We start from the raw sequence: 114818 nt of genomic DNA, 5'->3' as shown, positions 1-114818 counted from the left end.
GCAGACCCGCCGCGGAGAGCTTCTCCGAGACGTCGAGGGCCAGTTCGGTCTGGAGGGCCTTGCCGGCGGCGACGACATGGACGTCGGCCGGGGCGACCTCGGCGGACCAGCACAGGCCCTTGTCGTCGGCGGTCTGCTCGGCGAGGGCCGCGACCGCGCGGGAGACGCCGATGCCGTAGGAGCCCATGGTGACCCGGACCGGCTTGCCGTTCTGGCCGAGGACGTCGAGCTTGAGGGCATCGGCGTACTTGCGGCCGAGCTGGAAGATGTGGCCGATCTCGATGGCGCGGTCCAGCTTCAGGCCGGTGCCGCACTTCGGGCAGGGGTCGCCCTCCTGCACGACCACGACGTCGACGTACTCGTCGACCTCGAAGTCACGGCCCGCGACGACGTTCTTCGCGTGCGTCCCCTCCTTGTTCGCGCCGGTGATCCACGAGGTGCCGGGGGCCACGCGCGGGTCGGCGAGGTACTTCACCTTGTCCAGGCCCTGCGGGCCGACGTAGCCACGGACCAGGTCGCCGCGCTCGGCGAAGTCGGCCTCGGTGACCATCTCGACGGACGCCGGGGCGAAGTGCTCCTCGACCTTGCCCAGGTCGACCTCGCGGTCACCGGGCACGCCCACGGCGACGATCTCCCCGTCGACCTTCACCAGGAGGTTCTTCAGCGTGGCGGAGGCCGGGACGCCGAGATGGGCGGCGAGGGTCTCGATGGTCGGGGTGTCGGGGGTGGGGATCTCCTCGGCGGCCGCGACGGCGGAGCCGTCGACCGGCTGGAGCTCGTAGGAGATCGCCTCGGTGTTGGCGGCGAAGTCGCAGTTCGGGCAGTCGGCGAAGGTGTCCTCGCCGGCCTCGGCCGGGGCCAGGAACTCCTCGGACTTCGAACCGCCCATGGCACCGGCGGTGGCTGCGACGATGCGGTAGTCGAGGCCGAGACGCTCGAAGACGCGCTTGTAGGCCTCGCGGTGCCGGGCGTAGGACTGGGCGAGGCCCTCGTCCTCCAGATCGAAGGAGTACGAGTCCTTCATCAGGAACTCACGGCCGCGCAGGATGCCGGCCCGGGGGCGGGCCTCGTCGCGGAACTTCGTCTGGATCTGGTACAGGATGACCGGCAGGTCCTTGTAGGACGAGCACTGGTCCTTGACCAGCAGGGTGAAGATCTCCTCGTGGGTCGGGCCGAGGAGGTAGTCGCCGCCCTTGCGGTCCTTCAGGCGGAACAGTTCCTGGCCGTACTCGTCCCAGCGGCCGGTCGCCTCGTACGGCTCGCGCGGCAGGAGCGCGGGGAGGGAGACCTCCTGGGCGCCGATGGCGTCCATCTCCTCGCGGACGATGCGCTCGACGTTGGCGAGGACCTTCTTGCCGAGGGGCAGCCAGCTCCAGATACCGGCGGCGGTGCGGCGGACGTAGCCGGCACGCACGAGAAGCTTGTGGCTGAGGACCTCGGCGTCCGCCGGGTCGTCGCGCAGCGTCTTCGCCATCAACTGGGACATGCGCTGGACCGGTGCGTTGGCCATGGTTCTCGTACTCCTGCCATTAAGGGTGATGGCAAGGAGGTTAGCCGGGCGGCGGGGGGCGGCGGAAATCGGTTAGGGGCTGCCGTTTGGATCAGGTCGGCCATAAGGGGCAGCACCGTGCGGCCGACTCCGAGCGGGGTGCGCACCACACCCACCGACGCCGACATGATCCGAACGGCAGCCCCTATCGACGGCGGAGGGGCAGGGGGGCGCCCATTACGGCGTAGGGGCGGGGGGCGCTCGGGAAGACCACTCGGCGGGCGAGGTCGACGTAGCCGAGGGAGTGGTAGAGGCCGCGGGCGGGGCTGTCGGTGTCGATCGCGGAGAGGATGCTGCGCGGTTCGTCGGCGCTGTCGGTGATCCGGGTGATCAGGGTCCGGCCGATGCCGCGGTTCTGGTACGACGGGTGGACATGGAGCTCGGTGATCACGAAGGAGCCGTCGAGCCAGGTCTCGTTGTCCTGGGCGCGCAGATAGGGCTCCACGACCGTGGACCACCAGTGCGTCCGGTCGTTCGGCATGCCGTAGACGAAGCCGGCGAGGTGCGGTCCGACAGTCGCGCCGAGGGCCCGGGCGCCCGGGTAGGTCATGTGCCGCAGGATGATCTGGCGGCGTACGGCGACCTCGTCCCGGTCCAGGCCGAAGGCGAGGGCCTGGACCGCCAGGGCCTCGTCGACGTGCGCCGCGAGGTCCAAGGGGCTGAAGACGAGGTCCATGACCGGAGCCTACAGGGGTGATTCTCTAGAAAAGCACGCTCATGAACGCGCCCACTTCCTCGAAGCCCACCCTCTTGTACGTCCTTCTCGCCGCCGTGTTGAAGTCGTTGACGTACAGGCTGACGACGGGGGCGACGTCCGCGAGGGCGTACTGGAGGACCGCCGCCATGCCGGGGGCCGCGATGCCCTTGCCGCGGTACTCGGGGGCGACCCAGACGCCCTGGATCTGACAGGCGTGTTCCGTGGCGGCGCCGATCTCCGCCTTGAACACGACCTTGCCCTCGTCGTCGACGCGGGCGAAGGAACGGCCGGTGCCGACGAGTTCCGCGACGCGGGCCTGGTAGAGCAGGCCGCCGTCGCCGGCCAGCGGGGAGACGCCGACCTCCTCGGTGAACATGGCCACGCAGGCCGGCATGATCGTCTCCATCTCGTCCTTGCGGACGCGCCGGACGCCGGGGTCCGGGGCGATGTCGTCGGGCATGCGGTCGGTGACCATGAGCGGCTGCCTGGACCGTACGTCGCGGGCCGGGCCCCAGTGGGGTTCGAGCAGGCGCCACAGTTCGGCGGTGGACTCGGCGGGGCCGACGATCGAGGAGCAGCGGCGGCCGGCCCGGCGGGCGCGGTCGGCGAAGGCGCGGATCGCACGGGGGGTGGCGCAGATGGGGACGAGGTTGGCGCCCGCGTAGCAGAGGGACGTGAGCATGCCGTCCTCGTACCAGCCCCACATCTCGCCGCCGAGGCGCCAGGGGTCCAGGCCGGCGACTCGGACGCGGGATGTGACGAAGGCGTTGGCCACGGGGTCCGTGTCCAGCACGGTGAGTGCGGCGGCCAGGTCACTCGGTTCGAGGACCCGGGAGGTGGTCTGGGTCAACACGTGCGGGGCCTCACGCTGGGGTTGCTGCCGATCCTCCGCACTATAGCTGCGCGGGCTGGGCGGTGGGGTGTCCGGTTTGGGGGGTTGTTGTGGGTTGGCGGCGTTCCGTGCGGCGGGGTGGTTGCGCCGTTCCCCGCGGCCCCTTGGGTGGTTGGGGGGGCGGGGTCGGGTGGGCGGGTTCCTGTCCGTCGTGGGTTTGCGCAGTTCCCCGCGCCCCTTGAGGCGGTGCGGGTAGTGGGCCGCTTCCCGTCCGTCGTGGGATTTGCGCCGTTCCCCGCGCCCCTTGCGAGGTGGTGGGGGTTGTGGGCAGCTTCCCGTTCGTGGTGGGGTTTGCGGCGTTCCCCGCGCCCCTTGGGAGGTGGTGGGTCAGTCGGTTACTGAGATGGTGGGTTCGCCGGACGGGGTGCCTTCGGCTTCCATCTGCTCGGCGAGCTTCATCGCTTCCTCGATGAGGGTCTCCACGATCTTGGACTCGGGGACGGTCTTGATGACCTCGCCCTTGACGAAGATCTGGCCCTTGCCGTTGCCGGAGGCGACGCCGAGGTCGGCCTCGCGGGCCTCGCCGGGTCCGTTGACGACGCAGCCCATGACGGCGACGCGGAGCGGGACCTCCATGCCGGTGAGGCCGGCGGTGACCTCTTCGGCCAGCTTGTAGACGTCGACCTGGGCACGGCCGCAGGACGGGCAGGAGACGATCTCCAGGCCGCGCTGCTTGAGGTTGAGGGACTCCAGGATCTGGAGGCCGACCTTGACCTCCTCGGCCGGCGGCGCGCTCAGCGAGACCCGGATGGTGTCGCCGATGCCCTGGGAGAGCAGGGCGCCGAAGGCGACGGCCGACTTGATGGTGCCCTGGAAGGCGGGGCCCGCCTCGGTCACACCGAGGTGCAGCGGGTAGTCGCACTGGGCGGCGAGCTGCTTGTACGCCTCGATCATGATCACCGGGTCGTTGTGCTTGACCGAGATCTTGATGTCGCGGAAGTCGTGCTCCTCGAAGAGGGAGGCCTCCCACAGCGCCGACTCGACGAGCGCCTCCGGCGTGGCCTTGCCGTACTTCTGGAGCAGGCGCCGGTCGAGCGAGCCCGCGTTCACGCCGATGCGGATCGGCGTGCCGTGCTCCTTCGCCGCCTTGGCGATCTCCTCGACCTGGTCGTCGAACTGCTTGATGTTGCCGGGGTTCACGCGGACCGCGGCACAGCCGGCCTCGATGGCCGCGAAGACGTACTTCGGCTGGAAGTGGATGTCGGCGATGACCGGGATCTGCGACTTGCGGGCGATCGTCGCGAGGGCGTCGGCGTCGTCCTGGGTGGGACAGGCGACCCGGACGATCTGGCAGCCGGACGCGGTCAGCTCGGCGATCTGCTGGAGCGTGGCGCCGATGTCGGACGTGCGGGTCGTCGTCATCGACTGGACCGACACGGGGGCGTCCCCGCCGACCGCCACGGAGCCGACCTGGATCTGCCGACTCTTCCGGCGCTCGGCGAGCTTGGTCGGAACGGACGGCATGCCGAGAGAAATCGCAGTCATCTGCTGTGCAACCCCAAGTCGTGGATCAAGGTCCGGACCCGTATCTGCGGCGGGCTCCAGGCTTCGAGATTACGGCACGCCGCGCGGCCGGATCACGCCCCCGCCTCGAATGCGCCCGACAGAGGGACCCGCGTCACGGCCGGACCACCCGATGGAAGGCGGCCGGACACCCAGGGTGCCCGGCCGCCGTGAACCGCGGGTGTCCTGCCTCTGTCCTACGAGATACGCACCGGGTTCACCAGGTCCGCGACCAGGACGAGCAGCGTGAAGCAGACGAAGACTCCGGCGACCACATAGGCGACCGGCATCAGCTTGGCCACGTCGAAGGGGCCGGGGTCGGGGCGACGCAGGACCTTGGCGGTGGTGCGGCGCAGGGACTCCCAGAGGGCGCCGGCGATATGGCCGCCGTCCAGGGGGAGCAGCGGGAGCATGTTGAACAGGAACAGCGAGAGGTTGAAACCGGCCAGCAGGAAGACGAACATCGCGAGCTGCTGGGAGGCCGGGATGTCGAGGGTGGCGATCTCGCCGCCGACCCGGGCCGCGCCGACGATGCCCATCGGGGAGTCCTGCTCACGCGGTCCGTCGCCGAAGGCGGCGTCCCACAGGGCGGGGATCTTGGACGGCAGGGCGACCAGGGAGTCCACCGCGTCGCCGACGCGGTCGCCCATCCAGGTCACGGAGTCTCCGAGGCCCAGCGTGACGACCCCCTCGGCGGCGCTGAAGCCGAGGAAGCCGGCCTTGATGTACTCGCCCTGGACGTAGGCCCCGGAGGAGTCCTTCTTGGCGACCAGGTTGGTGGCGATCTCGGCGTGCAGGGTGACCTCGCGGCCGCCGCGGTCGACGACGATCTCCACGTTCTTGCCGGCGCTCTCGCGGATGCGGTCGGAGAGCGTGTTCCACTCGTCGATCCGGGCGCCGTCGAAGGCGACGATCTTGTCGCCGGCCTTCATGCCCGCGGCCGAGGCCGGGGATGCGGGGTCGGCCTTCTGGCACTCGTCGCGCTTCTCGCTCTGCGCGATGACGCAGGGGGAGACCGAGCTGACGGTGGTGGTCTGCTGGGTGATGCCGAAGCCCATCAGCACGGTGAGGAACAGTCCGAAGGCCAGGATGAGGTTCATGAAGGGGCCCGCGAACATCACGATGACCCGCTTCCACGGCTTGCGCGTGTAGAAGAGGCGGGTCTCGTCACCCGGCTTGAGCTCCTCGAAGGCGGCCGAGCGGGCGTCCTCGATCATGCCGCGCCACGGGGAGGTGGAGCGGGCCTCCAGCCTGCCGTCGGGGCCGGGCGGGAACATGCCGATCATGCGGATGTAGCCGCCGAACGGGATCGCCTTGATGCCGTACTCGGTCTCGCCCTTGTTCCTCGACCAGATGGTGGGGCCGAAGCCGACCATGTACTGCGGCACCCGGATGCCGAACATCTTGGCCGTGGACAGGTGGCCCAGCTCGTGCCACGCGATCGAGAAGAGCAGGCCCACCGCGAAGACCACTATGCCGAGGATGAACATCAGGGTCGTCATGCACGGGCCTCCGCCGTCTGTGCCGTCAGTTCCCGGGCGCGTGCGCGGGCCCAGGTCTCCGCTTCGAGGACGTCCGACACGGTCAGTGAGGTTCCCGTCGCCGGGGTGCCGTGCTCCTCGACGACCCGGGTTACGGTCTCCATGATCCCGTTGAAGGGCAGCGCGCCGGCCCGGAAGGCCTCCACGCACTCCTCGTTGGCGGCATTGAACACCGCCGGGGCGGTGCCCGCGAGCTCGCCCACGTGCCGGGCGAGGTTCACGGAGGGGAAGGCCTCGTTGTCGAGCGGGAAGAACTCCCACGTCGAGGCCGTGCTCCAGTCGAACGCGGGCGCGGCGTCGGGCACGCGCTCGGGCCAGCCGATGCCGACGGCGATGGGACCACGCATGTCGGGGGGCGTGGCCTGCGCCAGGGTCGATCCGTCCGTGAACTCCACCATCGAGTGAACATACGACTGGGGATGGACGACGACCTCAATGCGGTCGAAGGGAATGTCGTAGAGCAGGTGCGCCTCGATGACCTCCAGGCCCTTGTTGACGAGGGTCGCGGAGTTGATCGTGATCACCGGTCCCATGGCCCAGGTCGGGTGGGCGAGGGCGTCCTCGACGGTGACGTGCGCGAGCTGCTGCTTCGTACGGCCGCGGAAGGGGCCGCCGGAGGCGGTGACGACGAGCTTGCGGACGTCGGCACGGGTGCCCGCGGCGAGGGCCTGGAAGAGGGCGGCGTGTTCGGAGTCGACCGGGATGATCTGGCCGGGCTTGGCGCGCTCCTTGACCAGGGGGCCGCCGACGATGAGCGATTCCTTGTTGGCGAGCGCGAGGGTGCGGCCCGCCTCCAGGGCGGCGAGGGTCGGGGCGAGGCCGATGGAGCCGGTGATGCCGTTGAGCACCGTGTGGCAGTCGGACGCGGCGGCCTCGGTGGCCGCGTCGGGACCGGCCAGGACCTCGGGGAGCGGCTCGCCCGTGCCGTACTCGGCGGCCAGGGCCTCGCGCAGCTCCGGCAGGACGTCCTCGCGGGCCACCGCGACGGTCCGCACGCGCAGGCGGCGTGCCTGCTCGGCAAGCAGGGCGACCCGGCCGCCGTTGGCGGACAGGGCGGTCACCCGGAAGCGGTCGGGGTTGCGCAGGACCAGGTCGATGGCCTGCGTGCCGATCGAGCCGGTGGACCCGAGGACGACGATGTCCTTGGGGCCGTCTCCCGCGACGGGGTCGAAGACGAGGTGCGGGTCGGCCAGGGGGGCTGGGCTGTCGCTCATGCCCCCCATTCTTGCCGTACTCGGACGCCGGATGTGCTCACGGGGTGGTGCGGCGGAACTTCTCCCACTGTGCGTCGACGACGTCCTGCGGTACGCCGCCGAAGTCCTCGGTGCCGACCAGCTCCGCGCGGAAGGAGAGGGTGGTGGTGCCGGAGCGGATCACGGTGAGGTACTCGTACAGCTTCAGGCTGTCGTCCTTGACGTCCTGCATGGTGATGCGGAAGGCGAGTGCCTCGTCGCCCAGGGCGGGTGCCTCGAGCGTCTCGACCCGGAGGACCTTCGCCTCGGCGAGAGCGCGATCCTCGGTGAAGCCGTCGGCGCACTTCTCGCCGGCCTCGCCGAAGGCCTTCATCACGGCGGTGGCGTCCTCGGCGGTGTAGGAGCGCAGCCGCAGGTCGATGTCGACGCCCGGCTCTGCGTTCGGGTCCGACACGTCCCGGGCGATCTCTGCGGTGGCGTCGTGCGGTGTGGCTCCCTCGGCGAGGCTGACCAGCGGCTGGCAGACCTCGGGGCGGGCGGTGTAGATGTCGCTGAGGGGGCCGTCCTCGCCGTAGGGCTCCTCCGAGGTGTACGCACCGATGTCGCCCTCGGCGAGGGCCGCGGCCAGGAGCTGGGTCTCGGTGAGCGGCGCAGGGCCCTCGTCGCCCGCGGCGGACTCGTCGCCGCCGCAGGCCGCCGTCGCGAGGAGCACGGCTGTCGTGAGTGCGGCCGCCGTCGCCCGGCCGAACCTCGTTGTCTTCATTCCCGCCCCGTGTTCGTCTTCCGTTGATCGGATGTCGGCCGATTCTGTCCGACATCCGGAACGGGTCCGAGCGCGGGGCGGGGCTCTCAGCGGATCCGGCGGTGGACGTTCTCGCCGGTCGAGGGGCCGGGCGAGGCGTCGGCGATCCACGGGCCGTCGCCGGACGGGTCGACGATGCCCGCCTCCAGCCACACGTGGCTGCCGTCGAGGACGGCTCTGACGATCTCGCGGTCGTTGTCGTCGGTGTTGGCCCACAGGCGGTGGAAGAGCGCGTCGACGCGGATGCGGGCCTGGCGGCAGAAGGCGTCGGCGAGCTGGTAGGCCTCGCGGCCGTTCTCGTCCCGGGCGCGCAGGAGTTCGGCGCGGACGCAGGCGGCGCTCATGGCGAAGAGTTCGGCGCCGATGTCGACGATCCGGCCGAGGAAGCCCTGCTTGGTCTCCATGCGGCCCTGCCAGCGGGACATGCCGTAGAAGGTGGAGCGGGCGAGTCTGCGGGCGTGGCGTTCGACGTAGCGCAGATGGCCGGAGAGGTCGGTCTCGTGGCGGAAGTCGCCGTAGGAGGCGGGGAGCTGGCCGGGGCCCGCGACGAGTTTCGGGAGCCACTTGGCGTAGAAGACGCCGGCGTGCGCGCCCGCCTTCGCCTTGTCGGACAGGGACTTCTCCGGGTCGATGAGGTCACCGGCGACACTGAGGTGGGCGTCGACGGCCTCACGGGCGATGAGCAGGTGCATGATCTCGGTGGAGCCCTCGAAGATGCGGTTGATGCGCAGGTCGCGCAGCATCTGCTCGGCGGGGACGGCGCGCTCGCCGCGGGCGCGCAACGACTCGGCGGTCTCGAAGCCGCGGCCGCCGCGGATCTGGACGAGTTCGTCGGCCATGAGGCAGGCCATCTCGGAACCGTAGAGCTTGGCGAGGGCGGCTTCGATGCGGATGTCGTTGCGGTCCTCGTCGGCCATCTGCGAGGACAGGTCCAGGACGGCTTCCAGGGCGAAGGTGGTGGCCGCGATGAAACTGATCTTGGAGCCGACGGCCTCGTGCAGGGCAACGGGACGGCCCCACTGCTCGCGGACCCCGGACCATTCGCGGGCGATCTTCAGGGACCACTTCCCGGCACCCACGCACATGGCGGGCAGGGACAGCCGCCCGGTGTTGAGGGTGGTCAGGGCGATCTTGAGGCCCGAGCCCTCGGGGCCGATGCGGTTGTCGGCGGGTACGCGGACCCGGTGGAAGCGGGTGACGCCGTTCTCAATGCCGCGCAGGCCCATGAAGGCGTTGCGGTTCTCGACGGTGATGCCCTCGGAGGCGGCCTCCACGACGAACGCGGTGATGCCGCCCTTGTGCCCCTCGGACTTCGGCACCCGGGCCATGACGACGAGGAGGTCGGCGATGACGCCGTTGGTGGTCCACAGCTTGACGCCGTCGAGGACGTAGGCGTCGTCGCCGTCGGGCACGGCGGTGGTGGCCAGGCGTGCGGGGTCGGAGCCGACGTCGGGTTCGGTGAGCAGGAAGGCGGAGATGTCGGTGCGGGCGCAGCGCGGCAGGAAGGCGTCCTTCTGCTCCTGGGTGCCGAACATCTTCAGCGGTTGGGGCACGCCGATGGACTGGTGGGCGCTGAGCAGGGCGCCGACGGCGGGACTGACCGAGCCTACGAGGGCGAGGGCCTTGTTGTAGTAGACCTGGGTGAGGCCGAGGCCGCCGTACTTCGGGTCGATCTTCATGCCGAGCGCGCCGAGTTCCTTGAGCCCGTTGATCACCGCGTCGGGGATGCGGGCGTCGCGCTCGATGACCGCCGGGTCCATCTCCGTCTCGCAGAAGTCGCGCAGTTTGGCGAGGAACTCCTCGCCGCGCTGGACGTCGTCGGCGGCGGGCAGGGGGTGGGGGTGGATGAGGTCGAGGCGGAGGCGCCCGAGGAACAGTTCCTTGGCGAAGCTCGGCTTGCGCCAGTTCTGCTCCCGCGCGGCCTCCGCGACCTGGCGGGCCTCACGTTCGGTGACGGTGGTGCGTGGCGGTGTTGTTGCGGACATGAGGCTCACCTCGCCGCGAAGAGGGATCTTGGGGACCGTGCGTTACCGATCGGTGCTACCGGATCGTATGTACCTGAATCCGGACGTCCCCACCAGTCCTCGCGCGGACGTCCGGCCGATGTCGGCGCGATATGCGGTGACGTCGGGGCGGGCCGTACCCCTGCGGGACCCCGGGCATCGGCCTCTTGGCGGCGACGCGTTCGCCCCAGCAGGGCGGCTTGCGCCGCACGAGTGTCCGGGTGAAGCCGACCGGGTGCGGCGGCCGTCCGGCGCGGGGCCCTCGTCCGGTCGTGGAGGGTCCGGTCGCGGGGGGCGCTGTCGACGCGGTGCTTCCGGCGGGCGCGGCCCGCAGTGTTGCGTGGGGGGTCCTTCCGGGGGGACGGTTCGCGTACGCGCCCCGGTCGCCGCCCGCGGCCGGAGCGGTGCCGGACGGGGCTGTCGGCGGGATGCCGACGGGATGCCGGAGCGTCGCCGGAAAAAGGCTGTCGAAGCGCTTCGACATCCTATGGACACCCACTCTTCGTGGAGCTACTGTCGAACCACCCTCACTCGCCATTGTCCGCAAGGCGCACTGTCGAAGCGCTTCACTAGAGCTGGGAGAGCTGGATGGTCACCCTCGCCGAGGTCGCCCAGCACGCCGGAGTGTCGGCGAGCACGGTGAGCTATGTCCTCAGCGGCAAGCGGTCCATCTCCGTCACCACCCGGCAGCGGGTCGAGGAGAGCATCCGGGAGCTGGGCTACCACCCGAACGCGGGAGCCCGCGCGCTGGCCGGCAAGCGGTCCAACATCATCGCGCTGATGATCCCCCTGCGCACCGACATGTACGTGCCGGTGATGATGGAGATCGCCATCGCGGTGGCCACCACCGCCCGCCTCCACGGCTACGACGTCCTCCTGCTCACCGGCGAGGAGGGCCCCGACGCCGTGCGCCGGGTCACCGGCAGCGGGCTCGCCGACGCGATGATCCTGATGGACGTCGAACTGGAGGACGACCGACTGCCGCTGCTGCGCGGCACCGACCAGCCGTCCGTGCTGATCGGACTGCCCGCCGACACCGCCGGTCTGACCTGCGTGGACCTCGACTGGACGGCGACGGGCGCGCTGTGCGTGGAGCAACTGGCCACGCTCGGCCACCGGGACGTCGCCGTGATCGGCGAGGCCCCCGCGGTCTACGAACGGCACACCGGCTTCGCCGAGCGCACCCTGGACGGACTGCGCTCCCGCTCCAGGGAGCTGGGCGTACGGCTGCTGCACCGGCCGTGCGAGGGCGGGTACGACGCGATGGCGTCGACGCTCGCCCGCGTCTTCGACGAACGGCCCGCGACCACCGGGTTCGTCGTGCAGAACGAGTCGGCCGTCGAGCCGCTGCTCGCGCTGCTGCGCCAGCAGGGCCGGGCCGTGCCCGAGGACGTGTCGGTGGTGGCTATCTGCCCGGACCAGGTCGCCGTCCAGGCCTCGGTGCGGCTGACGTCCGTCGCCATCCCCGCCCAGGAGATGGGCCGGCACGCCGTGGAGCGGCTGGTGGCCAAACTGGACGGCCGCGACGGCGACGAAGTCGTTCTGATCGAGCCCGAGTTGACCGTCCGGGCCAGCTCGGGCCCCGCCGCCTCCTGACCGCCCGCACCCCGCCCGCCACAAGACCCCCTGCCGTCGTCCGGCGGCCCGCCACAGATCTCGGGCCGTCGTCCGGCCGCCCGTCCGGCACTCCGGCTGCCGTCCGGCCATCTGTCCAGCACTCCGGCCCCTGTTCGACGACCCGTACGTCCGCCGTGCCGTCCGCCGGCGGTCCCTCCGTCCGTCCGGCCTCTTCCTGACCGCCCGTACGTCTTCCGCAGGTCTTCGGTGCGACCCCTTCGGGGGCGGCATCCCCCTGTCCTCATCCAGGAGTACGCCTCGTGATTCAGCCTGCCGAGATCCAGCCCAAGGTCAGCCTCGCGCAGTCCTCCCCCACCGTCGGCACGTTCCGCGAGCGGGACGGGGCGCTGGAGTGGAGCGGTCGCCAGGAGACCGTGCGCGTCGAGCCGTGGGGTCCGGACGCGGTCCGGGTGCGCGCCCGGCTCGGCGGACCCGTTCTCGAAGGCCTGCCGGGCGCCCTGCTGGAGCAGGCACCGGAGACCTCTGCCACGGTCAAGATCGAGGACGGCACCGGACGGCTGACCGTCGGCGCGCTCACCGTCGAGGTCGACGCCGAGGGCATGGTCCGTTTCCTGCGCACCGCCGACGGCGAGGAACTGCTCGCCGAGGAACGCGCCCACTTCTGGTGGCCCGGCCCCCGGCTCTACACGGCGGTGGGCAACGGCCACCACCGCCTGGAGCAGCGCTTCGCCGCCTACGAGGGCGAGCGGCTGTACGGTCTCGGCCAGCACCAGCACGGCCGGCTCGACCAGAAGGGCCTGGTCCTGGACCTGGTGCAGCGCAACGCCGAGGTCACCATCCCGGTGCTGACCTCCAGCCGCGGCTACACCCTGCTGTGGAACAACCCGGCGATCGGCCGCGTGGAGCTGGCGCACAACGGCACGCGCTGGGTCGCCGACTCGGCCCGCCAGATCGACTACTGGATCACCGCGGGAGACCCCGCCGACGCCCAGCGCCGCTACAGCGCGGTCACCGGCCGCACGCCGATGCTGCCGGAGTGGGCGGCGGGGTTCTGGCAGTGCAAGCTGCGCTACCGCACCCAGGACGAACTGCTCGAGGTGGCGCGGGAGTACCGGCGCCGGGGCCTGCCCCTGGACGTCATCGTGTGCGACTTCTTCCACTGGACGCATCTGGGCGAGTGGAAGTTCGACCCGGAGGAGTGGCCCGACCCGGCGGCGATGGTCCGCGAACTGGACGAGCTGGGCGTCAAGCTGGTGGTCAGCGTCTGGCCGTCGGTGTCACCGCTGAGCGAGAACCACCCGGTCATGGAGCAGCGCGGCTACTTCATCGGCACCCAGTACGGGCCGCTGGCGCACGCCGACTGGCCGGACAAGGAGGTCGCCTCCACCGTCCAGGTCGCGTTCTACGACGCCACCAACCCCGAGGCACGGGAGTTCGTGTGGTCGAAGATACGGGACAACTACCTGCGTCCGTACGGCATCACGGCCTTCTGGCTGGACGCCTGCGAGCCCGAGCTGAAGCCCGGCTTCCCGGAGAACCTGCGCTACTGGGCGGGCCCCGGCCTGGAGGTGGGCAACCTGTACCCGGCGGAGAACTCCCGCGCCTTCCACGAGGGGCTCCTCGCGGAGGGCGAGTCGGAGGTCATCACCCTCAACCGGTCGGCGTGGGCGGGCAGTCAGCGCTACGGGGCCGCCCTGTGGTCGGGTGACATCGGCACCGACTTCGCGACCCTGCGCCGGCAGATCGCCGCCGGACTCAACACCGCCCTGTCCGGCATCCCGTGGTGGAACACCGACATCGGCGGCTTCCACGGCGGCGACCCGGACGACCCGGCCTACCGCGAGGTCATGATCCGCTGGTTCCAGTTCGGCACGCTGTCCCCGCTGATGCGCCTGCACGGCTTCCGCGACCCGGGCATGGAACTGGGCCCGGACATGACCGGCGGCCCCAACGAGGTCTGGTCGTACGGCGAGGAGGCCGGGGCGATCATGGAGAAGTACCTGCGGCTGCGCGAACGGCTGCGGCCCTACGTCCTCCGGGTCATGCGGGAGGCCCACGAGGAGGGGCTGCCGGTGCTGCGGCCGCTGTTCCTGGAGTTCCCCCGGGACCCGGCGGCCTGGTCGGTGGACGACGCCTATCTGCTCGGCCGGGACCTGCTCGTCGCGCCGGTGCTGACCGCGGGGGCGACCACCCGCACGGCCTACCTCCCCGCGGGGGCGCGCTGGACGGACGCGTGGACGGGTGCCGTGTACGAGGGCGGTGCGGCCGTCGCGGTCGACGCCCCGCTGGACCGCGTCCCGCTGTTCCTGCGGGACGGGGCACGGCTGCCCGTAGCGGAGTAGCCGTGCGGTGAGGTGGGGGGGGGGGGGGGGGGGGGGGGGGGGGGGGGGGGGGGGAGGGGGGGGGGGGGGGGGGGGGTGGGGGGGGGGTGGGGGGGGGGCCCCCCCCCCCCCACGCGCGTCTCTCGCCTGGTCAACTCCCGCTGACCGTGAGGTTGTTGGTGAGGTCAGCTGCTGCTGACGGTCAGGTTGTTGGTGATGAAGTCCAGGCCGCCGGACGACGAGGTGATCTCGTAGCCGAACTGGACGTCGCCGATGGTCTCGCCGCTCGACATCCAGCCCTTGGTGTCGGCGATCCACCTGAGGATCGCCCTGATGTCCACGGTGCCGGAGGTCGAGTCCGAGGTGCGCAGGAAGGAGAACACCTGGTTGACGCCGTTGGTGCCCTTGTAGACGGTCCAGGTGTGGGAGCCGAGGGTGAGAGTGCCCTGGCTGGTGCCGAGGGGGCCGACGGCGCCGTTGTAGTTCACCCAGAGCATGATCTCGTAGTCGTAGTCGGTGTCCCAGATGTCGTACGAGGTGTTGTACGCGCCGGAGGACGGGACGGTGACGTTGTAGCTGCTGGTCAGCGAGCCCAGGGAGGCGATCGTCCTGTTGATCACCTTCTTGGAGTTGGGGTACGACTTGATGCCGCCGGTGTTCGGGTGGTCGGCCCAGGCGCCCCAGCTGGTGCCGGAGTTGGCCCATGCGCACTGGCTGCCGGCGCCGGATCCCCAGATGTTGTTGTAGAGGGTGTAGCCGTTCAGCGTGGTGTTGCCCCACTGGTCGCAGGTGGACCAGACGGCGGCCCGGGCGGGGGCGGCGGCGAGGCCGACGGTGGCGCCGAGGGCGAGGGCCGGGGCCAGCAGGGCGGTCAGGAACCGACCTCGGTTGCGGAGTGCCATGGTGTCCCTTCCATGGGTGGGGTGGGGTGTGCTGCTGTCACGTCCTCAGGGTGAGGACGTGCTCCTCTCCGGCGACGAGGTCGAGCGACCGTGCGTCGGCGCGGGGGGTTCTGAGGTCCACGCGGCAGGTCCGCGCCGGGCGGATCACCGCGGTGGCTTGGGCGGGGCTCCAGCTGAGGTCGACCTCGGCTCCGAACCGCGTGAGGATGCCGCGCAGTTCGCCCTCGGGGAGTTCGCGCGGCCGGGCCGGCAGCAGGACGAGCCGAGTGGGGGTCGACCGGACGAGCGCCTCGATCAGCACGGCGGGCAGGGTGTGGGCGGCGTCCGCGTTGTAGACGTGGCGGTCCGGGTAGTGCGCGCTCATCAGCGAGGCGTGGAAGTAGTCGCCGCCGAGGACCCGATGGAGGGCCAGGGAGACCCGGCCCGCGTCCCCGAGCCGGGCCGCGATCAGCGCCTGGTGGAGGTGCCCGTGCGCGGAGTCGTTCTCGGCGCCGCGCAGTTCGAGGGCACGGTGGGCGGCCGCGGACAGCCCGGGGGTGTCGTACGGGTTGATCTCGTCCAGCGGCCAGACGCCGTAGAGATGACTCAGATGGCGGTGGTCGTAGGTGTCGTCGAGGCCCGGGCGGGCCCATTCGGCGAGGGCGCCGTCGGCGTTGATCCGGTGGGGTGGGAGACGCTCGGCGAGGGCCCTGAGGCGGTCGGCGCGGTCCGGGTGGTACTCGGCGGCCGTCAGCAGCGCGTGGCGGGCGGCGGAGAGGTCCATGGCCGCGTCGATCGCGCCCCAGCCGGCGTTCGCGGGCCGGTTCTCCGGTGAGTAGGAGGGCACGACGACCAGCCGGCCGTCGGCGTCGGCGCGGGTGAGGAGGTCCTCGTAGAAGTCGGCGAGTTCGGCCAGCGCCGCGGTCGTACGCGGGTCACGGGCGCCCCGGGTCTCGTCGTGGTCGACCAGCGGCTTCAGCAGCCAGTCGGCGCCGGCCGTCCACAGGTGGAGGGGGTACTCGCGGGAGAAGTGGTAGGTGTGCCCGGACTCGCCGTCGGTGTGCGCGGGGGCGGCGATGCCCCGCGCACCGAAGATCGCGCGGGCGTTCTCGCGCCAGTCGGGGAGCTGGCCGTGGACGAGCCGGGCCAGGGCGTCGGTGACTTCCGGGAGCGCGGCCGCGGCGGCGGACGCCGTCTGGAGGTTGAGGTTGGCGTCCGTGGTGAACGCGCCGGACCAGGCCGTGTCCCAGTCGCCGGTCCACAGGCCGGTCAGCCGGGGCGGGAAAAGGCCGGAGGCGGACAGCAGGTGGTAGCGGCCGGCGGCGAAGAGACGTTCCAGCAGGGCGGCCGGGCTGCGTCGCGTGAGCTTGAGCAACTCCGAGCCGGGCAGCGCGCGTGCGGCTGGGTCGGCGTCCAGGTCGAGGGTGACACGCGTGTAGGCGGTGCGGTGCGCGACGAGATGCCGTTCGAGGAGGTCGTCGTAGGACCGGCCGGCGAGCAGGTCACGCAGGGCGCGGGCCTCCCCGGCCGCGTCGAGCTCCCCGGTGTGGCGGCGCACCCGGGTCAGGAGCAGCACGGCCTCGGCGCCCTCGATGTGGGTGCCGGGCGCGGCGAGGGTGACGGTGCCGCCGGTGAGCGCGACCAGGGTGGTGCCTGTGCAGGCACGGTCGGCGCCGGGGTAGCGGGCGCGCAGGGTGAGGACCGCGCCCTCGGGGGTGACGTGCGCCGCGTGGCCGACGCGGAGGCCTCGGGGGGCGCCGGGCAGGCGGTGGTCCTGGGTGAGGTGCAGGGTGAGGGCGGGCCCTGTGATGTGCTGGACGATCACGTCGTCCGCGCGGGAGACGAAGACCCGGCTGGTCCAGTCGGGGGTGCGGGCGGTGACCTCGCCGGTGGTGAAGTCGACGGAGCGGCGGTAGCCGTCGCCGGTGGTGAGGTCGGGCAAGTGGGGGTAGTCCGCGTCGCCGTCCCGCTCGTCCGGGTCGTCCCGCCCGGCCCGTCGTCTCAGACGCAGGGCGAAGGCCGGGTGGAAGGGCTGCACCCACTGCAGGGGACGCCCGTCGGTGAACTCCTCGGCGGCGGTGACGTCGCCCGCCAGCAACCGGTCCTGGAGGGCGGGGAGCCGGGCGGCCAGCTCCGGGGCGCGGGCGTGTTCCGAGCCGTTGGGGCGGACCAGGGTGTGGTGGGTGACGACGACCCGGTCGTCGTAGGGGTCGCCGAGGACGAGGGCGCCGTGGTGGCCGTTGCCGGTGAGGAAGCCGTCCTCCCAGCGGGTGGCGGGGCGGGGCTCCCAGGTGGCGTGGACGGGGCCGCCCCCGGCCGGGTCGGCGGTCATGGCTTCAGTACCGCCACGCCGTACCGGCCGAGGGTGACGCGGTCCGTGACGCTCTCGCCGGTGAGGAGGTCCCGGTGGGTGCCCGGCACGGTGACGGTGACCGGGTCGCGGCCGTGGTGGAGCAGGAACAGCAGCTCACCCCGGCGCACGGCCTCGACGTCGGCGGGGAGGCCGTCGAGCACCGGCCGGACACCCGCCTCGGAGGCGATCCGCGCGAGCAGGCCGCGCAGCGCCTCCGGCTCGGGGAGAGTGGAGAGGTACCAGGCGCGCCCGTTGCGGAGCACGGCGGGCATGCCGTCGAGTTCGCCGCCCTTGTACGGCGTCGTGCGGGCGTCCGCCGTGGCCTCGATCTCCTCGGACCACAGCGTCCCGCGGAAGCCGTCGCACTCGACGTGCTCCCCCGCCGCCAGTGGCCACCACTCGTGCAGCGTGCGGATGCCGAACAGCTCCCGCAGCCGTACGTCCATCCCGCCCGGCCGTACCCGGTCGTCCCGGTCGGCGACGCCGGTGAGGAAACCGCAGACGAGGGTGCCGCCCTGGGCGACGTAGGCGAGCAGGTTGTCGATCGCGGCGTCGGTGAGCAGGTAGAGCTGGGGGACGACGACCAGCCTGTAGGCGGTGAGGTCGTGTTCGGGGTGGGCGAGGTCGGTGGTGAGGTGGGCCTCCCACAGGGCGCGGTGCCAGGCGGTCAGGACGTCGGCGTGGTCGACCTCGGCGGACGGACGGCCGTCCTGGGCGGAGGCCCACCAGGCGTGCCAGTCGTGCAGGATCGCCACGTCGGCCTCCGGGGAGGTGCCCGTGACCTCGGCCAGCCTCCGGAACTCGGCGCCGATCCGCCGGACCTCCTGGTGGGTGCGGCCCTCCTCGCCCGCGTGGGAGAGCATCGCGGAGTGGAACTTCTCGGCGCCCTGCCGGGACTGCCGCCACTGGAAGTAGCAGACGGCGTCGGCGCCCCGGGCGACGGCCTGGAGGGACCACAGCCGGTTGAGGCCGCGCGGCTTGGGGTGGTTGACGCCACGCCAGTTGACCGCCCCGGCCGCCTGTTCCATCAGCATCCAGGGGCCCCTGGCCTGCGACCGGGTCATGTCCTGGACCAGCGCGCCCCGCTGGGCGCCCAGGGGGTCGCGGGGGTCCGGGTAGAGGTCGACGGAGACGACGTCCTCCTCCTCGGCCCAGCGCCAGGCGTCCACGCCGCTGAACAGCGGCATGAAGTTGGTGGTGACCGGGAGGTGCGGGGTGTGTCGGCGGACGATGTCGCGCTCGGCGGTGAAGCACTCCAGGAGCATGTCGGAGGTGAAGCGCCGGAAGTCGAGCACTTGGCCGGGGTTGTTCAGGTAGTGCGCGTGACGCGGGGGCAGGACGCCGTCCCAGGTGTCGTAGCCCTGGCTCCAGAAGGCGGTTCCCCAGGCGGAGTTGAGGGCGTCGAGGCTGCCGTACCGGGCGCGCAGCCAGCGGCGGAAGGCTGCGGCCGCCTCGTCGCCGTGGTCGACGGTGCAGTACTCGTTGTTGATGTGCCACATCGTGAGGGCGGGGTGGTCCGCGTACCGCGCGGCGAGGTCCTCGGTGATGGCGGCGGCGTACGCGCGGTAGGTGGCGCTGGAGTGCGAGAAGTGCTGGCGTCCGCCCCACCACTCGATACGGCCGTCCGCGTCGCGGGGCAGCGTGTCGGGGTGCAGCCGGCCCATCCAGGGCGGTGGGGCGGAGGTCGGGGTGGCGAGGACGACGCCGATGCCGTGCTCGTGCGTCAGGTCCATCAGCCGGTCCAGCCAGGCGAAGTCCCGCTCCCCCGGGCGGGGTTCGAGCTTCGCCCAGGAGAAGACACCGAGGGTGACGGAGTTGACTCCGGCGTCCTTCATCAGGCGGACGTCCTCGTGCCAGGTCTCCTCGGGCCACTGCTCGGGGTTGTAGTCGCCGCCGAAGAGGAGACGGCCCCGGGTGGCGGTGGCGAAGGTCGGCCTCGTGGTGGCGGTGGCGAGCGTCGGCCTCGTGTCACGCGCCGGGTTCATACGGGCTCCCCGTACTGGATGCCGCGGCCGTTGGTGGCCAGGTAGACGCGGCCGTGGACGCGGGGGTCTCCGGTGATGGCCTCGCCGGTCCAGCCCCACTGGTGCCGGTCGTCGTTGATCCGGGTCCAGGTGCGGCCGGCGTCGTCGGAGCGCAGGACGGCGGTGACGGCCTCGACGGCACCGACCTGGTAGACCGCCGGGTAGTCGGCGCCGTCGGCGGCCTTGCCGAAGCCGAGGGTGTAGGAGGCCCGGCAACTGTCGGACTTGGTGAAGGTCAGGCCGCCGTCGACGGAGCGGTACAGCCCGTTCCACTTGGTGGAGAGCCACAGGTCACCGCTCCGGCCCGGCGCCGCGGCCAGCTTGAACTGGCTGTCCCCGGCGGGCAGTCCGGTCGCCCGGGCGCTGAAGGAAAGGCCACTGTCAGTGCTGGCGTATACCGTTCCGTTATCAAAGTCGTATGCGTAGAAGAGCGTCGGGTCGGCCGGGTCGGCGACGGGCGTGACGCCCTTCGGGAAGGAGAGGACCTCGGACCAGGTCGTGCCGTTGTCCGCCGAGCGGTGGGTGGGGTGCCGGGTGCCGTCCCAGTGCACGAAGGACCACAGCAGCACACTGCCGTCGGCGTTGGTGGCGATCGGCCCCGGTGCACTCTGGGCGATGTCGGGCTGGGCCGCGAAGGGCGCCCAGGTCCGCCCGCCGTCGTGGGAGTACGCGCCGTTGCCGTGGTCGCCCCAGCCGCTGCGGACGACGTACGCGGGCCTGGCCGCGGCCAGCGCGAGTCCCGTCGCCGACCCGAACACGGGGTTCGTCGCCATGCCGTCCGCCGGAGACGCCGTGAACCGCTCGTGGCGCAGTACGCCGATGTCGCCCGAGCCGCTGAGCAGGTGCGCCTCCCCGACCGGAGGCGAGACCAGCTGGCGCACGGCCGTCTCCTCCAGGCCCCGGATCTGCGGTGCCCAGTGCACGAGGTCGCGGGTGCCGTAGAGCGTGGCGCCGGTGCCGAACACGACGTGGCCGGAGTCGTAGGGGTCGACTGCCACGGCCTGGATCCACCAGCCGAACTTGGGGTGCTCCTCACCCCACTTGAGATAGGGGGTCTCGGAGACGTCCAGCACGGCGGAGTCCTTCAGGGACGTCCAGGTGCGGCCACCGTCGGTGCTGCGGAAGAGGGTGTCTACCGCCGCCCAGCGGTTGTTCGTGGACACGACGACGGTCCCGGGCCGACGCGCGTCCACGGCGGCCCCGCCGTAGCCGAAGCTGTCGGCGGACCCGTCGTCCGTGAAGCCGCCGGGCCGCACCGGGGTGACCTCGGTCCACTTCCCGGTGCCGGTGGCCAGCTTGTGCACGCTGCCGTCGGACTGCCCGTTGGGGCCGGGCGCGTTCGCGAAGGTCAGGTACAGCTCGCGGGTGTGCCGGTCGTAGGCGGCGCGGACGGGGACCCTGGCCGTATTTCCGGAGGGCTGCCCGGGGACGGCGGCCCAGGTGACCCCGCCGTCGGTCGTGCGGAAGAGGTTCGGGGAGGTGCCGTCGCCGTCGCCCCAGCCGGCGTAGACGGCCCGGCCTGCGGCGACCAGCAGGGTCACGCCCTGCCCCGACGCGCCGGGCGTGGCCGGGAAGCCGGGTGCGGGGGCCCAGGTCGCACCCCGGTCGGTGGATCTGAGCAGCCCGTCGTGCCGGGTGCCCAGCCACAGGGTGTCGCTGTCACGCGGGTCGACGAGCAGCCGCTCGCCGCAGCCGCGGCCGTCCTCGTTGGCCCCGAGCTTCACCGCGAGGTCGGCGCGCGTCCAGGTCGCGCCCCGGTCCTCGGACCGCAGCACGGCCCCGTTGCCGGCCCAGGGCTGCGCGTAGGTGCCGAGGGCGAGGTACACCCGGTCGGGGTGGGCAGGGTCGACGGCCATCGCCTCCACGCCCAGGAGGTTCCAGTCGTCCCACCCGAGGTGGTCGACCAGCGGCGTCCACCGCGCCGTGCGCTCGTCCCACCGGTACGCGCCGCCGATGTCGGTCCGGGCATAGGCGAGCCCCCGTACGGAGGGGTGGAACAGGACGCCGGTGACGAATCCGGTGCCGCCGATGACGACGTTGCGCCAGCGGTAGGACCCGCTCGGGGCGGGTACCGCTTGGGCTGGCGCGGAAAAGGGCAGTACCGCGAGACCTGCGACAGCAACGCTGCCTGCGAGAACGGTCCGCCGAGAGGGCATGGGGGCACGCATGAGGTACCTCGATCTGGAAGGAGGGAGTGGGGGACGTGCCTGCTTATTGCCTGGGGGCGCGGGGCTGTATCGATGTGCGGCTCCGCCGCGTGGGCGCGAGCAACCACGACGAAGCGGCGAGACAAACGGCGGCATATGCCCCAACGGCCCTAACCCGCCCGGGCTTCAGCCCTTGACCGCGCCGGTCAGCATCCCCTTCTTGAAATGCCGCTGCACGAACGGCGACAGCACGGCCACCGGCAGCAGCGCCATCACCATGACGGCCATCTGCACGGCCAGCCCGGACAGTTCACCGGTCTTGATGGCCTGGCCCAGCCCCACGGGAGCCTCCTGCTTCTGCACGAGCTGGATCATGACGTTCTGGAGCGGCATCATGTCCTGGTCGTTGAGGTACAGGGACGCGTTGAACCAGGCGCTCCAGTACCCGACGGCGTAGAACAGGGTGATCACGGCGATCACGGCGCGGGACAGGGGCATGACGATCTGCCAGAGGATCCGCAGATCCCCGGCCCCGTCGATCCGCGCGCTGTCCGTCAGTTCCTGCGAGATGCCCATGAAGAACCCGCGCAGGACCAGGATGTTGAAGACGCTCACCGCGCTGGGAAGGATCAGCGCGAGGTAGGTGTCGGTCAGCCCGAGCGACTGCACGAGCAGATACGTGGGGATGAGGCCGGCGCTGAAGAACATCGTGGCCAGCAGGAACAGCAGGATCCAGCGGTGTCCGAGGGAGCCGGTCCGGGAGAGCCCGTAGGCGCACAGGACGGACACGGCCATGGAGAACAGCGTGCCGACGAGGGTGACGAGGACGCTGACGACGGCGGCGCGGGTGACCTGGCCGCCGCTGAGCAGTTCCCGGTAGGCGACGAAGGTGATGTCCTGCGGGACCATGACCAGCCCGCCCGCCTCGTCGATCGCCCTGCGCGAGGACAGGCTGGTCACCACGACGATCCACAGCGGGAACAGGATCGCGAGGCAGGCCAGGGCCAGGACGAGGGCCTTGGCCGCGAGTCCGGCCGGTCCGGGCCGCTCCTCCCACGCGGGCCGGGGCGGGCTCTGCCACCGGCGGGGCCGGGCGGCGGACCCGGCCCGGTCGCTGTCCATGACGGCGGTCACTTCTTGTACACCCCCTGCTCGCCCATGAGATGGGCCACCTTGTTCGCGACGAGGACCAGTCCGAGACTGACCACGCCCTTGACGAGTCCGGCGGCGGCCGCGTAGCCGAAGTCCTGGTTGCGGACGCCGTTCCACCACACGAAGGTGTCGAGGACCTCGGCTGCGCCGGGCCCCACGGCGTCGCGCTGGAGCAGGATCTGTTCGAAGCCGACGGTGAGGGCGTCACCCACGCGCAGGACCAGCAGCAGCGCGATCACCGGCCGCAGCGCGGGCAGGGTGACGTGCCAGATGCGGCGCCATCGGCCGGCCCCGTCCATGGCGGCGGCCTCGTACAGGTCCGTCGGCACGGAGGACAGCGCGGCGAGGAAGACGATGATCCCCCAGCCGGCGTCCTTCCATACGGACTGCGCGGTGACCAGGTACTTGAAGGTCTCCGGGTCGGTCATGATGTCGAGCCCGTCGTACCCGTGCTGGCGCAGGAGCTGGGAGAGCAGGCCGGCGCCGCCGAGGAGCTGCTGGAAGACGGCGATGACGAGGACCCAGGAGAAGAAGTGCGGCAGATAGAGGATCGCCTGGGATATCGCGCGCACCCGGGGTCTGACCACGCTGTTGATGAGCAGCGCGAGCAGGATCGGGACGGGGAAGTACAGCACGAGCTGGAGGACGAAGAGCACCAGTGTGTTCTGGAGCGCGGTCCAGAACGCCGAGTCCTCGAAGATCCGCCGGAAGTTCTCCAGCCCGACGAAGGGGCTGTTGAGGATGGAGACGACGCCGTTGTCGCTGATGTAGGGGTCGTAGTCCTGGAAGGCGACGACGTTGCCGAGGATCGGCACGTAGTTGAAGACCAGGACCAGCACGGCGGCGGGCAGGGTCATCAGGAGCAGCAGCCGGTCCCGGCGGAACCGGGCTGCGAGGCGGGGCTCGCCCGTCGGGCGTTCTCCCGTTGCCCCCGGGGCGGCGCCGGACGCCCCCGGGGTCTTCACCGTCGTGTCGGTCTCGCGGCTGCGAGGGACCGTGCTGTGGGACACGGCTGTTCTCCTTGCCTTCTCCTTGTCCGCCGGGGCCGGGTCAGCCGGCCGTGCCGTTCTCGTCGAGGATCTTCCGGTACCAGTCGCGCAGGCCGTCGCCGCCCTTGCTCTTCCAGTCGGCGACGGCCTGCTGCATGTCGCCGATCTTCTTGCGGCCGCGGACGATGTCGTCCTCCAGCTGCTCGAAGTCGTTGGAGAGGTTGGTGTAGCGGCTGGGCTCGGTGATCTGCATGCCGTAGAAGGAGCTCTTCCTGGTGACGGCGCCCATGCGCTGCTGCCACTCGACCTGGCCGCGGCCGACCTCGGGGAAGTCGGGGTGCGCGATGGTCGGGGCGGGGCTCGCGACCATGACGTAGGCGTTGAGCACGTCGATGTTGCCCTGGTCGGTCTTGGTCGGGACGCCCTTCTCGACGGTGTAGTGGGTGCCCTCCACGCCGTAGTTGGTGAGCATGAACTCCTTGGTGCCGTACGGCGCCGCGGTGACGTTGGCGACGGCGAGCACGTCGCGTATCACCGACTCGGAGGCCTTCTTGTTGACGAAGGCGAAGATGTTGGCCGGCTGGGTGGCCCACAGGGTGGGGGTGCCGCCGTCGTGGCCCCAGACGTCCATGCCCCAGATCTTGAAGTCCGGGTTCTGGACGGCCTGTTCGGTGGTGCGGCTCCACCACTGCGAGATGTCCTGGTTGTAGACGAGGAACTCGCCCTTGGCGAACTTGGGGCCCGGGTCGGGGGCGTTCTTGCCCATCTCGGCGTCGGGGTGGACGACTCCCGCGGCGAAGAGCTTGCGGGACCACTCGAGCGCCTCCAGGTACTCCTGGGTCTCGATGCGGTAGACCAGCTTGCCGTCGACGAGGTTCCAGCCGAGCGGCTTCTCCGCGCCGGAGAGCACCCCGAAGGCCTGGAAGGCCGTCCACTTCATGTCCATGCACGCCCAGCGTCTGGCCCTGGCGTTGGTGATGTCCTTGGCCAGGGCCATGAACTCGTCGCAGGACCTGGGGACTTCGTACCCCTCCTTCTCGAAGAGGTCCTGGCGGTAGAGGGGCACGATGTTGGTGACGTAGGAGGCGGGCATCGGCAGGCCGCGCAGCCTGCCGCCGAAGATGGAGCGTTGCCAGGCGTCGGTGGGTATCGCGGCGAGGTTCGGGTACTGCTTGACCGCGTCGCCGGACAGGTAGGGGCCGAGATCGGCGAACTTGCTGATGACGGCGCTGGGGATCTTGCCGTTCATGTTCCAGCCGGGCACGACCACCACGTCCGGGACCTCGCTGGAGGCGAGGACCGCGCCGAGCTTCTGCTCGTAGGTGTTGCCGTCCTGGTTCTGCCACCGGACGTCGACGCCGATCAGGTCGTTCATCGCCCGGTAGTAGGCGTTGTCCGACTTCGGGGGCGAGCCCCAGAACGGCGACATGAAGGTGACCTCGCCGCCCTTGCCGAGCTTCTTCGGGACCGAGGTCTTCAGGCCGGCGAGGTCGAGTTCGGCGGTGAACCCGGCCGCCGAGCCGTTCCGGGCGGGGATGTCGGGGACGACGACGTTGCCGGCGACGTAGGCCGGGAGGATCTTCTTCGCGTCCTTGCCCGAGGTGGTGCCGTCGCGCGAGCCGCCCTCGGAGGACCCGCCGCAGGCGGCGAGCAGCGGCATCCCCCCGGCCACGGCCGCGGTGGCGACCGCGGTGGAGGCGAGGAAGCTTCTCCTGCTGGGACCGGAGGAGGAGGCGGAGGCGTTCGGCGTCATTGCGTCAACCCTTCGTGGCGCACCAGGACACCCGGCGGTTCGGCCGTCGGCTGCGGTGTCTTCGGTGGAACTGGCCGAGCGGAAGCGGCTCTTGTGATGCTGCGCGTCTGACTGCGACGCGTCGGACTACGGCGATCGTCGAAGCGCTTCGATGTTGCTGCGAGGTTAGGTGAACACCCTGGGGTGCACAAGGGTCGTCCCCAAGATTCCTGGACCCTCCGGGACTTCCCGCAAACCTCGCCTCGGGCTTGAAATGCTGGCCGGACGGACCGTTTCCGACCCCGCGAAGTCTTGACACCCGAGCCGCGCCGAATCAGCATCGAAGCGCTTCGAAAGAGCCGCGCCGTTCCATCGCAAGGGGACCTCCTCGTGACCGCATCCACGCCGCCCGTGCCGCCGTTCCGCGATTCGCGACTGCCGTTCGCGAAGCGCGTCGACGACCTGCTGTCGCGTCTGACACCCGACGAGAAGGCGGCTTTCCTGCACCAGTACGCCCCCGCCGTCGAGCGGCTCGGCATCGCCGCGTTCCGCACCGGGCAGGAGGCTCTGCACGGGGTCGCCTGGATGGGCCCGGCGACGGTGTTCCCGCAGGCCGTCGGCCTCGGCGCGACCTGGAACGAGGATCTGGTGCGCCGGGTCGGCGAGGCGGTGGGGCAGGAGGCCCGCGCGATGCGCGCCCGCGACGAGCGGGTCGGCCTCAACGTCTGGGCCCCCACGGTGAACCTGCTGCGCCACCCGCTGTGGGGCCGCAACGAGGAGGGCTACTCCGAGGACCCGCGGCTCACCTCCGCCCTTGCCACCGCCTACACCCACGGCCTGCGCGGTACCGACCCGATGTACTGGCGCACCGCCCCCGTGCTCAAGCACTGGCTGGCGCACAACAACGAGACGGACCGCGACACCTCCTCGTCCTCGGTGCGCCCGCGGGTGCTGCACGAGTACGACCTGCGCGCCTTCCGCGCCACCGTCGAGGCGGGCGCGGTGGCCGGGGTGATGCCGGCGTACAACCTGGTCAACGGGCGCCCCAACCACGTCTCCCCGTATCTGCGCGAGCAGTTGCGGACCTGGACCGAGGAGGAGCTGCTGGTCTGCTCGGACGCGGGGGCGCCCTCCAACCTGGTCGACTCCGAGCACTACTTCGACACCCACGAGGAGGCGACCGCCGCCGCGGTCCTGGCCGGTGTGGACAGCTTCACCGACCACGGCACCGACTCCTCGCCGATCGTCGCCCGCGTGCAAGGCGCGCTCGAGCAGGGCCTGTTGACCGAGGCGGACCTCGACCGCGCGGTGCGCCGGCAGCTCTCGGTCCGTTTCCGGCTCGGGGAGTTCGACGGCCCGGACGCCTTCGACGCCTCCGGCGCGCACGACACCCCGGAGCACCGGGAGCTGGCCCGGGAGGCGGCCGAGCAGGCGATCGTGCTGCTGAAGAACGACGGTGTCCTGCCGCTCGCCCCCGGCACCCGGATCGCGGTCGTCGGGCTGCTCGCCGACGAGTGCAAGCTCGACTGGTACAGCGGCACCCTGATGCACCGCTCCACCCCGCTGGAGGGCCTGTACGAGCGGTTCGGCGCGGACTGTGTGCGGTTCACCGAAGGGGTGGACCGGGTCCGGCTGCGCACGGCCGACGGCCGGTATCTGCGGGTGCCCGAGGCCGTGGGGGCCGCCGACGAGGTGCGCGGCGCCGAGGGCGCGCTGGACCCGGCGCTGCTCGGCGGCCGTACCGATCTGCCGCCGCTGACGGCCGGCGCCGAGGGCACCGAGTTCGCCCTGATCGACTGGGGCGAGGGCGTGCTCACCCTGCGCGCTCCCGACGGGCGCTATCTCTCGGTCGCCGACGACGGTCCGGTCCGCGCCTCCGCCGACCGGCCCGGCGGCTGGGTCGTGCAGGAGACGTTCCGGCTCGAACCCCACGAGCACGGTCACCTCCTCAGGCACTTGGGGACGGGCCGCCCCGTGTGCGTCGCCGCCGACGGCGTGAAGGTTGCCGAGGAGGGCGCCGAGATCTTCGCGCTGGAGGTCGTCGAGCGCGGCGAGGCGGCGGTGGCACGGGTGGCGGCCGACGCGGACGTGGTCGTGGTGGTCGCGGGCAACGACCCGCACATCAACGGCCGGGAGACGCAGGACCGCACCACCCTGGCGCTGCCGGGCCACCAGCGGCGGCTGCTGCGCGCCGCCCGCGCCGCGAACTCGCGGACCGTGCTCGCGCTGGTCTCCGCGTACCCCTACGCCGTCGAGCCGGGCCCCCTCGCGGCCGTGCTGTGGACCGCGCACGGCGGCCAGGCCGCGGGCACGGCGCTGGCCCGGGTGCTGGCCGGTGACGTCTCCCCCGCCGGCCGGCTGCCGCAGACCTGGTACTCCCGCGACGCCGACCTGCCGGACCTGCTCGACTACGACGTGATCGGCGGCCGTCAGACCTACCTCTACTTCGAGGGCGTCCCGCTGTTCCCGTTCGGGCACGGACTGTCCTACGCCTCGTTCGCGTACGACGACCTGAGCGCCCGGGTCGACGGTGACGCGGTACTGGTGTCGTTCGGCGTGACCAACACCGGTCGCACCACGGCCGACGAGGTGGCCCAGTTGTACCTGCGCGCGGCCGCCCCGTCGGTGGTGCGGCCGCGCCGGGAGCTGCTGGCGCACCGCAGGCTGACCCTGGCACCCGGGGAGCGGACCGACCTCGAACTCACCGTGCCGTTGAGGGACTTCGGGTTCTGGGACGTGGCCGAGGGCCGGTGGCGCGTGGAACCGGGGCCGTACGAGCTGCTGGCGGCCGCCTCGAGCGAGGACGTCCGGGCACGGACGACGGTGACGCTCGAGGGCGAGCCCGCGAAGCCGCGCGCCGTCGCCGAACGCGGCCTGGAGGCAGCCGACTTCGACGAGCAGAGCGGCACCCGGATCGTCGACCGCACCAAGGTGTCCGGGGACGCGGTGACCACGGCCGGGGACGGCACCGGCGAACTGGTCTACCGCGACTGCGACTTCGGCCCGGGTGTCACGGCGGTCCGGGCGCGCCTCGCGGGCGAGGGCGTGCTGGAGGTGTCCCTCGACGGCGGCCCGGTCCTCGCGGTGCTGACCCCGGCCGCCCCGACGCCGGGCCCGTACTCCTACGTCACCGTGGACGCCCGGCTGACCGCCGAGGGCGTGCACGACGTCCACCTCAGGCTGCGCGGCCCGCTGCGGCTCGCGCACGTCGGCTTCTCCGGCTGAGGGTCCGGTGGAAGCCGGCGCAGGGAAGGGGCCCGGCAGCGGAAGCGCACCGGTGCCGGGCCCCTTCGGCACGGGTCAGGGGGGACCGTCGCCCCGCGCGGCAGCGGTCACCTGACGGCCACCGACCCTGTGCGGTCGCGGACACGGCGACGGCCGGAGCCCCCGCACAGTGTGGGCTCCGGCCGTGGTCCGGCCGCCGTGACGGTGTGTCCGTGACGCCTCAGAGGGCGAGGCCGGTCAGCACCAGGACGCGCTCATAGGTGTAGTCGTCCATCGCGTAGCGGACGCCCTCGCGGCCGACGCCGGACTGCTTGACGCCGCCGTACGGCATCTGGTCGGCGCGGTAGGAGGGCACGTCGCCGACGATCACGCCGCCGACCTCCAGCGCACGGTGGGCGCGGAAGGCGGTGCGCAGGTCGTGGGTGAACACACCCGCCTGGAGGCCGAACTTGGAGTCGTTGACTGCGGCGAACGCCTCGGCCTCGCCGTCCACCTTCTGCAGGCTCAGGACCGGGCCGAAGACCTCCTCGCTGGCGAGGGTGACGCCCTCGGGCAGGCCCGCCACCACGGTCGGCGCGTAGGTGGCGCCGTCCCGGGTGCCGCCGGTGAGGAGCTTGGCGCCGGCCTCGACGGCCTCGTTCACCCAGGACTCCACGCGCCGGGCGGCGTCCTCGCTGACCAGCGGGCCCACGTCGGTGGAGTCGGCGGCCGGGTCGCCGGTGACCTGCGCCTCGACGGCCGCGACGACCTTCTCGGCCAGCCGGTCGTAGACGGAGGCGTCGGCGATCACGCGCTGCACGGAGATGCAGGACTGGCCGGCCTGGTAGTTGGAGAAGGTGGCGATCCGGGTCGCCGCCCAGTCCAGGTCCGCCTCGGAGGACCAGTCGCCGAGGACGACGGCCGCGGCGTTGCCGCCCAGCTCCAGCGTGCAGTGCTTGTGCGGCACGGACTGCTGGATGGCGTAGCCGACCTTGTCCGAGCCGGTGAAGGAGATGACCGGCAGGCGCTCGTCCTGGACCAGGGCGGGCATGGCCTCGTTGAGCACCGGCAGCACCGACCAGGAACCGGCCGGCAGGTCCGTCTCGGCGAGCAGCTCACCGAGGATCAGACCGGACAGCGGGGTGGCCGGGGCGGGCTTGAGGATGATCGGCGCGCCGACGGCGATGGCCGGGGCGATCTTGTGGGCGCACAGGTTCAGCGGGAAGTTGAACGGCGCGATGCCGAGGACCACGCCCTTGGGGAAGCGGCGAGTCAGGCCCAGGCGGCCGACGCCGCCGGCGTCGGTGTCCAGGCGCTGGGCGTCGCCACCGTTGAAGCGGCGGGCCTCCTCGGCCGCGAAGCGGAAGACGGAGACGGCACGGCCGACCTCGCCGCGCGCCCACTTGACCGGCTTGCCGTTCTCGGCGGAGATCAGCTGGGCGATCTCCTCGGTGCGCTCGGCCAGCCGCCTGGAGACGTGGTCCAGGGCGGCGGCGCGTACGTGGGCCGGGGTGGCGGCGAACTCGTCGAGCACACCGTGCGCGGCGGCGACGGCCTCCTCGACCTGGGCCTCGGTCGGGACGCTGACCTTGCCGACGAGACGGCCGTCGTACGGGTTCGTCACGTCGAAGGTGTCCGTGCCGGTGGCCTGGCGGCCGGCGAGCCAGAAGGCGTGGGTGGCGGTCATCGAGTCCCGGCCCTTCCGCGTAGAGGTCTGCTGGGGGTTACCTGAACCACCGTAGGTGGGGCGTGCGGGCGACGGGGTTGTCCGATTCGTAGCAGTCGGCTTCCGGGGTGCGCCGCTTTGGACTTCTGCTCATCGGGGGTGCGCCGCTTTCGGCCTCTGCTCGCCGGGGTGGGCCGCTTTCCGCTTCGGCTCGTCGGCGTGCGCCGATTTCGGCCTCTACTCGGGGGCCGTGGCCTTCAGCGCCAGCCACAGCTCCATCCGTACGTCCGGGTCGTCCAGGGAGCGGCCGAGGATCTCCTCGACGCGCCGCATCCGGTAGCGCAGGGTGTGGCGGTGCACGCCCAGGTCGGCGGCGGCCGCGTCCCACTGGCCGTGCCGGGACAGCCAGGCCTTCAGGGAGGCGACGAGGTCGCCGCGGCCGGTGGCGTCGTGCTCGTACAGCGGCCGCAGCAGACCGTCGGCGAACGCCTTCACGGCGTCGTCGGCCAGCAGCGGCACGACGGACCCGGCGGCGAGCTGCTCGTGCTCGACCAGGACGCGGCCGCGCCGACGCGCCACCGACAGGGCCTGCTCGGCCTGCTTGTAAGCGGCGGCCGCGGCGATCGGCCCGACGGGCGCGGACAGGCCGACGACCAGTTCCGCCTCCTCGCCGGGCACGAGCTCCCGTGCGGCGGCGCCCGCGCGGCCCGGCTGCTCGCGCCCGCCCTGCCCGCCGCGCGCGGCCGCCCCGAACTCGGCGCCACCGGCGCGGGCGGCCTCCCGCGTGGCCGCGTACCGCTCGCACGCGGTCACGGCCGCGCCGCCGTCCGCGGCCAGCACCACCAGCCGCTCCCCCTCCGGCACCACCAGTACGGGCTCGCCGGAGCGGGCCGCGGCGGACTCCACCAGCTCGGTGAGCGTGCCGAGGGCCTCGGCGCGGTCGGCCGGGGGCGCCACGCACTCGGCGAGGACGATCCGGAAAGGGGCGTCCAGCAGCTCCCCGTACAGGTCACCGGCGACCGCGCGGGCGTGGTCGGGCTCCCCGGCCAGCAGCATGCGCAGCACGGCCGCCCCGATGCGCAGCTCGGCGGCGTGCAGTGAGCGGGAGCGTTCGGTGGTGAGGGTGAGCAGGGCGATGGCGGAGTGCAGGGCGTAGCGCTCGGCCGTGCCGAGGGCGGCGGCGGTGCCGACGGCGAGGGCGGCGCGAGGGCGGCGGCCGGTGCCGATGGTGTGCAGCTCGACGCGGTCCTCGTGTTCGGGCCCGCCGACCACGGAGCTGGCGGGCGCGGGCCGCTCGCGCAGCCGCTCCACGTCGGCGGTGAGCCGGGCGGCGCGCCGGCCCGCCCAGTCCGGCGCGGCGGCGACGACGGCGCCGGAGGCGTCGTAGAGCGCGGCCCAGCCGTCGACCTGGGCGGCGAGGTGGGCGAGCAGTCCCTCGGGGCCCTCGCCGAGCGCCTGCCGGGTCAGTTCGCGCTGGGCGGCGAAGCCCGCGGTGACCGCCCGGTACTGGTCGGCGGCGATGGCGGCCGAGACGGCCTTGGTGATGGCGAGGAACGGGGTGCGCCGGGGCACCTCGATGAGCGGCAGCCCCTCCTGTGCGCAGGCGTCGACCAGGGCGGTGGGGATCTCGTCGTAGTTGACGCCGACCGCGAAGCCGAGCCCGACGACTCCCGCGCCCTCCAGCCGCCGCACGTAGCGGCGCATCGCCTCGGGGTCCTCGGCGTCCAGCTTCAGCGCGGTGACCAGCAGCAGTTCGCCGCCCTCCATGTAGGGCACGGGGTCGGCGAGTTCGCTGACGTGCGCCCAGCGCACGGGCACGTCCAGACGGTCCTCGCCCGCCCGCACGGTCAGCTTGAGCGCGGAGTGGTGGACGAGCGAGGCGAGCGTGGGTGGCATGGGGCCTTCAGATCCGGAGGGCGGAGGCTGATCACTTGGCCGCGGTGTACGAACGGCCTGGCTCGATTCTGCCTCACCGTACGGTCGGAACCCCAGCGTCACACGGATCTCTGCCGGACGGGCCCTAGGTCCTGTCGTCGAACTCCCGTCGTCGCCCGGAGGGCGGCCCTGCGGCGTCAGGTGCGTGCTCTGGGGGTCCCCCCTCTGGGGGAGTGCCGGGTGCAAGCCCTCGTACTGGACGTACTCGGGCTTGTGCCCGGTGCGGCGAGTGGGGGCACCTCCCACGAAGTGGGGGAGCGTGCAGGGCGTCGCGGGGCAGGCGGGAGTTCGACGACAGGACCTAGTCCCGGAGGTCCACCAGCAGCGGCGGCGCGTGCTCCCCCTTGACCGTCGTCAGCGACAGCACGGCGTGCCCGGGCGGCACCCCGTGCGCCAGCTCCGACGCCGACCAGCGCTCCCGCTCGACCTGGCGGACGGTGACGGCACGGGCGGTGGGCGCCTTGCCGGTGATCACCCGGCGCAGCATGTGCACGGCCTTGCCCGCCGGGGTCTCGGCGATGATCTGCCGGTCGGTGACGTCCCGGGCCTCGATCCACTCCTTGCCCCAGACCTCGGCGAAGTCCTGCCCGTCCCACGGGGTGAGCCCGGACAGGGCCATCCGGCAGCCGGTGGCGCCGAGCAGCGGGCCGCGCAGCGGACGCGGTACGTCGTCGAGGGTGCGCAGGGTGAGCACGACCCCGGCGTTGGACGACCGCAGCCGCTGGATGCCGCGCACGGCCTCGGGCGTGACGACCCCGGTGGCGTCGTCCAGCACCAGACAGGCGAACAGCGACCGGTCCTCGCGTACCGCCACGCTCGCGGTGAACTGGGCGAGCACCAGCCGGGCCAGCATGCGCGAGGCGTCGGCGTGGCCGCGCTCGGGCAGGTCGACGCGGACCCGGACCGGGTGGTCGAGGGCCTTGAGGGAGAAGGGCCGGGACGCGCCCGAGGTGTCGAAGAAGCCCGCGAAGGCGGGGCGGTCGAGCAGCGCGATCCGGTCGGCGAGGGTGCCGCCCGGGTCGCCCGGCTGTCCGAGCTGCCGTTCGCGCGCGTCGAGCTCCCGCAGCAGCGACTCCTGTCCCGACTCGTCCAGGGCCTGGCGCAGCTCGGCGATCGGGCCGAGATCCCCGTCCAGCAGACGGCGCAGCTCGGGGACGCCGGGAAAGCGGCCGTGCACGGCACGGAAGGGGCCGAGCAGCCGGGCGAGCACGGTGGTGGCGCGGCGTACGTCGTCGAGGTCGCCGACCAGGGCCTCGGCCAGTATCGCGGCGGCCTCGTCCGGGTCGGTGGTGCCGCCGTAGAGGTCGAGGTCGTACACGGAGTCGGCGTTGCCCACGCGGACGACCACGTCGAAGGCGTCGGCCGGGCCGAGCCCCGCGCCCGCGGCGCCGACCACGACGACGGCGGCGCGCCCGGCCAGCGCGTGCAGGCACAGCGACTCGGTGAGCGGCCGGACCAGGCTGCCGGTCTTGCCGGACCCGGCGGGGCCGACGGCGACGAGGGAGGTGCCGAGCAGATCGGGGCCGAGTCCGAGACCGGTGCCCCGGTAGGAGTAGGGGTTGCGCGGGTCGTCGGCGGTGGTGCCGAGCCGTACCTGGCCGGTGAGCAGGTCGTGGCGGGCGTGCCGGGCGGGCAGGTCGCGCTCGCCGGAGGGGTGCGGACAGGCGGCGGAGCCGTCCTGGAGGACCGCGCCGGTGAAGGTGGCCAGCGGGAAGCGGCCGGTGCGCACGCCCTGCCAGGCGCGGGCGATCCGGGCCTGGTCGACGTCCCGCATGAGCCCGCCGCGCGCCTCCTCGGCGAGCCGGTCGGCGGCGTCGACGGCCCCGGCGGCGCGCAGCTGCGGCCAGGCGGCGGGGTCGTCCTCGGGGGCGGGGGCGGGCCGGTCGGGCTCACCGCGGCGCAGCAACGGGGCGACGAAGCGGCGCCAGACGTCACCCCAGCGGCCCAGCCGCCCCACCCCGACCATGATCCCCAGGGCGACGACCAGGGTGTAGCCGTTGTAGAGCAGGGCGTTGCCGATCCGGCTGTCGCTGCCGAGCCAGGAGTCGGGGACGAGCAGCTCCAGCGGCAGTATCCACCAGCCGCCGAGGTAGCCGTTCTGGAGGAGGGACCAGAGCAGCCAGCCGACGAGGAAGGCGATCAGCGCGCCGCCGAGCAGCTGGCGGGCGGGCACCTCCTCGGGTTCCTCCGCGCCGCGCGGCCGGTGCCCGAGGCGCCACACCCCCGGTGCGGCCTCGGGCCTCGGTGCCCGCAGCCAGGACAGGAAGGCGGAGCCGTCCCGCCGGGGCGGGGCCGCCGGCATCGGCGGTGCCGCGGGCATGTCCGGGGGGCCCGCCGGACGCGGCACCGGGTTCGCCTGTGTGCCCCGTGCGTCCTGGGTCCCGTCGCTGTCCATCGCCCTTGCCCCCCCTGACCAGCCGTGCGGTCCGTCGTCAGCGGTCAATCTAACGCTCTGCCAAGGGGAGTTCACCGGTACGCGGCGGGGACGCGCCAGCCGGCGTCGGCCGGCCCGGGCGCCCGGCTATGTCCACGGCGGACAACCGCGACACGCGAAGACGCCCACTTGGAGCATGCCGACCCCTCCTGACCGGGCCTAGCCTGCGACAAAAGAAGGAAAGCGTCCGTAAAGACGTCCGTAAGACCCACAGGAGCCCTCATGACCGCAGTTCCGCAGGAGCGCCGCGTCGTCACCGCCATCCCCGGCCCGAAGTCGCAGGAGCTTCAGGCCCGCCGTCTCGCGACGGTGGCGCAGGGCGTGGGCTCGGTGCTGCCCGTGTTCACCGCGCGCGCCGGCGGCGGCATCATCGAGGACGTCGACGGCAACCGCCTGATCGACTTCGGTTCCGGCATCGCCGTGACCTCCGTGGGCGCCTCGGCCGAGGCCGTCGTACGCCGCGCGAGCGCCCAGCTCGCCGACTTCACCCACACCTGTTTCATGGTCACCCCCTACGAGGGCTACGTGGAGGTCGCCGAGGCCCTCGCCGAGCTCACCCCGGGTGACCACGCCAAGAAGTCCGCGCTGTTCAACTCGGGCGCCGAGGCCGTCGAGAACGCGGTGAAGATCGCCCGCGCGTACACCAAGCGCCAGGCCGTCGTCGTCTTCGACCACGGCTACCACGGCCGGACGAACCTGACGATGGCCCTGACCGCGAAGAACATGCCGTACAAGAACGGCTTCGGCCCGTTCGCGCCCGAGGTCTACCGCGTCCCGGTCGCCTACGGCTACCGCTGGCTGACGGGTCCGGAGAACGCCGGTGCCGAGGCGTCCGCCCAGGCCATCGACATGATCAACAAGCAGATCGGCGCCGACAACGTCGCCGCGATCATCATCGAGCCGGTGCTCGGCGAGGGCGGCTTCATCGAGCCGGCCAAGGGCTTCCTGCCGGCGATCGTGAAGTACGCCAACGACAACGGCATCGTCTTCGTCGCCGACGAGATCCAGTCCGGCTTCTGCCGCACCGGCCAGTGGTTCGCCTGCGAGGACGAGGGCATCGTCCCGGACCTGATCACCACCGCCAAGGGCATCGCCGGCGGTCTGCCGCTGGCCGCGGTGACCGGCCGCGCCGAGATCATGGACGCCGCGCACGCCGGCGGCCTGGGCGGCACCTACGGCGGCAACCCGGTGGCCTGCGCCGGTGCGCTCGGCTCCATCGAGACGATGAAGGAGCTCGACCTCAACGCCAAGGCGAAGAACATCGAGGCGGTCATGAAGGCCCGCCTCGGCGCCATGGCCGAGAAGTTCGACATCATCGGCGACATCCGCGGCCGCGGCGCCATGATCGCCATCGAGCTGGTCAAGGACCGCGCCACCAAGGAGCCGAACCCGGAGGCGACCGCCGCGCTCGCCAAGGCGTGCCACGCCGAGGGCCTGCTGGTCCTGACCTGTGGCACCTACGGCAACGTGCTGCGTTTCCTGCCGCCGCTGGTCATCGGCGACGACCTGCTGAACGAGGGTCTCGACATCATCGAGCAGGCGTTCGCGCGCATCTGAGCAGGTGGTCCGCACCTCTGAAGGGGCGTCTGCGGCAGACGTGTGAAGAAGGTGTGCGGGGTAGATGGCAGGACGCCGTTCCGGCTGTTCCGGCCCCGCACCCTGACGTAAGTTCTTCCCAGATGAGAGATACACCCCGCTCGTGGGGCACCACGGGCGATGCCAGGCCGGGGCCTCCCCAGCTTCGACCTGGTCGTGCCCTCGCGCACACAGACGGGGCTTCAGGCTCCGGATCTCCTCACCGATCGGACGGTCGCCCGCCCCAGACCCCCCGGGGCGCGCGGCGTTCCGATCCGTTCGGCCGCCCCGGAACCACCCCCCCTGTTCCGGGGCGGCCGACCTTTTTCCTCCTTCTGCTGCTCCCGGCCGTTCTCTTCGGCCTGATCACCTGGCAGGTGGTGGCCGACGGCCCGCTGGTCGGCCTGGACGAGCGGCTGAGCCGGGCGCTGGTACGCCCCGGCCGACTCTCCGAGTGGCTCTCCGACCTGGGCAGTGCGCTGGTCGCGCTTCCCGTGGTCGCCGTGGCGGCGGTGTACTCGGGCGGGCTGTCCCGGCGCGAGGGCGTACGGCGCTGGTGGCTTCCGGTCGTCTGGACGGCGCTGCTGATGGTGCTGGTGCCCGCGCTGGTCGTCCCGGTCAAGGAACTCACCGGCCGGCCCGGCACCCCGGCCGTGCCGCCGGGCACCGGCTACTTCCCCTCCGGCCACACGGCGACGGCGGCCGTCGCCTACGGCGCGGCCGCCCTGCTCCTCCTCTCCCGGGTCTCCTCCGTCCTTCTGCGGCGTGTGATCGTGACGGTGTACGCCGCGCTCGTGCTCGGCGTCTCCTACGGCCTCGTCCGGCGCGGCTACCACTGGCCACTGGACGTCGTGGCCAGTTGGTGCCTGTCGGCGGTGCTGCTGACCGCCTATGTCGCCGCGCTCAGCCGAAGTAGCCGTCGAACGTCCGCTGGAACTCCCAGTTCGAGAAGCGGTCCCAGTTGACCGACCAGGTCATCAGGCCGCGCAGCGCGGGCCAGGTGCCGTGGGTGGTGTACGAGCCGCAGTTGGTCTTCTTCGTCAGGCAGTCCAGGGTCTTCACGACCTCGGCGGGGGCGACATGGCCGTTGCCCGCGTTGGTCGACGCCGGCATGCCGATCGCGACCTGGTCCGGACGCAGCGGCGGGAAGACGTTGCTGGTGTCGCCCGCGACCGGGAAGCCGGTGAGCAGCATGTCGGTCATGGCGATGTGGAAGTCGGCGCCGCCCATGGAGTGGTACTGGTTGTCCAGGCCCATGATCGGGCCGGAGTTGTAGTCCTGGACGTGCAGCAGGGTCAGGTCGTCGCGCAGGGCGTGGATGACCGGGAGGTACGCCCCGCAGCGCGGGTCCTGGCCGCCCCACTTGCCGGTGCCGTAGAACTGGTAGCCCATCTGCACGAAGAAGGTCTCCGGGGCCATCGACAGCACGAACTCGGCGCCGTAGCGGGCCTTGAGGGTCTTCAGTGCGGAGATGAGGTTGACGACGACCGGGGTCTTGGGGTTCCTGAAGTCGGTGTCGTCGGCGTTCAGGGACAGGGAGTGGCCCTCGAAGTCGATGTCGAGGCCGTCGAGTCCGTACTCGTCGATGATCCGCGAGACCGAGGAGACGAAGGTGTCGCGCGCGGCGGCCGTGGTCAGCTGCACCTGGCCGTTCTGGCCGCCGATGGAGATCAGGACCTTCTTGCCGGCCGCCTGCTTGGCCTTGACGGCGGCCTTGAACTCGGCGTCGCTCTCCACGTTCGGGCACTCGGTGACCGGGCAGCGGTTGAAGCGGATGTCGCCGGAGGTGACCGAGGTGGGTTCCCCGAAGGCCAGGTCGATGACGTCCCAGCTGTCGGGCACGTCGGCCAGTCGGGTGTAGCCGGAGCCGTTGGCGAAGGTGGTGTGGAGGTAGCCGACGAGGGCGTGCGCCGGGAGGCCGGGGTTGCCGCCCCCGCCGCCCGGGGCGGTGGTCGCGTTGACGGTGGCCGAACGCGCGGACTCCCCTGCGTCGTTGAGGGCGGAGACCTGGAAGGCGTAGGCGGTGGCGGGCGACAGGCCGGTGACGGTGGCCGAAGTGCCCGTCACCGTCTGGACCTTGGTGCCGCCCCGGTACACGGCGTAGCTCGTGGCGCCGGAGACCGCGGGCCAGGACAGGGCGACGCTGCTGGAGGTGACGGTGCCGACCGTGAGGCCGGTGGGGGTGGCGGGCGGCTGGGTGGGGGTCGCGCCGGGGCCGACCAGGGAGATGTCGTCGGCGTGGTAGGCGCCGGTGCCGTACCAGCCGTGGGTGTACAGGGTGACGCGGGTGGTGGACGGGCCGGTGCGGAAGGTCGTCGTCAGCCGCTGCCAGTCGGGGGCGGACTGGGTCCAGGCGGAGACGTCGGTGGTGCCGGTGCCGCTCGCGCCGAGATAGACGTAGGAGCCTCGGACGTAGCCGGACAGCGTGTACTGCGCGTCCGGCTGCACGGTCACCGTCTGGGAGCAGCGGGCGTTGTCGCCGCCGGCCGGGGTGGCCTGGAGCGCGCGGGTGCCGGTGCGCACGGGCGAGGTGACGGTGGTGCCCGCGGTGCAGGTCCAGCCGTCGAGTCCGGCCTCGAACCCGCCGTTGCGCGCGAGGTCCGCGTCGGCCGCACGGGCGGCCGACGACAGCGCGGTGATGCCGGGTACGGCGAGTGCCGCGGCCGTCAGCAGGGCGACCAGGGGTCTGGAGCGTTCCACAAGTGCCTCCGGGCATGGGGGAGATGGAGGGTGGAGCGCTGCCAGCTTGGTCCAGACCAATTGAGTGGTCAAGACCTCTCGCGGTGACCGGCCCGTCCCTTGGGGCGCTCTAGTCGCCCCCGTCCCTGGCGAGACCGGCCGCCGCCTCGTGCATCGCCAGTTCCAGCCGCGCCGGGTCGGTGAGGGTGCCCGAGCCGTCCGGTGACACCAGCCAGCGCACTCCGCCGGCGGAGCGGACCGGATGGGGCACCACGACCCAGCTGCCCGCCCCGGCCGTGCGGATGCCCGTGCCGATCCAGCGGGCGGCCGTGCCGGGCGGTACCAGGAACCCCATCCGGCTGTCGGTGATGTCGACCAGCACCGGGCCGGGCCGGGCGAGGATGCGGGTCAGCACGTCGAGGGTGGGGTAGCCGAGCCCGCCCGGCAGGATCAGCACGTCCCAGGCCCGCCCGGCGGGCAGCAGGGCGACCCCGAGCGGATTGCGCTCCCACTCCCAGCGGCACGCCTCGGGGTCCGGTGCGACGGACGCCAGCCACTCCACCGCGGTCTTCGGCCCAGCCATGAAGAAACCTCCCTCTCGCTCATGGACACGTTCGCGTCCACGAGGGAGAGGGAGGTCCGCGCCGATCATTACGCGGCTTTGCCGCCCACTTTCGGGTGACGGCGCTCACCGGGATTCAGGAATCGAAGCCCAGCCCCAGCCGGTCCATCGCCCGCAGCCACAGATTGCGCCGCCCGCCGTGCGCGTCCGCGCGGGCCAGCGACCACTTGGTCAGGGCGATACCGGTCCAGGCGAACGGCTCCGGCGGGAACGGCAGCGGCTTCCTGCGGACCATCTCCAGCTCGGTGCGCTCGGTGCGCTCCCCCGCCAGCAGGTCCAGCATCACGTCGGCGCCGAACCGGGTCGCGCCGACGCCGAGACCCGTGTAGCCCGCCGCGTACGCCACCTTGCCCTGGTGGGCGGTGCCGAAGAAGGCCGAGAAGCGCGAGCAGGTGTCGATGGCTCCGCCCCAGGCGTGCGTGAAACGCGTCCCCTCCAGCTGCGGGAAGCAGGTGAAGAAGTGCTCGGCGAGCTTGGCGTAGGTCTCCGGCCGGTCGTCGTACTCCGCCCGCACCCGTCCGCCGTACGGATAGACCGCGTCGTAGCCGCCCCACAGGACGCGGTTGTCGGCGCTGAGCCGGAAGTAGTGGAACTGGTTGGCGCTGTCCCCGAGCCCCTGCCGGTTCTTCCAGCCGATCGCGTCCAGCTGCTCCTGGCCGAGCGGCTCGGTCATCAGGGCGTAGTCGTAGACCGGCACGGTGAACGAGCGCACCCGCTTGACCAGGCTGGGGAAGATGTTGGTGCCCAGCGCCACCTTGCGGGCGCGCACCCGGCCGTACGGGGTGCGCACGGCCATCCCGGTGCCGTAGGGCTTCAGGGTCAGCGCGGGCGTGTGCTCGTAGACCCGGACGCCGAGTTCGACGCAGGCCCGCTTCAGGCCCCACACCAGCTTGGCCGGGTTGAGCATGGCCACGCCGCGCCGGTCGTACAGGCCGGCCTGGAAGGTCGGTGAGTCGACCTGTTCGCGCACCGCGTCGGCGTCGAGGAACTCCATGTCCTCGGCGAGTCCCTCGCGCCGCATCTCCTCGTACCAGTCGCGCAGTTCCCACGCCTGGTACGTCTCGGTCGCGACATCGATCTCGCCGGTGCGCTCGAACTCGCAGTCCAGGCCGTAGCGGGCGACCGCCTTCTCGATCTCGTCGAGGTTGCGGGTGCCCAGCTCCTGGAGCCTGTGGATCTCGTCCGGCCAGCGGGCGAGCCCGTTGGGCAGACCGTGGGTGAGGGAGGCGGCGCAGAAGCCGCCGTTGCGGCCCGAGGCGGCCCAGCCCACCTCGCGGCCTTCCAGCAGGACGACGTCCGCCTGCGGGTCGCGCTCCTTGGCCAGGAGCGCGGTCCACAGTCCGCTGTAACCGCCGCCCACGACCAGCAGGTCGCAGGTCTCGGCGCCGGTCAGCGCGGGTTCGGGGCGGGGCCGGCCGGGGTCGTCCAGCCAGTACGGGACCGGCTGGGCGTCGGAGAGTGCTTTTGTCCAGTGATTGCCACGACTCATGGCGCTCGGGGCCATGATTTCAACTCCCTACAAGGGCTTTACGCCTTTTGCTTGTTGCGTCGACTGCTGATGACCGTGGAGGTCAGGACGAGCAGTACGGCGATGACGAACATGGCCGTACCGATGACATTGATCTGGACGGGCGTACCGCGCTGGGCCGATCCCCAGACGAACATGGGGAAGGTGACGGTCGAGCCCGCGTTGAAATTGGTGATGATGAAATCGTCGAAGGAGAGCGCGAAGGCGAGCAGCGCGCCCGCGGCGATTCCGGGGGCCGCGATGGGCAGGGTGACCCTGATGAACGTCTGGAACGGGCCGGCGTAGAGGTCCTGCGCGGCCTGCTCCAGCTTCGGGTCCATCGACATGACGCGGGCCTTGACGGCCGTCACGACGAAGCTGAGGCAGAACATGATGTGGGCGATCAGGATCGTCCAGAAGCCCAGCTGGACACCCATGTTGAGGAACAGGGTGAGCAGCGAGGCGGCCATGACGACCTCGGGCATCGCCATCGGCATGAAGATCAGCGAGTTGACCGCACCGCGCGCCCGGAAGCGGTAGCGGACCAGCGCGAAGGCGATCATCGTGCCGAGGGCGGTGGCGCCCAGCGTCGACCACAGCGCGATCTGGAGGCTGAGGGTGAGCGAGTCGCACATCCCCGCCACACCGCACGGGTCGGTCCAGGCCTCGGTGGAGAACTGCTGCCACTGGTAGTTGAAGCGGCCCTTCGGATCGTTGAAGGAGAACACCGTCACGACGATGTTGGGCAGCAGCAGATAACCGAGCGTGATCAGGCCCGCGATGACGACGAAATGGCGCCGGAGCCAGTTGACGAAGGCCATTTAAACCAGATCCTCCGTGCCGGACTTGCGGATGTAGAGCGACACCATGACGAGGATCGCGAACATCAGGATGAAGGAGAGGGCGGCCGCCGTCGGATAGTCCAGGATCCGCAGGAACTGCGTCTGGATCACATTGCCGATCATGCGGGTGTCCGTGGAGCCGAGCAGATCGGCGTTGACGTAGTCACCGGCGGCCGGGATGAAGGTCAGCAGCGTGCCGGAGACGACACCGGGCATCGACAGCGGGAAGGTGACCCGGCGGAAGGTGGTGGCCGGCCGCGCGTACAGGTCGCCCGCCGCCTCGTGCAGACGCGGGTCGATGCGCTCCAGCGAGGTGTACAGCGGCAGGATCATGAACGGCAGGAAGTTGTAGGTCAGACCGCACACCACCGCGAGCGGGGTGGCCAGTACCCGGTCTCCCGCGGTCATGCCGAGCCAGCTGGTGACATCCAGGACGTGCAGGGTGTTGAGCGCCTCCACGACCGGGCCGCTGTCCGCGAGGATCGTCTTCCAGGCCAGGGTGCGGATCAGGAAGCTGGTGAAGAACGGCGCGATCACCAGGATCATGATCAGGTTCCGCCAGCGGCCCGCCCGGAAGGCGATGAGGTACGCCAGCGGGTAGCCCAGCACCAGACACAGCACCGTCGCGGAGCCCGCGTAGAGCACCGACCGCAGGAACTGCGGGTAGTACTCGGTCAGCGCGTCCCAGTAGGTGGCGAAGTGCCAGGTGACCTCGTAGCCCTCCTCCAGAGAGCCGGTCTGCACGGAGGTCGACGCCTGGTAGACCATCGGCAGCGCGAAGAACACCACCAGCCAGGCGAGTCCGGGCAGCAGCAGGAGGTAGGGCGTCCAGCGGCCCCGCTTGCGCGGGGGCTTCGCCTTCTCGGGGGCCGGCGCCAGGGGCGGCGCCTCGGTCAGCGTCGCCATCAGACCGCCTCTTCCTGGATGCCCGCGTCGCCCGCTGTCCCAGCAAGCAGGGACTGCGCGGAGTCCAGTCCGAAAGTGTGCGCCGGGTTCCAGTGCAGGACGACGTCGGCGCCGGGGACCAGCCGGGTGTCGCGGTCGACGTTCTGGACGTAGACCGAGAGCTCCGGGCAGACCGGGCTGTCGATGACGTACTGCGTGGAGACGCCGATGAAACTCGCGTCGGCGATCTTGCCCGTGATGCGGTTGCGGCCGTCGGGTATCTCACCGGCGTCGTCGGCGTGCGCGAGGGAGATCTTCTCCGGACGCACCCCGACCAGCATCCTGCCGCCGGTCGCGGCCGGTGCCGAGGAGCGCCCGGCGGGCAGGACGAGCTTGCCGCCGCCCGCCCTGAGGACGATCTCGTCGCCGCCGCGCGCGTCGACCTCGGCCTCGATGAGGTTGGAGGTGCCGAGGAAGTTGGCGACGAAGGTGGTCCTCGGGTTCTCGTACAGATCGGCCGGGGCGCCGAGCTGCTCGACGCGGCCCGCGTTCATCACGGCGACCGTGTCGGCCATGGTCATGGCCTCCTCCTGGTCGTGCGTGACGTGCACGAAGGTGATGCCGACCTCGGTCTGGATGCGCTTGAGCTCCAGCTGCATCTGGCGGCGCAGCTTGAGGTCGAGGGCGCCGAGGGGCTCGTCGAGGAGGAGCACCTTCGGGGTGTTGATCAGGGCGCGGGCGACCGCGACGCGCTGCTGCTGGCCGCCGGAGAGCTGGTGGGGCTTCTTGCGGGCCTGCTCGCCGAGCTGGACCAGCTCGAGCATGTCCTCGACCTGCTTCTTCACGCTCTTGATGCCGCGCCGGCGCAGACCGAAGGCGACGTTCTCGAAGATGTCGAGGTGCGGGAAGAGGGCGTAGGACTGGAAGACCGTGTTGACCGGCCGCTTGTACGGCGGCAGCCGCGTGACGTCCTGGTCGCCGAGGAAGACCGTGCCGGTGGTCGGCTCCTCCAGGCCCGCGATCATGCGCAGGGTGGTGGTCTTGCCGCAGCCGGAGGCGCCGAGCAGGGCGAAGAACGAGCCCTGCGGGACGGTCAGGTCGAGCGGCTGCACGGCGGTGAAGCCATTGGCGTACGTCTTGCTGATGCCGGTGAGTCGGACGTCGCCGGTGTTGTCGTTCTTGGTGGTCACGTCGGTCACGCCCCCGTCAGCTTCGCGAACTTCTGTTCAAATTCCGTCTCTTCCTTCGAGCTCAGCGAGCGGAAGGCGCGGGACTTCGCGGCCATGGCCTTGTCGGGGATGATCAGCGGGTTGTTCGCCGCATCCTCGTCGATCTTCGCCAGTTCCTGCTTCACGCCGTCGACCGGACAGACGTAGTTGATGTACGCGGCGAGCTCGGCGGCCGCCTGCGGCTCGTAGTAGTAGTCGATGAGCCGCTCGGCGTTCTCCTTGTGCCGCGCCTTGTTGGGGATCAGCATGTTGTCGGTCGACGTGATGTAACCGCTGTCCGGGATGATGAAGTCGATGTCGGGGCTGTCCGCCTTCAATTGGACGACGTCACCGGCCCAGGCGACGCAGGCGGCGAAGTCACCGCTGGTCAGGTCCGAGGTGTAGTCGTTGCCGGTGAAGCGGCGGATCTGGCCCTTGTCGACGGCCTTCTGGAGCCGGGCGACGGCCGCGTCGTAGTCGTCGGCCGTGAAGTTCCCCGGGTCCTTGCCCATGTCGAGCAGGGTCATGCCGATGCTGTCGCGCATCTCCGACAGGAAACCGACCCGGCCCTTGAGCCTGGGGTTGTCGAGCAGGTCGGAGACCGTCTTCACCTCGACGCCGTCCAGCGCCTTCTTGTTGTACGCGATGACCGTGGAGATGCCCTGCCATACGTAGGAGTAGGCGCGGCCCGGGTCCCAGTCCGGGGAGCGGAACTGGGGGGAGAGGTTGGCGTAGGCGTTCGGCAGGTTGGACGGGTCCAGTTTCTGGACCCAACCGAGGCGGATCAGCCGGGCCGCCAGCCAGTCGGTGAGGACGATGATGTCGCGCCCGGTGTCCTGGCCCGCGGCGAGCTGCGGCTTGATCTTGCCGAAGAACTCGACGTTGTCGTTGATGTCCTCGGTGTACTTGACCTTGATGCCGGTCCGCTCGGTGAACCGGTCGAGCGTGGGGTGGTGCTTCTCGCTCTCGTCCACGTCCATGTACTCGGTCCAGTTGGAGAAGCTGACGGTCTTCTCCTTCGCCGAGCGGTCGTCGGCGGACTCCCCGCCCTGCGTCTTGCCGGCGGCGGGGATGCCGCAGCCGGTCAGGGCCGCCGCACCGCCGACCGCGAGCGCGCCGCCCGCGGAGGCGCGCAGCAGGGACCGGCGAGTGAGGGAGGCCCTGCCGTTGCGGAAGCTGCGCCGCATGGCGGCCACCTGGGCCGCGGAGAGGCGGTCGGGCTCGTACTGCTCCATGCGTTTGGTGCCCTTTCGGGAGGTCTGTCGGACGCTGGTCAGGCGGCCTGGTACGGCTAGCGGTCCCCGAAGATCGTGCGGTGCCAGTCCTTCCTCGCCACCGCCGTATTGTCGAACATCACATGCTTGATCTGCGTGTATTCCTCGAACGAATGCGCCGACATGTCCTTACCGAAGCCGGACTGGCCATAACCTCCGTGCGGCATCTCGCTGATGATCGGGATGTGGTCGTTCACCCACACACAGCCCGCCTTGATCTCCCGGGTGGCCCGGTTCGCCCGGTAGACGTCCCGGCTCCAGGCGGAGGCAGCCAGCCCGTACGGGGTGTCGTTGGCCAGCGCGATACCCTCGTCGTCCGTGTCGAAGGGCAGCACGACCAGGACGGGCCCGAAGATCTCGGACTGGACGATCTCGCTGTCCTGGGCCGCGCCGGCGACCAGCGTCGGCCGGTAGTAGGCGCCCTTGGCCAGCTCGCCGCCGGGGGCCTCACCGCCGGTCACCACGCGCGCGTACCCGCGCGCCCGGTCGACGAAGGCGGCGACACGGTCGCGCTGCGCGTGGGAGACCAGCGGGCCGAGGTCGGTGCCGGCCGCGAACGGGTCGCCCAGGCGGACGGTCTCCATCAGGGCGGCGGTCCGCTCGACGAAGGCCTCGTAGAGCGGCCTCTGCACGTACGCGCGCGTGGCGGCGGTGCAGTCCTGGCCGGTGTTGATCAGGGAGCCCGCGACCGCGCCGTTGACGGCGGCGTCCAGGTCGGCGTCGTCGAACACGAGGAAGGGCGCCTTGCCGCCGAGCTCCAGGTGGAGGCGCTTGACGGTGGCCGTGGCGATCTCGGCGACGCGCCTGCCGACCGCGGTGGAGCCGGTGAAGGAGGTCATGGCCACGTCCGGGTGGCCGACCAGGTGCTCGCCGGCCTCGCGGCCGAGGCCCGTGACGACGTTGACCACGCCGTCGGGCAGACCCGCCTCGGTGCAAGCCTCGGCGAACAGCAGCGAGGTGAGCGGGGTCAGCTCGGCGGGCTTCAGCACGATCGTGTTGCCCGCGGCGACGGCCGGGAGGATCTTCCAGGCGGCCATCTGGAGCGGGTAGTTCCAGGGTGCGATGGAGCCGACCACGCCGATGGGCTCGCGGCGCACGTACGAGGTGTGGTCGCCGGAGTACTCTCCCGCCGACTGGCCCTGCAGATGCCGGGCGGCGCCCGCGAAGAAGGCCGTGTTGTCGATCGTGCCCGGCACGTCGAACTCACGGGTCAGCTTCAGCGGCTTGCCGCACTGGAGGGACTCGGCGCGGGCGAACTCCTCGGCGCGCTCGGCGATCACCGCGGCCAGCCGGTGCAGCGCGTCGGAGCGCTCGCCCGGGGTGGCCCCGGCCCAGCCGGGGAAGGCCTCGCGGGCGGCGGCCACGGCCGCGTCGACGTCACCGGTTCCCGCCAGCTCGTAGGTGAGGACCTCCTCGCCGGTGGCCGGGTCGGTGACCGTGTGGGTACGGCCCGAGGTGCCCTTCGTGAAGCGGCCCGCGATGTACTGCGCCCCGGCCGCGAAGCGGTCATGTGCGGGGAATCGTTCCGGGGTGGCGTTGCCCGGGTTGTGCATGTCGCTCTCCTCCGCCTTCGCCCCGCTGTCCACGGGGGCGGGTGGGCGTAGCTCCAGCTCGATTTGAGTGCCGATCCTGACAGAGCACATGGACTCCAACAAGTGATTCCGTTGTTGCCTTTTGGTTACGCAACGGAATCTGTCGACCAGGTGTCGAGTCGACACGAAAAACCGAAGACGGACTGTCAGTGGTGCGTGCCACACTCGCGTGCATGCGAAAGATCGATTCTCGGGATGCCCTGATCAGGGAGGTCCACGCGGGGGTGGGGATCAAGTATCTGCACTTCTGGGGGCACAGGCCCACGGCCGACGGCCGGATCGGCGCGAGCTGTCTGAGCCAGTGGTGGCCGTCGCCGTTCACGGTGGACGGTGTGCGGTACGCGACGGCCGAGCACTGGATGATGGCCGGCAAGGCGCGGCTGTTCGACGACCCCGAGGCGGAGCGGCAGATCCTCGCCTCCGGGCACCCCTCGCAGGCGAAGAAGGCCGGGCGGCTGGTGCGGGGCTTCGACGAGGGCATATGGCAGCGCGAGCGCTTCGGGATCGTGGTCGAGGGCAGCGTCCACAAGTTCGCCGCGCATCCCGGGCTGCGGGAGTTCCTGCTCGGCACGGGACAGCGGGTGCTGGTGGAGGCCAGTCCGGTGGACCGCGTCTGGGGCATCGGACTTGCGGCGAACGACGACGGGGCGTGGGACCCGGAGCGCTGGAAGGGGCCGAACCTGCTGGGGTTCGCGCTGATGGAGGCGCGGGAGCGGCTTCGGGGCGGCGGGGTCTGAGGGGCCGGCTTCGCGCGGGCCATAGCGGGCGGCTTCGGGGCGGGGCCTGAGGGGCCCCTGGCTCACCCGTGGCCATGACCTCCGGGTATCCCGGGCATCCCGGCCCGGGGGCACCCCGGCCCGGCCCGGGATAGGGGCAGCCCGGCCCGGCCCGTCGCGCCCGTCCTACGCGTTGGCCACCACCAGTACGCCGAAGCCCACACCCAGGGCGATGCCGACCACGCCGCAGATGATTCCGGCCAGGGCCTGGCCCGGGTTGGTGGCCTCGCCGCGGCCCGCCTTGGCACGGCCGACGGCACCGAAGATCACGGCCAGGATGCCCACGACGATGGCCACCGGCCACAGACAGAAGACGACGTCCGCGATGATGCCGAGCACGAGACCGGCCGTGCCCATGCCGTTGCTGGGCACCGGCGGCAGCCCCGGCCACCCGTAGTAGCCGGGCCCCGCGGGGGCCGGCTGCGCCGAACCCGGGTAGCCGTAGCCGGAGGTGCCGCCGGGATAGCCGTAACCGGCCGTGCCGCCCGGGTAGCCGTACCCCGGCTGGCCGGGACCGTCGGGCGAGAGGGGCGGCGGCGGGACGGGCTGACCGGCTCCGGGAGCCGCGAAGGGGCCGGCCGGGGGCGGGTAGGACGCGGCCGGCGGGGCGAAGGGGTCCGTGGCACCCGGTGTGCCGGAGGCGGGCGTCTGCGCGGCGGGCGGTGGGTAGCCGCCGGGGGCCTGGGCCGACGGGTCGGTCCAGGGCGCGGGCTGCGGGCCGCCGCCCAGGCTCGGCAGGGAGGTGACCGTCTGCTGGTCGTGCATGGACGGGTTCACGATGGGCAGCGCGCCGGAGGCGATGGTGTGCCCCGGACCGGGCGAGCCGTCGTCGGCGGGCGGCGCCCAGAGATCACGCTCGGGGCCCGCGGCGGGGGCCGGCCCCGCGGTGCCGCCCTTGCCCAGCGGAACCGGCCCGGCCGCGTCCTGGGGCGCCGACCACGAACCGTCGCCCTGGGGCGGCGTCGCGCCACCGTGCTGCGGCCCGGCCGGCGGCTGCGTCTCGTCGGACATGCGCCAGATCCCCTCTGTCGGCAGTCCCGTCATGCTACGGCCCTCGTTCCCGAGCCGTGCCCCCGGCCTACGATGATCCCGAGTCACCGATCAGCCGATCACCAGCGTCCCGGGCCCGCCGGTCCGGGGACGCCGTTCCCGGGAGGAACCCTTGACCGACCGCGCCATCCCGACCGCCGCAAGCGGCTCCGGCGACCTGCACGCGTTCATCGCCGGACTGCCCAAGGCCGAACTGCACGTCCACCACGTCGGCTCCGCCTCCCCCCGGATCGTCTCCGAACTGGCCGCCCGCCACCCCGACTCCAAGGTGCCCACCGACTCCGAGGCTCTCGCGGACTACTTCACCTTCACGGACTTCGCCCACTTCATCGACGTGTACCTGTCCGTCGTCGACCTCATCCGCACCCCGGAGGACGTCCGGCTGCTGACCTTCGAGGTGGCCCGTGAGCTGGCCCGCCAGCAGGTGCGCTACGCCGAGCTGACCATCACGCCGTACTCCTCCACCCGGCGCGGTATCGACGAGCGGGCCTTCATGGACGCCATCGAGGACGCCCGCAAGGCCGCCGAGACCGAGTTCGGGACCGTGCTGCGCTGGTGCTTCGACATCCCCGGCGAGGCGGGGCTGGCGTCCGCCGAGGAGACCGTGCGGCTGGCCACCGACGACCGGCTGCGCCCCGAGGGCCTGGTCTCCTTCGGACTCGGCGGGCCCGAGATCGGCGTACCGCGACCGCAGTTCAAGCCCTACTTCGACCAGGCCATCGCCGCCGGGCTGCACTCCGTGCCGCACGCCGGCGAGACCACCGGCCCGGAGACCGTGTGGGACGCGCTGACCTACCTCGGCGCCGAGCGCATCGGGCACGGCACCAGCTCGGCCCAGGACGAGAAGCTGCTGCGCCACCTCGCCGAGAACCGGATCGCGCTGGAGGTGTGCCCCACCTCCAACATCGCCACGCGTGCGGTCACCACGCTCGACGAGCACCCCATCAACGACTTCGTGGCGGCCGGCGTGCTGGTGACGGTCAACTCCGACGACCCGCCGATGTTCGGCACCGACCTCAACAGCGAGTACGCGGTCGCCGCCCGGCTGCTGGGGCTGGACGAGCGCGGCCTCGGAGAGCTCGCGAAGAACGCCGTGGAGGCCTCCTTCCTCGACGAGACCGGCAAGCAGCGGATCGTCGACGAGATCGACACGTACACCGCGGCGTGGCTGGCGCCCTGACGTCGGATCACAATGGGCCCATGCAGAACGTGACCGCCGTGGCCCACCGCGGTGCCCCCTACCGCTACCGCGAGAACACCCTCGACTCCCTGCGTTCCGCGCTCGAACTGGGCGCGGACGCCGTGGAGATCGACGTACGGCTCACCCGGGACGGCGTGCCGGTGCTGCTGCACGACGAGACGCTGAAGCGGCTGTGGGAGGTGGACCGGCCGCTGCGGACGCTGTCCACGGAGGAGCTGCGGGGCCTGACCGAGGGCGCGGTGCCGACGCTCGCCGAGGCGCTGGCCGCGACCGACGGGCACCGGGTGATGGTCGACCTGCCGGGCCTGCGCGATGTGCGCACCGCGGCCCGGGTGGTGGACGCGGTGCGCGCGAGCGGGGCACGGGACCGCGTGTACTACTGCGCCGCCGCCGAGGCGATGCTGGCGGTGCGCGAGGCAGACGGTTCGGCCGAGATCGCGCTGACCTGGACGACGCTGGCGCCGCCGCGCGCCGGCCTGCTGGCGGCCGTACGGCCGCGCTGGCTCAACTACCGCTGGGGCCTGGTCAGCCGTGACCTCGCCGAGCGGGTGCACCGCGACGGGCTGCTGCTGTCGGTGTGGACGCCGGACACCCGCCGCAGCATGCGCCGTCTCATCGGCATGGGCGTCGACTCGATCACGACCAACCGCGTGGAGGTGCTGAGCGCCCTGAAGGACGTCCCGTAGGGGCCGGACCGGTCCCGTAGGGGCCGGACCCTGACAACTCCCCTTTTCCAGGGGTGAGTTGCTGAGGGTTTCCCGAGGGGCGGTGCCCTCCTCGGCGACGATCCGCGGCGGTGCGCGGGGCCGCAGGATGATCACACATCGTCCGCACCCGGTCCTCCGAGGAGCCCGCCCATGCGTCCGCGCAGCCGTACTTCCCTGGTCACCGCCGCCCTCGCCGCCTCTCTCGCGCTCGCCCTCACGGCCGGCCCGCTGGCCGCCCCCGTGTTCGCCGCGTCCGGCGGGCGCCCCGTCCCCGCGGCCTGTGCCGGCACCGGCGCCCCGGACACCGAGGCCCTCTCCGCCGCGCTGGCCGGCATTCCGGCCGACGACGTGACCGCGGCGCTGGTCCGGGTGGGCGGCAAGGGCGCCTGGCACGGCGCGGCCGGGGTGCGCGATCTGCGCACCGGGGCGCCGGTGCTGGAACGGGGCCGGTTCCGGGCGGGCTCGGTGACCAAGCTGGTGACCGCCTCGGTGGTGCTGCAACTGGTGTCCGAGGGCCGTATCGCCCTCGACGGGACCGTGCAGGAGTATCTGCCGGGTCTGCTCACCGACGACTTCGAGCCGGTGACCGTGCGCCAGTTGCTGACGTACACCAGCGGTGTCCAGCCCGGCGTGGGGTTCGGCGACTCTACCGAGGAGATGTTCCCGCACCGATTCGAGACGCTGACACCGCGGGAGGTGGTCGCGGCCGCCGTCGCCAAGGGCCCGGGGTACACGCCCGGTTCGCGGCAGACGTACGGCAACATCCACTACACCGTGCTCGGCCTGCTGATCGAGCAGGTCACCGGCGACACGTACGCGCATCAGGCGCGGGCGCGGGTCTTCGGGCCGCTGGGCATGCGTGGTTCGTCGTTCCCGGCCGGCCCGGACCGGCGGGTGCACGGGCCGCACAACCGCGGGTACGAGTGGATCGGCGGCGAACTGGTCGACGTCACCGAGTGGAACATGTCCGACCGGTGGGCGGCCGGCGATCTGATCTCGACGACCGCCGACCTGGAGCGGCTGCTGAAGGGCGTCCTGGGCGGCCGGGTCGTACCGCCCGCGCTGGTGCGGGAGATGCTGACCGTGCCGTTCGACGGGGCGCGCTACGGCATGGCGCTGGAGCGCTTCACCCTCGACGGCCAGGAGATCTGGGGCAAGTCGGGCTCACGGCCCGGGTACGCCACGGGTGTCGCCGCGACGCCGGACCTGTGCCGCACCGTGGTCTTCTCGGTCAACTCCACCGACGCGCGTTCCCAGGGCCTGGCCCTGGCCCAGCGCTTCGCGTTCCCGGCGTTCACGCGGTGACGGGCGGGGTGTCCAGCGCGCTCGGGGGTGTGGCGGTCAGCGCCTCCAGCCGCTTGATCCGGCGACGTACGACGTACAGCGGGATCACCCCGAAGACACCGAAGGACATGTCGACGACGCTCCACCACAAGGGGATGTCGCGGATCGGCCCGCAGATCAGTGCGAGCGGGACGATCCCGGCGCAGGCGATCATCCCGAACTCCACGACCCAGATGTTGCGGACCGGGTCCCGGAAGACGCCGTAGAAGGCGACGGCGATGACCAGGTGGGCGAAGGCCAGCCAGTCGGTGCCGTAGAGGAGGAACGGGTAGTCGGCGTCGGCGGCGTCGAGTCCGCTGCGCACCCGGGTGATCCAGTCCGTAAGGCCCGGCAGGTGGTCCTGCACGGACAGGGCGTGCAACAGGTCCTCGGTCCAGCGCAGTTCGTGGACCAGCGGGAAGGCCGTGGCGCCGCTGAGTACCAGGCAGACGACGAAGAGGACCAGCCAGGCACGGATGCCCTTCAGCAGGGCGGCTCTGTCATTCATGGGGCCAGCGTACGCTTGGAATTGAACACGTTCAAAAGCGGGGCCCCTCAGCAACAGGGGCCCCGCTTCGAGCCGTTGTCGGCTCGCCGCCCGGAAGCGGTGCGGCTGTCAGCTCACCACTCGAAAGCGGTGCGGCTGTCAGCTCGCCGCCCGGAAGCGGCGCAGCCGCAGGGAGTTGCCGACGACGAAGACCGAGGAGAAGGCCATCGCGGCACCGGCCAGCATCGGGTTGAGCAGCCCGGCCGCGGCGAGCGGCAGGGCGGCCACGTTGTAGGCGAAGGCCCAGAACAGGTTGGAGCGGATGGTGCCGAGGGTGCGGCGGGCGAGCCGGATCGCGTCGGCGGCCACCCGCAGGTCACCGCGGACCAGGGTCAGGTCGCCGGCCTCGATCGCCGCGTCCGTGCCGGTACCCATGGCCAGGCCCAGGTCGGCCTGCGCGAGGGCGGCCGCGTCGTTGACGCCGTCGCCGACCATGGCGACCGAACGGCCCTCGCCCTGGAGGCGCTTGACGACGTCGACCTTGTCCTGCGGCATGACCTCGGCGATCACGTGCTCGGGGGCGATGCCGACCTCGGCGGCCACCGCGCGGGCGACGGCCTCGTTGTCCCCGGTGAGCAGGATCGGGGTCAGCCCGAGGGCGCGCAGCCGGGTGACGGCCTCGCGGCTGGTGTCCTTGACGGCATCCGCGACCTCCAGGACCGCACGGGCCTCGCCGTCCCAGGCGACCGCGATGGCGGTACGGCCGCTTGCCTCGGCCTCGGCCCTGGCGCGCTCCAGGCCGGCGGGCAGACCGATCGCCCACTCCCCCAGCAGCTTCTCCCGCCCGACCAGGACCGCGTGGTCCTCGACGACGCCCTGCACGCCGAGACCGGCGATGTTGGCGAAGTCCTGCGGCGTGGGCAGCGAGCCGAGCTTGTCGAGGGCTCCCGTGGCGACGGCCTGGGCGACGGGGTGCTCGGAGGCGTGCTCCAGGGCTCCCGCCAGACGCAGGACGTCGGCCTCGTCGGTGCCCTCGGCGGTGTGGACGGCGAGAAGGGTCATACGGCCGGTGGTCACGGTGCCGGTCTTGTCCAGCACGATGGTGTCGACCTTGCGGGTGCTCTCCAGGACCTCGGGGCCCTTGATCAGGATGCCCAGCTGGGCGCCGCGGCCGGTGCCGACCATCAGCGCGGTCGGGGTGGCCAGGCCCAGGGCGCAGGGGCAGGCGATGATCAGCACGGCCACGGCGGCGGTGAAGGCGGCGGTCAGCCCGGCGCCGTTGCCGAGCCAGAAGCCGAGGGTGCCGAGCGCGAGGGCGATGACGACGGGGACGAACACCCCGGAGATCCGGTCGGCGAGCCGCTGTGCGGCGGCCTTGCCGTTCTGCGCGTCCTCGACGAGCCGGGCCATCCGGGCGAGCTGGGTGTCCGCGCCGACCCGGGTGGCCTCGACGACCAGCCGGCCGCCCGCGTTCAGGGTGGCGCCGGTGACGCCGTCGCCGACGCCGACCTCGACGGGCACGGACTCGCCGGTCAGCATCGAGGCGTCCACCGCGGAGGAGCCCTCCACCACGGTGCCGTCGGTCGCGATCTTCTCCCCGGGGCGGACCAGGAAGCGGTCGCCGGCCTTCAGCTCGCCGACCGGGATCAGTTCCTCGCGGCCGCCGCGCAGGACGGTGACCTCCTTGGCGCCCAGCTCCAGCAGCGCCTTCAGCGCGGCACCGGCCTTCCGCTTGGAGCGGGCCTCGAAGTAGCGCCCCGCCAGGATGAAGGCGGTGACTCCGGCCGCGGCCTCCAGGTAGATGTTCCCCGAGCCGTCGGTACGGGCGATGGTCAGCTCGAAGGGGTGGGTCATGCCGGGCGTCCCGGCGGTGCCGAGGAACAGCGCCCACAGCGACCAGAGGAACGCCGCCGAGGTGCCGACCGAGATGAGCGTGTCCATCGTCGCGGCCCCGTGCCGGGCGTTGGTCCACGCGGCCCGGTGGAACGGCCAGGCCGCGTACGTCACCACGGGCGCCGCCAGGGTCAGCGACAGCCACTGCCAGTACTCGAACTGGAGCGCGGGGATCATCGCCATCGCGATCACCGGCACGGCCAGCACGACGGCGGTGACCAGCCGCTCCTTGAGCGGCCTCAGCTCATCGGGCTCGGCCTCGGCCCGCTCGGGGCCGGGCTCGGCCACGGCCGGCCGCGGCTCCCGCGCGGTGTACCCGGTGGCCTCGACCGTCGCGATCAGGTCGGGCACGGTCACGGCACCCGCGTAGGTCACCTGCGCCTTCTCGGTCGCGTAGTTGACCGTGGCCGTGACGCCGTCCATGCGGTTGAGCTTCTTCTCGATGCGCGCCGCGCAGGAGGCGCAGGTCATACCGCCGATGGCGAGCTCGACCCGGTCGGCGTCGGTGGCCTCGGGTGCCGTCGTGGTCATGAGGAGTCCTCCAGGACCGAACGCATACCCCTTGGGGGTATCTGACGACTCCAGGTATACCCCCCTCAGGTATTCTCTGGCAAGACCTTGCGATACCCCATGGGGGTATGCATGAATGAGGGAGTCGCCTTGAAGCTGTACCGAGGAGCCCGAGATGAAGCCCGTAGTGAAGATCGCCGCGTTCGCCGCAGCCGTGGCCGCCACCTTCGGCACCGCCTTCGCCGTGGGGGACGTGGTCGGCCCGGTCTCGGACAGCGGGAAGCCCCCCGCCGCCCACGGCGGTCACGCCCCCGCCGAGAAGCCCGCCGCCACCGGGCCCGGAGCGCGGCCTCCCGGCGGCCTCCAGGTCTCCGAGGGCGGCTACACGCTCGACCTGGAGACCGCCCGCGTGCCCGCGGGCGAGGAGACCGTCCTGCGCTTCACCCTGCGCGACGAGGACGGGCGCCCGGTGACCGAGTACCGGCGCGAGCACGAGAAGGAACTGCACCTGATCGTGGCGTCCCGGGACCTCACCACCTACCGCCATCTGCACCCGGTCCGCGGCGCCGACGGCACCTGGAGCACCGGCGCCGAACTGCCCGTCGCGGGCTCCTACCGGGTCTTCGCCGACTTCACGCCCACCGCGGGCGGCGAGAACCTGACGCTGGGCACCGACCTCGCGGTCACCGGCCGGTACGCGCCCGCCGAGCTCCCCGAGACCGGTGCGCGGGCCACCGTCGACGGCTACACCGTCGAGCTCACCGGCTCACTCGCCCCGGGCGCCGAGAGCGACCTCACCTTCGAGGTCACCCGTGCCGGCGAACCGGCGCGCCTGCAGCCCTACCTCGGCGCCTACGGCCACCTCGTCGCCCTGCGCTCCGGAGACCTCGCCTATCTGCACGTCCATCCGCACGACGAGGCCCGCGGCACGGCGGCCTCGGGACCGGAGGTGGCCTTCACGGCCGCCGCCCCGAGCACCGGCGACTACCGCCTCTTCCTCGACTTCAAGGTCGACGGCAAGGTGCGTACGGCCGCCTTCACGGTGCACACGGACGGCACGGCGCGGGCGGACGGCCGTACGGCAGAACCGGCCGAACCGGAGGCGGAGCGCTCCACGGGCCACGGCCACTGACGATCCTGCCGCGCCACCCCGGAACGCGGTCGTCACAACCCGGCGATCGCGTTCCACCGCCTGCCGAACTCCGTACGCTCCCCGGCCGTGATGTCCCGGGCGACGGCCAGCCGCGCGCGCATCGCGTCGTCGGGGAAGATCAGCGGGTTCTCGGCCAGCTCGGCGGTCTCCCCGTCCTTGGCGGAGGCCAGCACGTCACGGGCGGCGGGCACCGGGCAGACGTAGTTCACCCAGGCGGCCAGTTCGGCGGCGACCTCGGGGTCGTAGTAGTGGTCGACGAGCCGTTCGGCGCTCGCCTTGTGCGCCGCGCGGTTGGGGATCATCAGCGACTCCGACCACAGCTCGGCACCCTCCTCGGGGACGACGAAGCGGATGTCGGGGTCGTCGGCCTGGAGCTGGATGACATCGCCGGAGTAGGCCTGGCAGGCGAGGACGTCGCCGGTGGAGAGGTCCTTGATGTAGTCGTTGCCGGTGAAGCGGCGTATCTGACCGCGGCGCACCTGGTTCTCGACCTTGTCGCACATCCGGTGGAAGTCGTCGGCGGTCCAGCGGGTGACGTCCACGCCGTCGCCCTGCATCAGCAGCGCGAACGCCTCGTCCAGGCCGGACAGCAGGGTGACCCTGCCCCTGAGGTCGTCCGCCCACAGGTCCGAGACCCGGCGGATCTCCCGGCCGAGCGCGCGGCGGTTGTACGCGATGCCGGTGATGCCGGACTGCCAGGGCACGGTGAAGGCGCGGCCGGGGTCGAAGGCGGGCGAGCGCAGCAGCGGGTCGAGGTAGCGGGTGACGTTGGGCTGGCGGGCCCGGTCCATCCCCTGCACCCAGCCGAGGCGGACGAACCGGGCGCACATCCAGTCGCTGACGACGATCAGGTCGCGGCCGGTGGACTGGTGGTTCATCAGCGCCGGGCTGATCTTGCCGAAGAACTCGTCGTTGTCGTTGATCTCCTCGACGTACTCCACGGAGATCCCGGCCTGCTCCTCGAAGGCCTCGAGGGTGGGCCGCCGGGTCTCGTCGGTGTCGTCCGTGTCGATGTAGAGCGGCCAGTTCGCCCAGGTCAGCCGCTTGTCGGTGGCCGACCTGTCGGGTACGGCGCGGTCGCCGGGGGCGACGTAGGCGGAGGGCACACCGCAGCCCGCCGACCCCAGCAGGGCGGCGGCACCGAGGGCGCGCAGCAGCGAACGGCGGGAGGGACGCGCGATCTTGGAGGGCACCTCGGAAGGATGCCGGGCGCGTCCGCGCCGGAACAATCGACGGGACGTCGAGCGAAAACAAGGCCGGCCGACACCTTGTCGAGGCCAGGCCGACGGTTCGGGATCGCGGGGAACTGCGCAAGCTTGGGGGCGCGGGGAACTGCGCACCCTTGGGGGCGCGGGGAACTGCGCGTTCCTGGGGGCGCGGGGAACTGCGCAAGCTTGGGGGCGCGGGGAACTGCGCAAAAACCGACGGCCCGCACCGGCACCGGCGCCTGCACCCGCACCCGCACCCGCACCCGCACCCGCAAAGGCGTCCCCGGACACGCCGCGGCCCCGGACGGTCCGTCCTCCGTCCGGGGCCGACTGGGCCGCCAGGGCCAACTGGGCCGCCCGGAGCCGCCGAGGCACCCCGGGCCAACCGCTCTCGCGCGGAGCGCTTACGCGTCCAGCGACGTCATCACGTGCTTGATGCGGGTGTAGTCCTCGAAGCCGTACCCGGACAGGTCCTTGCCGTAGCCGGACTTCTTGAAGCCGCCGTGCGGCATCTCGGCGACCAGCGGGATGTGGGTGTTGATCCACACACAGCCGAAGTCGAGCTTCTTGGACATGCGCATCGCGCGGCCGTGGTCCTTGGTCCACACCGAGGAGGCGAGGGCGTACTCGACGCCGTTGGCCCACTCGACGGCCTGGTCCTCGTCGCTGAAGGACTGGACGGTGATGACCGGGCCGAAGACCTCGTTCTGGACGATCTCGTCGTCCTGCTTCAGGCCGGAGACGACGGTCGGGGCGTAGAAGTAGCCCTTCTCGCCGACCTGGTGGCCACCGGCCTCGACCTTGGCGTGCGCGGGCAGGCGCTCGATGAAGCCGGAGACCTGCTTGAGCTGGTTGGGGTTGTTCAGCGGGCCGTAGAGGACGTCCTCGTCGTCCGGCTGACCGGTCTTGGTGTCGGCGGCCGCCTTGGCGAGCGCGGCGACGAACTCGTCGTGGATGGACGCCTGGACGAGCACACGCGTGGCGGCCGTGCAGTCCTGGCCGGCGTTGAAGTAGCCCGCGACCGCGATGTCCTCGACGGCCTTGGCGATGTCGGTGTCCTCGAAGACGACGACCGGAGCCTTGCCGCCCAGCTCCAGGTGGACGCGCTTGAGGTCCTTGGACGCCGACTCGGCGACCGACATGCCCGCGCGCACCGAGCCGGTGATGGAAGCCATCGCCGGGGTGCGGTGCTCGACCATCAGACGGCCGGTGTCACGGTCGCCGGTGACGACGTTGAAGACGCCCTTGGGCAGGATCGAGCCGATGATGTCGGCGATCAGGACCGTGGACGCGGGGGTCGTGTCCGACGGCTTCAGCACGACGGTGTTGCCCGCGGCGAGCGCCGGGGCGAACTTCCACACCGCCATCATCATCGGATAGTTCCACGGTGCGACCTGCGCGCAGACGCCGATCGGCTCGCGGCGCACGATAGAGGTCATGCCGTCCATGTACTCGCCGGCGCTGCGGCCCTCGAGCATGCGGGCGGCGCCCGCGAAGAAGCGGATCTGGTCGACCATCGGCGGGATCTCCTCCGACCGGGTGAGACCGATCGGCTTGCCGGTGTTCTCGACCTCCGCCGCGATCAGGTCCTCGGCGCGCTCCTCGAACGCGTCTGCGATCTTCAGCAGGGCCTTCTGGCGCTCGGCCGGGGTGGTGTCGCGCCAGGCCGGGAAGGCCGCGGCGGCGGCCGCCATGGCGGCGTCGACGTCCGCCTGCCCGGACAGCGGTGCGGTGGCGTACGCGTCGCCGGTGGCGGGGTTCACCACGTCGGTGGTCCGTCCGTCGGCGGCGTCCCGGAACTCCCCGTCGATGTAGTTGCGCAGACGACGCAGCTCGGTGGTCACTGCCGGCCCTCCTGTCGAGTGTCCATTCCTTGAGATGCCCACCCTAATCGTTCCGTCCACGGTTTCAACACCCCCCTCCCTTCCAGATCTGCGAAATCCGCACACAGGAATCGCTGAAACAACGAATTTCATCGATCCAGCCTTGCGAAAACGACGAGTCCTCGTGCAGAGTGAGCTCGTGGCCAGTCGAAGCGCAGACCAGAGGGACTCCCGCGAGTCCAGGAACGGCACTCCCCAGCTGGATGCCGTCTCCCTCGCCATCATCGAACAGCTCCAGGAGGACGGCCGCCGGCCGTACGCCGCCATCGGCAAGGCCGTCGGGCTCTCCGAGGCGGCCGTGCGCCAGCGCGTCCAGAAGCTGCTCGACCAGGGCGTGATGCAGATCGTCGCCGTCACGGACCCGCTCACCGTGGGCTTCCGCAGGCAGGCGATGGTCGGCATCAACGTCGAGGGCGACGTCGAGTCGATAGCCGACGCGCTGACGGCCATGCCGGAGGTCGAGTACGTGGTGATGACCGCGGGCTCGTTCGACGTCCTCGCCGAGATCGTCTGCGAGGACGACGATCACCTGCTGGACGTCATCAACAAACGCATCCGGGCCCTGTCCGGCGTGCGCTCCACCGAGAGCTTCGTCTATCTGAAGCTCAAGAAGCAGACCTACATGTGGGGAACCCGATAACCGTGAGGACCCGATAACCGTGAGCACCAAGGACCTCAGCCGATCCGCGTACGACCACCTGTGGATGCACTTCACCCGCATGTCCTCGTACGAGAACTCCCCCGTCCCGACCATCGTCCGCGGTGAGGGCACCTACATCTACGACGACAAGGGCAGGCGCTACCTCGACGGTCTCGCGGGTCTGTTCGTCGTCCAGGCCGGTCACGGACGCACCGAGCTCGCCGACGTCGCCGCCAGGCAGGCGAGCGAGCTCGCCTTCTTCCCGGTGTGGTCCTACGCCCACCCCAAGGCCGTCGAGCTGGCCGAGCGCCTGGCGCACGAGGCCCCCGGCGACCTCAACAAGGTCTTCTTCACCACCGGTGGCGGCGAGGCCGTCGAAACCGCCTGGAAGCTCGCCAAGCAGTACTTCAAGCTGACCGGCAAGCCCACCAAGTACAAGGTCATCTCCCGCGCGGTCGCCTACCACGGCACCCCGCAGGGCGCCCTGTCCATCACGGGTCTGCCGGGTCTCAAGGCTCCCTTCGAGCCGCTCGTGCCGGGCGCGCACAAGGTGCCCAACACCAACATCTACCGCGCCCCGCTCTTCGGCGACGACCCCGAGGCCTTCGGCCGCTGGGCCGCCGACCAGATCGAGCAGCAGATCCTCTTCGAGGGCCCGGACACCGTCGCCGCGGTCTTCCTGGAGCCCGTGCAGAACGCCGGCGGCTGCTTCCCGCCCCCGCCCGGCTACTTCCAGCGCGTGCGCGAGATCTGCGACAAGTACGACGTGCTGCTCGTGTCGGACGAGGTCATCTGCGCCTTCGGCCGCCTCGGCACCACCTTCGCCTGCGACAAGTTCGGCTACGTCCCGGACATGATCACCTGCGCCAAGGGCATGACCTCGGGCTACTCCCCGATCGGCGCGTGCATCATCTCCGACCGCCTCGCCGAGCCGTTCTACAAGGGCGACAACACCTTCCTGCACGGCTACACCTTCGGCGGCCACCCCGTCTCCGCCGCGGTCGGCCTCGCCAACCTCGACCTGTTCGAGAAGGAGAAGCTGAACCAGCACGTCCTCGACAACGAGGGCGCCTTCCTCTCCACGCTCCAGAAGCTGCACGACCTCCCGATCGTCGGCGACGTCCGCGGCAACGGCTTCTTCTACGGCATCGAGCTCGTCAAGGACAAGGCCACCAAGGAGTCCTTCGACGAGGAGGAGACCGAGCGCGTCCTGTACGGCTTCCTCTCCAAGGCCCTCTTCGAGAACGGCCTGTACTGCCGGGCCGACGACCGCGGCGACCCGGTCGTGCAGCTCGCCCCGCCGCTGATCTCCGACCAGGGGACCTTCGACGAGATCGAGCAGATCCTGCGCGCGACGCTCACGGAGGCGTGGACGAAGCTCTGATCTTCCTCTCAGGTGATCAACACCGGCCCCGGTGCCGTCCGTTCGAGTGAGAAAGGACGTCCCGGGGCCGCGTGCTGTCCGGCCTCGCGCGACCCGCTGCCTAGCGTGCCCTGTGACCGATCGGCCCTGCCTTCGTTCCCCCGCACGGGGGACGAGACACGGGAACTACGGATCTGAACGAAGGTGTACGCCCATGGAGGCCCCGCCGGACAACGACGTGCTCTGGGCACGGTCCCTGCACTACCAGCACAGCGACGGCTCCCCCGCTCTGAGCGGCGTCTCGCTCGGCGTCCGCGAGGGCGAGATCCTCGCCGTCGGCGGCCCGCGTGGCAGCGGCAAGACCGCTCTGCTGGCCTGTCTGTCCGGGCTGGTGCCCGCGCGCCGCGGCGAGGTCTGGTTCAACAGCGTGCCCGTCCACACCATGGGCCCCATGGCCCGCGAACGGCTGCGCCGCGACCGCTTCGGCTGGATCGACCCGGCCCCGGTGCTCGTGCCCGAGCTCAACGTCTGGGAGAACGCCGCCCTGCCGCTGATGCTGCGCGGCACCACCAGGCGCCGTGCCAAGACCGCCGCCCTGGAATGGCTGGAGCGGCTGGACGTGGGAGAGGGCGCGCGCCGCCGCCCGCACCAGCTGACCCACGCCGAGCGCCAGCGCGTCTGCATCGCCCGCGCGCTCGCCCCCGCGCCCTCGGTCCTGTTCGCCGACGAGCCGACGGCCCCGCTGCACCGCGCCGACCGCGCCCACGTCCTGCGCACCCTCACCACGGCCGCCCGCTCGCACGGCATCACCGTGGTGCTGGCCACCCATGACGCGGAGACCGCCGCCCTCGCCGACCGCACGGTGTCCCTGCTGGACGGCCGCCGGGTGAACACGGTCCATCTGCCTCCCATGGCCGACGCGGAAGGCCGGGCCGCGTGCTCGCTCTCCGTCTGAGCCGCGGCGCCCGCCCTGCCGTCCAGCTGCGCCGCCTGCTGGTCGCGGCCGCCTCGGCGGGCACGGGCTTCCTGCTGCTGTGCGCCCTCGGCCACGCCCTGACCCACCCGGACTCCCCCGCCGCCTCCGCCCTGCGGCTGGCCTGGTGCGCGGCGCCGCTGGCCGCGACGGTCCATTTCGCGGTGGCGGTCGCCCGCGCGGACCCCGGCACCAGGCCACGCGCCGGTCTGTCGGCTCTCGGCCTCGGCCCCGCCCGTCTGATGGCCGTCTCCGCGACGACCACGGTCCTGTCCACGCTGCTCGGCTCCATGCTGGCCCTCCTGTTCTTCCTCCATCTGCGCGGTGACCTCACGGGCATGCCCTTCGACGGCGACGCCGCGGACGTCCTGGCCGCCGACCGGCCGCTGCCCCTCCCCGGGGCCCTGACGCTCCTCTCCCTGGTCCCGGTCATCGCCTCCGTATCGGTGGCCGTCGCCCTGCGCCCGCGCGAACCCCGGCGAGCAGACGCCCCCCGCGTCTTCGGCCGCTTCGGCGCGTACGGCCGGGCGGGTTCACGCGACACGTTCGGCGCCTACGGCCGCTTCGGCGCACGGTCGGACGGCCCCCGGCCGGACAGGGCCCGCCCTGACGGTGCGAGGCCGGACAGTGCGCGGCCGGACAGTGCCCGGTCCGACGGCCCGGGTTCCGGCCACCCACGGCCGGACGACCCGCGCCGCCCTCTCGACCCGGCCGCCGAGCCCGCCGGGCACCACGCGTCCGTCACCCACCAGGTCCCGGCCCCCGCGAAGGCCCCCGCACAGGCCCTCGCCGACACCGGCACTCCCGAGGCCGACCCGCGCACCCCGGCACCCCGCCCCACCGCCCTGCCCTGGGGCATCGCCACCCTCGCGGCCGGCCTCACCGTCGAGGCCTACTCCAGCCGCACCGCGGCCCCCGGCGGCCTCCCCCTCCCCGGCGGCCTCACCGGCAACTCCGCTGGTGTCCTGCTCGGCTGGGCCCTCACCGCCGTCGGTCTCGCCCTCGCCGGGCCCGGCCTCACCCACCTGTGCGGCCGTCTGCTCCAGTCGGTCCGCCCCGGCGCCCTGCGCCTCCTCTCCGGCCGCGTCCTCATGGACGAGGCCACCCGCATCGGCCGTCCCCTGGGCGTCGTCTGCGCGGTCGCCTCCGCCGCCTACGCCATGGGCTCCCTCTACGACCCCGACGGCGACACCATCGGCCCCCTGACCACCCTCGGCACCCTCCTGGTCGCCGGCTGCACCCTGGCCACCCTGCTCACCGCCGCCGTGGAGGCCAAGCACTCCCGGGCGGACACCACGGCCGCGCTGCTCCGCCTCGGCGCACCCGCCACCACCCTGCGCATGGCGGCGGCCCTGCGCGCCGGGGCCCTGCTCGCCCTGTTCGGCCCGCTGACCCTGATCGTGGCGGAACTCGCGGCCCAGCCCCTGACGGGCTGACCCCAGCCACCGCCCCGACGACGAGCCGGGGCACCGGGCCGAGACCGGCGGAAAAAAGGTTCCGCGAGGAGCGATGAGTTCTTCGCGGACCCCCGGTCTAACCCCACGAACAGCACGACACCGATGGGAGAGACACCGCATGTACCAGCAGATGATCTTCGTGAACCTTCCCGTGAACGACCTGGACGCCTCCAAGGAGTTCTTCACCGGCCTCGGCTACACGATCAACCCCCAGTTCAGCGACGAGAACGCGGCCTCGGTCGTGATCAGCGAGACCATCGTGGCGATGCTGCTCACCAAGCCGTTCTACGCGACGTTCACCGACAAGGAGATCTCCGACGCCTCCAAGACCAGCGAGGTGCTGGTCTGTCTGAGCGCGGAGAGCCGCGAGAAGGTCGACGAGCTGGTCGACCGCGCGATCTCCCTCGGCGGCACCGCCACCGGCAAGACCCAGGACATGGGCTTCATGTACGGCCGCGCCTTCGACGACCTCGACGGCCACACCTGGGAGATCATGTGGATGGACCCGGCGGCGGTCCAGGGCTGACCCCGCAGGTCTCGAACACGGTGCCTGAGAGCTGTTGTTCGGATCGGGTCGGCATGATTCGAACGGCAGCTCCTAGCATGAGCGGGTGCAGACGATGCCCGCCCATGCGGCCCACCACAACGACCGCGAGATAGAGACCCTGGAGGAGTTCGACGCGACCGTCGCCGCGCGCGGCACGCTCGCCGGATACCGCGTCCAGGCCGTCGACCTGACGGACCGTACGCGCGAACTCCTCTCCACCGACACCGCGGGCGCCGTCTTCCTCGGCTGCCCGATGCGCGAGAACGCCGCCGCGAAGATACGCACCGACGGCGCGATGGTCCTCCCGCCCCTCCCGGACCTCCCCTTCGACCCGTACCGCGGACTGCTCTACACCCCGGACGAACTCTTCTCCTCCCTCTCCGAACGCGGCTACGAGGCCACGCCCGACGCCCGCGCATACGCCTGGCTGCAGCGGACGAAGGCGGACCGGGACATCCTTTCCTCCATGCTCCGCGCCATCCACGACGACTCCGTCTCGGACGCGCTCGACGAACTCCTCACCGGCGCCCGCGTGGTGGGGGTGATGGGCGGCCACGCGATGGCCCGTGGCACCCGCGGCTACGCCGACGCCGCCCGGCTCGGCCGAGAACTGGCCCGCTCCGGCCTCACCGTCGCCACCGGCGGCGGCCCCGGCGCGATGGAGGCGGCGAACCTCGGCGCGTACGCCGCTCCCCACGAGGACGGGATGCTGACGGAGGCCCTCGAACTCCTCGCCAAGGCACCTGGGTTCAGCCCGTCCATCACCGACTGGGCGACGGCCGCCTTCGAGGTGCGCGCCCGCTGGCCCAGGGGCGGCGCCTCGATCGGCATCCCGACCTGGTTCTACGGCCACGAGCCGCCCAACCCGTTCGCCGCGCACATCGCCAAGTACTTCGCCAACGCCACCCGCGAGGACGGCCTGCTGGCCCGCTCCAACGCCGGAGTGATCTTCCTGCCGGGCGCCGCCGGCACCTTGCAGGAGATCTTCGACAACGCGACCCCGAACTACTACGAGTCACGCGGCGAACCGACGCCCATGGTGCTCGTCGACCGGGAGCACTGGACGCGGCGGCTGCCCGCCTGGCCACTGCTCCGGGCCCTGGCCCGCGACCGCTCGATGGAGTCACGGATCGCCCTGGTCGACCGGATCGAGGAGGCCCCGGAGGCGTTGAAACGTCTCGGCGGTTAATAACCAGGCAAAGGCAACGTCCCTGACGTGCCCACACATTGACACTGCCGACCGCGCGCTTATAAACCTGTGATCCTCGTGGGGAAGTTGAAGCGTCCCCTCCGCGGTGCGCGTTTCGGCTCTCCTCGGATATCAACCCCCCTCAAATTGCACATCACCTAAGGACAAACGTGTCCATATCCCGCCGTAACGCACGCCGTTCCGTGCGTGCCCTCGGTGTCGCCGCCGCTTCCGCCGCGCTCGCGCTCGGTGTCGCGGGCAACGCGCTGGCCTGCGACATCAGCGAGTTCACCGCCGCCGCCGTGTGCGACGGAAACAAGGGCGTCATCACCGTCACCGACAAGGACGCGGCCGGCATCCCCGCCACGGTCTCGGTCTACCTGGAGAACAACGGTGCCGACGAACGCCTGGTCGGCACCCAGGAGGTGAAGGGGTCCGCGAAGGGCACCACCATCACCTTCGCCGAGGACTGGAAGCCGAACGCGGAGTACCGCATCCACGTGGTGGCCAAGGGCTATGTCGACGAGGACATCAAGCCGAACCTCGTGACGCCTTCCACCCCCTGCAAGAAGGGCGACACCCCGGCGCCCTCGCCGTCCACCCCGTCGGCGACCCCCTCCGAGAGCGCCCCGGCCCCCTCGGAGTCGGCGACCCCGACCCCGACGCCGTCGGCCCCGCAGGACGCGAGCGAACCGCCCGCGAGCAACGCTCCCTCGCCCGCGGCCGGAGACTCCAACCTCGCCGAGACCGGCGCCAACTCCAACACCGGTCTCATCGCCGGTGTCGCGGCCGCCCTGGTCGTGGTCGGCGGCGGCGCGGTGTTCCTCGGTATGCGCCGACGCGGCTCGAACGGCCGCTGACCTCTCGCGTCACAGGGGCGGCGCCCAGCGCCGCCCCCGCTTCGCGGCACTAGGAGCGGGTCATCGCCCCGGGTCACCGCCCCGGGCCGTCGTCCGGGGTCACTCGAAGGTGGCCCGCTCCAGCCAGAACTCCAGCAGTTCGCACTCACCGAGCACCTCCAGTCCCGGGCTGTCCAGCGGGACCCTGCGATAGAAGGCGAGCAGCACCGAGGTCAGCGGGCCGCGCAGCGCGACGGTCGCCTTCTCGTGGCCACGCCGCCAGACGACTCCGTCACCGGGCAGCTCGATGATCCACTCCGCGTTCAGCGCGGCCGGGGTGTCGGTGGCGTGGAGGTGGACCGTGCTGCCGGGCACCTCCGGCCGTATCGGCTGCTCGCGCTCCAGCCACTGGACTATCCGCAGCCACTCGTCGACCGCGTCGGCGGCCACCTCGGGCGCGACCTCGTAGGGCAGGCCGACCGCGAGGGTCGCATCGGCGCGGTGGATCGTGACCTCGTGGCACATCCGGCGGGCCCAGAAGCCCGCGTCGGACGTCCAGGCCCAGGACCACACCTTGGCGTCCGGCCCGGCCTCCCGCAGCGCCGAGGTGACCAGGTCACCGCTCTCGGCGAGCCAGGCCTCCAGGGCCGCGGCGTCCCCCTTGACGGCGGGTCCGTCGACGAGCGGGATCTCCTCCTCCGGGATGTCCTCCTCGGCGCGGGTGCGCACCAGGGCCTCCACCCAGCGCAGGGCGCCTCCGGTGTGCTCCACGAGCTCTCGGACCGTCCATTCGGGACAGGTCGGGACCGGGGCGGCGAGGTCGACGCCGGTGGTCACCAACGACCGCAGCAGGCCGACCTGGTGGGTGATCTCGTCGCAGTATCGATCATGAGTGAGTCGCGTCATGCGTTTCACGATAGGAGCCGGGTGACCGACCGGCTCCAGGTTTTCCACAGCGCCGGTCTGATCATCGCACCGCACCCTCCGGCAACCGGCTGCCGCAACCACCCGACCTCCCGGCGCCACGCGACCGCGACCCATGACCGCGGCGGGGCATGGCGTTCTTGCCGCCGAGTTCGAGCGAGACCCCGACGAGGCTGCGGGTCGGACGCGGACCGCAACCGCACACTCAGCCACAGCCCCAACCCCAGCTCCACCCCCGTCAAAGATCACCCGAGGACCACAACCTCCGCCCCGTCGAAGACGACAGCCACCTCGTCCCCCACCTCCGGCGCGTCCCGCAGCGCGCAGGCCGCCTCCAGCCGGGGCCCCTCACCGGGCTGGAGGTGAACCGCCACATGGGTGCCGCGGAAGGTACGCGCGGTCACCGTGCACCGCAGCCCGTCCGCCACCGGCACCAACCGCACCCCGGCGGGCCGTACGAGCACGGCACGGGCCCCCTGCGGAGCTCCCTCCGGGACGGGCAGCTTGCCCCAGGTCGTGTCCGCGGCCTCCCCGGTCACGGTCGCCGGGACGACGTTGTCGAAGCCGAGGAAGCGTGCCACGAACTCGTCCGCGGGCCGCTGCCACACCTCGAGGGGCGTGCCCGCCTGGGCGATGCGCCCGTCGCGCATCACCACGACCCGGTCGGCGAGCGCGAAGGCCTCGCCCTGGTCGTGGGTGACGGCCAGCACGGTCGTGCCCAACCGGCCGAACAGCTCCCGCAGTTCGACGACGAGCCGCTCGCGCAGCGACCTGTCGAGCTGGCCCAGCGGCTCGTCCAGCATCAGCAGCCGCGGCCGGGGCGCCAACGCGCGGGCCAGCGCGACCCGCTGCTGCTCACCGCCGGACAGGGCGGCCACGGCCCGCCGCTCGGCGCCCGGCAGCCCGACGAGGTCGAGCAACTCCTGTACGCGTTCGCGCTGCCGCTTCCTGGAGGCACCGTGCATCCGCAGCCCGAAGGCCACGTTGCCGCCCACGTCCCGCTGCGGGAACAACTGGTGGTCCTGGAACATCAGCCCGACGCCGCGCCGGTGCGCGGGCACGCCCCTCTGGTCGCGGCCGTCCAGCAGCACGCGCCCGGCGTCCAGCGGCTGGAGCCCGGCGACGGCCCGCAGCAGGGTCGACTTGCCGCTGCCGCTCGGGCCGAGCACGCACACGATCTCGTGCTCCGCCACCTCCAGGCCGACCCCGTCCAGCACCGCCCGTCCGCCGAACCGCACGGTCGCCTCTTCACAGCTGAGCAGCACTAGAACTCCCCCGTCCGATCCACGACCACCACTTTCTCCAGCAGGAGCAGAGCGGTGGCGCACACCACCATGAGAATCGTCGAAAGGGCCATGGCCTGGCCGTAGTTGAGGTCTCCGGGCCTGGACAGCAGTTTGGCCACGGCGACCGGGAGTGTCGGGTTGTCGGCCCGCGCGATGAACACGGTGGCCCCGAACTCGCCGAGCGAGACGGCGAAGGCGAACCCGGCGGCGACCAGCAGCGCCCGCCGCACCAGCGGCAGGTCCACCTCCCGCCACACCCGCCACGGCGACGCCCCGAGCACGGTCGCGGCCTCCCGCAGCCGGGCGTCCACCGCCCGCAGCACCGGCAGCATGGTCCGCACCACGAACGGCACCCCGACCAGCGCCTGCGCCAGCGGCACCAGCAGCCAGGAGGACCGCAGGTCCAGCGGCGGCTCGTCGAGGGCGATCAGGAAGCCGAAGCCGACCGTCACCGCGGACACCCCGAGCGGCAGCATCAGCAGCGCGTCGAAACCGCGCACCAGCCGCCCGGCGTCGCGCCGGGTGAGCGCGGCCGCCGCGAGACCGCCGATCAGGACGGCGACAAGGGTGGCGACGGCGGCGTAGGAGAGGGAGTTGCCGATGGCGTCGATCGGCGGCACGAGGAAGACACCGCCGTCGGAGGAGGTCAGCTCCCGGTAGTAGCCGAAGTCCGGGGCCTTGAGAGACCGCTGCACCAGCACACCCAGCGGCAGCACCAGCAGCAGCACGATCGAGACGAGCACCCCGGCGAGCAGGGTCCACTGCCCCGCCCCGCGCGGCCGTCGCGCGGTCCCGGCCGCGTCCACCAGTCGCAGGGCGCTCTCGCGCCGCCGTACGGTCCACGCGTGCACGGCGAGGATGGCGGCCACCGCGGCGAACTGCACCAGGGTCAGCACGGCGGCCGTGGTCAGGTCGAAGATCTCGGTGGTCTGCCGGTAGACCTCGACCTCCAGCGTGGAGAAGGTCGGCCCGCCGAGGATCTGCACCACGCCGAAGGAGGTGAACGTGAACAGGAAGACCATCAGGGCCGCGGCGGCGACGGCGGGCCCGAGCGCAGGCAGGGTGACCGTGCGCCACGCGGTGAGGCGGGACGCGCCCAGCATCCGCGCGGCCTCCTCCTGCCGCGGGTCGAGCTGGCCCCACAGCCCGCCGACAGTACGCACGACTACCGCGTAGTTGAAGAAGACATGGGCGAGCAGGATCGCCCACACGGTGGTGTCGAGCCGTACGCCCCACAGCTCGTCCAGCAGGCCGCCCCGGCCGAGGACGGCGAGGAAGGCGGTGCCGACGACCACGGTCGGCAGCACGAACGGCACGGTCACCACCGCCCGCAGCACCTGTTTGCCGGGGAACTCGAAGCGGGCGAAGACATAGGCGCCGGGCAGCGCGATCAGCAGGGTGAGCGCGGTCGAGGCGAGCGCCTGCCAGGCGGTGAACCACAGCACCTGCCGGATGCCCGGATCGGCGAGCACCTCGCCGATCCGCCCGAACTGCCAGGCCCCGTCGACCCGCAGTCCGCGCTGGACGATCGCGACGACGGGGTAGGCGAAGAACAGCCCGAAGAACGCGACGGGCAGGGCCATGAGCCCCAGCCGCGCCGCGCTCCTCACGCGGGCTACTTCAGTACGAGCGAGGTCCATGCCTTGACCCAGTCGTCACGGTTCTCGGCGATCTTCGCCGGGTCCATGGTCTCGGGGTCCTTCGCGGCCGGGCCGTACGCGGTGAACTCGGCGGGCACCTGCGCGCCCTCGGTCACCGGGTAGACGAACATGTTCAGCGGCATGTCCGACTGGAACTTCTCCGAGATCAGGAAGTCGATCAGCTTCTTGCCGCCCTCGGCGTTCTTCGCGTTGCTCAGCAGGCCCGCGAACTCGATCTGCCGGAAGCAGGTGCCCTCGGCGACACCGGTGGGCGCGGCCTTCGGCTTCGGGTCGGCGTAGATCACCTCGGCGGGCGGCGAGGAGGCGTAGGAGACGACGAGCGGCCGCTCCGCCTTCGCGGCCTTGCCGCCGGCCGAGCCGGAGAACTCCTCGTTGTACGCCTGCTCCCAGCCGTCGACGACCTTGACGCCGTTGGCCTTCAGCTTCGTCCAGTAGTCCTGCCAGCCGTCGTCCCCGTAGCGCGCGGCCGTGCCGAGGAGGAAGCCGAGGCCGGGCGAGGAGGTGGAGGCGTTCTCGGTGACGAGGAGGTTCTTGTACGCAGGCTTGACCAGGTCGTCCAGCGAGGCCGGCGGGGCCAGCTTGTGGTCGGCGAAGTACTGCTTGTCGTAGTTGACGCAGATGTCGCCGTAGTCGACGGGCGTGACCCGGTGCTCGTCCTTGTCGAGCTGGTAGGCCGCGCCGACCCTGTCCAGGCCCTGGGCCTCGTAGGGCTGGAAGAGGCCGTTGTCGAGCGCGCGCGACAGCAGGGTGTTGTCGACGCCGAAGAACACGTCGCCCTGCGGGTTGTCCTTGGTCAGGATGGCCTTGTTGACGGCCTGGCCCGCGTCGCCGTCCTCCAGGACCTTGACCTTGTAGCCGGAGTCCTTCTCGAAGGCGGCGATGACGTCCTTGGAGACGGCCCACGAGCTGTGGCTGACCAGGGTGACCGTCTTGGAGCCCTGGCCGTCGGAGCCGGAGCCGGAGTCGGACGACCCGCACGCGGACAGCGTGATCAGGCCGAGGCCGACGGCCGCGGCGACGAACGTCTTGGTGTGCACTGGATTCCTCCTGGGATGGACCAGGAAGAGACGCGGCCCCGCCCGGGGCCCCTGAGGGCGTCCGGGCAGGGCGCAACAGCTTGAGTGATGACCGAACTTCCTACCCAGAATGACCTGGGCAAGGTTCAGAGGGTCTGCGGCCCGGTTGCCGCACTCTCAGCGCTGTGGCGCTCCCCTGTCGGAATATGAAGATGTGACTGTCCTGGGCGGACGCTGCCAGATTATCGCTCGGTGGCCGCCAGCTGGCCACAGGCCCCGTCGATCTCCTGGCCACGGGTGTCCCGGACGGTGACCGGCACCCCGTGAGCGGCGATGGCCTCCACGAACGCCTTCTCGTCCTCGGGGCGCGAGGCGGTCCACTTCGAGCCCGGCGTCGGGTTCAACGGGATGAGGTTGACATGCACAGGCTTGCCCTTGAGCAGCCGGCCGAGACGGTCACCACGCCAGGCCTGGTCGTTGATGTCCCGGATCAGGGCGTACTCGATGGACAGCCGGCGACCGGACCGCTCCGTGTACTCGAACCCGGCGTCGAGCACCTCGCGGACCTTCCACCGCGTGTTCACGGGGACGAGGGTGTCGCGCAGCTCGTCGTCGGGGGCGTGCAGGGAGATCGCGAGCCGGCACTTGAAGCCCTCGTCGGCGAACCGGTGGATCGCGGGCACGAGCCCGACGGTCGACACGGTGATACCGCGCTGCGAGAGCCCGAGCCCGTCGGGAGCCGGGTCGGTCAGGGCACGGATGGCCCCGACGACGCGCTTGTAGTTGGCGAGGGGCTCGCCCATGCCCATGAAGACGATGTTGGACAGCCGCGCCGGCCCGCCGGGGACGTCGCCGTCCCGCAGGGCGCGCATCCCGTCCACGATCTGGTGGACGATCTCCGCGGTGGAGAGGTTCCGGTCCAGTCCGGCCTGCCCGGTGGCGCAGAACGGGCAGTTCATCCCGCACCCCGCCTGCGAGCTGATGCACATGGTCACCCGGTCCGGGTAGCGCATCAGCACGGACTCGACGAGCGTGCCGTCGAACAGCCGCCACAGCGTCTTGCGGGTGGTCCCCTCGTCCGTCGACAGATGCCGCACGACGGTCATCAGCTCGGGGAAGAGCGCCTCCCGCAGCCTGTCACGTGAACCGGCGGGGATGTCGGTCCACTCCTGCGGGTCATGGGCGTACCGCGCGAAGTAGTGCTGCGAGAGCTGCTTGGCACGAAACGGCTTCTCCCCGACCTCGGCCACCGCCTCCTTGCGTTCGGCGGGCGAGAGATCGGCGAGATGCCGCGGCGGCTTCTTGGCTCCGCGCGGCGCGACAAAGGTGAGTTCTCCGGGCTTCGGCATAACCCTTCCAGTGTGGCAGATCAACTCTGGGGGCCCAGGCCAGAGCGGGGTGGGGGTGGTCACCTGTGGGTGCCGTCTGTCAGCTTCGGTCGGCCGCGCACGGCCCAGGGACGGCCCAAGGGCTCTGCGATCACGATCGCTGCCTTCGCCCACGTCCGCCCCACGTTCTAATCCGCAGCTCTAACCGAGATCGGTCAGCGATGTCCATACCGGTCGCTTCGAGGGCCCATAAAGCTGATCACGGACAGCGTGCAATCCCTGGCGCCGACTGGAAAACTTTCTCGTCACGGCTGACAATGATAGGAGCCAGTCCAGGATCAGTTATTGACGCTTTCAACAGCTGACAGGTTATTGCACCATGGAAATTTGGACAGATCTGGGCTTTATGCAGAGTCCCTACAATACCGATTCTCTCCCACCGACGGCGATAGGGGAGAGGTTGCTTGTGGGGAGAGAGAGCCATACTCGTCGTCTGATCAATCGGCTATCTTCCTCTTCAAGCCATGTGACGATTGAAGGCGAGGCCGGGGTTGGGAAGACGAGCCTGATGACCGTGGCGAGCTATCGCATGAAGAGGAATAGCGACAAGTCTCGCCTCCCCATCATGCTTCCAGTCGATGAGAGATTTCAGATCGCCGCCAAGGAGGGCACGAGTCTACTTGAAGCCAAGGTCTACCGAGCAATCGCGGCGGCGTTCATTCGGTATCACGATGACTTGAAATCCTGGGGATATCGCACTCCGAAAGTGAAAGAGATTGATAAGTGGATGAATTCACCTCTCATGACATCGATCTCCGGAGGCGTCAACTTTGCCGGACTGGGCTTCTCTGGCGGCAGGGGTGAATCCTCGAACTCTGCATTCGCGGAGTCCGGTCTGGCCAACACGGTCCGCGCTTGGGTAAGGGAGTGCTTTGACCCCCCTGGATGCGGATACTTCGTTTGCGTCCTAGATAATCTGGAGCTTCTTGTCAGCTCGGATGCGGCGCGACAGGTACTCGAGGAAATTCGCGATACGATTCTCGCCGAGCCCGGCCTGAGATGGGTAATTTGTGGGGCTCGCGGTGTAGTGCGTACGGCGGTGGCATCGCCGCGACTCCAAGGTCGCTTGTGTCAGCCCATAAAGGTTGAACCTCTATCTAAGGATGACGCGATAAAAGCTCTTGAGGCCCGGATTGAGGAGTTCTCATTGGGTGGATCGCCGCCGGTCGACCCGGTCGGCTTTCAGTATCTCTATGAGGTGCTGAGATGCAACCTCAGAGACACTCTCCAGGCTTGCGAGGATTTCAGCTTCTGGCTGCATGACGAAGGAATAATCGGCGCCGGGGAGAAGGACCATCTGGAGCTCCTGCAGTCTTGGTTGGCGCAGGTGTCGGATGAATATAGCGCAAGGGAGGGTGTTTCTGCGGCGGGCTGGAGACTGCTGGATGACATGGCCGACAATGGCGGAGATTGCCAGTTCGAAGATTTCGATCTATTCGGATTTGGGGACCGTGGCGAAATGAGGCGACGTGCGAAAGAACTTGAGAAAAATAACCTGACGCAGATTTCACCAGATGACGCAGGGGCGTTTATGGTCTCCTCTGGATGGCTTGCCCGGTTCTCCAGGGCTGGGTACGGGATCCATCGCGATTGAACACGTGACGAAAGAGCGCGCGTCTGCACGGCGGCGAAGTCGGAGCCGCCGACCTGCCCTTTTTCGCTCACGGAAGGAGCCGCCTGTTAGCCCTGGGGTACGCCGTGGATCCAATCGGCGCCAGCCACAGCGTGCCTCGCTGTCATCCCGTCTGCCGTCGACCCACACGTCTGTGGAGCAGGCGCGGGTCTTGGCGTCCAGGTGGAGCGCGCCACTGTACGAACGACCTGGACGCCAAGACCCGTGTCTGCTCGGCTTGCCTGGGTCGACGGAAGGCGGGATGACAGCTCCCCACCCGCACCACGAACCGCCCCGCACCCGCATGACTGGCCCCGGTCATCCCGGAGCCTGAGCGCCCCCGCCGGAGGCAACTGTCCTGGCGGGCATCCGACGGATCAGCTCGGGTTCACCCTCATCAAGCCCTTAGCCCCACAATGGCGCGCGGCCGGCGATCCGGGCTGGAGCGGGGCGTAGACAGGAGCGCAGGCCCGGGGCGACGGGCGCGCGACGCCGCCTTGGGCGGCGGAAGCGCCCTTGATGAAGTAGGGAAAGTTGTACCGCGCCCATGATCGAACCCACTCGATCGTGACCTGTCGGCCCACCGATCCTCTCGGCTACCGTTCCAGGCATGTCTTCTGCACTGGACACGCCCCAGGGAGCGGCCGAACTCGCCGAGTCTCTGCTCCCCCAGCTCGGGAACCGCTGGCTGCACACTCAGGCGGTGGCTGCTCGAGCTAGCGAGGCTTCCGCGGCTGTGTGTGCGGCCGATCGTGATCTCCTCGTCGCCGCAGCATGGCTCCATGACATCGGTTACGCACCCGAGCTGCGGCAAACCGGGTTCCACCCACTTGACGGCGCCCGGCATCTGGAAGCTCTGAATGCGCCGGCACGTCTGGTGCGACTGGTCGCCCACCATTCTGGGGCTGTGTACGAGGCAGAGCAGCGCGGACTGTCAGCAGAGCTGGCCGTCTACGAGCGAGAAGACTCCCCAGTACTCGACGCGCTGATCTTCGCGGATATGACGACCGGCCCCGCCGGGCAGTCCTTCGACTTCGACGCCCGGATCGACGAGATCCTGGTCCGCTACGAACCGGGCAGCGAGGTGCACAACGCGATCAGCAAGGCACGTCCCTACCTTGGCACTGCCGTGGAGCACACCCAGCGGCGGATCGCGGCGTTCACGTCGCTACCACCGACCCAACGGGCAGTCATCGACGGAAGCACTTGGTGGCCTCCGACGCTCTTCGCAGTGGAACACCAGGACGTGGGACTCCTGGCTCGGTTGCTCGATGCTGGCGCAGACCCTGACGAGGGCCACGGTGCTACTCCGCTGACACACGCGATCGGGACAGAAGGCGACGTGGCGTTGCAGAGCGGTGGTCCGCTAACTGTGGCAACGACGGCGGTGCTCCTCGCATATGGCGCAGATCCGGAACTGCCCGACGCGAAGGGCCAGACACCGCTCCAGGTAGCCGAGTACTACGACCACGCCCCTGCGATTCGATTGCTGCACCGGCATCTGCCGGGCGATCGTTCCGGGAAGCCTCAGCCGATGTAGGGCTCGATCCGGTCGGCCAGGCCGCGCTCGATCCGCATGCGCATCGACGGGTGGATGCTCAGCTCGTCCAGCTTGCTCGGGTCGACGAACGCGACTTCCTTGCTCTCGCTGCTCGTCCGCAGCTGGCCGCCGACGATGCGCGCGTGGAAGCAGATGGAGAACTGCTGGCGGACCTCGCCGTCGTCGTACGCCATGACGTGCCCGGGGTTCGTGTAGATGCCGACCAGGCCGGTCACCTCGACGTCGAACCCGGTCTCTTCCTTGGTCTCCCGTACAGCCGCGTCGGGTGCTGACTCGCCCAGGTCGATGCCGCCTCCGGGCAGGGCCCACAGGTCGTTGTCGGTCTTGTGGATCAACAGGACCTCACCGGCCTCGTTGCGGGCTACGGCGGTCACAGAAGGAACGAGGCTGTTCGCCTTCGGGGCGTTCGGATCGTTGAAGTAGTCGACGCGTGCCATGCGTTCAGCGTCGCACGCCGGTCCCTGTCATGCCGTCCGGCCTTGCTCCCACGCGTAGTCGAAGCTTCGCATGTAGTGCCGGAACGTCCGGGCTCCAGGCAGGTACTTGAAGTGCATCACCGGGTTCTGTCCTGCGGGAGCTCCCAGCACGTGGGGGTTCACCAAAACGTCGTCGTCGAACCGGTAGATCGAGTTGTAGAGGATCGTGTCGTGCAGCCGGATCTCGACGCCCGGCGTCGATATGGCGGGCTGCAAGTACCGGCGAGTGATCCGGGCCCGCGCCGCCAGGTCGTCGCCGATGCCCTCCTCCTCGCCGCGCTGGCGAACGGCCTCGGACTCCGGGTCTCCCAGCAGGATGCGGACCTGGGCGCCGGCCTTCGCCTTGTCGGCCAACTGGTCCGGCAGGTCCGGGTGGCTGTCGAAGAGGAACAGTCCCGCGTACACCAGGATGTCGACCTGGTCCGTCGCCGTCTCGATCAGGGAGGACCACAGCGTGGCAGGGACCGCACCCCGGTGCGGGTAGTACGTGATCAGCTCGGACGCGCTTGCCTTCTCGGCCTGCTTCTCGACTGACGGCCAGACGTAGACCTCGTCGACTCCGAGGAAGCTTGCGGCCTTCCAGCGGTGCCCTCGGTGCGGAGTCCGGTTCGTGGTGATCCAGCGCTCGACGCTCTTGGGGTCGACTCCGACATGTTCGGCAACGGACTGGATCGTCTCGCCTTTCGCCGAAATCGCTGCGCGTAAACGCTCGTTCGCCATGACGTGCCCTTCCTCGGGACCCGTAGGGACGTTTTGACGGTAGCTCAGACGTCCCTAAACGTCCATACGGGCCGTGATGCGTCCACCCCTTCTCACGGTCTCCTGATCTCACCGACGGAACGTCGGCCAAGACCACACCACAGCAGGAGACAAGACGATGCGTCAGATTCCCGTGGACACCTCCGCCGCGACCGTGATGGTCGCCAAGACCCCTCAGCCCAAGGTGCGCGACCGCCGTACCGGCGAGATCGCCACCGACACCGAGACCGGTGCCAAGCTCATGACGGTCGACGTGATGTTCGCGGCGAACGACGAGGTGGAGATCCTCTCCGTCACCGTCCCGGAGCCCGGCATCACCGGTGAACTGGCCATGGGCACGCCGGTCGCGCTCACGGGCCTCATCGCCCGGCCGTGGGAGAACGACTTCAACGGCCAGAAGCGGCACGGCATCGCCTTCCGCGCCGTCGCGGTCACGTCCCTCGTCGCCGCTGCCGCGAACTCCAAGGCGGCCTGATCATGACCGGCTTCCTGGCCATCCTCGTGCTGGCCGTCGCCGCTGCGGGTCTCCTGCGGTGGCGGCGGCCCGCCTGGTACTGGCTGACCTTCGGGGTCATCCTCGCCACGCTGCGCGTCCTGGTCCGCTACGCCTCGGTCATGGACGCCTGCGGTCTGACGGTCCCGCCCTCGCGCTGGCGCGTAGCCCTGGCCCGTGTCACCAACCGGCCCATGCCGGAATCTCGCCCGCCGCGCATCCGGGGCTTCCGGCCGACCCGGACCGGCCTGGTTCTGCGGCTGGGCCTGCGCCCCGGTCAGGATGCCTTCGACGTCGCCGCCGCCTCCGACCGGCTGCGGCACTCCTTCTCGATGTACGGCGTGACCTCGCGTGAGGTGCGCTCGGGGGTCGTGGAAGTGCGGATGACCGGATACGACGTGCTCAAGCGCGTGCAGATGCCCGCCAAGCTGGACACCCGCCCGATGCGCGTGCCGGTCGCCCTGCGCGAGGACGGCTCGGTGCACTACCGCGACTACCGTGCCGTCCCACACGCCCTCACTCTCGGCGCCACGGAGTCCGGCAAGTCCGTCTACCAGCGCAACCTCGTTGCCGGGCTGGCCTCGATGGACGCCGCCCTGGTCGGGATCGACTGCAAGCAAGGGGTGGAGCTGTTCCCGCTGGCCCGCCGGTTCTCCGCCCTCGCCGACAACCCCGACACGGCCGCCGACCTCCTCGACGCGCTCGTCGACCACATGGAAGGCGTCTACCAGCTCATCCGCGCCGAGCAGCGCATCACCGCTGACGTGCCGGATGCGGAGATCGCCGCTGACATCTGGGATCTGCCCGAAGAGATCCGCCCGGTGCCGATCGTGGTCCTGGTCGACGAGGTCGCCGAACTCGCCCTCTTCGCCAACAAGGAGCAGGAGAGGCGGCGCGACCGCATCATCACCGCCCTGGTCCGCCTCGCCCAACTCGGCCGCGCCGCCGGCATCTACCTCGAAATCTGCGGACAGCGCTTCGGCTCCGAACTCGGCAAGGGCATCACCATGCTCCGCGCCCAGCTCACCGGCCGCACCGCCCACCGCGTCAACGACGAGACCTCCGCCAACATGGCCTTCGGCGACATCTCCCCGGACGCCGTCCTGGCCGCTATCCAGATCCCCGCCGAGACGCGCGGCCTCGCCATCGCAGGCGACTCGACCGGTGGTTGGCACCGCATACGCGCCCCGCACACCTCGTTGCGCCAGGCCGTGAACATCTGCAACAGGCACGCCGACGTGACCCCGGACCTGCCTGCCCTGGCGCCCTTCCGGCCCGCGGTTACCGCGCTGCCGTCGGCCCGGGTGCCGCTGTCCAAGACAGCCCCCGCCACTGCCTGACCAACCCCCGCTTCCGGCTGGCGTGACCGCTCCTCGCGCCGGATCCCTACCCCCTCCATGCCTGAAGGAGAGCCCTTCTCATGCTTCAGTCTCTGACAGCGCTGGATGACCTCCTCCCGGACGACTTCCTCGCTCAGCTCGCAGCCTTGCGAGAGACCCGCGATCAGCTGGACCGCCAGATCCGCGCCCACTTGGCCTACGCGCGGGAATTCACCGGCCCCCGGCCCTACACGCTGGCCTCCCTGGCCGATGCGGCCGGACTGTCGATCTCCGGAGTCCGCACCGCCTACACCCCGACCGACCGCGATGCCGTAGCCCGTGCTCTGGGCCGAGGCCCCCGGAGCCGGTCATGAAGACACCAGCCCGCTCCCTCCGTCTGGATGCCGTACTTGTCCAGGCCGTCATCGCCGGAGCCCTGTCCTTCGCCCACCTGCACGACCTGGCCGCCGCAGCCGGACAGGACGGCTGGAAAGCTTGGGCCTACCCCATCTCGGTCGACCTGCTCCTGGTCGCCGCCTGGCGACGACTGCGCACCCACGGCCCCTCCCAGCTCGCCTGGTGCTGGTTCCTCATCGCCCTGCTCGCCTCGCTCGGCGCCAACATCGCCACCGCCGGACTCCTCGACCTCACCGACGTCCCCGCATGGCTGCGCATCCTCGTCGCCGCCTGGCCCGCCCTCGCGTTCATGGGCGGCACCCTCCTCGCCCACTCGCCCGCGGACCCGGTAACCGAACCGCCGGCACCCGCCGGGGCGCACGAGCCGGATGCGGAGCCCGTGGCCTCCACGCCCGAACCGGACCCCGAACCACTCCCCGTCCAGGAGGCCCCCGCACTTCCGCCCGCCCCGGCCCCGACGGTCCCGACCGCGCTCGTCGACCACGCCCGCAAGATCGCCGAAGCCCACCGCGTCCGCACCGGCACCCCGATCGACACCGACACCCTGCGCGCCCGCCTCGGCGTCCCGCCCCAACTCGCCGACGCCATCGCCGCCCAACTCACCTGACCCAGAAAGGACGACCGATGACCTCCGACCCCGCCGACCTGACCCCTACCGACTACCTCGACGGCGCCCGCGAGATGACCGCCGCCAACCGGCCCTACCTCGCCCACCTGCTCGCCGAGGAAGCCGCCCAGCGCACCACCGACCCGGCCACCGCCGCAGGCATCCGCGCCAGCTTCCCCGACCCCACCACCCCCCGGAAGGACTGATCGCCATGCCCGCCCGCGACCGCTTCCACTCCGTCATGCAGATCGGCCCCGTACAGATCGGCACCCACCGCGACCGCCACGGCCGGACCAAGTACGCGGCCGTGTGTACCGCCGACCGCTGCGGCTGGTCCGCCGACTACTCCAGCCAGACCGCCGCCCAGCTCGCCGCCCGCACCCACCGCTGCACCGTCCGCTAGGAGATCACCGCCATGGAAGTCCCGCTCTGGTTCGCCCTCCTCGTCGTGGGCTGGCTCGGCGTCAAGCTGATCCGCCCGCCCGCCTGGCTCATCGCCGTCCTGCTCCTCGGCGGTTTCCTCGCCGCCGACAGCGTCCTCGCCCCCGCGATCAACAGCCTCATCGACTGATCCGCCCCGAAGGGAGAACCGCCCATGCTCCGCCCGAAGCTCCCCACCATGCCCACCCCGACCGGGCTCGTCACCCCGCCCGCCGTCATCGAGCCGACCAGCGTGGTCCAGCACCACCCGACGTCCGCCCCGGCCCCGGTCGCGTCGACTCGCCCGACGGTCCAGGTCACTCCCGGCGCAATCCTCGCTCTGGTCGGCACCGGTACGGCCGTGGTCCTGGTCGTCGGGGCCGTCCTGGTCTCGATGCTCCTGGCCGTCGCCGTCACCGGCGCGTCCGTAGCCGTCTGCGCCCTGGTCATCCGCTCTCTGATCACCGCCGACGCCAAGCGTCGCTGACCGGTCCCAGGGGCGACGCACAAGCCGCCAAGCACGCCGCCGCTCCTGGGGCCGGGTTCCGCCAAGCCAACCGTCATCGCCAAGGGGACAACGTCATGGACCTGCACACAGCCGTGAGCATCGTGCCGTTACTCGGCTGGGCCCTGCACGGCGGCATCCTCACCCGCCGTCTCGCCTGCGCCCGCCGCGACCCGCTCACCGGCCTGCACACCCGCGCCGGATGGACCGCCCGCGCCGAACACTGCATCCGCCGGCACCCGAACGCCGCCGTGCTCCTGGTCGACCTCGACCACTTCAAGAACCTCAACGACACCCACGGCCACGCCGCCGGGGACGCCGCCCTCATCGCCACCGCCGAACGGCTCCAAGCCTGGTGCGGACATGGCGGCACCGCCGGACGCCTGGGCGGAGACGAATTCGTCGCCGTCGTCCAGGACCTGACCGCCGCCGACCTCGACGCACTCTGCGCCGCACTGCACCAACCGCTGCCCTACGACGGGACGTTCCTCCCGCTGGCCGCCTCGGTCGGCGTCTGCCAGGTGGCCGAACTTCCGGTGCGGACTCTGCCCGATGCCCTCGCCGCCGCCGATGCGGCCATGTACGCGGCCAAGGGCCGCACCCGCCGGGGCTCCGCACCACTCGCTGAAAGGCCGCCGGGTGGCGCACAAGCCGCCAAGCACGCCGCCACCCGGGGCCGTTCCTTCCAACCGCAATCGAAAGGAACCACCATCATGGCCCAGCCCACCCCGCCCCCGCCGAGGATCTGCCCGGCCTGCGACGGCTTCGCCACGGTCGCCGTCACCCTCGGCGGCCGAGACCCGCGCGGTCACCTGCGCACCATCACCGCGCACTGCCCGGCCTGCAACGGCCTCGGCGGCACCCGCCTCAATCGGGAGGGCGCCCGTGCCTGAGCAGCTGCTCGACCGTGCCACCCTCGGCGACCTGCTGAGGGTGGCTTCGGCCTCCGACTACGACCGCTGGCACGAACAGATCCACCGCACCGGCGGCTGCGCCGACCCCATCCACCTCACCGGCTGGACCCTCACCAAGGACAAGACCACCGGCCAGACCCTGCACCACTACTCCACCGAGAGTGAACCGGGCGCACGGCTCCGCATCGCCTGCGGCAACCGCAGGGCCTCCCGCTGCCCGTCCTGCGCCTGGACCTACGCGGGCGACACCTACCACCTCATCCGCGCCGGGCTCGCCGGGGACGACCGCCGCGACATCCCCGCCACCGTCCGCGACCATCCCCGCGTCTTCGCCACCCTCACCGCGCCCTCCTTCGGCCGCGTGCACAACCGCCCCGACCGGGGCCTCTGCCGCTGCGGCACCCGCCACCCGGCCGACGACCCCGCCCTCGGCACGGCCCTCGACCCGGACACGTACGACTACGCGGGCGCGGTGCTGTTCAACAACCACGCCGGACAGCTCTGGCAGCGCTTCACCAACCGCCTGCGCCGCGAGATCGCCGCCCGCGCCGGCCTCACCCAGCTGGAGCTGAAGGAGTGCGCCCGCCTGTCCTACGGCAAGGTCGCCGAGTTCCAGAAACGCGGTGCCATCCACTTCCACGCCGTGATCCGCCTCGACGGCCCCGACGGACCCGGCACCCCGCCCCCCACCTGGGCCACGGTCGACCTCCTCGACGACGCCATCAGGGCCGCCGTCGCCCACCCCTACACCTCGGTCTCCGCGCCCGCCGCCGGGGACCAGCCCGCCCGCACCTTCCGCTTCGGCACCCAGCTCGACATCCGCCCGGTCAAAGCCTTCGACGACGGCACCGACATCACCGAGCAGGCGGTCGCCTCCTACGTCGCCAAGTACGCCACCAAAGCCGCCGAGACCACCGGCGCCACCGACACCCCGGTCCACTGCCGCCGCTGCCAGGGCACCGGCCGCTCCCACCGCTACGACCGACCCAACTCCCCCCTCAGCCAGTGCGCCACCTGCCACGGCACCGGCCTGAGCGAAGACCTGACCCGCCTCGGCATCCCGGAACACGCCCGCCGCCTCATGACCGCCTGCGCCCGGCTCCAGCCGCTCTACCCCGACCGCCCACTCGCCCGCTGGGCCCACATGCTCGGCTTCCGCGGCCACTTCTCCTCCAAGTCCCGCCGCTACTCCACCACCCTCGGCGCCCTCCGCCAGGCCCGCGCCGACTACCGCGCCGCCCAGGAACACGCCGCCCTCCGCCACGACCAGGAGCCGGACACCGTCCTCGTCCTCGCCGACTGGCGGTACGCCGGCCACGGCCACACCCCCGGCGAATCCGTCCTCGCCGCCACCATCGCCCGCAATCTCCAACTCAACCGAGAAACCGCCCGCGAAGCCCTGCGAGACCTGGCCCTGGAAGGAGCCGCCGCATGACCGTCCACACGCTTCCCGAGCGGTACCTGACCCCGGCCGACGTCGCCGAGTTGCTCGGTGTTCCGGTCGAGACGCTGTACCAGTGGCGGCGGAAGCGCTCAGGTCCTCCAGCCTTCCGCGTCGGCCGGCACCTTCGCTACGACCCCGTCCGGCTTCGCGAGTGGGTCGACGGTCTGACCGAGGTGTCCGCCTGATGCCCGGCCACGTGCAGGATCGCTGGTACAAGACCGAGACGGGCCCGGACGGCAAACCGGTGAAGGTGAAGACCGACCGCTACGGCAGCGGCCTGCGCTACCGGGCTCGGTACGTCGGGCCGGACGGCACCGAGAAGAGCCGGTCCTTCCCCGACCGTCAGAAGCGCAAAGCGGAGGAGTGGCTGGCCGAGACGGCTGCCGACATGTCCCGCGGCCAGTACGTCGATCCGAAGGCCGCCCGGATGACCTTCCAGCAGTACGCGGAGCGCTGGATCACAGGGCAGACGACCGACCTGAACACCCGTATCGGAGTGGAGACCCGGCTCCGGCGGCACGCCTTCCCCCGCATCGGGGCGCGTCCGCTCGGGTCCTTCCGGCCGGTCCACATCCGCGAGTTCGTGCGCGAGCTGGAGACCGACTCGGCGATAGGCGGCAGCTACGCCCGCAACATCTACGCCAACGTCCGCGCGGTGCTGTCAGCCGCCGTGGACGACGGCCACCTCGCCCGGAATCCGTGCTCGGCGGCATCGGTCCGTCCACCGGCCGTCTCGGCCGCCCGGGTCGTGCCCTGGCTCCCGTCCCAGGTGCACGCGGTCCGCGACGCTCTGCCCGAGCGGTACCGGGCCATGGTCTCCGTGGGCAGCGGCTGCGGTCTTCGCCAGGGCGAGATCATCGGCCTGTCCGAGGACGCCGTGCAGCTCGACGGCGACACGCTGCGGGTCACCACTCAGGTCAAGCTGATCCGGGGCGTCGCGGTCTTCGCTCCGCCCAAGGGCAACAAGGAGCGGGACGTGCCGCTGCCGTCCTCGGTGGCCTCCGCCCTGCGCTGGCACATGGAGCGTCACCCTCCTGTTGGTATCAAGCTGCCCTGGGGCCGGCCGGACGGTCCGCTCACCGAGCGGCGTCTGATCTTCACGAACACGGTCGGCGGAATCGTTTGGCGGAGCAACTTCAACTTCCACGAGTGGAAGCGCGCTCTTGCCGCGGCCGGCCTCATCCCGACGCCGGAAGCCGGGAAGCCGTACGCCTCCGCCCGGCAGCACGGGATGCACGCCCTTCGCCACTTCTACGCCTCGGTCCTCCTGGAAGCGGGCGAGAGCATCAAGGCCGTGAGCGAGTACCTCGGCCACGCCGATCCGGCGATGACACTGCGGGTCTACGCCCACCTGATGCCCAGCAGCAGCGAGCGTGCCCGCCGAGCCCTGGACAGTGTCTTCGGCACGGCCCAGGAGCCCTGACGGCCCAGGGACGGCCCACCGAACACAAGACGGCCCCCTGCTGGCGGCAAAACCGCTGGTAGGGGGCTTCTTCGCATCCGGGGAAGATCAGTTCTCCGGGCTTCGGCATAACCCCTCCAGTGTCGCAGATCGTTACGGGTGGCCTGCGATGCGAGTGCCTCGCCGGTGCATCCCGGGGCCCGGCCGGACATTCCGGCCGGGCATCGACCTGCGGACCCGAGCGGGCCACGCGGGCTGCGGGGGCTGTGCGAGCCGCGTCGGCTGTGCGGACTCGCGGGCTACCTGGGCTGCTCCAGCTGCTGCTTCAGCAGCAGCTCGTCCTTCGGCAGCTCCTTGCGGACCTGTGGGCGCACGACGAGGGGCAGCAGCACCTTGCCCAGTCCGTGGCCCTCGAAGTCGATCTCGATGGTGACCCGGGAGCGGCGTCCGTCGTCGAGGGGTTCGATCGAGCCGTGGGTGCGTGGCCTGACAGGACCCTCGACTCCGTGCAGGTCCCAGCTGTAGGGCGGGTCGAGCGTGTCGAACTCCACGGTCATCGGGAACTCGCGGTTGCCGATACGACGGGTGACCTTGACCCGGGAGCCAGGGTGCATCGGCCCCTCGTCCAGCTGCTCCGCCGTGACAGCGCTCAACTGCCACTCGGGCAGGTGGGAGGGATTGGTGACATACGCGAAGACGTCTTCGGGCGTGCGGTCGACGTCGATGGATTCTCGGATGGCGGTCATGGCGACCCCCTGTGAGGTGACCTCCTGTGCGGGCGTACACCGAAATCGTCCCACTCGGCACAGTGGGCGGCCAACGCCCCGGGAAACGCGGTCGAGCCCCCGCCCGGAAGGGGCGAGGGCTCGACGTCGCGCCGATGTTCGACCGTACCGACGTACGACCGAAGGAACGATCAGCCGGAGCCGACGAACAGCACCAGCAGCAGCCATACGACCGGGGCCGTCGGCAGGAGCGAGTCCAGCCGGTCCATGATGCCGCCGTGGCCCGGCAGCAGGGTGCCCATGTCCTTGATGCCCAGGTCCCGCTTGATCATGGACTCGCCGAGGTCGCCCAGCGTGGCGCTGGCCGCGACCGCGAGGCCGAGCAGCAGACCCTGCCACCAGCTGCCGCCGTCGACCAGGAACTCCATGCACAGCGCGCCGGCGGCCATGGCGAACGAGACCGCGCCGAACAGTCCCTCACGGGTCTTGCCGGGGCTGATGCGCGGGGCGAGCTTGTGCTTGCCGAAGCGCCAGCCGATCGCGTACGCCCCGGTGTCGCTGACCACGGTCAGCAGCAGGAACGTCAGCACCCGCCAGGCCCCGTCGTCCGCGGTGAGCATCAACGCGACGAAGGTGGCCAGGAACGGCACGTAGAACGCGGCGAAGACACCCGCCGTGACGTCCTTCAGATAGCCCTCGGGCGGCTCGGACATACGCCAGACCAGGACGGCCAGCGCGGTGAGCGCCATCGCCACCCAGGCGCCCTCGACGCCCCGGGCGTATCCGGCGACGACCATCGCCGCACCGCCCAGCGCAAGCGGCACGAGAGGCGCCTTGATGCCCTTGCGCTCCTCCAGCCTGCTGGTCAGCTCCCACAGACCGACGACGACGGCGACCGCGACGACACCGACGAACACGGCCTTGACGACGAACAGCGACGCCACGATCACCGCGCCGAGACCGACGCCGACCCCTATCGCGGCACCCAGATCCCGGCCCGCGCTCTTCTTCTGCGGTGCGGGCGCCGGCTGCGGGGCGTCGGGCATGGGCTCCGGATTCTGCGGCACCGCCCGGGAGGGCTGCGCCTGCGGCATGTCGTACGGCCGCGCGTGCGGCGTTTCGTCGCGGAACAAGGGGCCACTCGGCCGAGCGGCCCCCCGGTCGTCATCCTGGTCTCCGCCGAACGCGGGTACGTCGGGAACGATGGGCATGGGGCGAGTCTGCTGCGCCTGAGGCGCATCGTACGTGGGACCCGCCGGGGCAGCCCCTTGGACATACCCCTGGCCAGGCCCCTGGTCGGACGGCCCCCAGTACCCGGCTTGTGGCGGCGCTCCCCAGGAAGAGTCGTTCATCAGACCTCGAGCAGCTCCGCTTCCTTGTGCTTCAGGAGCTCGTCCACCTGGGCGACGTACTTCGCGGTGGTGTCGTCGAGCTCCTTCTCCGCACGACGGCCCTCGTCCTCGCCGACCTCGCCGTCCTTGATCAGCTTGTCGATGGCGTCCTTGGCCTTGCGGCGCACGGAGCGGATGGACACCTTGGCGTCCTCGCCCTTGCCCTTGGCGACCTTGATGTAGTCGCGGCGGCGCTCCTCGGTGAGCTCGGGGAACGTCACACGGATGATGTTGCCGTCGTTGCTCGGGTTGACGCCCAGGTCCGAGTCACGGATCGCCTGCTCGATGTTGCGCAGCGCGGTCTTGTCGAACGGGGTCACGACCGCCATGCGCGGCTCCGGCACGGAGAACGAGGCCAGCTGGTTGATCGGCGTCGGCGCGCCGTAGTAGTCGGCCACGATCTTGTTGAACATCGCCGGGTGCGCACGGCCGGTGCGGATCGCGGCGAAGTCCTCCTTGGCGACCACGACGGCCTTCTCCATCTTCTCCTCGGCCTCGAGGAGGGTCTCTTCGATCACCACTTGCTCCTGCGTGTCTTGAGTAAGGCCCGGCTGCGGTACCTCGTCGGGGCGGCGGCCGGCTGCGTCGCGTCTTCTTCTGCACGGTTCCCGACCGGTAGGACATTGTCCATCCCCCGGCCGGGCTCCGGGTGAATCTCCGGTCAGGCCCGGGTGCCCTGGTCACCCACCAGCGTGCCGATCTTCTCACCCTTGACCGCGCGAGCGATATTGCCCTCGGCCAGAAGCTCGAAGACGAGGATCGGGAGCTTGTTGTCGCGGCACAGTGTGATGGCCGTGGCGTCGGCGACCTTGAGGTCGCGCGTGATGACCTCGCCGTAGCCGAGGGCGTCGAACTTCACCGCGTCCGGGTTGGTCTTCGGGTCGGAGTCGTAGACCCCGTCCACCCCGTTCTTGCCCATCAGCAGCGCCTCGGCGTCGATCTCCAGGGCACGCTGGGCGGCGGTGGTGTCGGTGGAGAAGTACGGCATGCCCATACCGGCGCCGAAGATGACCACGCGGCCCTTCTCCAGGTGGCGCACGGCGCGCAGCGGGATGTACGGCTCGGCGACCTGGCCCATGGTGATGGCGGTCTGCACCCGGCTGTCGATGCCCTCCTTCTCCAGGAAGTCCTGGAGGGCGAGGCAGTTCATCACGGTGCCGAGCATGCCCATGTAGTCCGAGCGGGCGCGGTCCATGCCGCGCTGCTGGAGTTCGGCACCGCGGAAGAAGTTGCCGCCGCCGATGACGACCGCGATCTGGGCGCCGTCGCGCACGACCGCGGCGACCTCACGGGCGATCTTGTGTACCACATCGGGGTCCACGCCCAGGCCCCCGCCGCCGGAGAAGGCCTCTCCGGACAGCTTCAGCATGTACCGGCCGCGTACTTTGCCGTCGTCGCTCTTCTGGGCCTTCGTGGTCATGGAGATCCCGCCTCTTTCACGTGTTGCACATACGAAGAAGGCCATTGCCGCTGGGGTGTGCTTCCCATGCTGGCAATGGCCTCCTCGTCAGATCTGCTGTCGTCCGTCACACGCGCGTGGCGCGGTGTGCGCGGACGACTGCGGTCGACCCTAGCGGTAGTCCGCCGCGGGTCGCGCGTCGGTCCCGGTACGGACTCAGATGCCGACCTTGATGCGCGTGAAGCGCTTCAGGGTGACACCGGCCTCGTCCAGAACCTTCTGGACCGACTTCTTGTTGTCGAGCGCGTACGGCTGGCCGAGCAGCGTCGCGTCCTTGAAGAAGCCGTTGACCCGACCCTCGACGATCTTGGCGATCGCGGCCTCGGGCTTGCCCTCGGCGCGGGTGGTCTCCTCGGCGACACGGCGCTCGGTCTCGACGACCTCGGCCGGGACGTCCTCCTTGGCGAGGTACTTCGGCGCGAAGGCGGCGATGTGCTGGGCGATGCCCTTGGCCACGTCGGCGTTCGGCTTGTCGAGCTCGACGAGGACACCGATCTGCGGGGGCAGGTCGGGCATCGTGCGGTGCATGTACGCGAGCACGAAGCCGTCGGCGTACTGCGCGAAGCGGTCGAGGACGATCTTCTCGCCGAGGTTGGCGTTGGCCTCGTCCACGAACGCCTGGACGGTCTTGCCGGCCTCGATCTCGGAGGCGAGCAGGGCCTCGAGGTCGGCCGGGGAGGTCTTGGCGACGTGCTCGGCGATGGTCTTGGCCACGGCCTGGAACTTCTCGCCCTTGGCGACGAAGTCCGTCTCGCACTTCAGCTCGACGAGGACGCCGGAGGAGTTGTCGTCGGCGATGATCGAGACCACGGCGCCGTTCTCGGCGGAGCGGCCCTCGCGCTTGGCGACGCCCTTCTGGCCCTTGATGCGCAGCGCCTCGACGGCCTTGTCGACGTTGCCGTCGGCCTCGTCCAGGGCCTTCTTGCAGTCCATCATGCCGGCGCCCGTGAGCTCACGAAGCTTCTTGACGTCGGCGGCGGTGTAGTTCGCCATGAGTCTGTGAGTCTTTCTCGAAGTCTGGAAGATCTCGAAGATCTACGGAGTCTTGGTTCCGGATGTAGCCGGGTCCCCTGACATTCCGCTGATCCACGGGTGAACGGCGGGGGCGGACTTCACCGCGCCTGTGGGGCGCCTGGTGAAGCCGTGGCCCCCGCCGTCAACACTGACGCTTACGGGTCAGGCCTGCTCGGCGTCCGCGGCCGGAGCCTCGGTGGCCTCGGCGGCGGGCGCCTCGGCAGCAGGAGCCTCGGCAGCAGCAGGAGCCTCGGCGGCCGGAGCGGCCTCGGCAGCCGGAGCGGCCTCGGTCTTCTTCTCACCCTCGAGCAGGTCGCGCTCCCACTCGGCGAGCGGCTCGCCGGCGGCCTTCTCGCCCTTGTCACCCGTGGCGACACGGGAGCGGGAGATGAGGCCCTCGGCGACGGCGTCGGCGATCACGCGGGTGAGCAGGGTGACGGAGCGGATCGCGTCGTCGTTGCCCGGGATCTTGTAGTCGACCTCGTCGGGGTCGCAGTTGGTGTCGAGGATGGCGACGACCGGGATGTTGAGCTTCCGGGCCTCGCCGACCGCGATGTGCTCCTTCTTGGTGTCCACGATCCAGACGGCGCTGGGCACCTTCTGCATCTCGCGGATACCGCCGAGGGTCTTCTCCAGCTTGGCCTTCTCGCGGGAGAGGACCAGGAGCTCCTTCTTGGTCAGACCGGAGGACGCGACGTCCTCGAAGTCGATCTGCTCGAGCTCCTTGAGGCGCTGCAGACGCTTGTAGACGGTCGAGAAGTTGGTGAGCATGCCGCCCAGCCAGCGCTGGTTGACGAAGGGCATGCCGACGCGGGTGGCCTGCTCGGCGATGGCCTCCTGCGCCTGCTTCTTCGTGCCGACGAACATGACCGTGCCGCCGTGGGCGACGGTCTCCTTGACGAACTCGTAGGCGCGGTCGATGTACGACAGCGACTGGAGCAGGTCGATGATGTAGATGCCGTTGCGCTCGGTGAAGATGAAGCGCTTCATCTTCGGGTTCCAGCGACGGGTCTGGTGACCGAAGTGGACGCCGCTCTCCAGCAGCTCCCGCATCGTGACGACGGCCATGGCCGTTCTCCTCATGTTTCTCGGTTGTGCCGCGGGTGCCGGACGGCTCCCGCGCCTGACGCTCCCGATGCGCCTGCCGCGAAGGACCGAGGGGCGCGAGACACCGGCGGACTGACCGCCGACGTCGGGGCGTGCGAAGTCGACCCGGTGGCCCGGGTCGCCACCAGAAGTATACGGAACCCGAGAGGTGCCGGGTGACGCCGCTGTCCACAAGCGGTCGAGGGTGCACAGGTCGCGGCGGTTCTCGGCCGGGCGGGCGACGCTCGTGCCATGCGACTGACGCGATACGTCCATCTGATGCGAGGCCTGCTGCTGGGGCTGGCCCTGACCCTGCTCACCTCCTCGGCGGCGGCCCTCGCGCCCGGGCCCTTGTCCGGGGCCGGGCCTGGGGCCATGCCCGCTCCGCCGTCGGCGGACCGCGTTCCGCCGCTGGCCCGGGGCTGGCCCGTGGGGGTGCGTCCGCCGGTCCTGCGCGGCTGGCAGCCCCCGCCCACGCCGTACGCCGCCGGCCACCGCGGCGTCGACCTGGCCGCGGCGCCCGGGACGCCGGTACGGACCGTCGCGGCGGGGCGGGTGTCCTTCGCCGGGCGGGTGGCCGGAAAGGGGGTGGTGTCCGTGGCCCTGGCCGCCACGGGTGAGCCGCCCCTGCGGACGACGTACGAGCCCGTGCGGGCGGCCGTGCGGGAGGGGGACGAGGTGTCGGCGGGGCAGGTGATCGGCACGGTGGAGGCGACGGGGTCGCACTGTGTGCGGCCGTGTGTCCACTGGGGGCTGAGACGAGGGGACGCCTATCTCGATCCGCTCTCCCTGCTGCCGCCGTGGCTGCTGCGGCGGGGGCCGTCCCGCCTGCTGCCGGTGCCTCTGCGAGGGCTCGGCAGGGGTGGGGTGGCGTGACCCCTGCTGGCCGTGGTGGGCCGGTCGCGCAGTTCCCCGCGCCCCTTTACGGCGGCAGGCCCGAGGGCGGGCGCCTGTTGTTACCGGTGGTCGGCCGCAGGCCGTGGTGGGCCGGTCGCGCAGTTCCGCGCGCCCCTTTACCGCGGCTGGCCCGAGGGCGGCTGCGAGAGTGGCGGGTCAGCCCTGGACGCCGTGGAGGACCATGGCGATGGTGGCTGTCGCGATCACGTCGGGGTGTTCGGCCGCGCCTAGTTCGACGCGGCGGACCGCGGCGTCGACGACGCCCTGGACGAGCATCGCGGCGAGCCGGGGCTCCTCGTGACCGAGGTCGGCGAGCGCGTCGACGATCATCGCCACGAGACCGCCGTGCGCGGCGCGGATCTTCTCCCGGGCGCCCGCGTCCAGCTCGCTCGCCGAGATCGCCACGACGGCCCGATGCCGCCGGTCCCCCACCAGCTCCAGCTGCGCCCGTACGTACGCCTCGACCTTGCCGGCAGGCGACGCCTCGCGTTCCATGGCCGCCGAGACCTCCGCGGCCCACACGGGGAAGTCGACCTCGCACAGCTCCTCGACCACGGCGGCCCGTGACCGGAAGTACTCGTACACCGACGACCGCGCGAGCCCGGTGCGCTCGGCGAGAGCCGGGAAGGTCAGCGCCTCCGTCCCGCCCTCGGACAGCAGGGAACGAGCCGCGTCCAGCAGGGCGGCTCGCTGCATCGACCGGTGCTCGGCCACGGAGGCCGCTCGAATCCTTGGCACGTCAACCACTCTACGGACGTGCCACCCGCAACGGGAGCGTCCCGGCCAGGCCCACCCGCTCAGCGGCCGAAGCCGGCCAGCTTCGCGCGCAGCTGGAGCACGGACTTGGTGTGGATCTGGCTGACCCGGCTCTCGGTCACACCCAGCACGTTCCCGATCTCGGCGAGGGTGAGGCCTTCGTAGTAGTAGAGCGTGACGACGGTCTTCTCGCGGTCGGGCAGCGTGTTGATCGCCCTGGCCAGGAACCGCCGCAGCTCACGGTCCTCTGCGACCTCCACGGGGTTGTCCGCGGCGGTGTCCTCCAGGGTGTCCATGAAGCTGAGCCCGTCGCCGTCCTCGCCCCCGACGTGCAGCAGTTCCTCCAGCGCCACAACGTTGGCCAGCGACAACTGGCTGAAGACGGCATGCAGTTCCTCCACGGCGATGCCCAGCTCGGCGGCCACCTCGCTCTCCGTGGGGGTGCGCCGCAGCCGGGCCTCCAGGGTGGCGTAGGCCCGCTCGACATTGCGTGCCTTCTGCCGTACCGAGCGGGGGATCCAGTCCAGCGCCCGCAGCTCGTCGATCATCGCGCCGCGGATCCGGGTGATCGCGTACGTCTCGAACTTGATCTCCCGTTCGATGTCGAACTTCTCGATCGCGTCGATGAGTCCGAAGACACCCGAGGAGACGAAGTCGGCCTGCTCCACATTGGGCGGCAGGCCGACGCTCACCCGTCCCGCCACGTACTTGACCAGCGGCGAGTAGTGCAGGATCAGCTGCTCGCGCAGCCGCTCGTCCGCGGTCGCCTTGTACGACCGCCACAGTTCGTCGAGCGTCGAGGGAGCGGGCGGCCGCACGCCGCCACCGTCGCGGGCGGCTGGGGGGATGGCCGCCCGGTCGGACCCGGAGGTGTGCTGGGGCATTCGTCGCCTTGAGCCGTTCTGCCGAGAAGCTTGCGAAGTGGGAGTACCTGGGTGAGCTGTCGGGCTGGTGCCGACTTGCCGGTCTGTGTCGGGAACTTCGTGAGCGTAGCGTGACTGGAGTGTCGCGGTGCGCTAAGAGCGGGGCCCGACGTGTGCGCAGATACGTTCCGCTGACCGCTCCGCCGGGGCATGGCAGGCACCACCGGCGACCGCCGGGCCGCGTCAACTCGGCGTTCTCCCAAGGGGAGTACGGCTTCCCCCGGACGGACGAACACCCTCGGTCAGCTTCCCGGACGACCGCCGCGAGGCGAGACCATCGCCTGGCGTGTCAACTTCCAGCCGTCGCCGTGTCGTTCGACGTAACCCAGTGCCTTGAGTTCGTACAGTCTCGCGACGGCGTCGTCCTCGGTCGTCTGCGCGCCGCGGGCGACCTCCTCGGGTGCGGCGGCCCGCCGGGCGGGCAGTGCGGCGAGGACCCGCCGGGTGGCGGCGGGCAACAGGTCGCGGGGCAGCACCGGTCCGCGCCGCTCCGGGGCAAGCTGCCCCATGTCGCCGACCAGCTCGACGACCTCGGCGGCATCGGTGACGATCAGCGCCTCCCCGCGCAGCAGCTCGTGCACCCCGGCGGAGAGCGCGCTGGTGACGGGGCCGGGCACGCCCATCGTGTGCCGGCCCAGCCGCTGCGCGGCCCGCGCGGTGACCAGCGAGCCGCTGCGGTGGGCCGCCTCAACGACCACGGTTCCCCTGGTCAAGGCGGCGATGACCCGGTTGCGCAGGACGAATCTGCTGGGCGTCGGATGATCGCCCGGGGGCAACTCGCCGATCACCAGCCCCTGTTCCGCGATCCTGTTGATCAACTCCGTGTGTCCGCGCGGATAGGGCCGGTCCACACCGCAGGCCAGCACGGCGACCGTGACCCCGCCCGCGCCGAGGGCACCCCGGTGGGCCGCGCCGTCGACGCCGTAGGCGCCGCCGGAGACGACGACCCAGCCGTGTTCGGCGAGTCCCGCGGCGAGGGTGACGGCCATGTGGGCGCCGTACTCGGTGCAGGCGCGGGCGCCGACCACCGCCACCGACCGCAGCGCCCACATCCGCAGACTGGGCCGCCCGCGCACCCACAGCCCCAGCGGACGGGCGTCGCCCAGGTCGTCGAGCTGCGAGGGCCACTCGGTCCCACCGGGACACACGAACCGCACCCCCGCCTCCCGCGCGACGGCCAGGTCCCGCTCGGGCTCGGCCCGGCGCGCCCGGGCCAGCAGTCCGGCCCAGCGGGTCGCGCCGACGCCCGGCAGCGGCTCCCCGCCCTCGCGCAACCGTGCCGCCACCTCCCCCGCTCCGGTCTCCCGCACCCATCGCCCGGCCTTCTCGTCCCCGGGTTCGACGACCCGGGCGAGGAAGACACGGTCCAGCAGGTCGTGCGGCGGTCCGCCGCTCACGTCAGTGCCCCGATGGCCAGCGGCACACCGCGCGGGACGCCCGTGCGCAGCTGCAGGGCAAGGGCGACGTCCATCCCGCTCGGCCGGTCGTGGCCGACGAGGTCCGCGACGGTCCAGGCGACCCGCAGCACCCGGTCCAGACCCCGCGCGGTCAGCACGCCCCGTTCGAGGCTGCGCTCGGCCTCGTCCATCGCACCGGCCGCGGCGTAGAAGCGGCTGCGCAGTTCACGGCCGGGGACCTCGCCGTTGGTGCTCCACGGGGTGCCGGACAGCCGGGCCGCGGCCCGTTCGCGGGCCTGGCGCACCCGGTCGGCGACCGTCGCCGTGGACTCCCCGCGGGCGCCCCGCTCGGTCAGCTGGGCGCGGGTGACCCGGTCCACCTCCACCCGCAGGTCGACCCGGTCGAGCAGCGGCCCGGAGAGCCGGGCCTGGTAGCGGCGGATCGCCGAGGGCGGGCACTCGCACAGGTCGTCCGTGCGGGAGAAGCGCCCGCAGGGGCACGGGTTGGCGGCCAGCACCATCAGGAATCTGGCCGGGAAGCGCACCACACCGGCACTGCGCGCGATGACCACATGGCCCGCCTCCAGCGGCTGGCGCAGGGCGTCGAGCGCCTGGCTCCTGAACTCCGGTGTCTCGTCGAGGAACAGCACTCCCCGGTGCGACAGCGACACCGCGCCCGGCCTGGCGACGCCCTGGCCTCCGCCGACCAGCGCCTGCATGGTCGCCGAGTGGTGCGGGGCGCAGTACGGGGCGACGTCGATCAGCGGCTTGCCCGCGGGCAGCAGTCCGGCCACCGAGTGCACGGCCGTGACCTCTAGCGACTCCTGCCGGGTGAGCCGCGGCAGGATCGCTGGCAGCCGCTCGGCCAGCATGGTCTTCCCTGCGCCCGGCGGTCCTTCGAGGAACAGATGGTGGCCGCCGGCCGCGGCGACCTCCACCGCCGTGCGGGCCGCTAGCTGGCCCACCACGTCGGCCAGGTCGTGCCCCGCGTCGTGCTGCGCCGCGCCCATGCCGGTGGCCGCTCCGGTGCCGGGCACGCGCAGTCCGGCCAGCAGCGGATCGGGCCGGCCCTGTTCGTCGGGATCCTCCTCGGGCACCGGCTCGTCCGCGAGGACGGCGATGAGCTGCCGGAGGCTGCGGACGCCCAGCACGGACACGCCCGGCACGAGCGAGGCCTCCGCGGCCGCGCACTCCGGCACGACGACCTGCTCGTACCCCGCGTCGGCCGCGGCCAGCACGGCCGGCAGGACACCGCGCACCGGGCGGACCCGTCCGTCCAGGCCCAGTTCCCCGATCATCACGATGTCGGCCAGGACCCGCGGATCGACGCGCTCCGCCGCGCCGAGCACCGCCGCGGCGACGGCGAGATCGAAACCGCTGCCGCTCTTGGGCACCGACGCCGGGCTCAGGCCCACGGTCAGCTTCTTCTGCGGCCAGGCCGTGCCGGAGTTCACCACGGCGGCGCGGACACGGTCGCGGCTCTCCGTGAGGCTCTTGTCGGGGAGCCCGACCAGGGTGAAGGCGGCGACGCCGGGTTCGAGGTCGGCCTGGACCTCGACGACCACGCCCTCGACCCCGACCAGGGCGACCGAGCAGGTGCGGGCGAATCCCATCAGGCCACCCCCCGCGCGTGTTCCACGACGGGCGCGCCGCGGCGGGGCAGGAGCACACCCACCACGTCGATGCGGACCCCACCGGGCGGGGCGCCTCCGTGGGTCTGGATCCAGCGTTCGGCAAGATCGCGCAGGCGCCCGGCCTTCTCCGGGGTCACCGCGGCCATGGGGTGTTCGTAGCCGCCGTCCCTGCGGGTCTTCACCTCGCAGACGACCAGGACGTCCCCGTCCCGCGCCACGATGTCGATCTCGCCCGTGCGGCCGCAGCGCCAGTTGCGCTCCAGGACCGTCATCCCGGCCTCGGCCAGCCGCCGAGCGGCCAGCGTCTCGCCGTACCTGCCGAGGGCACTGCGTGATTTTCCGAATGCGCCGCGCGCGTTTCCCGTGCTCATGTCGGCACCACCTCCGGCGCCAACGATCACGCGGCCCACCCGCAGCGAGTGGATCTTGGTGGACAACCGGGTGTCTGTGGAAAACGCCCTCGCCCGTTCGGGTGAAAGAGCCCGCCCCTCACAGCCCCGGCTGAAAAGGCCCGCCTTCGCACGCCCGGCCGAAAGCGCCCGCTCCCGCACCCCCGCGGAAGGAGCCCGCCTTCACAGCCCCGGCTGAAAAGGCCCACCCCAGGGGCTCAGCTCCCCGGCAGCTCCAGATCGCTCTTGTTGAGCTCCTCGATGTTCACGTCCTTGAACGTGAGCACCCGCACCTGTTTGACGAACCGAGCCGGCCGGTACATGTCCCAGACCCAGGCGTCGGCCATGGAAACCTCGAAGAAGACCTCACCCTGGACCGAGTGCACCTGCATCTCGTAGTCATTGGTCAGGTAGAAGCGCCGCTCGGTCTCGATCACGTACTTGAACAGACCGACGACGTCGCGGTACTCGCGATAGAGCTTGAGCTCCATCTCGGTCTCGTACTTCTCGAGGTCCTCCGCGCTCATGGCATGTTCCCCTTCAGCCGTGCGATCCACCCATTGTGCGCCAGCCTCGCGGCCCTCTAGACGATTTCCGTGTCAAGGGTGACGGGACGGGCCGGGGGACCTTCGTCGAGCAGCGTGCGCAGCAGCCCGGCGAGTCTGGTCGGGTACACCGTCTCATGCGTCCAGGCGAGTTCCTCACACGCCCACCACCGGGCTCCGGCGACGCTGGCCCGCTCCAGTTCCGTCAGTGCCGTGGCCCTGGTCGCGGTCTGGGTCGTACGGGCCAGGTAGTACCACTCGTCCTGGTCCCAGCGGCGTCCCGCGAAGGGGAACGAGCATCTGCGCCGCCACAGCACGGGCCCGAGCTCGACCTCGGTGATCCCCGTCTCCTCGACGAGTTCCCGCAGCGCGGCGTCCGCGCGCGTCTCGTCGCCCTCCACTCCCCCGCCGGGAGTGAACCACCAGTCGTTCGCCGGATCGTCCGGTTCATGACCGTGGAGCAGCAGCACCCGGTCCCGCGGATCGAGCAGCACGACCCGGGCGACCTTCCGCAGACCGCCGTCGTACGAATCCCGCGCGCCGCCACCGGACGAGTCCTGGGGGGCACCGCCGTACGGACGCCGCGGCCCGCTCGCCGAGGACTGCGGCGCCACCTCAGGCGGCACCGGCATCCACCGTCCGCCGCCTGCGCGCACCGCCGACCCGCTTGGCGACGGGCCCGTACGCGGCACCGGCCATGACCAGCACGGCCCCGCCGGCGATCATGCCGACGAGCATCCGGAACGGCCCCGGCTCGGACAGTTCCCCGCCCAGCGCCTCGAACCCGGTCGGGCGGGGCAGCAGGCCGTCCATCGGCCAGGCGACGGCGTCGATCCGGCCGTCGATCGCGGAGCGCGCGACCGTGCCGCTGGCCGCGTCCTGGAGGTGGGCGGTGGAGTCCAGCGAGCCCGCGCGCTCGTCACCGAGCAGGAAGACCCGGTCCTTGGGGACGGTCACCGTGGGGAACGCCATGCTCTCCGCAGCCTCGCCCTCGGGCAGATAGGGCTCGTCGATCTCCTTGCCGTTGACCGTCAGCCGGCCGTCCGTGCAGCAGGCGACGGTGTCCCCGCCGATCCCGACGACCCGCTTGACCAGCGGCGCGTTCGCCCAGGCAGCGTCCTTGAAGACCACCACGTCGCCCCGGCGGATCTCGTCGCCGTCCACGCGCTCCGCCAGCACCCGGTCGCCCGCCTCGATGGTGGGGCTCATCGACCGCGTGGGAACGGTGTACGGCCGGTAGACGACCGCACCCCAGCCGAAGCCGGCGAGGAACAGCACCAGGCCCAGCGCCACCGCCAGCCCGGACAGCACCTGCCCGGCCCGGCCGCCCGCCTCGCCGTCGCCCGTCCCGCCGCTCCGCGGGGCCGTATCTGTCGCACTCTCAGCACCCATGGGTCCGCACCCTACCCGGCGGTACGGGAAGCGGTCAGCCCCCTCTCACGCGACCGAGGTCACGCGGGAAGGGGCTGATGGCACAGGGCGGGGCCGCGCTCGGTGTCACTTGCGCCGGCGGCGCCACACGGCGATCGGAAGCACACCCACGAGCGCCAGCGCCTGGGGCGCCACAGCCGCCGGGGCCGCCGAGCTCCTGTCGACCTCCTCGAGGCTGTCCGGCACGGGCAGCGTGCCCCAGCGGTTGATGGGCCAGGCCTTGACGATGGCGCGGCCGACGACCTTCTCCACGGGCACCATGCCGTGGTGGGAGTCCGACTGGTTGTAGCGCGAGTCGCGGGAGTTCTGGCGGTGGTCGCCCATCACCCAGATGAAGCCCTCGGGGACCGTCACCTTGAAGCGGCCGCCCTGGTCGTCGTCGCTGCACGGCGTGTTGCCCGGGTAGACGTAGGGCTCGTCCAGCGGCTTGCCGTTGACCTTCAGCGGGCCGGTGCCGGCGCACTCGACGGTGTCGCCGCCGACACCGACGACCCGCTTGATCAGGTCCTTCTCCTCCGCGGAGGGCATGAGGCCGATCCAGCTGAGGACCGTCTGGAGGGCGTTCGGGTCGGGCGTGGGCTCACCTGCCAGCCAGTTGTCCGGGTCGTGGAAGACGACGACCTCGCCGCGCTCGGGCTCGGAGCCGAACCACGGGGTCAGCTTGTCGACCAGGACCCGGTCACCCTGCTGAAGAGTGTTCTGCATCGAGTCGGAGGGGATCGAGAAAGCCTGCACCAGGAACGTCTTGATCAGCAGCGCCAGTACGAGCGCGATACCGATCAGGATCGGCAGTTCCTTCCAGAAGGAACGCTGCTTCTTCCTCGGTTCCGCGGGGCGCGTGCCCTCGGGGGTCTGTTCGTCCGTCACCGTGCCGCCCTCGGTCGTACCGGCGTCACTCCCGGGGTTCATGACGCGGTCCGCCGAGGGGCCGGTCGCGTCCCCGGGCCGTCCGCGGTGTTCCTCGCCGTCGTGCCCGGACCGTGCGCCAACCGCCACATCCCCCACGCCAACTCCTCACTCTGTGCCGCCGCCTGTGCCTCATCCGGTGCAGGCCCACCACTCCGATAACGAGCGGGAGTTCCGCAGGGCTCGGGAGCTGGGTCATGGCGTTCGGATCGTCGGAGGCAACCCTATGCGACAGCGGAGGAGCAGCGGTCGACCCGGGCGTGGAGTCGGGCACGGCGGAGAAGGTCTGCGGCTCGTCCAGACCGGTCCAGTGGTTGACGGGCCAGCCGATGACGACGGCGCGTCCCACCACCTCGTCGACCGACACCGTGCCGCCGTAGTCCTGGTCCTGGTGGGCGCGGGAGTCCGCGGAGTCGGAACGGTGGTCGCCCATCACCCACAGACGGCCCTCGGGCACCGTGATGTCGAACTTGGATTCGGAGGGGACGTTGCCCGGATGCAGGTAGGTGGTCTCGTTCAGCGGCATGCCGTTGACGGTCACCCGGCCCTGCGCGTCACAGCACACGACACGGTCGCCGCCGACGCCGACGACCCGCTTGATCAGGTCCTTCTCGTCCTCGGACGGCAGCAGGCCGATGAAGGTCAGCGCCTGCTTGACCTGCTTCACGACGACCGGGTCGTCCTTCTTCCGGGTCGGCTGCTCGCTGCGCAGCCAGCCCCCGGGGTCCTTGAAGACGACGACGTCACCGCGCTGGGGCTCGGAGCCGAACCACGGTGTGAGCTTGTCCACCAGGACCCGGTCGCCGATCTGGATCGTCTGCTCCATGGAGCCGGACGGGATCACGAAGGCCTGCACCAGGAACGTCTTCAGCACCAGCGCTATCAGCACCGCCACTCCGGCCAGGAGCGGTATCTCCTTGATCGCGGAGCGGCGCCGCCGTCGCTTCACCTTGCGCTGGAGCTTGCGCCGGTCGACGCGGCTGCGGCTCGAGGAGGCGCCGGACGAGCGTCGGGTGCCGGTCGGCAGCAGGTCCTCGGCGGCGCTGGTCGCCACGCCACGGGGCTTTCCGCGGTTACCCACGCGCACCACCCGAGGCCGTCCCTGCCGGATCCTGGCCCGTGCCGGCGGAGCCGCTCGCCCCGGGCACTCGCGCGTACGCGTCCGGCCGCTCCAGCCGGCCCACGTGCCCGAACGGCCACACGATCCCCTCGGCCCGGCCGATCACCGCACCGACGGGCACCATGCCGCCGCCGGGTGAGCCCAGATGGTCGCGGGAGTCGCTGGATTCGCTGCGGTGGTCGCCGAGGAGGAACAGCCGTCCCTCCGGCACGACCACCTCGAAGGACACCGAGGACGCGCTGTCACCGGGGTACAGGAAAGTCGACTCGTCGACCTGTCGGCCGTTCACCTCGATCCTGCCCTCCCTGTCACAGCAGACCACGCGGTCTCCCTCTACGCCTACGACGCGTTTGATGTAGTCGGCGTTCCCGAAGTACCCGGTGCCGTCGAAGACGACTACGTCCCCGCGCCGGGGTTCGGCACCGAAACGGTACGCCAACTTATTTACGAGAACGCGGTCCCCGACCCTCAATCCCTGCTCCATCGACCCGCTGGGGATCTGGAACGGCTTCGCCACGAACACGTTGACGAGCAGCAGGAACAGCAGGCAGACCAGCAGCGACAGGGTGATCCCGCCGCCGGGCAGCCAGGGGGTGATCCGCGACACCAACGCGAAACGCGACCGTCCCTCCGGCCCCGGTGTCCCGGGTCCGGAGGAGCGGTCGCGCTCCGTCGGCTGAGCTTCGGTGTCCATCGGGGCCAGATGTTATCCGGCCCCGATGTGAACCCCGACGCGAGATCAGTTCTCGCGCTTCTCCTTGATCTTCGCCGCCTTGCCGCGCAGGTCGCGCAGGTAGTACAGCTTGGCGCGACGCACGTCACCGCGGGTGACGAGCTCGATCTTCTCCACGATCGGGGTGTGCACCGGGAAGGTGCGCTCGACGCCGACGGAGAAGGAGACCTTGCGGACCGTGAAGGTCTCGCGCACGCCGGAACCCTGGCGACGGATCACAACGCCCTTGAACTGCTGCACACGGGAGCGGTTGCCCTCGATGACGCGGACGTGGACGTTGACGGTGTCACCCGGGCGGAAGGCCGGGACGTCGGTGCGCAGCGACGCGGCGTCGACGGTGTCGAGCAGGTGAGACATTTCGTCTGCTTTCTTCGCTGATGCCACAGGTCATCAACGGAAACTAGATGTTCTGGTGGAAAAGCCGTGCGGGTCGGAGCGGACGTCGTGTCCCCCTGCGGCAGGGGCGCACGCCGGACGGCGCACAACAGCGCCCTATTCTTCCACGTCCTCGACCCGCCGCCAAAATCGGCCGAACCGCTCGCCCTCCGGGTCCGGGGCCCAGCCGAGGATGGACAGCATCTCCCGGTCCTTCTTGTCGAAGGTCTTCGGGTCGCAGCGCTCGATCAGGTCGGGACGGTTGGCCGTGGTGCGCCGCAGGGCCTCGTCACGGCGCCAGCGGGCGATCTTCCCGTGGTGGCCGCTGAGCAGCACCTCGGGGATGTCCCGGTCCCGCCACACCGGCGGCTTGGTGTAGACGGGCCCCTCCAGGAGGTTCGCCATCGCGCCGGGCGCGAAGGAGTCGTCCCGGTGCGACTCGGCGTTGCCCAGCACCCCGGGCAGCAGCCGGGCCACGGCCTCGGTGATGACCAGGACGGCCGCCTCGCCGCCGGCCAGGACGTAGTCGCCGATGGACACCTCGTAGACCGGCATCCGGGTGGCGTACTCGTCGACGACCCGCCGGTCGATGCCCTCGTAGCGGGCCGGGGTGAAGACCAGCCAGGGGCGCTCGGAGAGCTCGACGGCCAGTTCCTGGGTGAAGGGCCGGCCACTGGGGGTGGGCACGATCAGCGCCGGCGCGCCGGCCCCCGACTCGTAGCCGTCGGCCAGCACCGAGTCCAGGGCGTCGCCCCAGGGGTCCGTCTTCATGACCATGCCGGGGCCGCCGCCGTAGGGCGTGTCGTCGACCGTGTTGTGGCGGTCGTACGTCCAGGACCGCAGGTCGTGCAGCCGCACGTCCAGGCGGCCACGCGCGCGTGCCTTGCCGACCAGGGAGACGTTCAGCGGCGCCAGGTACTCGGGGAAGATCGTGACGACGTCGAGCCGCATCAGTCGTCGTCCCCGTCGCCGCCGGCCGCCTCCGCGTCGTCCGCAGCGGTCTTGCCGCCGCCGGAGGCCGCCGCGTCGTCCGCAGCGGCCCTGTCGCCGCCGTCCGCGCCCGTGGTGTCGTCCGCAGCCGCCGTGTCGCCGTCGGCGTCCCGGGTGGAGGCGATCTCCGCGCGGTCGTCGATCAGCCCGGGCGGCGGGTCGACGACGGCCCGCTGCTCCTCCAGGTCGATCTCGACGACGATCTCCTGCACGAAGGGGATCATCACCTCGGTGCCGTCCGCCCGCTCGACGATGAAGAGGTCCTGGGAGGGCAGGTGCGAGATCTCCGTGATCCGGCCGACCTCGACGCCGTCCGTGGTGACCACGTCCAGGTCCATCAGCTGGTGGTCGTAGTACTCGTCCTCTTCCTCGGGCAGCTCCTCCGGGTCCACCTCGGCGATGAGGAGCGTGTTGCGCAGCACCTCGGCGCCGGTGCGGTCGGCGACGCCCTCGAAGCGCAGGAGCAGGCGGCCGCTGTGGACGCGGCCGGTGGCGATGGTGAGCGGCCCGGTGGAGGCCGGGTCGGTGGCCAGGACGGCGCCCGGCGCGAGCCGCAGCTCGGGCTCGTCGGTACGCACCTCGACGGTGACCTCGCCCTTGATGCCATGGGCGCGGCCGATCCGCGCGACTACCAGCTGCACGTGTACAGATCTCCTGTCATACGACTACGGGCCGGGGACGGCCCAGTGGCCCTCCCCGGCCCGAGCCGGTTGCCTGAAGCGTGAGCGGACGAGGTCCGCTTCGCCTGAAGCGTCAGCGGATGTTGTCCACGTCGACGAGGTCGACACGGACACCGCGGCCGCCGATGGCGCCCACGACGGTGCGCAGAGCGCGTGCGGTGCGGCCGTTGCGGCCGATCACCTTGCCGAGGTCGTCCGGGTGGACCCGGACCTCGAGCACCCGCCCGCGGCGCAGGTTGCGCGAGGCGACCTGCACATCGTCGGGGTTGTCGACGATGCCCTTCACGAGGTGCTCAAGCGCCTCTTCGAGCATGGTGCTCAGGCCTCGGTCGACTCGGAGGACTCGGCAGCGGCCTCGTCCTTCTTCTCGGCCTTCTTCTTCTGGGTGATGGCCTCACCCTTGCCCTCGTCGTCGCCACCGAGGGCGTCGAACGACGGGCGGGCCTTCTTGGGCTCGGCGACGAGCAGCGGCGCCGGGGCGGGCTCGCCCTTGAACTTCTGCCAGTCGCCGGTCTTCTTCAGGATGGCGAGCACGGGCTCGGTCGGCTGCGCGCCGACACCCAGCCAGTACGCCACGCGGTCGGCGTCCACCTCCATGACCGACGGGTTGTAGGTCGGGTGGTACTTGCCGATCTCCTCGATCGCACGGCCGTCACGGCGGGTGCGGGAGTCGGCGACGACGATGCGGTAGTGAGGCGAACGGATCTTGCCCAGACGCTTCAGCTTGATCTTGACTGCCACGGGAGTGGATTCTCCTGGATTTGACGTGGTGGAGCACACGGTATGCCGCGTGGGGCTGCGGTACCCGAGTGGCCCGACGGACGCGTCAGCCGGAGGAGAGAGGGGTCCTGTGCGACTGTCGAGTACAGCTAGCCATTGTGCCACACGCCGGGGAGCCCCTCCGACCCAGGCCCTGACAGCCCGACGGAGTACGTACCGAGGCCCCGCCAGCCGGGCCGGGCACGCGGCCGAACCCCTGGCGGCAGGCGCCGCCCGAAGCCTCGACGGCCGGGCCGAGCGCACGACCGAGCCCCTCGCCGCCCGCCGGACGAGCGCATGCCGAGGTGCCGCACGTGCTCGTCCCCCACGCGCGGCACCCTCACCGCCCCACCGCACCGACAGCCACGAGTTGCCGGTGTCCCGTGTCGGGCGTTACGCCGCCCCGGCCACCTCGGGAATCCGGAACGGCTTGCCGCAGCCCCCGCACACGATCGGCGCCTGGGCGAGGACCGACGGGACCACGCGCACATTGCGCCCGCAGTCGCAGACGGCCTTCACCCTCACACCGCCACCGGACGAGCCGTGGCGGGCCGCCGGGCCCCGGAACGACCGGGCCGTGTCGGCTGAGGTGGCGGCCGTGTGCGCCTTCAGGGCCCGCTGGAGCCGCTCGATCGTCGGCCGGTAGCGCCGCTTCGCCTCGGGGTTGAGCGTGACCAGCGAGAAGCCGCTGCTCGGGTGCGGCTCGTCGGGATGGTCCAGGCCCAGCTCCTCGGCGATCGCGAGGAATCTGCGGTTGTGGTACCGGCCCGCGCGGGAGGTGTCACGCACCCCGCGCGAGGCTGCGATGCCGTGGACGGCCTCATGGAGCAGCCGTTCGAAGGAGAGCTCGTGACCGCACGCGGACGAGGACTCCCCGATGAGGGACTCGGGGGCGGCGAGGTCCGGCAGTTCGGGGTGGTACCGCTGAATATCGGCCCACGCCTGTGCCAGCTCCGCTGCGAGAACAGGTGGTGTCTGTGTCGTGCTCACGTAATGACAACGATCCAGAGGGCCGCCGTGTTCCTATTCCGGGCCATCCCAAATAATTTGCACGTACCCGTCAGTTGCCACTGATGCGCCCCGACGAGGGCGGGTGCGCTGATCTGCGGAGAAGCCTCGCACCTCATATCAAGCCGGTGCGTAGTAACCCCTACGATCCTGCGCGTAGGCCGGTCGTACGAGACGTGGTGGCCGTGGCCCGCGAAAGCGCAAGGGGCGTTTCGGCCGCCTCGCACGTACTTCGGTCGGCCACCCGTGTATTCCGCTCAGCGCCGGCGACGGCGGCGACGTTACCGGGCGCGTTCCCGCCCGCCCTCACCGGCCCTTCCCCGACGGCCGGTTGCGCCGCGCGCGACGCGCGCCTGTCGATCGACACCGTACCGGCGCATATTGCCGGAAGGTGAAATCTCGCCACATGCGCGACCGGTCCTCAAGCAGGGCCACTCGACCACTGGACGGCACCGCGAGGCGGGAGTTACCTGGCATACGGGGGGACGAGCGCACGACTCGCGGGCCCGGAGCGCGGCCCGCCATCACCTCTCTCGGATTGGGGCGCTTTTCATGACACCTACGCTCGTGCGGCAGCACCGGCCTCACTCGGGACCGCATCCCCGGGTGGATCCGCGGGCACGCGCGCGTGACTGGTCGGAGATCCAGGAACGGATGCTCGTCCCGCTCTACGAGGCCGTGTACGAAAGGCTCGACGTGGGCCCGGCGACCCGGCTCCTCGGCCTCGGCTGCGGCAGCGGACTGGCCCTGCTGATGGCGCGGTCCCGGGGCGCCGCGATCACCGGGACCGACCCCTCCTCCCCCGAACGGCTCGCCCTGGCCCGGGAGCGCCTGCTCCCCGCCGACCCCGGGGCACCCGCACCCGGCCGGGCCCGCATCGTCGAGCACACGGACCCGGCTCCGGGCGCCGACGAGGCACCCCGGTACACCCTGGTCACCGCGTTCGAGCCGGTCGGCTGCGTGGAGGGCGACGCGGAGGGGCTCGGCGAAGTGCTCGCCCCGACCGCCCGGATGGCCGATCGCGGCGCCGCCGTGGTGCTGACCGGCTGGGGCCCGCCGGAACGCTGCACCACCTCGACGGTGCTGCGCTCGCTGCTCGGACCCGCCGATCCGCCGCGCTGCGCGGGCGGCTGGCGCGGCGCCCGGCGCGACGACCTGGAGGACATCGCCCAGCGGGCAGGCCTGCGGCCCGACGGCTCGGGCCGGGTCACCTGCGTGTTCGGGTACGCCGACCTGGACAGCGCGGTGCGCGGGCTGATGTCGACGGGCCTGTTCGACGCGGCCGTCGGCGACCGGGAGCAGGTCGACAAGGAACTGTCGGAGGCGCTGCACCCCTACCGGCGCCCGGACGGCACGGTGTGGATGCCCAACGTCTTCCGCTACCTGATCGCCCGCGTGCCATAGGCGACAGCGGCCCTCCCTCGGTCACGGACACCCTCTACAGCGACAGCGGCCCCCACCCGCTCACGCGCACGCCCCGGGCGACGGAACCGGCACCGGCACCGGCCGAGCGCGCCCTCAAGCCGTCCCGTCCACGCCCTCCTGCGCGTTCCCGCCGACCTGGCCGTTCCCGCCCTCCTTGCCCAGCCGGGTGATCCCGGCGATCCGGTACGCGTCCGCCTCCTCCAGCGTCTCGCGCTCCAGCAGCGCCGCAGCCAGCGCGTCGAGCTGACCGCGGTGGTCGCGCAGCTTGCGGCAGGCCTCGTCGTAGCAGTCGTCGACGATCCGCCGCATCTCGCCGTCGATGACGTCGAGGGTCCCCGGGGCCGCCGCCAGGCCGTACGCCTGCTGGGCTTCGCCCGGCAGGGCCGACAGACGGCCCACCCGCTCGCTCATGCCCCAGCGGGCGACCATCCCGCGCGCGATGTTCGTGACCTGCTCCAGGTCGTTCTCGGCGCCGGTCGTGACGACGCCGAAGACGACGTGTTCCGCCGCCATGCCGCCGAGCGCGCCGATGATCCGGCCGCGCAGATACTCCTCCGTGTACGCGTACTTGTCCGATTCCGGCGTCGACAGGGTCACGCCTAGCGCGCGGCCGCGCGGCACGATGGTGACCTTGCGGACCGGGTCGGCGCCCGGCTGGAGCATGCCGAGCAGCGCGTGCCCGCTCTCGTGGTAGGCCGTCCTGCGGCGCTCCTCCAGGGGCATGACCAGCGGCCGTTCGGCGCCGAGCTGGACCTTCTCCAGCGCCTCCGACAGATCGGACTGGGTGACCTGGTGCTGCCCCCGCTTGACGGCGAGCAGGGCGGCCTCGTTGGCGAGGTTGGCCAGTTCGGCACCGGTCATGCCGGGGGTGGTGCGGGCGACCTGGCCGAGGTTCACGTCCTCGGCCATGGGGATCTGCCGGGTGTGGATCTCCAGGATGGCCTCGCGGCCCCCGCGGTCCGGAGGCGAGACGCTGACGACCCGGTCGAAACGGCCGGGGCGCGTGAGGGCCGGGTCCAGGACGTCCGCGCGGTTGGTGGCGGCGATGACGATGACGCCCTCGGAGCCGGAGAAGCCGTCCATCTCGGTCAGGATCTGGTTGAGCGTCTGCTCGCGTTCGTCGTGGCCGCCGACGCCCGCGCCGGCGCCGCGGGCCCGGCCGATGGTGTCGATCTCGTCGATGAAGATGATCGACGGCGCCACCTTGCGGGCCTCGGCGAACAGCTCCCGCACCCGGGACGCGCCCACGCCCACGATCATCTCGATGAACTCCGAGGCGGACGCCGAGAAGAACGGCACCCCCGCCTCCCCCGCGACCGCCCGCGCCAGCAGGGTCTTGCCCGTGCCGGGCGGCCCCGCGAGCAGCACGCCCCGGGGCATCTTGGCGCCCATACGGCGGTAGGCGTCCGGGTTCTTGAGGAAGTCCACGACGTCGTTGAGCTCGCCCTCGACCTCGTCGATGCCGGCGATGTCGTCGAACGTGGTCCGCGTCGCCCCCGGCTCCAGCTCGACCGGCTTCGGCGGCGGCTTGCGCCCGAACATGCCGCCCGCGCCGCCCATGCCCTGGCGCATCCGCCGCGCGATGAAGATCCACAGGACGACCAGCAGCAGCATCGGCGCCAGGGAGATCAGCAGATTGACGAGAAAACTGCGCTGCTGGACGACCGGCTCCGCCGTGACCGTCACGTTGTGCCGGTCCAGGTTCTCCCACAGCTGGTCGTCCGCGAAGGACGGCCGCTGCGTCTTGAACTTGGTGTACGTGCCGTCGTGGTCCGGCCGGTCCCGCTTCTCCTTGAGCTGCCCCTGGATGGCGTCGCCCTTGGAGTAGATCTTGCTGACGTTCCCGGCGTCGACCTGCTTGCTGAACTCCGTGTACGAGATCGTCGGCTCGTCCCCCTCGTCGAGGAACGACAGCACCAGGTTGGCGATCAGGTACACGATCAGCGCGGCGATGATCAGGTTCCACCAGCCGCCGCGCGGCCGGCGTCCGCCCGGCGAGGACCTGGGCGGCTCCTCGGGCGTGCCCTCGGTGCGCCAGGGCTGGTCGGGGGACTTGCGCGGCGGCGCCGGGTTGCTCATAAGCGGACGTTACGACAGGAAAGCCGCACAAGCATGCGGATCTAGGGCCTCCGCGTCCGCTACGACCAGGGGGCGCCCTCCGTCGGAGAGCGCCCCCTGGGGACGTACGCACCGGGCCTCGTCGGCCCTCGCGCGGAGCCGTGTCAGCCCATGAACTTCTTGAACTCGTCCGGCAGCTCGAAGTCCTGGCCCGCCTGCTGGCCCGGCAGCCCGAAGGCACCGCCCTCGGCGGCGGCCGCGCGGCGGGCGGCCTCCTCCTGCTCCTGCTGCTTGCGCTTCATCGGATTGCCGGAGCGCTGCTTGCCCTTGGCCTGCTTCGGCTGCTTCTTCGTACGGCCCGGACCGCCACCCATGCCCGGCATCCCCGGCATGCCGGGCATCCCGCCGCCCTGGGCCATGCGCGACATCATCTTGCGGGCCTCGAAGAACCGCTCGACCAGGTTCTTCACCGCGCTGACCTCGACACCGGAACCCCGGGCGATACGGGCGCGGCGCGAGCCGTTGATGATCGTCGGTTCCTGGCGCTCGGCCGGGGTCATCGACTTGATGATCGCGGCCGTACGGTCGACGTCACGCTCGTCGATGTTGTTGATCTGGTCCTTGATCTGGCCCATGCCCGGCAGCATGCCGAGCAGCTTGCTGATCGAGCCCATCTTCCTGACCTGCTCCATCTGAGCCAGGAAGTCGTCCAGGGTGAAGTCCTGGCCCTTCTTCGACGCCAGCTTGGAGGCCATCTTCTGGGCCTCTTCCTGGCTGAACGTCTTCTCCGCCTGCTCGATCAGGGTGAGCAGGTCACCCATGTCGAGGATGCGCGAGGCCATCCGGTCAGGGTGGAACGCGTCGAACTCGTCGAGCTTCTCGCCGTTCGACGCGAACATGATCGGCTTGCCGGTGACCTCGCGGATCGACAGGGCCGCGCCACCGCGGGCGTCACCGTCGAGCTTGGAGAGCACCACACCGTCGAAGCCGACGCCGTCACGGAAGGCCTCGGCGGTGTTGACCGCGTCCTGACCGATCATGGCGTCGACGACGAAGAGGATCTCGTCGGGGCCGACCGCGTCACGGATGTCCGCGGCCTGCTGCATCATCTCCTGGTCGATACCGAGGCGGCCCGCGGTGTCGACGATGACGATGTCGTGGACCTTGGCCTTGGCGAAGTCGACGGAGTCCTTGGCGACCTTGACCGGGTCACCGACGCCGTTGCCCGGCTCCGGCGCGTAGACGGCCACACCGGCGCGCTCGGCGACGACGCTGAGCTGGTTCACGGCGTTGGGGCGCTGGAGGTCACAGGCGACGAGCAGCGGCGAGTGGCCCTGCTCCTTCAGCCAGCGGCCGAGCTTGCCCGCGAGGGTGGTCTTACCGGCACCCTGGAGACCGGCCAGCATGATGACCGTCGGCGGCTGCTTGGCGAACCGCAGCCGACGGGTCTCGCCGCCGAGGATCCTGACCAGTTCCTCGTTGACGATCTTGAGGACCTGCTGGGCGGGGTTCAGCGCCTTGGAGACGTCGGCACCGAGGGCACGCTCCTTGACGTTCTTGATGAACGTCCGGACGACCGGGAGGGCCACGTCCGCTTCGAGGAGGGCGATACGGATTTCACGCGCCGTGGCGTCGATATCCGCCTCGCTGAGCCTGCCCTTGCCGCGGAGATTTTTGAAAGTCGCGCTGAGGCGGTCGGAGAGAGTATCGAACACGGTGGCGTCGGTCCTCGGGGTCGGAATCGGTCTGGGCTGCCCTCCAGAGTATCCCGGCGACACAGGTCACCGGGTCTCCCCGGTCAGCCCCGCAAAGTCTCCTCCAGCTTCCGCGCCACCGAGGCGGCCTCCTCCCCCGGCAGCGGGGCGCCCTCCTCGCCCGTGACGTAGAAGGCGTCGACGGCGTTCGCGCCGAGCGTGGAGACATGGGCGCTGCGCACCCGGACCGCCGCGTCCTCCAGGGCCCGGCCGATCCGGAACAGCAGGCCGGGGGCGTCCTGGGCACGCACCTCGATGACCGTGGCGTGGCGCGAGGCGGCCGGGGCCACCGTCACGTGCGGCGGCGGGGCGACGACCCCGCGGCGCCTCGGGTAGGCCGCGTCCCGCTCGGCGAGGCGCCCGGCCACGTCCAGCGAGCCGTCCAGGGCACGGACGAGATCGGCGCGCAGCCGGGCGGCCTGCGGCAGGGAGCCGTACTCGGCGGCGACGCGCCAGTTCAGCACCAGGACCGAGCCGTCGACGCCCTCGGGCAGGTCCAGGGCGCGCAGCTCGGCCGTGCGGACGGTGAGCCGGTGCATGGCGAGGACGCCCGCGGCGGCGGGCAGCACCCCCGGCTGGTCCGGTACGGCCATCAGCAGCTCCACGCCCAGCGGCTCGGGCCCCTCCGCCGCGGTCTCCCCGGCCGGCGGCTCGGTCTGCGCGCGCAGCGCGAGCACGGGGCCGCCGGTGCGGAACGCCTCGATGGCGAGCCGTTCCTGCTCGGCGGTCGGGGCGGCGGCCTCGGGCTCGTCGGCGGTGTCCCCGGCGAGCACCGCGGAGACGCGTTTGACCAGGTCGGCGACGAGCGAGCCGCGCCAGGAGGACCAGGCCGCCGGGCCGGTGGCCAGGGCGTCCGCCTCGGTCAGGGCGTGCAGCAGCTCCAGCGTGCTCTGGGAGCCGACCGCCTCGGCGACGGCCCGCACGGTGGCGGGGTCCTCCAGGTCGCGCCGGGTGGCCGTCTCGATGAGCAGCAGATGCTGCCGTACGAGGGTGGCGAGGCAGGCGACGTCGGAGCGGTCGAAGCCGATCCTGGTCGCCACGTCGCGGGCGATGATCTCACCGGCCACGGAGTGGTCGCCGGGCCAGCCCTTGCCGATGTCGTGCAGCAGCGCGCCGACCAGCAGCAGGTCGGGGCGGCTGACGCGGCGGGTGAACTCGGAGGCGCGCACCGCGGTCTCGATGAGATGCCGGTCGACGGTCCACACGTGCACGGCGTTGCGCTGCGGGCGGCAGCGCACCCGCTCCCAGTCCGGCAGGATGCGGGTGATCAGGCCCTCGGCCTCCAGTGCCTCCCAGACCTCGACGGTGGGGCGGCCGGAGCCGAGCAGGGTGACGAGCTGCTCGCGCGCCTCGGCGGGCCAGGGCGTGGGCAGCGGGCGCACGGTCGCGGCGAGCCGCCGGACGGCGTGCAGGGAGAGCGGCAGGCCGGCCTGGGCGGCGGCGGCCGCGGCGCGCAGCGGCAGCACCGGGTCGCGCTCGGGGCGGGCGGCGCGGGCGAGCACCACCTCGCCCTCCTGCTCGACGACTCCCTCGGCCAGTGGGGAACGCTCGGCGACCGGCTTGCCGCCGCCCAGCATGGCGCGCAGCCGCGGCCGTACCGCGCGCGAGCGCAGCACCCGGCCGACTTCGCGCCAGGTGACGTCGCTGGCGTAGGAGATGACCCGGGCGGCCTCGTAGACCTGGCGCAGCAGGGTGTCGGCGTCGAGGAGGCCGAGCCCGGCGGCGACCTGGTCCTGTTCCTGGAGGGCGAGCCGGTCGGTGGCGCGCCCGGTGGCGAGATGGAGGGCGTCACGGACGTCGAGGAGGTGGCGCCGGGCGTCGTCGAGGCCCTCGCGCGGGGCGTCGGCGAGCCAGGAGGCGGCGACCGCGCGCAGGGCGGTGGCGTCGCGCAGCCCGCCGCGGGCCTCCTTGAGGTCGGGTTCCAGGAGGTACTGGAGCTCGCCCTGGCGTTCGGCGCGTTCGGCGCACAGTTCCTGGAGTTCGGGCAGGCGTCTGGGGGCCTGGTTGCGCCAGTCGGCGAGGACGGTGGTGCGCAGTGAGGCGGTGAGGCCGAGGTCGCCGGCGAGGTGCCGGGCGTCCAGCAGGCCGAGCTGGACCTTGAGGTCCTCCCCCGCGGTCCGGCGCGCCTCGGCCGGGGTGCGCACGGAGTGGTCGAGGGCGAGTCCGAGGTCCCAGACCGGGTACCAGACGCGGTCGGCGAGCGCGGCCACCGCGTCGGGGTCGGTGCCGTCGTGCAGCAGGAGCAGGTCGAGGTCGCTGCGCGGGGAGAGTTCGCCGCGGCCGTAGCCGCCGACGGCGATCAGGGAGACTCCGCGCAGTTGTCCGGCGCCGGCGGTGAACAGTCCGGCCAGCCACTCGTCGGTGAGCCCGGCGAGGGCGGCACGGCGCGGCGGCCCGGACCGCGCCTCCTCGGTGAGGAGACGCAGCCGGGCCGCCGCATAGCCGCTGGGTCCCGAGTCCTCTTCTTCCGTACGAACGTTCGTGCTCGTCACCCAGCGACTCCTGTTCTCTGTGTCAGAGCGCGTCCGGGCCGCGCTCGCCGGTGCGGACCCGTACGGCCGTCTCGACCGGCAGGGACCAGACCTTCCCGTCACCGATCTTGCCGGTGCGGGCGGCCTTGACGATGACGTCGATCAGCTGCTCGGCGTCGTCGTCCTCGGCCAGCACCTCGATGCGGATCTTGGGAACCAGGTCGACGGTGTACTCGGCACCCCGGTAGACCTCGGTGTGGCCGCGCTGCCGACCGTATCCGCTGGCCTCGGTGACGGTCAGACCGTGCACGCCGAAGGCCTGGAGGGCTTCCTTGATCTCGTCGAGCCGGTGGGGCTTGACGACCGCGGTGATGAGCTTCATGCGTCCACCTTCTTGCTCGCAGCGTCGGCGACCGGGGCCGGGGCGGCCGTGCGGGCGGCACCGCCGCCGGCACCACTGAAGTCGTATGCCGTCTCGGCGTGCTCGGCCTGGTCGATGCCGGCGACCTCGTCGTCCTCGGAGACCCGCATGCCGATGGTCTTGTCGAGGATGAAGGCGAGGATCGCGGAGACGACCAGCGAGTAGGCGAGGACACCGAAGACTCCGGCGCACTGCTTCCAGAACTGCTCCAGGCCGCCGCCGTAGAAGAGGCCCTCGACGTCGGACTGGCCCTTGCCGCTGGCGAGGAGGCCGACGAGCAGGGAGCCGACGACACCGCCGACCAGGTGGACTCCGACGACGTCGAGCGAGTCGTCGTAGCCGAACTTGTACTTCAGGCCGACCGCCATGGCGCACAGCAGACCGGCGACGGCACCGACGGCGATCGCGCCGACCGGGGAGACCGCACCACCGGAGGGGGTGATGGCGACCAGACCGGCGACGGCACCGGAGGCGGCGCCCAGCGTGGTGAACGCGCCGTGGCGGATCTTCTCGTAGACGAGCCAGGCGAGGATGGCGGCGGCGGTGGCGACCTGCGTGTTGACGAACATCAGGGAGCCGACACCGTCGTCGTTGCCGAGCCACGAGCCGGCGTTGAAGCCGAACCAGCCGAACCACAGCAGACCGGCACCGAGCATCACCAGGGGAAGGCTGTGCGGGCGCATCGGGTCCTTCTTGAAGCCGACGCGCTTGCCGATGACGAGGATCACGCCGAGGGCCGCGGCACCGGCGTTGATGTGCACCGCCGTACCACCGGCGAAGTCGATCACGCCCATGTCGAAGGCCCAGCCGCCCTCACCCCAGACCCAGTGGGCGACGGGGAAGTAGACGACGGTCGCCCACAGGGCGATGAACAGCGCCCAGGCGCTGAACTTCACCCGGTCCGCGAGCGCACCGCTTATCAGGGCGGGGGTGATGATCGCGAACATCAGCTGGAAGACCATGAAGACGAGGAGCGGGATGTTGTACGTCCCCCACAGCTCGTCCTTGTCGACCCCGCTGAGGCCGACCCAGTCGGAGTTCCAGCCGATGAGGCTGCCGGAGTCGGTGCCGAAGGCGAGCGAGAAGCCGTAGAGCACCCACAGGATGGTGACGATCCCGAGGCTGATGAAGCTCATCATCAGCATGTTCAGGGTGCTCTTGACCCGGACCATGCCTCCGTAGAAGAAGGCCAGCGCCGGCGTCATGAGCATCACCAGGGCGGAGCAGATGAGCATGAAACCTGTGTTGGCGGCAGAGAGCTCCGTCTCTGCGGCAAGCGTGATGGCTGGTGCCATCGGCGTCTCCTCGTCGTTGGTACGGCCCCGTGCGGGCAGAGCCTTGAGCGGATTGAGGGGTGGGCCGGTTATGCGCCATGAGATTCGCGCAGCGCGGTTTCGGTGGAAGCCCCTCGTTGTTTCGCGGCGGTGACGAAGGCGCCGTGTGTGTTACGCCTCGGTGAATCGCGAGATCCGGGCCCGCGAGATCGTTATCGTGGCGCAACCTTCGCCACGAAGGACCGCAACCACGCATTGAGCAACCACGACGGCGAGCAACCACCTCCGCGAGAGCGGCGCCGGTTCAGGCGCAAAAACAGGCCGACCGCGGGCGGCCTTCCGAAATGACTGGCATGGGGGAGCCGAGTCGGGCAGTTCGGGAGGGCCGGCCGCGGCCGGGGTTCAGGGGTGGTGCCGCCGGTGCCTCAGACCGCCTCGGCGGTCTCGGGCAGCTCGATCGCGAGCCGGTCGGTGAGGTCGAGCACCTCGGCGAGGTCGCCGAAATCGCGTACGGCGGTGTCCACGGTCTTTCGGATACGAGTGTTCACGCGCTCGGAACGCACCTTCTTGGCCACCCGCATGGCCTCGGCGGCCAGCACGGTGCTCCGCTCGGGCTCGCGCTGGAGCAGATGCACGGTGGCCATGCCGATGAGGTTGAGCGCGTAGGAACGCTGGTGCTCGGAGTCCTTGGCGAACAGCTCCACCGCCCGCTCCATCAGGGGCTCGGCCAGGGAGGCGTAGGCGGGGCTGCGGCCGGCCACGTAGGCGAGGTCCCGGAAGGAGTGGGAGTTCTCGCCGTACAGCTCGGCCTCGGAGAAGAAGCGGATCCAGTCGGGGTCCGGCTCGTCCCACTCGTCGGCCTCGCCGAAGGTGTCCTCGGCCATCCGCACGGCCCGCTTGCACTTGCCGGGCTGCCCCATGTTGGCGTAGGCGCGGGCCTCCATCGCATACAGCATCGACTGGGTGCGCGGACTCGCGCAGTCCCTGCTGCCGTACTGGGCCAGGTGGATCAGC

The 114818-nt window shown here is 71.2% G+C and carries 99 protein-coding genes and 1 pseudogene (2 of these 100 running past the window's edge); 33 read left to right on the top strand and 67 right to left on the bottom strand.

All coding sequences use genetic code 11. The features are described from left to right. The 8 genes from ACZ6SQ_RS21540 to ACZ6SQ_RS21505 all read right to left on the bottom strand — a co-directional run. A protein-coding gene (locus tag ACZ6SQ_RS21540; protein ID WP_469564419.1) for a proline--tRNA ligase crosses the window boundary here: on the bottom strand, positions 1 to 1510 show its 5' portion. Its footprint begins 191 nt before the window's first position; 1510 of the gene's 1701 nt are visible here — the first part of the coding sequence; its start codon is at positions 1508 to 1510; the stop codon falls past the left edge of the window. A gap of 184 nt (positions 1511 to 1694) precedes the next feature. After that, the gene (locus ACZ6SQ_RS21535; RefSeq protein ID WP_469564417.1) at positions 1695 to 2225 is read right to left on the bottom strand and encodes a GNAT family N-acetyltransferase; all 531 of its coding nucleotides are present in this window, start codon (positions 2223 to 2225) and stop codon (positions 1695 to 1697) included. A gap of 25 nt (positions 2226 to 2250) precedes the next feature. Then, positions 2251 to 3099 carry a GNAT family N-acetyltransferase gene (locus ACZ6SQ_RS21530; protein WP_469564414.1) on the bottom strand — a complete coding sequence of 283 codons (849 nt, stop codon included), beginning with the start codon at positions 3097 to 3099 and terminating at the stop codon, positions 2251 to 2253. 366 nt (positions 3100 to 3465) lie between these two features. Beyond that, positions 3466 to 4623, bottom strand: coding sequence for a flavodoxin-dependent (E)-4-hydroxy-3-methylbut-2-enyl-diphosphate synthase (gene ispG, locus ACZ6SQ_RS21525; protein WP_469564411.1), 1158 nt, complete (start codon positions 4621 to 4623; stop codon positions 3466 to 3468). Between the two features lie 215 nt (positions 4624 to 4838). After that, positions 4839 to 6131: a M50 family metallopeptidase gene (locus ACZ6SQ_RS21520; protein ID WP_469564484.1), complete on the bottom strand. Its 1293-nt coding sequence runs from the start codon at positions 6129 to 6131 to the stop codon at positions 4839 to 4841. 8 nt (positions 6132 to 6139) lie between these two features. Further along, positions 6140 to 7396 (bottom strand): 1-deoxy-D-xylulose-5-phosphate reductoisomerase, encoded by a 1257-nt coding sequence (gene dxr / locus ACZ6SQ_RS21515; protein ID WP_469564408.1) that lies wholly within the window; start codon positions 7394 to 7396, stop codon positions 6140 to 6142. A gap of 37 nt (positions 7397 to 7433) precedes the next feature. Then, positions 7434 to 8138 carry a hypothetical protein gene (locus ACZ6SQ_RS21510; protein ID WP_469564405.1) on the bottom strand — a complete coding sequence of 235 codons (705 nt, stop codon included), beginning with the start codon at positions 8136 to 8138 and terminating at the stop codon, positions 7434 to 7436. Positions 8139 to 8224: 86 nt separating this feature from the next. Then, a complete protein-coding gene (locus ACZ6SQ_RS21505) occupies positions 8225 to 10162 on the bottom strand; it encodes an acyl-CoA dehydrogenase family protein (RefSeq protein ID WP_469564402.1) in 1938 nt (645 codons plus the stop codon). A gap of 606 nt (positions 10163 to 10768) precedes the next feature. On the opposite strand from ACZ6SQ_RS21505, the gene ACZ6SQ_RS21500 reads away from it, so the two are divergent. Further along, complete coding sequence (locus ACZ6SQ_RS21500) at positions 10769 to 11776, top strand: LacI family DNA-binding transcriptional regulator (protein WP_469564399.1); 1008 nt, start codon at positions 10769 to 10771, stop codon at positions 11774 to 11776. Positions 11777 to 12057: 281 nt separating this feature from the next. After that, positions 12058 to 14100: a glycoside hydrolase family 31 protein gene (locus tag ACZ6SQ_RS21495; RefSeq protein ID WP_469564397.1), complete on the top strand. Its 2043-nt coding sequence runs from the start codon at positions 12058 to 12060 to the stop codon at positions 14098 to 14100. A gap of 164 nt (positions 14101 to 14264) precedes the next feature. On the opposite strand, the gene ACZ6SQ_RS21490 is transcribed toward ACZ6SQ_RS21495, so the two are convergent. The 7 genes from ACZ6SQ_RS21490 to ACZ6SQ_RS21460 form a co-directional block, all read right to left on the bottom strand. Continuing rightward, positions 14265 to 14981 (bottom strand): GH12 family glycosyl hydrolase domain-containing protein, encoded by a 717-nt coding sequence (locus tag ACZ6SQ_RS21490; RefSeq protein WP_469564393.1) that lies wholly within the window; start codon positions 14979 to 14981, stop codon positions 14265 to 14267. A gap of 37 nt (positions 14982 to 15018) precedes the next feature. Next, positions 15019 to 17292 (bottom strand): glycosyl hydrolase family 95 catalytic domain-containing protein, encoded by a 2274-nt coding sequence (locus tag ACZ6SQ_RS21485; protein ID WP_469564390.1) that lies wholly within the window; start codon positions 17290 to 17292, stop codon positions 15019 to 15021. Continuing rightward, complete coding sequence (locus tag ACZ6SQ_RS21480) at positions 17289 to 19298, bottom strand: beta-galactosidase (RefSeq protein WP_469564387.1); 2010 nt, start codon at positions 19296 to 19298, stop codon at positions 17289 to 17291. Before ACZ6SQ_RS21480 ends, ACZ6SQ_RS21485 begins: the two co-directional genes overlap by 4 nt. Next, positions 19295 to 21505: a 1,4-beta-glucanase gene (locus ACZ6SQ_RS21475; protein ID WP_469564384.1), complete on the bottom strand. Its 2211-nt coding sequence runs from the start codon at positions 21503 to 21505 to the stop codon at positions 19295 to 19297. The genes ACZ6SQ_RS21480 and ACZ6SQ_RS21475 overlap by 4 nt, the downstream gene beginning before the upstream one ends. A 165-nt stretch (positions 21506 to 21670) precedes the next feature. After that, a complete protein-coding gene (locus tag ACZ6SQ_RS21470; RefSeq protein WP_469564382.1) occupies positions 21671 to 22606 on the bottom strand; it encodes a carbohydrate ABC transporter permease in 936 nt (311 codons plus the stop codon). Between the two features lie 8 nt (positions 22607 to 22614). Further along, positions 22615 to 23646: an ABC transporter permease gene (locus ACZ6SQ_RS21465; protein ID WP_469564380.1), complete on the bottom strand. Its 1032-nt coding sequence runs from the start codon at positions 23644 to 23646 to the stop codon at positions 22615 to 22617. Between the two features lie 40 nt (positions 23647 to 23686). Then, positions 23687 to 25378 carry an extracellular solute-binding protein gene (locus ACZ6SQ_RS21460; RefSeq protein ID WP_469564379.1) on the bottom strand — a complete coding sequence of 564 codons (1692 nt, stop codon included), beginning with the start codon at positions 25376 to 25378 and terminating at the stop codon, positions 23687 to 23689. A gap of 369 nt (positions 25379 to 25747) precedes the next feature. Between ACZ6SQ_RS21460 and ACZ6SQ_RS21455 the strand changes: the two genes are divergently transcribed. Then, a complete protein-coding gene (locus ACZ6SQ_RS21455) occupies positions 25748 to 28582 on the top strand; it encodes a glycoside hydrolase family 3 C-terminal domain-containing protein (protein ID WP_469564378.1) in 2835 nt (944 codons plus the stop codon). Positions 28583 to 28802: 220 nt separating this feature from the next. Here ACZ6SQ_RS21455 and ACZ6SQ_RS21450 read toward each other — a convergent pair whose 3' ends face one another. The 3 genes from ACZ6SQ_RS21450 to ACZ6SQ_RS21440 all read right to left on the bottom strand — a co-directional run bounded on the left by ACZ6SQ_RS21450 (position 28803) and on the right by ACZ6SQ_RS21440 (position 34557). Beyond that, positions 28803 to 30248, bottom strand: coding sequence for an aldehyde dehydrogenase family protein (locus tag ACZ6SQ_RS21450; RefSeq protein WP_469564376.1), 1446 nt, complete (start codon positions 30246 to 30248; stop codon positions 28803 to 28805). Positions 30249 to 30464: 216 nt separating this feature from the next. Then, the gene (locus tag ACZ6SQ_RS21445; RefSeq protein ID WP_469564374.1) at positions 30465 to 32123 is read right to left on the bottom strand and encodes a PucR family transcriptional regulator; all 1659 of its coding nucleotides are present in this window, start codon (positions 32121 to 32123) and stop codon (positions 30465 to 30467) included. 340 nt (positions 32124 to 32463) lie between these two features. Beyond that, positions 32464 to 34557 (bottom strand): ATP-binding protein, encoded by a 2094-nt coding sequence (locus ACZ6SQ_RS21440; RefSeq protein WP_469564370.1) that lies wholly within the window; start codon positions 34555 to 34557, stop codon positions 32464 to 32466. 261 nt (positions 34558 to 34818) lie between these two features. On the opposite strand from ACZ6SQ_RS21440, the gene gabT reads away from it, so the two are divergent. Together gabT and ACZ6SQ_RS21430 are read left to right on the top strand one after the other, a co-directional pair. Continuing rightward, on the top strand, positions 34819 to 36153 hold the full coding sequence (gabT, locus tag ACZ6SQ_RS21435; RefSeq protein WP_386377983.1) for a 4-aminobutyrate--2-oxoglutarate transaminase: 1335 nt from the start codon (positions 34819 to 34821) through the stop codon (positions 36151 to 36153). 395 nt (positions 36154 to 36548) lie between these two features. Next, positions 36549 to 37136 (top strand): phosphatase PAP2 family protein, encoded by a 588-nt coding sequence (locus tag ACZ6SQ_RS21430; RefSeq protein ID WP_469564365.1) that lies wholly within the window; start codon positions 36549 to 36551, stop codon positions 37134 to 37136. Here ACZ6SQ_RS21430 and ACZ6SQ_RS21425 read toward each other — a convergent pair. The 8 genes from ACZ6SQ_RS21425 to ACZ6SQ_RS21390 all read right to left on the bottom strand — a co-directional run bounded on the left by ACZ6SQ_RS21425 (position 37075) and on the right by ACZ6SQ_RS21390 (position 46741). Then, on the bottom strand, positions 37075 to 38871 hold the full coding sequence (locus tag ACZ6SQ_RS21425) for a chitinase (RefSeq protein ID WP_469564363.1): 1797 nt from the start codon (positions 38869 to 38871) through the stop codon (positions 37075 to 37077). The two genes, ACZ6SQ_RS21430 and ACZ6SQ_RS21425, sit on opposite strands and share 62 nt — an antisense overlap. Positions 38872 to 38980: 109 nt before the next feature. After that, on the bottom strand, positions 38981 to 39433 hold the full coding sequence (locus ACZ6SQ_RS21420) for a bifunctional DNA primase/polymerase (protein ID WP_469564360.1): 453 nt from the start codon (positions 39431 to 39433) through the stop codon (positions 38981 to 38983). A 115-nt stretch (positions 39434 to 39548) separates the two neighbouring features. Further along, positions 39549 to 40976 carry an NAD(P)/FAD-dependent oxidoreductase gene (locus ACZ6SQ_RS21415; RefSeq protein WP_469564357.1) on the bottom strand — a complete coding sequence of 476 codons (1428 nt, stop codon included), beginning with the start codon at positions 40974 to 40976 and terminating at the stop codon, positions 39549 to 39551. A 23-nt stretch (positions 40977 to 40999) separates the two neighbouring features. Beyond that, positions 41000 to 41800 carry an ABC transporter permease gene (locus ACZ6SQ_RS21410; protein ID WP_469564354.1) on the bottom strand — a complete coding sequence of 267 codons (801 nt, stop codon included), beginning with the start codon at positions 41798 to 41800 and terminating at the stop codon, positions 41000 to 41002. Then, complete coding sequence (locus ACZ6SQ_RS21405; protein WP_469564352.1) at positions 41801 to 42727, bottom strand: ABC transporter permease; 927 nt, start codon at positions 42725 to 42727, stop codon at positions 41801 to 41803. It lies immediately after the preceding gene. Beyond that, positions 42727 to 43905 carry an ABC transporter ATP-binding protein gene (locus ACZ6SQ_RS21400; protein WP_469564350.1) on the bottom strand — a complete coding sequence of 393 codons (1179 nt, stop codon included), beginning with the start codon at positions 43903 to 43905 and terminating at the stop codon, positions 42727 to 42729. Before ACZ6SQ_RS21400 ends, ACZ6SQ_RS21405 begins: the two co-directional genes overlap by 1 nt. Beyond that, the gene (locus tag ACZ6SQ_RS21395; protein WP_469564346.1) at positions 43902 to 45149 is read right to left on the bottom strand and encodes a polyamine ABC transporter substrate-binding protein; all 1248 of its coding nucleotides are present in this window, start codon (positions 45147 to 45149) and stop codon (positions 43902 to 43904) included. Before ACZ6SQ_RS21395 ends, ACZ6SQ_RS21400 begins: the two co-directional genes overlap by 4 nt. Positions 45150 to 45205: 56 nt before the next feature. Beyond that, positions 45206 to 46741 carry a gamma-aminobutyraldehyde dehydrogenase gene (locus ACZ6SQ_RS21390; protein ID WP_469564344.1) on the bottom strand — a complete coding sequence of 512 codons (1536 nt, stop codon included), beginning with the start codon at positions 46739 to 46741 and terminating at the stop codon, positions 45206 to 45208. A 212-nt stretch (positions 46742 to 46953) separates the two neighbouring features. On the opposite strand from ACZ6SQ_RS21390, the gene ACZ6SQ_RS21385 reads away from it, so the two are divergent. Further along, entirely contained in the window at positions 46954 to 47517 is a 564-nt protein-coding gene (locus ACZ6SQ_RS21385) for an NADAR family protein (protein WP_469564342.1), read from the top strand. 165 nt (positions 47518 to 47682) lie between these two features. On the opposite strand, the gene ACZ6SQ_RS21380 is transcribed toward ACZ6SQ_RS21385, so the two are convergent. Next, the gene (locus ACZ6SQ_RS21380) at positions 47683 to 48567 is read right to left on the bottom strand and encodes a DUF4190 domain-containing protein (protein WP_469564338.1); all 885 of its coding nucleotides are present in this window, start codon (positions 48565 to 48567) and stop codon (positions 47683 to 47685) included. A gap of 56 nt (positions 48568 to 48623) precedes the next feature. Here ACZ6SQ_RS21380 and ACZ6SQ_RS21375 point away from each other — a divergent pair. The 3 genes and pseudogenes from ACZ6SQ_RS21375 (at position 48624) to ACZ6SQ_RS21365 (ending at position 51819) form a co-directional block, all read left to right on the top strand. Continuing rightward, positions 48624 to 49786 (top strand): annotated as a pseudogene (locus ACZ6SQ_RS21375) (adenosine deaminase). A 20-nt stretch (positions 49787 to 49806) separates the two neighbouring features. Next, entirely contained in the window at positions 49807 to 50493 is a 687-nt protein-coding gene (locus ACZ6SQ_RS21370) for a glycerophosphodiester phosphodiesterase (RefSeq protein WP_469564336.1), read from the top strand. A 171-nt stretch (positions 50494 to 50664) separates the two neighbouring features. Then, a complete protein-coding gene (locus ACZ6SQ_RS21365; protein ID WP_469564332.1) occupies positions 50665 to 51819 on the top strand; it encodes a serine hydrolase domain-containing protein in 1155 nt (384 codons plus the stop codon). Here ACZ6SQ_RS21365 and ACZ6SQ_RS21360 read toward each other — a convergent pair. Both ACZ6SQ_RS21360 and ACZ6SQ_RS21355 read right to left on the bottom strand, forming a co-directional pair. Continuing rightward, positions 51809 to 52345, bottom strand: a complete 537-nt coding sequence (locus tag ACZ6SQ_RS21360) for a hypothetical protein (RefSeq protein ID WP_469564331.1) — start codon at positions 52343 to 52345, stop codon at positions 51809 to 51811. The two genes, ACZ6SQ_RS21365 and ACZ6SQ_RS21360, sit on opposite strands and share 11 nt — an antisense overlap. Positions 52346 to 52483: 138 nt before the next feature. Continuing rightward, positions 52484 to 54748: a heavy metal translocating P-type ATPase gene (locus ACZ6SQ_RS21355; RefSeq protein WP_469564329.1), complete on the bottom strand. Its 2265-nt coding sequence runs from the start codon at positions 54746 to 54748 to the stop codon at positions 52484 to 52486. 154 nt (positions 54749 to 54902) lie between these two features. Between ACZ6SQ_RS21355 and ACZ6SQ_RS21350 the strand changes: the two genes are divergently transcribed. Further along, entirely contained in the window at positions 54903 to 55859 is a 957-nt protein-coding gene (locus tag ACZ6SQ_RS21350; RefSeq protein ID WP_469564327.1) for a hypothetical protein, read from the top strand. A 32-nt stretch (positions 55860 to 55891) separates the two neighbouring features. Here ACZ6SQ_RS21350 and ACZ6SQ_RS21345 read toward each other — a convergent pair whose 3' ends face one another. Together ACZ6SQ_RS21345 and ACZ6SQ_RS21340 are read right to left on the bottom strand one after the other, a co-directional pair. Beyond that, positions 55892 to 57073 (bottom strand): polyamine ABC transporter substrate-binding protein, encoded by a 1182-nt coding sequence (locus ACZ6SQ_RS21345; protein WP_469564324.1) that lies wholly within the window; start codon positions 57071 to 57073, stop codon positions 55892 to 55894. A 419-nt stretch (positions 57074 to 57492) separates the two neighbouring features. Further along, the gene (locus ACZ6SQ_RS21340; protein WP_469564317.1) at positions 57493 to 58932 is read right to left on the bottom strand and encodes a gamma-aminobutyraldehyde dehydrogenase; all 1440 of its coding nucleotides are present in this window, start codon (positions 58930 to 58932) and stop codon (positions 57493 to 57495) included. Positions 58933 to 59095: 163 nt separating this feature from the next. Between ACZ6SQ_RS21340 and ACZ6SQ_RS21335 the strand changes: the two genes are divergently transcribed. The 7 genes from ACZ6SQ_RS21335 (at position 59096) to ACZ6SQ_RS21305 (ending at position 66000) form a co-directional block, all read left to right on the top strand. Further along, on the top strand, positions 59096 to 59611 hold the full coding sequence (locus ACZ6SQ_RS21335) for an Lrp/AsnC family transcriptional regulator (protein ID WP_386378002.1): 516 nt from the start codon (positions 59096 to 59098) through the stop codon (positions 59609 to 59611). A gap of 19 nt (positions 59612 to 59630) precedes the next feature. Continuing rightward, positions 59631 to 60995, top strand: coding sequence for an aspartate aminotransferase family protein (locus ACZ6SQ_RS21330; RefSeq protein WP_469564314.1), 1365 nt, complete (start codon positions 59631 to 59633; stop codon positions 60993 to 60995). 193 nt (positions 60996 to 61188) lie between these two features. Beyond that, complete coding sequence (locus ACZ6SQ_RS21325) at positions 61189 to 61929, top strand: ABC transporter ATP-binding protein (RefSeq protein ID WP_386378005.1); 741 nt, start codon at positions 61189 to 61191, stop codon at positions 61927 to 61929. Continuing rightward, the gene (locus tag ACZ6SQ_RS21320; RefSeq protein ID WP_469564309.1) at positions 61911 to 63383 is read left to right on the top strand and encodes a hypothetical protein; all 1473 of its coding nucleotides are present in this window, start codon (positions 61911 to 61913) and stop codon (positions 63381 to 63383) included. Before ACZ6SQ_RS21325 ends, ACZ6SQ_RS21320 begins: the two co-directional genes overlap by 19 nt. Before the next feature lie 139 nt (positions 63384 to 63522). Next, positions 63523 to 63930, top strand: coding sequence for a VOC family protein (locus tag ACZ6SQ_RS21315; protein ID WP_469564306.1), 408 nt, complete (start codon positions 63523 to 63525; stop codon positions 63928 to 63930). A gap of 85 nt (positions 63931 to 64015) precedes the next feature. Then, entirely contained in the window at positions 64016 to 65140 is a 1125-nt protein-coding gene (locus ACZ6SQ_RS21310; protein WP_469564303.1) for an LOG family protein, read from the top strand. 170 nt (positions 65141 to 65310) lie between these two features. Continuing rightward, a complete protein-coding gene (locus ACZ6SQ_RS21305) occupies positions 65311 to 66000 on the top strand; it encodes an LAETG motif-containing sortase-dependent surface protein (RefSeq protein ID WP_469564300.1) in 690 nt (229 codons plus the stop codon). A gap of 99 nt (positions 66001 to 66099) precedes the next feature. Here the strand turns inward: ACZ6SQ_RS21305 and ACZ6SQ_RS21300 are convergent, their stop codons facing one another. The 5 genes from ACZ6SQ_RS21300 to rlmN all read right to left on the bottom strand — a co-directional run bounded on the left by ACZ6SQ_RS21300 (position 66100) and on the right by rlmN (position 72215). Next, positions 66100 to 66885 (bottom strand): maleylpyruvate isomerase family mycothiol-dependent enzyme, encoded by a 786-nt coding sequence (locus ACZ6SQ_RS21300; protein WP_469564294.1) that lies wholly within the window; start codon positions 66883 to 66885, stop codon positions 66100 to 66102. Between the two features lie 263 nt (positions 66886 to 67148). Continuing rightward, positions 67149 to 68168, bottom strand: coding sequence for an ABC transporter ATP-binding protein (locus tag ACZ6SQ_RS21295; RefSeq protein ID WP_469564291.1), 1020 nt, complete (start codon positions 68166 to 68168; stop codon positions 67149 to 67151). Next, positions 68168 to 69829, bottom strand: a complete 1662-nt coding sequence (locus tag ACZ6SQ_RS21290; protein ID WP_469564287.1) for an ABC transporter permease — start codon at positions 69827 to 69829, stop codon at positions 68168 to 68170. The genes ACZ6SQ_RS21295 and ACZ6SQ_RS21290 overlap by 1 nt, the downstream gene beginning before the upstream one ends. Then, complete coding sequence (locus ACZ6SQ_RS21285) at positions 69805 to 70887, bottom strand: thiamine ABC transporter substrate-binding protein (protein WP_469564284.1); 1083 nt, start codon at positions 70885 to 70887, stop codon at positions 69805 to 69807. Before ACZ6SQ_RS21285 ends, ACZ6SQ_RS21290 begins: the two co-directional genes overlap by 25 nt. 221 nt (positions 70888 to 71108) lie before the next feature. Continuing rightward, a complete protein-coding gene (rlmN, locus tag ACZ6SQ_RS21280; protein WP_386378016.1) occupies positions 71109 to 72215 on the bottom strand; it encodes a dual-specificity RNA methyltransferase RlmN in 1107 nt (368 codons plus the stop codon). 505 nt (positions 72216 to 72720) lie between these two features. Between rlmN and ACZ6SQ_RS21275 the strand changes: the two genes are divergently transcribed. Beyond that, positions 72721 to 73848 (top strand): hypothetical protein, encoded by a 1128-nt coding sequence (locus tag ACZ6SQ_RS21275; RefSeq protein ID WP_469564280.1) that lies wholly within the window; start codon positions 72721 to 72723, stop codon positions 73846 to 73848. Between the two features lie 628 nt (positions 73849 to 74476). After that, positions 74477 to 75406, top strand: coding sequence for an HDIG domain-containing metalloprotein (locus ACZ6SQ_RS21270; protein ID WP_469564277.1), 930 nt, complete (start codon positions 74477 to 74479; stop codon positions 75404 to 75406). On the opposite strand, the gene ACZ6SQ_RS21265 is transcribed toward ACZ6SQ_RS21270, so the two are convergent. Both ACZ6SQ_RS21265 and ACZ6SQ_RS21260 read right to left on the bottom strand, forming a co-directional pair. Beyond that, complete coding sequence (locus ACZ6SQ_RS21265) at positions 75394 to 75864, bottom strand: NUDIX hydrolase (protein WP_469564275.1); 471 nt, start codon at positions 75862 to 75864, stop codon at positions 75394 to 75396. The genes ACZ6SQ_RS21270 and ACZ6SQ_RS21265 overlap by 13 nt on opposite strands. A 27-nt stretch (positions 75865 to 75891) precedes the next feature. Beyond that, complete coding sequence (locus ACZ6SQ_RS21260; RefSeq protein ID WP_469564272.1) at positions 75892 to 76623, bottom strand: XRE family transcriptional regulator; 732 nt, start codon at positions 76621 to 76623, stop codon at positions 75892 to 75894. A 157-nt stretch (positions 76624 to 76780) separates the two neighbouring features. Here ACZ6SQ_RS21260 and ACZ6SQ_RS21255 point away from each other — a divergent pair, with 157 nt between their 5' ends. From ACZ6SQ_RS21255 to ACZ6SQ_RS21200, 12 genes are all read left to right on the top strand, one after another. Continuing rightward, positions 76781 to 77137 carry an SCO3933 family regulatory protein gene (locus ACZ6SQ_RS21255; protein ID WP_469564269.1) on the top strand — a complete coding sequence of 119 codons (357 nt, stop codon included), beginning with the start codon at positions 76781 to 76783 and terminating at the stop codon, positions 77135 to 77137. 2 nt (positions 77138 to 77139) lie between these two features. After that, positions 77140 to 78495, top strand: coding sequence for an FtsK/SpoIIIE domain-containing protein (locus ACZ6SQ_RS21250; protein ID WP_469564266.1), 1356 nt, complete (start codon positions 77140 to 77142; stop codon positions 78493 to 78495). 80 nt (positions 78496 to 78575) lie between these two features. Beyond that, positions 78576 to 78848 (top strand): hypothetical protein, encoded by a 273-nt coding sequence (locus ACZ6SQ_RS21245; protein WP_469564263.1) that lies wholly within the window; start codon positions 78576 to 78578, stop codon positions 78846 to 78848. Continuing rightward, complete coding sequence (locus tag ACZ6SQ_RS21240; RefSeq protein ID WP_469564260.1) at positions 78845 to 79498, top strand: DUF2637 domain-containing protein; 654 nt, start codon at positions 78845 to 78847, stop codon at positions 79496 to 79498. The genes ACZ6SQ_RS21245 and ACZ6SQ_RS21240 overlap by 4 nt, the downstream gene beginning before the upstream one ends. A 17-nt stretch (positions 79499 to 79515) precedes the next feature. Then, complete coding sequence (locus ACZ6SQ_RS21235) at positions 79516 to 79704, top strand: hypothetical protein (protein WP_469564259.1); 189 nt, start codon at positions 79516 to 79518, stop codon at positions 79702 to 79704. Between the two features lie 5 nt (positions 79705 to 79709). After that, positions 79710 to 79901 carry a mobile element transfer protein gene (locus ACZ6SQ_RS21230; RefSeq protein WP_469564255.1) on the top strand — a complete coding sequence of 64 codons (192 nt, stop codon included), beginning with the start codon at positions 79710 to 79712 and terminating at the stop codon, positions 79899 to 79901. Positions 79902 to 79913: 12 nt separating this feature from the next. Further along, entirely contained in the window at positions 79914 to 80069 is a 156-nt protein-coding gene (locus tag ACZ6SQ_RS21225; RefSeq protein WP_469564251.1) for a hypothetical protein, read from the top strand. A gap of 24 nt (positions 80070 to 80093) precedes the next feature. After that, the gene (locus ACZ6SQ_RS21220) at positions 80094 to 80405 is read left to right on the top strand and encodes a SpdD-like protein (protein ID WP_469564249.1); all 312 of its coding nucleotides are present in this window, start codon (positions 80094 to 80096) and stop codon (positions 80403 to 80405) included. 95 nt (positions 80406 to 80500) lie between these two features. Then, positions 80501 to 81316: a GGDEF domain-containing protein gene (locus ACZ6SQ_RS21215; protein WP_469564247.1), complete on the top strand. Its 816-nt coding sequence runs from the start codon at positions 80501 to 80503 to the stop codon at positions 81314 to 81316. Continuing rightward, the gene (locus ACZ6SQ_RS21210) at positions 81309 to 82772 is read left to right on the top strand and encodes a replication initiator (protein WP_469564244.1); all 1464 of its coding nucleotides are present in this window, start codon (positions 81309 to 81311) and stop codon (positions 82770 to 82772) included. Before ACZ6SQ_RS21215 ends, ACZ6SQ_RS21210 begins: the two co-directional genes overlap by 8 nt. Next, complete coding sequence (locus tag ACZ6SQ_RS21205) at positions 82769 to 82966, top strand: helix-turn-helix domain-containing protein (RefSeq protein ID WP_469564238.1); 198 nt, start codon at positions 82769 to 82771, stop codon at positions 82964 to 82966. The genes ACZ6SQ_RS21210 and ACZ6SQ_RS21205 overlap by 4 nt, the downstream gene beginning before the upstream one ends. Then, positions 82966 to 84204, top strand: a complete 1239-nt coding sequence (locus tag ACZ6SQ_RS21200) for a tyrosine-type recombinase/integrase (protein ID WP_469564236.1) — start codon at positions 82966 to 82968, stop codon at positions 84202 to 84204. The genes ACZ6SQ_RS21205 and ACZ6SQ_RS21200 overlap by 1 nt, the downstream gene beginning before the upstream one ends. Positions 84205 to 84482: 278 nt before the next feature. On the opposite strand, the gene ACZ6SQ_RS21195 is transcribed toward ACZ6SQ_RS21200, so the two are convergent. The 6 genes from ACZ6SQ_RS21195 to rpsB form a co-directional block, all read right to left on the bottom strand. Next, the gene (locus ACZ6SQ_RS21195) at positions 84483 to 84929 is read right to left on the bottom strand and encodes an SRPBCC family protein (RefSeq protein ID WP_469564233.1); all 447 of its coding nucleotides are present in this window, start codon (positions 84927 to 84929) and stop codon (positions 84483 to 84485) included. A 170-nt stretch (positions 84930 to 85099) separates the two neighbouring features. Continuing rightward, positions 85100 to 86260, bottom strand: a complete 1161-nt coding sequence (locus tag ACZ6SQ_RS21190) for a phosphatidate cytidylyltransferase (RefSeq protein ID WP_469564229.1) — start codon at positions 86258 to 86260, stop codon at positions 85100 to 85102. After that, positions 86260 to 86817: a ribosome recycling factor gene (gene frr / locus ACZ6SQ_RS21185; protein WP_386378019.1), complete on the bottom strand. Its 558-nt coding sequence runs from the start codon at positions 86815 to 86817 to the stop codon at positions 86260 to 86262. Before frr ends, ACZ6SQ_RS21190 begins: the two co-directional genes overlap by 1 nt. Before the next feature lie 143 nt (positions 86818 to 86960). After that, positions 86961 to 87719, bottom strand: a complete 759-nt coding sequence (gene pyrH, locus ACZ6SQ_RS21180; protein ID WP_386378020.1) for a UMP kinase — start codon at positions 87717 to 87719, stop codon at positions 86961 to 86963. Positions 87720 to 87914: 195 nt separating this feature from the next. After that, the gene (gene tsf, locus ACZ6SQ_RS21175; protein WP_469564224.1) at positions 87915 to 88751 is read right to left on the bottom strand and encodes a translation elongation factor Ts; all 837 of its coding nucleotides are present in this window, start codon (positions 88749 to 88751) and stop codon (positions 87915 to 87917) included. Positions 88752 to 88934: 183 nt separating this feature from the next. Beyond that, positions 88935 to 89840, bottom strand: coding sequence for a 30S ribosomal protein S2 (rpsB, locus tag ACZ6SQ_RS21170; protein ID WP_469564221.1), 906 nt, complete (start codon positions 89838 to 89840; stop codon positions 88935 to 88937). A gap of 270 nt (positions 89841 to 90110) precedes the next feature. Between rpsB and ACZ6SQ_RS21165 the strand changes: the two genes are divergently transcribed. Next, on the top strand, positions 90111 to 90734 hold the full coding sequence (locus ACZ6SQ_RS21165; protein WP_469564218.1) for a murein hydrolase activator EnvC family protein: 624 nt from the start codon (positions 90111 to 90113) through the stop codon (positions 90732 to 90734). A gap of 177 nt (positions 90735 to 90911) precedes the next feature. Here ACZ6SQ_RS21165 and ACZ6SQ_RS21160 read toward each other — a convergent pair whose 3' ends face one another. The 17 genes from ACZ6SQ_RS21160 to ACZ6SQ_RS21080 all read right to left on the bottom strand — a co-directional run bounded on the left by ACZ6SQ_RS21160 (position 90912) and on the right by ACZ6SQ_RS21080 (position 104383). After that, a complete protein-coding gene (locus ACZ6SQ_RS21160; RefSeq protein WP_469564480.1) occupies positions 90912 to 91469 on the bottom strand; it encodes a TetR/AcrR family transcriptional regulator in 558 nt (185 codons plus the stop codon). Positions 91470 to 91552: 83 nt separating this feature from the next. Next, positions 91553 to 92395, bottom strand: a complete 843-nt coding sequence (gene whiG, locus ACZ6SQ_RS21155; RefSeq protein WP_469564215.1) for an RNA polymerase sigma factor WhiG — start codon at positions 92393 to 92395, stop codon at positions 91553 to 91555. 281 nt (positions 92396 to 92676) lie between these two features. After that, positions 92677 to 93831, bottom strand: a complete 1155-nt coding sequence (dprA, locus tag ACZ6SQ_RS21150; RefSeq protein ID WP_469564213.1) for a DNA-processing protein DprA — start codon at positions 93829 to 93831, stop codon at positions 92677 to 92679. Further along, positions 93828 to 95444 (bottom strand): YifB family Mg chelatase-like AAA ATPase, encoded by a 1617-nt coding sequence (locus ACZ6SQ_RS21145; protein ID WP_469564209.1) that lies wholly within the window; start codon positions 95442 to 95444, stop codon positions 93828 to 93830. Before ACZ6SQ_RS21145 ends, dprA begins: the two co-directional genes overlap by 4 nt. After that, positions 95444 to 95866, bottom strand: coding sequence for a YraN family protein (locus ACZ6SQ_RS21140; RefSeq protein WP_386378112.1), 423 nt, complete (start codon positions 95864 to 95866; stop codon positions 95444 to 95446). Before ACZ6SQ_RS21140 ends, ACZ6SQ_RS21145 begins: the two co-directional genes overlap by 1 nt. Before the next feature lie 206 nt (positions 95867 to 96072). Beyond that, the gene (locus ACZ6SQ_RS21135) at positions 96073 to 96381 is read right to left on the bottom strand and encodes a DUF2469 domain-containing protein (RefSeq protein WP_005311352.1); all 309 of its coding nucleotides are present in this window, start codon (positions 96379 to 96381) and stop codon (positions 96073 to 96075) included. 56 nt (positions 96382 to 96437) lie between these two features. Continuing rightward, complete coding sequence (locus tag ACZ6SQ_RS21130) at positions 96438 to 97031, bottom strand: NUDIX hydrolase (RefSeq protein WP_469564207.1); 594 nt, start codon at positions 97029 to 97031, stop codon at positions 96438 to 96440. Next, positions 97015 to 97791, bottom strand: coding sequence for a signal peptidase I (lepB, locus tag ACZ6SQ_RS21125; protein ID WP_469564204.1), 777 nt, complete (start codon positions 97789 to 97791; stop codon positions 97015 to 97017). The genes ACZ6SQ_RS21130 and lepB (ACZ6SQ_RS21125) overlap by 17 nt, the downstream gene beginning before the upstream one ends. A 105-nt stretch (positions 97792 to 97896) precedes the next feature. Beyond that, positions 97897 to 98835, bottom strand: coding sequence for a signal peptidase I (lepB, locus tag ACZ6SQ_RS21120; RefSeq protein ID WP_469564201.1), 939 nt, complete (start codon positions 98833 to 98835; stop codon positions 97897 to 97899). After that, positions 98723 to 99817, bottom strand: a complete 1095-nt coding sequence (gene lepB / locus ACZ6SQ_RS21115; protein WP_469564197.1) for a signal peptidase I — start codon at positions 99815 to 99817, stop codon at positions 98723 to 98725. The genes lepB (ACZ6SQ_RS21120) and lepB (ACZ6SQ_RS21115) overlap by 113 nt, the downstream gene beginning before the upstream one ends. Beyond that, positions 99810 to 100550: a signal peptidase I gene (gene lepB, locus ACZ6SQ_RS21110; protein ID WP_469564194.1), complete on the bottom strand. Its 741-nt coding sequence runs from the start codon at positions 100548 to 100550 to the stop codon at positions 99810 to 99812. The genes lepB (ACZ6SQ_RS21115) and lepB (ACZ6SQ_RS21110) overlap by 8 nt, the downstream gene beginning before the upstream one ends. Before the next feature lie 45 nt (positions 100551 to 100595). Continuing rightward, positions 100596 to 100946: a 50S ribosomal protein L19 gene (gene rplS, locus ACZ6SQ_RS21105; RefSeq protein WP_469564191.1), complete on the bottom strand. Its 351-nt coding sequence runs from the start codon at positions 100944 to 100946 to the stop codon at positions 100596 to 100598. Between the two features lie 135 nt (positions 100947 to 101081). Beyond that, positions 101082 to 101915: a tRNA (guanosine(37)-N1)-methyltransferase TrmD gene (gene trmD, locus ACZ6SQ_RS21100; protein WP_469564190.1), complete on the bottom strand. Its 834-nt coding sequence runs from the start codon at positions 101913 to 101915 to the stop codon at positions 101082 to 101084. Continuing rightward, positions 101915 to 102595: a ribosome maturation factor RimM gene (gene rimM / locus ACZ6SQ_RS21095; protein WP_469564187.1), complete on the bottom strand. Its 681-nt coding sequence runs from the start codon at positions 102593 to 102595 to the stop codon at positions 101915 to 101917. Before rimM ends, trmD begins: the two co-directional genes overlap by 1 nt. Positions 102596 to 102707: 112 nt before the next feature. Then, positions 102708 to 102947 carry an RNA-binding protein gene (locus ACZ6SQ_RS21090; protein WP_030168271.1) on the bottom strand — a complete coding sequence of 80 codons (240 nt, stop codon included), beginning with the start codon at positions 102945 to 102947 and terminating at the stop codon, positions 102708 to 102710. A 5-nt stretch (positions 102948 to 102952) separates the two neighbouring features. Then, positions 102953 to 103375, bottom strand: coding sequence for a 30S ribosomal protein S16 (rpsP, locus tag ACZ6SQ_RS21085; RefSeq protein WP_469564183.1), 423 nt, complete (start codon positions 103373 to 103375; stop codon positions 102953 to 102955). A gap of 411 nt (positions 103376 to 103786) precedes the next feature. After that, complete coding sequence (locus tag ACZ6SQ_RS21080; protein WP_386378036.1) at positions 103787 to 104383, bottom strand: hypothetical protein; 597 nt, start codon at positions 104381 to 104383, stop codon at positions 103787 to 103789. Positions 104384 to 104953: 570 nt separating this feature from the next. On the opposite strand from ACZ6SQ_RS21080, the gene ACZ6SQ_RS21075 reads away from it, so the two are divergent. Beyond that, on the top strand, positions 104954 to 105805 hold the full coding sequence (locus ACZ6SQ_RS21075; protein WP_469564180.1) for an SAM-dependent methyltransferase: 852 nt from the start codon (positions 104954 to 104956) through the stop codon (positions 105803 to 105805). A 114-nt stretch (positions 105806 to 105919) separates the two neighbouring features. On the opposite strand, the gene ftsH is transcribed toward ACZ6SQ_RS21075, so the two are convergent. The 6 genes from ftsH to nsdA form a co-directional block, all read right to left on the bottom strand. Further along, on the bottom strand, positions 105920 to 107905 hold the full coding sequence (gene ftsH / locus ACZ6SQ_RS21070; RefSeq protein ID WP_469564177.1) for an ATP-dependent zinc metalloprotease FtsH: 1986 nt from the start codon (positions 107903 to 107905) through the stop codon (positions 105920 to 105922). Positions 107906 to 108048: 143 nt separating this feature from the next. Next, the gene (gene ffh / locus ACZ6SQ_RS21065; RefSeq protein WP_469564174.1) at positions 108049 to 109599 is read right to left on the bottom strand and encodes a signal recognition particle protein; all 1551 of its coding nucleotides are present in this window, start codon (positions 109597 to 109599) and stop codon (positions 108049 to 108051) included. Positions 109600 to 109682: 83 nt separating this feature from the next. Then, positions 109683 to 112130, bottom strand: a complete 2448-nt coding sequence (locus ACZ6SQ_RS21060; protein ID WP_469564172.1) for a [protein-PII] uridylyltransferase — start codon at positions 112128 to 112130, stop codon at positions 109683 to 109685. Positions 112131 to 112152: 22 nt separating this feature from the next. Continuing rightward, positions 112153 to 112491: a P-II family nitrogen regulator gene (locus tag ACZ6SQ_RS21055; protein WP_003997576.1), complete on the bottom strand. Its 339-nt coding sequence runs from the start codon at positions 112489 to 112491 to the stop codon at positions 112153 to 112155. After that, positions 112488 to 113825 carry an ammonium transporter gene (locus ACZ6SQ_RS21050; protein WP_469564166.1) on the bottom strand — a complete coding sequence of 446 codons (1338 nt, stop codon included), beginning with the start codon at positions 113823 to 113825 and terminating at the stop codon, positions 112488 to 112490. Before ACZ6SQ_RS21050 ends, ACZ6SQ_RS21055 begins: the two co-directional genes overlap by 4 nt. 404 nt (positions 113826 to 114229) lie before the next feature. Further along, a protein-coding gene (gene nsdA / locus ACZ6SQ_RS21045; RefSeq protein WP_469564163.1) for a transcriptional repressor NsdA crosses the window boundary here: on the bottom strand, positions 114230 to 114818 show its 3' end. Its footprint extends 890 nt past the window's final position; only the last 589 of its 1479 coding nucleotides appear in the window; the start codon falls outside the window, past its right edge — the gene reads right to left on this strand; it ends in the stop codon at positions 114230 to 114232.

It is taken from the genome of Streptomyces sp. NPDC048600 (genome assembly GCF_055587025.1).
The sequence above is the reverse complement of the archived record's forward strand: the minus strand, read 5'-3'. Positions and strand labels throughout refer to the sequence as shown.

Coding starts and splice junctions, on each gene's coding strand:
- ACZ6SQ_RS21420 (WP_469564360.1), bottom strand. CDS start 39,433: ATGGCTGGGCCGAAGACCGCGGTGGAGTGGCTGGCGTCCGTCGCACCG.
- ACZ6SQ_RS21245 (WP_469564263.1), top strand. CDS start 78,576: ATGCTTCAGTCTCTGACAGCGCTGGATGACCTCCTCCCGGACGACTTC.
- ACZ6SQ_RS21250 (WP_469564266.1), top strand. CDS start 77,140: ATGACCGGCTTCCTGGCCATCCTCGTGCTGGCCGTCGCCGCTGCGGGT.
- ACZ6SQ_RS21220 (WP_469564249.1), top strand. CDS start 80,094: ATGCTCCGCCCGAAGCTCCCCACCATGCCCACCCCGACCGGGCTCGTC.
- whiG (WP_469564215.1), bottom strand. CDS start 92,395: ATGCCCCAGCACACCTCCGGGTCCGACCGGGCGGCCATCCCCCCAGCC.
- ACZ6SQ_RS21205 (WP_469564238.1), top strand. CDS start 82,769: ATGACCGTCCACACGCTTCCCGAGCGGTACCTGACCCCGGCCGACGTC.
- lepB (WP_469564204.1), bottom strand. CDS start 97,791: ATGGGTGCTGAGAGTGCGACAGATACGGCCCCGCGGAGCGGCGGGACG.
- ACZ6SQ_RS21410 (WP_469564354.1), bottom strand. CDS start 41,800: ATGGCCTTCGTCAACTGGCTCCGGCGCCATTTCGTCGTCATCGCGGGC.
- ACZ6SQ_RS21265 (WP_469564275.1), bottom strand. CDS start 75,864: ATGGCACGCGTCGACTACTTCAACGATCCGAACGCCCCGAAGGCGAAC.
- ACZ6SQ_RS21490 (WP_469564393.1), bottom strand. CDS start 14,981: ATGGCACTCCGCAACCGAGGTCGGTTCCTGACCGCCCTGCTGGCCCCG.
- ACZ6SQ_RS21130 (WP_469564207.1), bottom strand. CDS start 97,031: ATGCCGGTGCCGCCTGAGGTGGCGCCGCAGTCCTCGGCGAGCGGGCCG.
- ACZ6SQ_RS21360 (WP_469564331.1), bottom strand. CDS start 52,345: ATGAATGACAGAGCCGCCCTGCTGAAGGGCATCCGTGCCTGGCTGGTC.
- ACZ6SQ_RS21260 (WP_469564272.1), bottom strand. CDS start 76,623: ATGGCGAACGAGCGTTTACGCGCAGCGATTTCGGCGAAAGGCGAGACG.
- ACZ6SQ_RS21190 (WP_469564229.1), bottom strand. CDS start 86,260: ATGAACGACTCTTCCTGGGGAGCGCCGCCACAAGCCGGGTACTGGGGG.
- ACZ6SQ_RS21145 (WP_469564209.1), bottom strand. CDS start 95,444: ATGGGATTCGCCCGCACCTGCTCGGTCGCCCTGGTCGGGGTCGAGGGC.
- ACZ6SQ_RS21290 (WP_469564287.1), bottom strand. CDS start 69,829: ATGGACCTCGCTCGTACTGAAGTAGCCCGCGTGAGGAGCGCGGCGCGG.
- ACZ6SQ_RS21415 (WP_469564357.1), bottom strand. CDS start 40,976: ATGGCCCCGAGCGCCATGAGTCGTGGCAATCACTGGACAAAAGCACTC.
- dxr (WP_469564408.1), bottom strand. CDS start 7,396: ATGAGCGACAGCCCAGCCCCCCTGGCCGACCCGCACCTCGTCTTCGAC.
- ACZ6SQ_RS21270 (WP_469564277.1), top strand. CDS start 74,477: ATGTCTTCTGCACTGGACACGCCCCAGGGAGCGGCCGAACTCGCCGAG.
- ACZ6SQ_RS21315 (WP_469564306.1), top strand. CDS start 63,523: ATGTACCAGCAGATGATCTTCGTGAACCTTCCCGTGAACGACCTGGAC.
- trmD (WP_469564190.1), bottom strand. CDS start 101,915: ATGCGGCTCGACGTCGTCACGATCTTCCCCGAGTACCTGGCGCCGCTG.
- ACZ6SQ_RS21480 (WP_469564387.1), bottom strand. CDS start 19,298: ATGAACCCGGCGCGTGACACGAGGCCGACGCTCGCCACCGCCACCACG.
- rlmN (WP_386378016.1), bottom strand. CDS start 72,215: ATGCCGAAGCCCGGAGAACTCACCTTTGTCGCGCCGCGCGGAGCCAAG.
- ACZ6SQ_RS21365 (WP_469564332.1), top strand. CDS start 50,665: ATGCGTCCGCGCAGCCGTACTTCCCTGGTCACCGCCGCCCTCGCCGCC.
- ACZ6SQ_RS21200 (WP_469564236.1), top strand. CDS start 82,966: ATGCCCGGCCACGTGCAGGATCGCTGGTACAAGACCGAGACGGGCCCG.
- ftsH (WP_469564177.1), bottom strand. CDS start 107,905: ATGAGCAACCCGGCGCCGCCGCGCAAGTCCCCCGACCAGCCCTGGCGC.
- ispG (WP_469564411.1), bottom strand. CDS start 4,623: ATGACTGCGATTTCTCTCGGCATGCCGTCCGTTCCGACCAAGCTCGCC.
- pyrH (WP_386378020.1), bottom strand. CDS start 87,719: ATGACCACGAAGGCCCAGAAGAGCGACGACGGCAAAGTACGCGGCCGG.
- rplS (WP_469564191.1), bottom strand. CDS start 100,946: ATGTCTCACCTGCTCGACACCGTCGACGCCGCGTCGCTGCGCACCGAC.
- ACZ6SQ_RS21300 (WP_469564294.1), bottom strand. CDS start 66,885: ATGACGCGACTCACTCATGATCGATACTGCGACGAGATCACCCACCAG.
- ACZ6SQ_RS21440 (WP_469564370.1), bottom strand. CDS start 34,557: ATGGACAGCGACGGGACCCAGGACGCACGGGGCACACAGGCGAACCCG.
- ACZ6SQ_RS21090 (WP_030168271.1), bottom strand. CDS start 102,947: ATGCTCGAAGAGGCGCTTGAGCACCTCGTGAAGGGCATCGTCGACAAC.
- ACZ6SQ_RS21195 (WP_469564233.1), bottom strand. CDS start 84,929: ATGACCGCCATCCGAGAATCCATCGACGTCGACCGCACGCCCGAAGAC.
- ACZ6SQ_RS21075 (WP_469564180.1), top strand. CDS start 104,954: ATGACACCTACGCTCGTGCGGCAGCACCGGCCTCACTCGGGACCGCAT.
- ACZ6SQ_RS21470 (WP_469564382.1), bottom strand. CDS start 22,606: ATGGACAGCGACCGGGCCGGGTCCGCCGCCCGGCCCCGCCGGTGGCAG.
- ACZ6SQ_RS21350 (WP_469564327.1), top strand. CDS start 54,903: ATGAAGCCCGTAGTGAAGATCGCCGCGTTCGCCGCAGCCGTGGCCGCC.
- ACZ6SQ_RS21355 (WP_469564329.1), bottom strand. CDS start 54,748: ATGACCACGACGGCACCCGAGGCCACCGACGCCGACCGGGTCGAGCTC.
- ACZ6SQ_RS21500 (WP_469564399.1), top strand. CDS start 10,769: ATGGTCACCCTCGCCGAGGTCGCCCAGCACGCCGGAGTGTCGGCGAGC.
- ACZ6SQ_RS21230 (WP_469564255.1), top strand. CDS start 79,710: ATGCCCGCCCGCGACCGCTTCCACTCCGTCATGCAGATCGGCCCCGTA.
- ACZ6SQ_RS21385 (WP_469564342.1), top strand. CDS start 46,954: ATGCGAAAGATCGATTCTCGGGATGCCCTGATCAGGGAGGTCCACGCG.
- ACZ6SQ_RS21215 (WP_469564247.1), top strand. CDS start 80,501: ATGGACCTGCACACAGCCGTGAGCATCGTGCCGTTACTCGGCTGGGCC.
- ACZ6SQ_RS21370 (WP_469564336.1), top strand. CDS start 49,807: ATGCAGAACGTGACCGCCGTGGCCCACCGCGGTGCCCCCTACCGCTAC.
- ACZ6SQ_RS21535 (WP_469564417.1), bottom strand. CDS start 2,225: ATGGACCTCGTCTTCAGCCCCTTGGACCTCGCGGCGCACGTCGACGAG.
- ACZ6SQ_RS21475 (WP_469564384.1), bottom strand. CDS start 21,505: ATGCGTGCCCCCATGCCCTCTCGGCGGACCGTTCTCGCAGGCAGCGTT.
- ACZ6SQ_RS21380 (WP_469564338.1), bottom strand. CDS start 48,567: ATGTCCGACGAGACGCAGCCGCCGGCCGGGCCGCAGCACGGTGGCGCG.
- ACZ6SQ_RS21510 (WP_469564405.1), bottom strand. CDS start 8,138: ATGAAGACAACGAGGTTCGGCCGGGCGACGGCGGCCGCACTCACGACA.
- ACZ6SQ_RS21225 (WP_469564251.1), top strand. CDS start 79,914: ATGGAAGTCCCGCTCTGGTTCGCCCTCCTCGTCGTGGGCTGGCTCGGC.
- ACZ6SQ_RS21165 (WP_469564218.1), top strand. CDS start 90,111: ATGCGACTGACGCGATACGTCCATCTGATGCGAGGCCTGCTGCTGGGG.
- ACZ6SQ_RS21520 (WP_469564484.1), bottom strand. CDS start 6,131: ATGTTCATCCTCGGCATAGTGGTCTTCGCGGTGGGCCTGCTCTTCTCG.
- ACZ6SQ_RS21255 (WP_469564269.1), top strand. CDS start 76,781: ATGCGTCAGATTCCCGTGGACACCTCCGCCGCGACCGTGATGGTCGCC.
- tsf (WP_469564224.1), bottom strand. CDS start 88,751: ATGGCGAACTACACCGCCGCCGACGTCAAGAAGCTTCGTGAGCTCACG.
- ACZ6SQ_RS21325 (WP_386378005.1), top strand. CDS start 61,189: ATGGAGGCCCCGCCGGACAACGACGTGCTCTGGGCACGGTCCCTGCAC.
- lepB (WP_469564194.1), bottom strand. CDS start 100,550: ATGGACACCGAAGCTCAGCCGACGGAGCGCGACCGCTCCTCCGGACCC.
- ACZ6SQ_RS21505 (WP_469564402.1), bottom strand. CDS start 10,162: ATGTCCGCAACAACACCGCCACGCACCACCGTCACCGAACGTGAGGCC.
- gabT (WP_386377983.1), top strand. CDS start 34,819: ATGACCGCAGTTCCGCAGGAGCGCCGCGTCGTCACCGCCATCCCCGGC.
- ACZ6SQ_RS21450 (WP_469564376.1), bottom strand. CDS start 30,248: ATGACCGCCACCCACGCCTTCTGGCTCGCCGGCCGCCAGGCCACCGGC.
- ACZ6SQ_RS21395 (WP_469564346.1), bottom strand. CDS start 45,149: ATGGAGCAGTACGAGCCCGACCGCCTCTCCGCGGCCCAGGTGGCCGCC.
- ACZ6SQ_RS21240 (WP_469564260.1), top strand. CDS start 78,845: ATGAAGACACCAGCCCGCTCCCTCCGTCTGGATGCCGTACTTGTCCAG.
- ACZ6SQ_RS21050 (WP_469564166.1), bottom strand. CDS start 113,825: ATGGCACCAGCCATCACGCTTGCCGCAGAGACGGAGCTCTCTGCCGCC.
- ACZ6SQ_RS21390 (WP_469564344.1), bottom strand. CDS start 46,741: ATGCACAACCCGGGCAACGCCACCCCGGAACGATTCCCCGCACATGAC.
- ACZ6SQ_RS21460 (WP_469564379.1), bottom strand. CDS start 25,378: ATGACGCCGAACGCCTCCGCCTCCTCCTCCGGTCCCAGCAGGAGAAGC.
- ACZ6SQ_RS21235 (WP_469564259.1), top strand. CDS start 79,516: ATGACCTCCGACCCCGCCGACCTGACCCCTACCGACTACCTCGACGGC.
- ACZ6SQ_RS21485 (WP_469564390.1), bottom strand. CDS start 17,292: ATGACCGCCGACCCGGCCGGGGGCGGCCCCGTCCACGCCACCTGGGAG.
- ACZ6SQ_RS21445 (WP_469564374.1), bottom strand. CDS start 32,123: ATGCCACCCACGCTCGCCTCGCTCGTCCACCACTCCGCGCTCAAGCTG.
- ACZ6SQ_RS21405 (WP_469564352.1), bottom strand. CDS start 42,727: ATGGCGACGCTGACCGAGGCGCCGCCCCTGGCGCCGGCCCCCGAGAAG.
- rpsB (WP_469564221.1), bottom strand. CDS start 89,840: ATGGCCGTCGTCACGATGCGGGAGCTGCTGGAGAGCGGCGTCCACTTC.
- ACZ6SQ_RS21135 (WP_005311352.1), bottom strand. CDS start 96,381: ATGAGCGCGGAGGACCTCGAGAAGTACGAGACCGAGATGGAGCTCAAG.
- ACZ6SQ_RS21055 (WP_003997576.1), bottom strand. CDS start 112,491: ATGAAGCTCATCACCGCGGTCGTCAAGCCCCACCGGCTCGACGAGATC.